We start from the raw sequence: 115,343 nt of genomic DNA, 5'->3' as shown, positions 1-115,343 counted from the left end.
TTTGAATATGGTTCAAAAAACAATGATTTTCTGCAAATCAAAGGCAAAGAAAAAGAAGGGAAATGGTTTGCAAGTGCAAATAACCAAAACAGATTTCTCGACGATAAAGAAAAAGGCACTTGGCTAAATTACCTTAAAATAGGAATTCTAATTTCTCGCGCAGTACGCCGTATGCATGCTGCGGGTTTGGCCCATTCAGATTTATCTTATAAAAATATTTTGGTCGATCCTGTTTCTGGGAGTGCCAGCGTTATCGATGTTGATGGTTTGGTGGTACCTGGTAAATACCCACCTGATGTTGTCGGTACTCCTGATTTTATTGCGCCAGAAGTGGTACGCACCAGTCATTTATCCAAGGATAATCCCGATCGTTATTTACCCAGTATTGCAACAGATAAACATGCTTTGGCGATATTGATTTATATGTATTTGCTCTATCGACATCCGTTACGTGGTGGAAAAATTCATGATATGAATGATCCGCAAAAGGATGAAACGCTGGGAATGGGTGAAAAAGCGCTGTTTATTGAACACCCAACAGATCATAGTAATCAGGTGAAACCAACTCAACTTAAAGTCAGTCAGCAACCGTGGGGGGATCCTGCAAAAGTACCTTTTACAGTGACTGGACCGTATTTGTCTGAGCTCTTTATCAAAAGCTTTGTCGACGGTTTACATGATCCTGCCAAGCGCCCCTCAGCCAACGACTGGGAAACAGCTTTGGTTAAAACAGTGGATTTGATTCAGCCGTGTCATAATCACCGTTGTGGTCAAAAGTGGTATGTCTTTGATAACTCTACTAAACCTGAGTGCCCATTTTGCCATACGCCGTTTAAAGGAAAATTACCCATTCTCAATTTATACTCAGCACGGCAGCAAGGTAATTTTAGACCTGATAATCATCGTTTAATGGTGTGGACAGGCCAATCTATTTACGCATGGCATACCAATAATATGATTGCACCGAATGAACGCTTGACCGCGGAACAGACCAAGCGAAAAGGCTATTTCGTCTTACATAATGATGTATGGTGGTTGGTTAATGAAGATATGCCTGATCTTACCGATGTTGCCAATAAAACGCAGATTCCGATTGGCGGTAAAATTGAATTAAAAGATGGTGTTCAAATTTTATTTTCTAAACAAGATGGTGGTCGTTTAGCTGTAGTACAAATGGTTGAAGCATAATTTGCTGCTTCAACCTCTAATCAAGGCTTATACCACCAATATTTTGTCATGTGTTGAACACGATGATTTGACCAAACCAAAAGTTTTATATCTGAGTAAAATCATTTCAGCCCAGTTTTTATGGGTTGCAGGTTCGATCATTGAACCATGACATTTAAATACACTTTTAGCATCGTGGGCTAAGATTAACTGAGCCTCATGAAACTCTTCTGGTTGAACTTGCAAGGCATGATGGATATGACCAATTTGAGCAGGGTGAATTGCCGTTTTGGTATAAATTCCATTATTCATGTCTTGTTCAAGCTCTTGCATCAATAGCTGTGTATTTTCAAAATGTTCACAAACGGGCGAACTCAGCTGAAAACCATTGGGAATAAATAATCCCGCCAATTGTGAAATCAAAATGCCCACAGGCGTTTGATAAATCGTGGTGTTTTTGGGTCTACGCAGATTTAAACAGGACAAGAGGTCATTGCCACCAATCCTTAAACATAATGTTTTATGAAAGTCATATTTAAGGGCTTGGTAAAGTTCAATATTGTGTGCCACATCAAAGATTTCTTTGGTTTCAAGCGTAGGCATATATTGTAAATTGGCTGGTAATACATTCATCCAGTTTTTTAGATTAAATACATTAAACTTAGGCAAAATCATGCCATTAAATGTTTGATTTAGGTCCCAGTCGACAATGTGCTTTGCCATTTCCATATTTCTAGGGCGGATAAAAATGGCAGGGGCTTTTAAACTGGGTTCATCTAGTCGTCTTTGCAATAAATGTTTTAAATTCACCATCGCCGTTTGAACATCTGATTCGAGTACAGCATCTTCAAGGCATACCGCAATTGATTTAATCTGCGGAAATTTAATTCCTTGGGTAACTTCCCACAATTGTTCATGTGTTGCTGGAATATACATGGTCGCGCCAAGTTCAATGGCGTGTAAAAGTGGCTTCATTTGTTCTTCTCTACTTTTTTTATCAATGTTGCTGCGTGATAAGGACCTAATTTTGTTCCCAGAATATCGACTGGAATATTTCGCTCACGTGCAAAGTGCAATAATAATTGTACATGAGGATTAGATTCGTCTTTTAATAAGATTCGCTCAGGTACGCGTCTTAAAACTGCACGGGTTGCTTCAGCAATACTGGGTTTTATATGGTTAATATTTTGAATCGCATATTGTGCTGCAATCCAGTCAATCGTTTCTGCACATTGCTGCTGTTGTACTAAACGAATTTGATTGTTCCAGTTCACCTGTTTATCCGTTGGGTTTTGTTCAATCAACAGTCGTATTTTCTCAATAAAATTAACAGAAAGGTCATAAGGTTTTAACTGATCATAGATCAAACAACTATGCCATTTTTGTGTCTGGTAGCAATTGTTTCGGGCATCTTGCTGTTCTATGCTTTCTTTTAAAATCGTCCGAGAAGTCAGTCCAGAGATCACTGAACCCAATATCCCAAATGGAATCAACCAATCATCTGTACTGGCACTTAACCAAGAATAACCACCCAAATCAGACAGGGTAACTAAACGCGGGATCTGCCAATTTTCATCAAAGAGCTCAGGAATGTCTTGTAGATTTTTTGTGAGTTCTTTGCATATTGCGCCTTTACCTGTCCAGCCATCTACAAAAACGATATTTTCAGCACCATGTTGTTCAATAATCGCTTGCAGTGCAGCAAAGTCGACACCACGATCACGAATAATACTAATACCATAGTGATAGCAAGACTGATGCTTTTCAAGGTAATGCTTAAGTAAAACACCTAAAGGAACACCAGCACGAACTAAGCTCACCAAAACAATCTCTTGTTTGGGAAAACGTTGCATCAAACTGTTGCCAAGTTTCTGAACTTCTTCGGCAAGGCGCTGTGCACCTTGTTCAAAGGCATGCTGATAATGTTGCATCTGTTCATCCGTTGGTGGATGTTCAGCACTGATCATTTGTGAATAGTGCATTTTTCCTGACTGAATCAGATATTCTTTTTCTTCAACTGCAGTGGGTTGAATATCATCAATCTGCATCAAAAAAGTGACATCTTCGGGACGATATGAACCGTGAAAGCCAAGTTTACTCAAGATTGGATTGAGTGGTGTGATCAATGCATTAGACATGACCTAAATATCCTTTAGTGTCAAAATCATGGCTTAAATGGGTATTGAGAAACTTATCTAACTGGCTGCTTTTTGGCATTCCAAACCAATCACAACAGCTGAGGAATCCAGCATCTGATAGACTATCGCCCCAACCTAAAATAATACGTTCTCGCTGTGGATCATGTTTTTGAATATAAAACTCAACCGCGCTTTGTTTGCTGACATGATGTGGAATAATCGCCAGATTATTGCCATTGATATGGATATAGCATTGTTCTAGTAGCGTTTTAGGTAATTTTTCAACAAGCTGATCTAAAAATAACGCACCAGCTTGCTGTTGCTTTGCAACAGAATAAATACTCAGTTCATTTTCAACCAAGGTCCAAGTTCTGACTGCACCCAAATCTTTGGCATAGTCATGCAAAGCATCTGGCAAGTCAGTCAGTATGCCATTGAGTTGAATTTCATGTTGTTTTTGAAGATCAAACCAGTCTGTATCCGCGGCTAAATTTTGATCCAAAATCGTGCCACCATGGGAACAAATCGCACCATATTGAAAGGGGATTTGTACACGTTTAAAGCCTTCAACTGAACGAGCAGTCACAGGCACAACTTCAGCAGATTCAAGCAACCAATTCAAAAAAGACTGCTGTTTTGGGCTCATATATGAAAGTGGTTGTCCTGAAACATCCGTAGTCACCATCTGATGTTGTGGTGTCGGTTGTTGTTTTCGATAAGTTTGAAATAAAGTGTCATCCAAGTCGACAAAGACCAAAGGTTTAGGGTTCATAACTGATCACTTCCAAATTTTTAATTTGTTCAAACAAGCTTGGGTCTACACTATCTTGATGTGTTTCAATCACCAAAAGCACCCGATCAAATTCTTGATGTTTTACGTTATAAGCAAAATTTTGGATATTTAACCCATAATTATCATGAAACTGGCAAATACTTTTTATCGCATGTCCTTGCATGATCGGTGAACGGGTTGTTGAACTAAAATAAGTTTCAGCACCTTGTTGTTCCAACTGTTCTGCAATAAGAAAAGGGATCCAACTAAACTCGCCTGAACCGAGTACAAGTATTTTTTCGCCTGGATGATTGAGGTGAATATGTTCCCATGGCGTACATTCTAAATAACCTGGCTCACGCCCCCAATTATTTGGTGCAATAATTTTCTGTGCCTGTTGCTCAGTGGAGCTGACATTGGGCATATTAACCTGAATATTGTGTTGATTCGCTTGCCACTGCCAATTTCCTTGCAATAATGAAACCACTTCCACAGGGATATCAAGCTCATCCGTTGCAAGACTGTGTTCGGCCCAGTTCACCAACGTGACCAAGATCACGCGTTCAACTTGCTGCAAACCGGAATTGGTTAAACTATTGATCAGATTTTTAAAGGTTTTCCCTGTTGAAATTTCATCATCAATTAAAATCAAAGTCTTTGAATCAATCACTTGCTGATGTTTAACTGAATCGTGGCTGCTTAGAATAAACTGATCTTGTGCATGACTATGTTCTTCTAGAAAAAGCCCCAATGTTGGTAAGGTCGATATAGGGTGTCGTGTTGTGGTTAAGAAAATCGCATTTTTGCCATGTTGTTTTTTTAATTCACGATAAACCCCAGCACCTAAACCGACGGCTGTTTCAGCCATACCAATGACACAAATTGGCCCAGCTAAATCTGTAGGCACTAAACTGGCTAAATCGCTATAGCTACGCTGCATGACAGAGGGTGCAACAGGAATATGTTTCCCCAATACTTTGGAAACAAATAAAAATGCTCTTTTAGGATTAATTCTTTCTGCAAAATCTAATAAATCATCTAAAGCCCAGTGGCTATGTTGTTGGTTAACTTGAACAGTGATTCGCCCACGACTTAAATCTATATGCTTCATCTATATTACAAATCCAATTTTATACTATGGGCAATCGGTAAAGCTTTAACAGGCGATTGTTGCGGTGCTCGAACTAAGTTCAAATTTAATTTTTCAGCAATCAGTTCGGCAATCAAATTGACTCCCGTATGTTGTGTATAAGCAAAACCACCAGCAGGGCGTGGATTGATCTCAAGAATATGCCATTGCAAGCTTTCATCTTGTTTAAATTGGATGTTAATTAGTCCATCACATTGAAAATAATCGACTAAATCTATACAAATTTGATGACAAGGATGTTGCAAAAAACACTCTTGAAAATAAACATGTTTGATTCTAGTTACTTGAGCAATGATCTTTCCTTGACTACAAGCAATATCAACTGAACATTCTTGCCCAGCCAAATACGGCATAATCAGATATTCAACAGGCTCTTCCTGTTGATTATATGCCTCTATAAATTGCTGGGTATTACATTTGGTCGGTGAGCTAAAGTTTTTAAAGTACGACACATGATTCTGTAAACGGACAAAACCCGCACCATAAACCCCATAAACAGGCTTAGCGCAGATCTCACTATGTTGTAGCTGCAATGTTTCAATAGATCTTTTCAGCGTTTCTGTGGAATTTGCTAATAACGCTGGAATGACAGATAAATTTTGCGCTTCGCAATGTAAGGTAAACTGGTATTTATTGTTCATCAACTCATGCTGTTCTGAGCTGAGTGTACCAGTAATCAACTGAATAGCATGTTGTTCAAATTGGGCTCTAAACGGCTCAATATGTTGGCTGTGCTTTCCACAGAAGAGCAGTTGAATATTATGTTCAATACATTGTTCTAATAACCATTCAGCGCTCTTTGAAATAGCAGGTTGCTGAAGATAAACATCAGCACTTAAGGCAAGTTCGGGGCGATTACGGCTATGAGAACAAAATATAGTCAGTTGTTTTGATATATTAGAACTTTTCAGTAATTGAATCATATCATTTTGACAGGAATAACACTCGGCGATCCAAATTTTATATTGCTGTAGCACGGCTAATTTAATCTCAAATTTTTATAAAGAATAACGAAGTTTTTAAAGCGATTAATCTGATGCGCTGGAAAATATAACAATTCCCCGTAGTGATACAATATTTAATTTTAATATTTTGTAAAAGTAATCAAACCCCAAGAAAAAAAACACTGAAACACTTGAGATTAGTCATTTTTATGGTAAAACATAACACATCTATTTTTATTTGTTTTTTATAAAGAAAGTTAATTTAAAAAACTTCATTTGAATAACATATGATTTTAAACTCATTTTATCAAAAAGCGATAATATATCTATAAAGTGGAGGGTTTATGCAGCTGGTTGCTGGTGGAAATATTCAAATACCTGCTCAGGATATTGAAATTTGTATTAAAACAGGTTTTTCATCTGACATTGAATTAGATGTTACTGCGTATTTACTGGCCCAAGGCACGCTTAAAGTGCGTGGTGATCAGGACATGATTTTTTATGGGCAACGTCAAACATCCAATCAAAGTGTGGTTTTGCTAGAATCGTCATCGAAGAATCCAAATCTCACCAAATTAAAAATCAATACTGCACTTTTAGATGCACAAATTCAAAAAATCGCCATTTGTGTCACGATCAATGAACCAAACACCATTGGAAATATTGTTCCGATTGATATTGAGCTTTATGCAGCACAACAGCGTATTGCGACTGCACATTTGGACACTCGCAATAGAACTGAAAAAGCCTTAATCCTTGCCGAGATTTATTTACATAACAACCAATGGAAGTTTCGCTTTGTTGGCCAAGGATTTAATGGCGGATTAAAGCCATTGGCAGAAAACTTTGGTGTTGTGATTGCCGATGAAGTGAAAAATACTACACCTACACCTACACCTACACCTACACCTACACCTACACCTACACCTACACCTACACCTACAAATTCAAATTCAAATTCAAATTCAAATATTAATTTGTCTAAAATCAGACTAGATAAAAACAATTCAACCATCAATTTAAGCAAAAAAGGCAATGGTTTTGGAAAAATTTCAGTCAATTTAAACTGGAATAAAAGCCAGCCCAAATCCCAATCATTTTTTCAGAAACTATCGGGTTCAAGTGCAATAGATCTGGATCTTGGCGCGATGGTACAACTTAAAAATGGTGAAATTGATTTAGTACAACCGTTGGGCAATCGTTTTGGTCGTTTTGAGATCAAACCATTTATTCAGCTTGATGGCGATGATCGTACTGGTTCATCTGTACAGGGTGAAAATCTGCACATTAATGGTAATCAGTGGGATCAAATTGAGCGTATTGTGATTTATGCTTATATTTATCAGGGTGCTGCGCAATGGGCAGCAACGGATGGCGTGGTCACCATTAAGATCCCAGACCAACCCGAAATTGAAGTTCATTTGACAGATGGTAATCAATTGACAACATGTTCTATTGTAGAATTAAAGAATAACAATGGCACTATACAAGCCAACCGAGAAGTTCGTTATTTTAAAGATCAAAAATATTTAGATGAACATTATGGTTTCGGTTTCCGATGGACACATGGTTCTAAAAATTAATCGACTGCATATATTTGAACAACCAATGCACACTGCAATAAAGTAGAGGAAATATAAATGGCAATTTCATTAAACAAAGGTGGCAACTTATCTTTAAGCAAAACTGACCCAAGTTTAAACCAAGTTTTGGTCGGCTTAGGTTGGGATGCGCGTGCAACTGACGGAACAGATTTTGACTTAGATGCTTCGGCATTTTTATTAAGTGAAAGCGGTAAAGTCCGTGGTGAACATGATTTCATTTTCTATAACCAAACCCGTTCACCTGAAGGTTCTGTTGAACATACAGGCGATAACCGTACAGGTGCGGGTGATGGTGATGATGAAGCGGTTCGTATTAATCTGGCGAAAGTACCTGCAGATGTTCAAAAGATTGCGATTACAGTTACCATTCATGAAGGCGAGAGTCGCGGTCAAAATTTTGGTCAAGTTCAAAATGCGTTTATTCGCGTGGTAAATGATCAAAGCAATACTGAAATTGTTCGTTTCGATTTGAATGAAGATTATTCAACAGAAACTGCCATGATTTTTGGTGAATTATATCGCCACAATGGTGAGTGGAAGTTTCGAGCTGTAGGACAGGGTTATGCTGGCGGTTTAAGCGCAATGTGCCAACAGTTCGGTATAAGCATCTAATATAAGAGTTCAATGGATGAAACATTTTCGCTTTTCGATTCTTTTTACCATCATTTGTTTAGCAATTTCAGCGTATTGGGGTTTTACACATGGGCCCCAAGCCGGCTTAATGGCCATGTTCAAGGCATTGGCAATTACTGCAATTCTTGCAGTAATGGAAGTTTCTTTATCATTTGATAATGCTGTGGTAAATGCTTCAGTACTTAAGCACTGGAATCATTTCTGGCGAACCTTATTTTTGACAGTCGGTATTGTTATCGCTGTATTTGGTATGCGTTTAATCTTTCCATTACTCATTGTTGGCGTCACTGCAGACATGGGGATGATAGAAGTCGCAAAACTCGCGTTGAACGATCCAAAAACCTACTCTGAAAAACTCATGGCACACCATGCTGAAATTGCAGCATTTGGTGGTATGTTCTTACTTTTGGTGTTCCTTAACTTCTTATTTGATGATGAAAAAGATGAGCATTGGTTCCATTGGTTGGAGTCAAAACTCGCTGATCTAGGCAATATTCAAGCGATTTCAGTGTTTATTTCATTATGTGCATTATTGGTTATGGCTAATTTTGTACCTGAATCTTCTCGCCTTGTTGTAACTATGGCTGGGATCTGGGGAATTGTGGTGTATGTCGGTGTTCAGGTGATCGGACACTTGCTTGAAGGCGGTTCACATGATGATGAGCAAGAACCAGCGACTGAACAAACCAGTTCAAATAATGGTGCACCAGTCACAGGTACAATTATCAAAGGCGGTATCGGTGGCTTCTTGTATCTTGAAGTACTTGATGCGTCTTTTAGTTTCGATGGTGTAATCGGTGCTTTTGCAATTACCAGTGATGTGGTAATTATTATGCTGGGCTTGGCAATCGGTGCAATCTTCGTGCGTTCGATGACGGTTTATCTTGTAGAAAAAGGTACACTTGATGCTTATGTTTATTTAGAACATGGCGCGCATTATGCGATTGGTGCACTTGCATTCATCATGCTTGCAAGTGGTACAGGCTTACATGTACCTGAAGTCGTAACAGGTCTGATTGGTGTTGCGTTTATTGTTTGGGCAGTGATCTCATCAATTTCTTATAGTAAAAAAGAATCTCTTGAAACAACAACTGACAAAGGAAACTAAAAAATGGCTATTAATTTATCAAAAGGCGGTAACATCAATCTGTCTAAAACAGCGCCTACAATGAATAAAGTAGACTTAGGTTTAGGCTGGAATCCTCGTGTTACAGATGGTAAAGCATTTGACTTGGATGCTGTTGCTTTTCTGACTGGTGAAAATGGCAAAGTTCGTTTAGATGGCGACTTCATCTTCTTTAACCAAAAAACTTCTCCTTGTGGTTCTGTCAACCATAACGGTGATAACCGTACAGGTGACGGTGATGGTGATGACGAAACAATTTCAGTTGATTTATCTAAAGTTCCAGCAGATGTGGCTAAAATTGTATTTGCTGTAACCATTCATGAAGGCCAACAAAATGGTCAAAACTTCGGTATGGTCGACAAAGCCTATATCCGTGTAATCAATAAAGATAGCAATGCAGATGAACTTGCACGTTTTGACTTATCTGAAGACGGTAGTACAGAAGTTGCGATGATCTTTGGTGAATTATACCGTCATAGTGGTGAGTGGAAATTCAAAGCAGTGGGTCAAGGTTTTAACGGCGGCTTAGGCGCTTTGGCTGCAAGTTATGGTGTTGCAGTTTAATTTTTAAAATCAGTACTAAAAGATTTATCTTTTAGTACTTGAAAGTGATTCGGTTTAAATCGGTTCATTTATGGACACAGTAAAAATTATTTTCAAGTACTAAATAGAGAACAACAATGCAATTCATCACTGGCCAAAAACTGGCACTTCACCAATTGTTGCAGACAGAGACACAGTTTAAAGTAAGTGTACAAGTTCAAGCACCTTTTGAAATCGATATTTCTAGTTTTGGTATTGCGCCAAACGATAAACTTTTCCATGATGATTATATGACTTTCTATAATCAGCCACAGACTCCGAAAGGTGAAGTTCAATATCAGCTTCAAGGGAATATACATAATTTTACCTTTGATTTAAACAAGATAGACGCAACACGAACGTCACGTTTTGTTATTTGTGCAACCTTAGCCAATGAACAGTCTCAAATTCAAAATATACAATCGATTCAGGTTGAGTTAGCTAATCAACAGGGTCAGGTTGTTGCCAGTTATGTTTTAAATGGTTCTAATTTTAGCCAAGAAAAAGCTGTGATGCTGACTGAGATTTACTTTAAAAGTGATGCTTGGCGTATCGCTGCAATTGGTCAAGGTTTTAATGGTGGCTTAAAGGCTTTGGTTGAGCACTTTGGGGGAGAAGTTGAAGAAAGTGCAGCAGCTACTCCATCAACAGCAAACCCATCCATAAGCAATAGCGCATCTACGATTGATCTGAAAAAGAAAGTGGTATTGGATAAAATCCAAAATGCAGCACCGCATTTGGTAGACATTACTAAAAAATCTTTGATCAGTTTAGAAAAAAACAATTTACTCGATGTAAAAGCTCGTGTGGCTTTAGTGCTAGATTATTCAGGTTCAATGCACCAACAGTATATTAAAGGTGATGTGCAAAAAGTACTTGACCGAATTATGCCCTTGGCAGTCAATTTTGATGATGATGGCAGTTTTGAGTGCTGGGCATTTGCAGAAAAATCATTGCGATTAAGCGATGTTACCTTGAACAACTTAGAAAATTTTGTCAATACAGATCAAGGCGGTCATCCAAAGTGGAAAGCGGGTGCACGTTACAATAATGAACCCGCTGTACTTGAAGCCGTGATCCAGTATTTCACCCAAGAAAACCCATCTCACTTACCCGTTTATGTGGTCTTTGTTTCAGATGGCGGGGTCAGTGAAAGTAAAAAGATTAAAAATATTCTTAAAAATGCGTCCAGTTTTCCTATTTTTTGGCAGTTCGTGGGTATCGGCGGCCGTAACTATGGTGTGTTGGAACAACTCGATACCATGGATGGGCGAGTAGTAGATAATTGCAATTTTTTTGAAATGAGCAATATTCAAAGTATGCCTGAAGCACAACTGTATGATGCGCTGCTTCAGGAATTTCCACTGTGGTTAAAAGAAGCGAAAAATAAAAACATTATTCGATAAAGTGAGGACAATCGATGGCTAAATTTGAACTTGTAGGCAGTCCAGAACCATTTCTATTGGTCGATTTGGTACAGGGAGAAAAAATATTTTGTGAATCTGATGCAATGGTCATGATTGAACAAAATTTAGAATTAGCAGGGAATTTACGCGGCGGCTTATTTCAATCATTTATGCGTAGATTTACCACAGGTGAATCGCTGTTTCAGCAAGAAATCAAAGCATCATTTGGTCATGGACAGTGTCTACTTTCTCCAAACATAGATGGAGATATGCAAATTCTTAACATTGGCCCTCAGCAATACACTTTATCTGATGGGGCTTTTGTTGCAGCAACAGAACATGTCAATGTTAAAGCCAAGATTCAAGCAAATTTAGGTGGTGGATTTTTTGGTGATACAGGTGGTTTTGTGGTGATGGAATCATCAGGCCAAGGACAACTGTGTATTTCTGGTTGTGGCACCTTGATGGAAGTCGATGTAAGCACTCAGAACGGAGAAACCACCATTGATAATGGCCATGTTGTGGCATGGGATTCGTCTTTAAGTTACAACATTGGTATGCCAAGTTCACAAAACCGCGGAATTGTTGGAAATCTTTTAAATAGTTTTACCAGTGGTGAAGGTATGGTGCTTAAGTTTAGGGGTAATGGCAAAGTCATTATTTGTTCCCGAAATCGCAAGAGTTACCTCACATGGTTATCTTCAGCTTTAAATTTAAATAGAAACAATTAAATCTATGAGGGAAACACATGAGTATTAGTTTAGTAAAAGGTCAAAAAATCTCTTTAGAAAAAGGTGATGGTTCATCTTTGACCAAAATTTATCTTGGTGCAGGCTGGGATGTGGCTAAGAGTGGTGGATTTTTAGGTGGTCTTTTTGGTGGCGGTGGTGGTGATTCAATCGACCTTGATGCGTCTGTCATTATTTTTGACGAAAACAACCAACCACTTGATGCAGTATGGTTTGGACAATTAAAAAGTAAGGATGGCAGTATTTGGCATTCAGGGGATAACCGTACAGGTGCTGGTGATGGCGATGATGAAGTGATTCATGTTGATCTAACCAAAATTCCACCACAAGTCAAAGCACTGGTTTTTACAATTAGTAGTTTCCGTGGTCAAACTTTTGAAAAAGTTGAAAATGCATTTTGTCGTTTAGTCGACTCAAATACCAATACTGAAATCGCAAAATATAACCTTTCAGCCAAAGGTAATTATACTGCTTTGATTATCGCTAAAGTTTATCGCCACAATGGCGCATGGAAAATGTCTGCAATTGGCGATACCTGTAATGGTAAGACCATTCATGACATGCTTCCTTCGATCATTCCAGTGCTTTAAGCGCGGCTGTAAAAATTTTTAATCAACAAAGCCATTTCTAGAAATGGCTTTTGTTTAAAGTATTTTCAATCTTTCCATTCTAAAGTTATCAATTGTGTAAAATAATTCTATAATAGCGTCCATTATTACTGACCTCAGTTGAGGTTGGTTCGTTTTAAGTCAATTTCTTCTCCGTGATTCGGCTTATTTTTCAATATTTAAATTTTATGTGTCCATGCCAACACATAAGAATATTTAGGTGCCCACATGGAAATCAAAGTCAATTACCTCGACAATCTTCGACAAGAAGCCAAGTTCGATGACTTTACAGTAATTGCTGATCAACCCATTCGCTATAAAGGTGATGGCTCTGCGCCGGGTCCTTTCGATTATTTTCTTGCATCATCTGCTTTGTGTGCTGCTTACTTTGTCAAAGTATATTGTGCAGCTCGTGATATCCCGACAGATAATATTCGTTTATCTCAAAACAATATTGTCGATCCTGAAAACCGCTATAAACAAATTTTTAAAATTCAGGTTGAACTACCTGCGGATATTTCGGATAAAGATCGTCAAGGTATTTTGCGTTCGATCGACCGTTGTACCGTTAAAAAAGTCATCCAAACAGGTCCTGAATTTGTTATTGAAGAAGTTGAAAGTATTGATGCAGATGCACAAGCATTGCTCATGCCAAACTTAGCACAAGAAAGCTCAACTTATATTGAAGGTAAAGATCTACCTTTAGAGCAAACTATTGCCAATATGTCAGAGATTCTGGCAGGTTTGGGAATGAAAATTGAAATTGCCTCATGGCGAAATATTGTTCCAAATGTATGGTCATTACATATTCGTGATGCGCAATCTCCAATGTGTTTCACCAATGGTAAAGGTTCAACCAAAGAAAGTGCTTTGGCTTCGGCATTAGGCGAGTTCATTGAGCGTTTAAATTGTAATTTCTTCTATAACGACCAATTTTGGGGTCAAGACATTGCCAATGCTGAGTTTGTACATTATCCAGATGAAAAATGGTTTAAACCAGGACCAAATGGAGCGCTACCTAAAGAAATATTGGATGAATACACATTAGAGATATATAACCCAGACAATGAATTGTTAGGTACACATTTGTATGACACCAACTCAGGTAATACTGAGCGTGGGATTTGTTCATTACCGTTTGTACGCCAATCAGATCAAGAAGTTGTATATTTCCCATCAAATTTGATTGAAAACTTATATCTAAGCAATGGTATGAGTGCAGGAAACACCTTAGCCGAAGCTCAAGTACAGTGTTTATCTGAAATTTTTGAACGTGCGGTTAAACGTGAAATTTTAGAGGGAGAAATTACACTTCCAGATGTGCCAAAAGACGTTTTAGCAAAATACCCGCGTATTGTTGAGGGCATTAAAGGCCTAGAAGAACAAGGCTTTCCAGTCTTGGTTAAAGATGCATCGTTGGGTGGTGAATTTCCAGTGATGTGTGTCACGTTGATGAACCCACGTACAGGCGGCGTTTTTGCATCGTTTGGTGCACATCCTAAGCTTGAAGTTGCTTTAGAGCGTAGCTTAACCGAGTTATTACAAGGTCGTAGTTTTGAAGGTTTAAATGATTTACCTAAACCAACCTTTAGCAGTAATGCGGTGACTGAACCGAATAATTTTGTTGAACATTTTATCGATTCAAGTGGTGTGGTGTCTTGGCGTTTCTTTAGTGCAAAATCAGACCATGACTTTGTTGAGTGGGATTTTAGCAGTGCAGGTGAAAATGCCAATGCTGAAGAAGTAAAGACCATGCTAAACATTCTTGAAGAAATGGGCAAAGAAGTCTATATGGCAGTCTATGAACACTTAGGCGCGACAGCTTGCCGTATCATTGTGCCTGATTATTCTGAAATTTATTTGGTTGAAGATTTAATTTGGGACAATACTAACAAAGCATTGTTATTCCGTGAAGATATCTTAAATCTTCATCGTTTAGATGATGAACAACTTGAAGCTTTAGTTGAACGTCTTGAAGAAGTTGAAGTAGATGATTACACCGATATCGTAACTTTAATTGGGATTGAATTTGATGATAATACTGTGTGGGGACAACTGACCATCCTTGAGTTAAAACTGTTGATTTATCTTGCTTTACAACAGTTTGAAGAAGCCAAAGATTTAGTTGAACAATTCCTGCAATACAATACCAATACTGTAGAACGCGGCTTGTTCTACCAGTGTATGAATGTAATGCTTGAAGTTGAACTAGATGACGACATGGATTTAGATGACTATGAAGCGAATTTCCGTCGTATGTTTGGTGATGAACGAATGGATGCAGTTATTGGTTCTCTAGACGGCAGTATGCGTTTTTATGGTTTGACTGAAACCAGTATGCAGCTTGAAGGGCTTGATCGTCATTTAAGACTTATTGACAGCTATAAGAAGTTACATAAGGCACGTGCTAAAGCTGTTGGCTTAGCAAGTTAAACGCATTTTACTTTAGAACATAAGTGAAATACCCAAGATTCGTCTTGGGTTTTTTATTTTTAAAAATAATACAATATTTAAAAAATCACTCAATCAAAGGATTAAGTTTATACTGATGATGAAATGGGCTATCCCTAATATCTCTTATGAATAAGTGAATGACTAATCCATCAATAAATTTTGATATTTATCAGCTTGTGTTCTTAAAAAATCCCAGACCAATTTTATACGTGGTTCATGCTGTAAATCGACTAAAGTTAGCATCCAAAAAGTATGAATAAAACGAACTTCATCTTGTAATACCTGTTTAAGTTCTGGTTTATTTTCTGCCAGAAACTTCGGCAAAATTGCCAATCCTGCACCTGCACTCACAGCAACTTGTTGGGCCAAAATACTGCTACTTCTAAAATTTGCATTGAGCTGTAAGGGCAGACGTTCTAAACAATACAGTTCAGGACTGTAAATTAAATCGTCAATATAGTTTACAAACTGATGGTTTTTTAAATCTTCAAGTTTTTTAATCGCTTGAGTACTTTCTAAATAGCTTTTACTGCCATAAATTTTAAGACAATAATCGGTTAAACGGGTAATGATATAAGGTCCTGACTTAGGACGATCTATGGAAATAACAATATCAGCTTCACGATGCGACAGCTTAATCATTTTTGGAACGGGGATAAGATCAATCGTGAGTAAAGGGTATTGTTTAGACAGTTCTGCCAATAGCTGGGCTAAAAATGCTGTTCCAAAACCCTCAGGTGTGCCAATTCGCACATGTCCTTGTAAAGGTAAGTTGGGCTTTTCAATTTGCAAGAATGCTTGTTCCATTTGCTCGACACGGGGCACCAACGCCAAGCCTTCCATAGTCAGTTCATAGCCTGTGGCTTCGCGTCTAAACAACGGCGTTCCTAAAGCTAATTCTAGCGCCTGTATCCGTCTAGACACGGTACTGTGTTCGACCCCAATAATACGAGCTGCATTGGTTAACGTCTTGGCACGCGCTAAAACTAAAAAAAACTGTAGGTGATCCCAATCGACTTTCATTATGTATGACATCCTTGTGCATATTTGCACATTCATTGTGCGTTAATTTCTATTGGTCATCTATATTTTCTTTGTTAGTTTGATTTGAAACAGCACTGATGAAAATACTGCTTTTGGCTATTTTCTAAGAATGTAACAACAAAAAATATTGCCTATGGAGAGGTTATGAACACAATGTCAAATATTCATTCGACGACGGCTAAATTATTAATTAATGGAAAATTTACCGAATCAAATACTACTGAATGGCAAGACATTCTAAATCCAGCGACCCAAGAGGTGCTTGGTCGTGTCCCAATGGCAACTCTAGACGAAGTTGATGCTGCAATTGCTGCTGCACAAGAAGCATTTAAAACTTGGCGTTTTACACCAATTCAAGCCCGTATGCGTATCATGCTGAAACTGCAAGATTTGATTCGTGACAATATGAAAGATATTGCCCGTGTTTTGACCGCAGAACAAGGTAAAACCTTGGCTGATGCAGTAGGTGATATTCAACGTGGCTTAGAGGTAGTTGAACATGCTTGCTCAATTGGTACCTTGCAAATGGGTGAATATACTGAAGGTGTAGCCCGTGGTGTAGATACTTATACCTTGCAGCAACCATTGGGTGTATGTGCTGGAATTACCCCGTTTAATTTTCCTGCCATGATTCCACTGTGGATGTTTCCAATGGCGATTGTTTGCGGCAATACCTTTGTACTTAAACCGTCTGAGCAAGATCCATTATCGACCATGATGCTGGTTGAATTGGCATTACAAGCGGGCGTACCTGCTGGTGTACTCAATGTGGTACATGGTGGCAAACAAGTGGTAGATCGTCTATGTACGCATCCAGACATTAAAGCCATTTCATTTGTAGGTTCAACAGCGGTAGGGACGCATGTCTATAACTTAGCGGGTCAGCATGGTAAACGTGTGCAATCGATGATGGGTGCAAAAAACCATGTCGTGGTCATGCCAGATGCCAACAAAGAACAAACCTTAAATGCTTTAGTTGGTGCTGCATTTGGTGCGGCCGGACAACGTTGTATGGCATTGTCTGTTGCTGTCATGGTCGGTGAAACTAAAAACTGGGTGGATGAATTGGTTGAAAAAGCCAAAACACTGAAAGTCAATGCTGGGCATGAACCGCAAACAGATATTGGTCCCGTGATCTCACCCCGTGCCAAAGCTCGCGTTATAGATTTGATTAATAGCGGTATTGAACAAGGTGCACAACTCTTACTTGATGGTCGAGGCGTACAAGTCCAAGGCTACGAAAATGGCAATTTTGTTGGTGCAACCATATTCAATCAAGTCAGCACCGATATGCGTATCTATACTGAAGAAATTTTTGGCCCTGTATTAGCCATTATTCATGTTGATACGCTTGAACAAGCCATTGAATTGGTCAATGCCAATCCGTTCGGAAATGGTGTGGGCTTATTTACTCAAAGTGGTGCAACAGCGCGTACTTTCCAAAGCACTATTGATATCGGCCAAGTTGGGATTAATATTCCAATTCCTGTGCCGGTTCCATTCTTTAGCTTTACCGGGTCAAGAGGTTCAAAATTAGGGGACTTAGGGCCTTATGGTAAACAAGCAGTGCAGTTCTATACTCAAACCAAAACCATTACCAGTCGTTGGTTCGAAGACACACAAGAAAAAGGTGAAGTGAATACCACCATCAGCTTGCGTTAATATAGGAGTTCAAGGATGAATATTGCATTTATTGGTTTAGGCAATATGGGCGGTAAAATGGCCCATAATTTACTCAAAGCAGGCTTGACGGTTTATGGCTTTGATTTAAGTGATGTTGCAATCGCACATTTCACCGAAGCAGGCGGAATTGCCTGTAATAGTCCACAGAAAGCAGCAGAAAATGCAGATGTCGTAATCACCATGCTGCCAGCCGCAAAGCATGTTAAAGAGGTGTATTTGGGTGAAAATGGGGTACTTGCTGTGCTTAAACAAGGCAGCTTATGTATCGACAGCAGTACCATTGATCCACAAACCATTAAAGACATTGCTGCAATTGGTGCAGAGCAAGGAATTCAAATTTGTGATGCACCTGTTTCAGGTGGCACGATCGGGGCTCAAGCAGGTACGCTAACCTTTATGGTAGGAACTGATGATAAAGCCTTTGAACAAGTCAAATCTGTGCTTGCACCAATGGGTAAGAACATCGTGCACTGTGGTGAAGTGGGTGCAGGACAAATTGCTAAAATTTGCAATAATCTCATTTTAGGCATTTCAATGGCCGCAGTGGCTGAAGGCATGGCGCTAGGGGCAAAACTCGGTATCGATGCACAAGCGTTGGCAGGCGTAATCAATAGTTCAAGTGGTCGTTGCTGGAGCTCGGAAGTGTGTAACCCATGGCCGGGTATTTCTGCAAATGCACCTGCTGGACGTGGTTATAGTGATGGCTTTGCCTCTCAACTGATGCTTAAAGATTTGGGTTTGGCTGTTGAAGCCGCAGGCCAAGTCAAACAACCTTTGCTTTTAGGTGGTTTGGTACAGCAGCTTTATCAGCAACTGTGTATGCAAGGTAATGCTCAACTCGATTTTTCCAGCATCATTCAGCAATATTTGCCTAAAGAAACTTAATCATCAATCGAAACATCGTCAATTTCACCACCGATGGGTGGTGAAAAACCAATAGATTCACTCGTGTCATGAATAACAATAAATCCAGGCCGGAGTATATAATATGTTGAATTATCAGGATGTTGCTAAAACATTTAATTTAGATGATGCGGTTAAGGAAATGCTCTCAGGTTCAGTCGATCAACTGAATGCCTGTTATGAATGCTGTGACCGACATGCAGAAGCAGATCGCGAAAAAGTTGCCCTATATTGGCAAGCTAAAGATGGACGTAAAGAACAATACACCTTTGCTCAACTGAAAAAATGGTCGAGTCAGTTTGCCAATTTTTTAAAGTCACAGGGTATTCAAGCTGGTGATCGTATCTCTGGTTTATTACCAAGAACTCCCGAATTATTGGTGGTGATTCTCGCTGCTTGGCGAATTGGTGCAGTTTATCAACCGCTATTTACTGCATTTGGCCCAAAGGCGATTGAACATCGAGTTCAGCTGGCAAAAAGCAAATTGGTTGTGACCGATATCGGCAATCGTAGCAAACTGGATGAAGTTGCACAGTGTCCACAAATTATGACTGTCGCTGATCAACAGGGTCATGCTGTACAACAAGGTGATTTAGACTTTTGGAAAGAACTCAATCAACAGGCTGAGCAATGCGATCTGGTCATGCAAAGCATTCAAGATCCATTTTTACTGATGTTTACCTCGGGTACCACGGGGCCTGCAAAACCTTTGGAAGTTCCACTCAAAGCCTTAATTGCTTTTGGCAACTATATGAAAGATGCGATCGGTTTACGTGCAGATGATGCATTTTGGAATATTGCTGATCCAGGTTGGGCGTACGGTTTATATTACGGTATCACAGGACCCTTGTTGTTAGGTCATGCCACTTTGTTTTATGAAGGTGGTTTTAGCATAGACAGTTTATGTCAAATTATTGATGATTATAAAATTACCAATTTGGCAGGGGCACCTACAGCATATCGGATGATGATGGCCGCAGATCCCACTCAAATGGCACAATTAAAGGGTAAATTCCGGGTTGTGAGCAGTGCTGGTGAACCTTTAAATCCAGAAGTTTTTCGTTGGTTTAAACAAGTGCTTGATGCGCCTATTTTTGATCATTATGGACAGACAGAGGTGGGTATGGTGGTGTGCAATCATCATGGTTTAAACCATGAGGTCCGTGCAGGCGCTGCTGGTTTTGCCAGCCCAGGTTATCGTGTTGCTGTGGTGGATGATCAAGGGAATGAGTTGCCTGCCGATACCGCTGGAATTTTAGCGGTAGATATCAGTCGATCACCGATGATGTGGTTTGGTGGCTATAAAGAAAGTCGTAAATCACCATTTATCAAAAATTATTATTTAACTGGTGATACTGCTGAATTACATGCAGATGGGAGTATGAGTTTTGTTGGACGTAGTGATGATGTGATTACCACCTCTGGATATCGTATTGGACCTTTTGATGTAGAAAGTGCATTACTTGAACATGAGGCAGTGATTGAAGCTGCTGTTGTTGGAGTACCTGATCCAGAGCGAACCGAAATCGTTAAAGCTTTTGTGATTTTGGCAGAAAATAAAACACCGTCTGAGGAATTGGCTGAACAACTTGGGCAATTTGTTAAAAAACGTCTGTCTGCCCATGCTTATCCTAGACAAGTTGAATTTGTCACTGAACTACCCAAGACCCCAAGTGGTAAGATTCAACGCTTTTTACTACGAAATCAAGAAATTGCTAAACAACAATTAAGTGTATAAAGCCAGTAAGGACCATCCTAGACAAGCTAAACTTGCCGAATGTAGGATGTTAAATGATGCTAAGGAATATGAAATGCAATTTACTGAAGAACAATTATTGATTCAGGACATGGCGAAAAATTTCGCCCAAGAACAAATTAAACCAAATGCTGCGGAATGGGATAAACACAGCATTTTCCCCAAAGAAACCTTGTCACAAATGGGGCAATTGGGATTTATGGGGATGCTAATTTCAGAGCAATGGGGTGGTTCAGATACTGGTAACTTAGCCTATGTCCTTGCACTTGAAGAAATTGCGGCAGCAGATGGTGCAACCTCCACTATCATGAGTGTACATAATTCAGTTGGTTGTGTTCCGATTGCTAAATTTGGTAGTGAAGAGCAAAAACAAAAATATTTAATGCCTTTGGCACAAGGTGAAATGATAGGTGCTTTCGCATTGACCGAACCGCATACAGGCTCTGATGCAGCAGCACTGAAAACTCGAGCTGTCAAAGATGGTGAGGATTGGATCATTAACGGCGCAAAACAATTTATTACTTCAGGAAATAATGCTGGTGTAATTATTGTATTTGCAGTGACCGATCCAAGTGCTGGTAAAAAAGGTATCAGTGCCTTTATTGTGCCACGGGAAACTGCGGGCTATGAAGTGATTCGGACTGAAGAAAAACTGGGATTGCATGCTTCAGATACCTGCCAAATTGCATTGACTGATGTGCGTATACACAAAAGCTTAATGTTAGGTCAAGAAGGTGAAGGGCTCAAAATAGCACTGTCTAATCTGGAAGGCGGTCGTATTGGTATTGCTGCGCAAGCCGTGGGTTTGGCACGTGCGGCCTTAGAAGAAGCCAGCAAATATGCCAAAGAACGGATTACTTTTGGAAAACCGATTTTTGAACATCAGGCAATCGCTTTTCGCTTGGCCAGTATGGCAACAGAAATCGAAGCAGCTCGTCAATTGGTCCATCATGCTGCACGTCTAAAAGAAGCAGGCAAGCCCTGCCTCAATGAAGCCTCTATGGCAAAATTATTTTCCTCTGAAATGGCAGAGCGTGTCTGTTCTGCTGCACTACAAATCTTCGGCGGCTATGGTTATTTAAAAGATTTTCCAATTGAACGAATTTATCGTGATGCACGTATTTGCCAAATCTATGAAGGCACCAGTGACATCCAGCGTTTAGTGATTGCGCGAAGTTTATAAGTAGAGTTAATCGCTGTGTATCAGATGATGAGATAAAACGGATAAGGAAATGAATATGCAATTTGAAACGATTTTATTGGAAAAACACAAAGGCGTAGGTTTAATTACACTCAACCGCCCAAAGGCTTTAAACGCATTAAATTCAAAATTAATCCAAGAAGTAAATTTAGCTTTAGATGACTTAGAAAAAGATCAGGATATTGGCTGTATGGTGCTGACTGGTTCAGAAAAAGCCTTTGCCGCTGGTGCTGATATTAAAGAAATGGCGGAATTAAACTTTCCCAATATTTATTTTGATGATTTTTTTAATCTTGCCGATCGAATTGCGCAGCGCCGAAAACCTTTAATCGCAGCTGTCAGTGGCTATGCCTTGGGTGGTGGTTGTGAGTTGGCACTGATGTGTGATTTTATTTACTGTGCGGATAATGCCAAATTTGGCTTACCTGAAGTCACTTTAGGCGTGATTCCAGGCATTGGGGGTACGCAGCGTTTAACCCTTGCCATAGGTAAAGCTAAAGCGATGGAAATGTGTTTAACCGCTCGACAAATGGGGGCAATTGAGGCAGAACTGAGTGGTTTAGTTGCCCGTGTGTTTAGCCCCGAAGAGCTTTTAACCCAGACTTTAAGTGCTGCAGAAAAAATTGCTGAAAAATCATTGGTGGCGACAATGATGATCAAAGAATCAATTAATCGTGCCTTTGAAGTGAGTTTGGCGGAAGGTTTACGTTTTGAACGACGAACCTTTCATTCAATTTTTGCTACTTTGGATCAAAAAGAAGGCATGCAAGCCTTTGTTGATAAACGCCAAGCCAACTTTAAAAATCAATAACAGGATGAAGATCGGATGAATACTGAAAATCATTTAATTATCGAACAGAATGCAGCGCTGGGTGTGATTAGCTTAGATCGAGTGTCCAGCCTGAATGCACTGACTTTGGATATGATCAATGGTATCCGTACACAAGTAGAAACTTGGCAAAATGATGCTGGCATTCAAGCGATACTGATCAAATCCAATAGCCCAAAAGCATTTTGTGCAGGTGGTGATATTCGTTACCTTTATGATTGTTATCAAAATGGTACAGATGGACATAAAGGCTATTTTATTGCTGAATATGACATGTTGAATAGCATTCGCGCGTCTAAAAAACCTATTGTGGTATTGTTAGATGGCTATGTCTTAGGTGGCGGTTTTGGTCTGGCACAGGCCTGTCATATTATTGTTAGCAGTGAAAAATCACGTTTTGCCATGCCTGAAACGGCGATTGGTTTCTTTCCTGATGTTGCAGCAACGCATTTCTTGTCACGTTTAGATGATATTGGGGTCTATTTGGCAACCACAGGCGACCAAATCAGTAGCAGTGATGCCTTATATTTAGATTTGATTGATTATCATGTTCCTAGCCAACAGTTTAATGCCTTACTTGATGCATTGAGCCAATCAAGCAATTTAAGCAAAGACCATATTGAACAGATAATTTCTAAATTCATTACCCGCCCTGTAGAAAGTGAACTCAGTGCATCGGTTGAGAACATTCGTAAGCATTTTGGCTTTGAAAATTTACAAGATATTGAAAAAAGTCTTGAAAATGAAAAAGACCAACAGCATCAAGCCTGGGCAAGCAAAGTCTTAAACACCTTGCAACAACGTTCTTGGGTGGCGAAAAAGACCAGTTTAAGACTGCAATACTTGGGACGGGGATTGTCATTACAACAATGTATGCAGCTGGAACGAAATTTACAGGATATCTGGTTTGAACATGGTGATATTCTTGAAGGTGTTCGCGCTTTAATTGTCGACAAAGATAAACAGCCCAAATGGCAGCAACAGAATGCAACGCTAGATAAAATATTGGCTGAATTAGGTTAATATCTTTAATGTGTATATCAGTTCTGTTTTTATAAACATTCAGATACTTTTGAAATAGCAAAAAAGGAAATCATGCGATTTCCTTTTTTCACGATGATCAAAATCACCTATAAATCAATCTTATCGTATATAGCATTGGCTTTCTCTGTGATTGCAGTCATATGGATTGCACCATGAATCATTCCTGCTAGAAAATGAAATTCCACTGAGACACCAGCATCTCTCAATCTTTCTGCATATTGTTCACCATCATGGCGCAGTGGATCATATTCACAGACAAAAATTGTTGCCTCAGGTAAGCCTTGTAATGACTGTGCCAGTAGGGGGCTCACCAACTGATTGGTTTTGTCAGAATCACTATTTAAATATTGATCCCAACAATACGCCATTGTTGCAGTGGTTAAGCCATAACCATCCGCATACGTTTCATAGGATTTACCCTGCATCGTGGCATCTAAGGCTGGATAAAACAGCAGTTGTTGACTAATCTGGATTTCTGGATGCGCTTTTGCGAGTAAGCATGCAGCTGCTGCAAGGTTAGCGCCCGCACTATCACCACCCACAGCAATACGATTTTGATCAAGCCCTAAACTTAAAGCATGTTCTTGAATATAACGAAGTGCTGTAAAAAAATCTGTCAGCGGTACTGGAAATTTAAATTCAGGCGCTAGGCGATAATCCACTGAAAAGATAACATGCTGTGTTGATTCTGCCAGTAAGCGGCATGAACGATCCCATGCATCTAAACTCCCCAAACACCATCCGCCACCGTGGGCAAATACTAAAGCTGGGTTGCTTTGTAGCTGCACCAAAGCATAGGGCGTATATACCCGAACTTGGATTTGAGCTTGATCAGAAGTTGTGACCCAAAAACTGGTTTGATAGCTGGGATCTTGCTCAATACCTTGCTGTTGTATGATGTCCTGATTTACCTGCGCTCTTAATTCACAAAGTGTATTGGCAGCGGTTGCAACAGGTCTAGCGTTAAGCCAGTCTGCAATTTGATGATCTAAAGACATCTTATTGCTCCTGTTGTAGAAATTCTAAAATCAGGGAACAAAACGCTTCGGGTTGTTCCTCCATAATAAAATGACCACAATCTTTGACAATTGCACTGGTTAAATGTGGTGCAACTTTTTTCATGGTTTCATAAGGTGCATCATTGGTTGCCTGTTCTGCACCAATTGCCAATACAGGCATTTCTAGATTTTTAGTTGCGCGGATTTTATTTTGACGAATGGTTTCGGGGATTGAACGATAGTAATTAAAACCAGCCGTTAAACGTCCCGATACCTTATAAGCCTCAATATAAGTTGCAGCGGCGACTTTATCTCTATGCCATGACCACTTATCAAAAATATAATTAAGATAAGTTTCTTCACGTCCACTAACCAAAGCTTCAGGTAAGTCCATCACTTGATTAAACATGAAATGCCATAGAAAAATATTTTCATCAGCTGAAACAAAAATAGGCGGTGGCGTTGCCAATCCAGGAATAACAGCTTCAGTCACAGCCAGAGAAGTGACAGATTGGGGAAAATCAGCTGCAAGTGCATAAGCAACCCACATCCCGATATCGTGACCAATCACTGAATAAGTATCATGTCCAAGTTTTGACATTAAGCTGGATAAAATTGTCGCAATTCGCCCCGTATCATAACTTCCATTCAGCGGCACAGAATATCCTGTCCCCGGTGGATCTACAGCAATTGCCTGATAACCGTTGGCCGCCAAGACGCTCATTACATTTCGCCATGCGTACCATGTTTGCGGCCAACCGGGGATAAGTAATACAACAGGACCACGGCCTGTAGAGACATAATGAAGTTTTTTACTGTCTATATGGATGTAATGATGCTGAAATTGATCGACTAAATTTTCATGTGTTGTAATGGTTGTCATAGTGAATTCCAATCGCTGCCTTAGATACCCAAAAGTTGATTTATTTGCAATTGATTGACAGGCGCTGCGGCAAAATCATCAAAGGTTTTATCAGTAACATGAATAATATGTTGTTGAATAAACTCAGCACCTTCACTTGCGCCATCTTCTTTATTTTTTAAACAACATTCCCATTCCAAAGTTGCCCAGCCCTGATAGTCGTTATGTGCCAATTTTGAGAAAATTGCTTTGAAATCAACCTGACCATCTCCAGTAGAACGGAATCGACCTGCACGATCTCCCCAATTTTGATAGCCCCCATACATCCCTTGGCGACCTGTCGGGTTAAACTCCGCATCTTTAACATGGAACATCCGAATAAGATCTTTATAGATATCGATGTATTCCAAATAGTTCAGTTGTTGCAGGATAAAATGACTCGGGTCAAAAAGAATCTGACAACGTGGATGGTGTTGTGTCCGTTCTAAGAACATTTCAAAGGAAATGCCATCATGTAAGTCTTCGCCAGGATGAATTTCGTAGCACAGATTGACATTATGTTCATCACAAGCATTGAGGATCGGCATCCAACGACGTGCAAGTTCATCAAAAGCGGTTTCAATAAGTCCAGCGGGGCGTTGAGGAAAAGGAAAGATATAAGGCCATGCCAGTGAACCTGAAAAAGTTCCCATATCTTGTAAACCTAAACGGGCAGATGCTTGCACAGAAGCCAACATTTGTTGTTCAGCCCATTGAGTTCTAGCTACTGAATTTCCATGTAAATGTGAAGGTGCAAAAGCATCACATAAAGCATCATAAGCTGGATGCACAGCCATAAGTTGGCCAAAAATATGCGTTGTCAACTCACTAATTTCTAAACCATTATTTTGTAAAATCCCTTGTATTTCATCGCAATAATCTTGGCTTGTGGCTGCTAAATTAACATCAAATAAACGCTTATCCCATGCTGGCAGTTGTATGGCCTTAAAGCCTTTATCGGAAACCCATGCGGCAATGCCCTCTAAATTATTAAATGGGAAAATATCATCACTGAATTGTGCGAGATGAATACTTGGACCTTTGATGGTTTGCATAGCTAAACTCAATTTGTTGTCGATCGACAAACAATAGGCTTTCTTTTGAATAAAAACAACAAGTTTTTAAAAAAGAATCTAAAAAAGGGCAGCCTCTCCAACAAATCCTATTGATTTATTTGCGAAATTTATTTTTTCGAATGATAATAAAAAACACTAAATCGGATTGAAGCGTCGTTATGGCTGGTAGACCAAGAGAATTTGATAGGGAAAAAGCACTGATTCAAGCGCGTGATTTTTTCTGGCAACATGGCTATGAAGGGACTTCGATGTCAGATTTAGTCGAGGTCTTAGGTATTGCTTCAGCGCGTATTTATAAAGCGTTTGGCTCTAAAGAAGCGTTGTTTCGAGAAGCTGTTATACACTACGAAGAAAATGAAGGCGGCTTTGCGATCCACGCTTTACAACAAGCAAATATTAAGGATGCGATCAGTCAATTATTTCAAGATGCAATCAAACTCTATACCCAGAATAACCATTCATATGGCTGTATGGTTGTGTCATCTGCAAGCGTATTAAGTCAGGAAAATCAAAGCCTTTTAGACTGGATGAAGCAACAACGTATTGAACGTGGTCAAAGTCTGGTTAAGCGCTTTAAACAGGCGAAAGCAGATGGACAATTATTAGAACATGCTGACCCTGAAATATTAGGGCAATATTACGGACTAGTGCTACATGGATTATCCGTTCAAGCTAGAGATGGTTATTCAGAGCAAATGCTTGTGCAAATCATCGATTTTTCCCTTAAGAATTTAGATCAATATCTGGTTTCATCTTCAAAAGCTTAGACCTAGATCAGCAGTAACAATGTATAAGTGATGAATATTGACTTGGAATATACATCGTATGATTGCGACATATTTTGTTGAGTTTTAAGCCTTGCTTTACGGCGAATAAATGGGCGTTTCATCACTTAAAACGGGCAATATTGAATAGTTTTTAATTGATGAACAAATTAAACTTTAATATTATATTTCAATAAATTATAAAACTCCATGAGCTAGGTTTCATCCTATTCAAAATAGCACTAAGAAATATTTTATCGATTTAACACGAGATAAATTAAACATAAAAATTAATCTGAAAAAATCTGTTTTAGTCCATTTAAAATCGATCAATTTAAGCACTATTTTTTCTGGTAAACAATTCTATCTTGACACAGCTAAAATATTCAATATATAGTTAGCCACCATACTATATGGTTAAATACTAAATGAATCTAGAACAGAAATACACTGCGCTTTTGCATGAAGCGCAACGCCGTAAAATGGTAGATATTGAAAATTTACGCCTTTGTTTTCAAACGCTTTCACTCGCTTCAAGTATTGATCGAGACTGTGCCGCACAGCTTGCGCCTTATGGCTTATCTGAAGGGAGATTTGTGCTTTTATTTCTCCTTGATGCAGCTAATGATGCTGTAGCGCCTAAAACTTTAGCTGAACAAGCGGGAATTACCCGTGCCACAGTCACTGGACTACTTGATGGCTTAGAACGTGAACAATTGGTAGAACGTCATGCAGATCCAGAAGATCGTCGCGCGTTATGTATTCGACTGACGGCAAAGGGCAAGCAAGTCGCAAAAACTGTGTTTGATCAGCATAGTCGCTGGATTGCCAGTCTGTTTGTTGGTTTAACCCAAGCTGAACGTGAACAATTAACAGGTTTACTTGAGAAAGTGACGAAAAATCTTGTTGATAAGCGCTTATAAAATATTTATATAAAAATCTTTTTAAATTATCGGTATAAAACGTTGAATTAAATCAAGGAATAATCATGAATCACTATCTCATTGAACTCTATACACCAAATGCAGTTTGGCAAGCTTTACCTACACAAGAGCGCCAACAATATTTGGCTGATGTTGGCGTGGCTATGGGAGGCTTGTCTAATCTGGGTGTTGAGCTTTTAACACTCACCGAGATTGATACTGCCGTTGATCAAAGTAGTCTTCATCGCTTTATGGGGATTTGGCGCTTTCCAAATCAACAGGCACGGGATGCATTGTTAACAGGTATTCAAGCAAGTGGTTGGTATGACTACTTCAATCATGTAAATGCTGCAGGGGCGGAAGGTGATTTCCAGCAACATCTTGATGCTTTAGCGAAGTTTTAAATTTTCTTCTAAGATGCTTATTTATTTTCAAGTTCATATCAAAGTGTTCTTTAAAGCTTAAATATCTTATAGAAATGCTTGTTCAATGAGAAAAAATTGTGAATACTCAGCAACATGTACAGCTTATGCTATATTCATGTTGCTGTTTTTTACCAATAATTTAAAATGCCCGCTATTGGCTCATTACGATGTCTATAAACAGTGAATTTTTTCTTTAACCTTATGTTTTATCTGAAAGCACAGTGGTTTTTAACTATTTCACATGAAATTTTACCTAAATATTAAGATCGAGATGCAAGATTTTTTTAAGTCCAAAGGGTTAAAGATGAATACATTTTAGATAAAGAAAAATTATTAGCAAATTGAATCTAAAGCATGATTTTCATAAAATGCCCCCAAACGTTATAACAAGGCAATTGCAAGTAAAGGCACAGAATCTGGAGATATTTTAAAAGTATGTAAATGAAGACTAATATAATAAAACATTTTAATAGTAAGCCACACTGAACTCTATTTAATCTAAAGTTCAATATTATTTTTATTAAAAATTCAGATTCAAAGAAAATTATTTAACGTTACTAATTTAGTGATTTATTATTAATATAAGTTTAAAAAATTATTATTTATGAAAATATTATGTATTTTATTATTATTGATTATAAACCATCAATAAGCAGATGTTTTTTATAAGTTTATTAAATAGAAAAAATGTAATTTTATGAACTTAATTCAAATTCTAATTGAATTCTATAGCTCACCTCATAGTATATAAATACTAGTTTGTGCTAGTACTTTAATATTTAAACATTTAAAAAGGGTAATAGCTTATGAAAGAGCTTAATGCAATTGAAATTAACGAAGTAAGTGGTGGTGCTGGTGGTGACTTAACTGGTGCTGTACGTGGTTTTTATGAAGGAGCAGCAGTTGGTGCGATCATTGGTGGAAAATTTGGTGGAGCTGGCGGCTTCGTCATTGGTGGAATAGCTCAACTCGTTGGATTAGTTGGAGGTGGAGCTTTTGGTGCCGTATGGGGGGCTGGTTACGGCTTAATCTTTGGTGAAAAAGCACTTATGGAAGCAACACGTTATGTTCTTGATAAAGCTGGTGGTGGAGCAAGACTTTATAAAACCTTAACTTAATTTTATATGCACTAGCATAAAGCTTAAGTTCATAGCTTTTGTTAGTGCTTCATGATTAGTAAATCGAAAATTTCATTTCTGTTTTTGTTCTGTTCACTAATTTTCAATAATTTTATTTTAGATTAATTTGAGTAAAATTCCAGCATGAAAAACAGGCTATTTCGTAAAGAAGCAATTGAAGCTAAACAAGTCAAATGGGTTGGAGATATTATTTTAACCCGACCTATTTCTTTTACTTTTCTAACAATTGTGGGTTTTGGAATTTCGATATGTATTATTATTTTTTTAATTTTTGGGAGCTTTACAAAACGTAGTACTGTTCAAGGCCAACTTACACCTATAAATGGATTGGTAAAGGTTTATGCTTTGGAATCTGGTATTATTTCAGAAAAAAAAGTATCTGAAGGGCAAAAAGTAGAGCAAGGTGATATCTTATATGTTATATCAAATGTACGTTATGCCCCTCAAGGAGATGTTCAGAAGGCCATTAAGGAACAGATAATAATACGAGAAAAATCATTACAAGATGAAAAAAATAAATATAACGCTATTCATATAAATGAAAGAGATGAACTGAAAAGCAAAATTTTATCATTAAGAAATGATATTTCAAAAATAGTGGATTTGATTAAAAGTCAAGAGCAAAGAATCATTTTGTCCCAAAATACACTGCAACGTTATCAAGATTTATTAACTCAAGATTATATTTCTAAGGATCAATTTCAACAGAAAAAAGAAGAGTTTCTAGATCAAAAATCGAAATTACAAAATTTGGAAAGAGAAAAAATTTCAATTTCAAGTCAATTAGAAAGTTTTGAAATTAAATTTAAAGTATTAAAAAATAAACAGACAAATGATTTATCTCAATTAGATAGACAAATTGCCACGACTCAACAAGAGTTAACAGAGATTCAGGCTAAGCAAAAAATAGTTATTCGTGCCAGTGAAGCTGGCATTGCAACAGCTGTTTCTGCAGAGGTTGGTCAACAAGTTGATACCTCAAAACCCATGCTAAGTATAATTCCAGAGCATACTTTGCTTATCGCGCAATTATATGTACCTAGTAATGCAATTGGCTTTATCAAACAAGGCGATAACGTTTTACTACGTTACCAAGGATATCCGTATCAAAAGTTTGGGCATGCGACTGGTACAGTCAGTTCTATTTCAAAAACCTCCCTGTCAAGTCGCGAATTAAATAGTATTGGAGATCTAGGATCGGCGAATATTCGCACTCAAAATGATCCCATTTATGTAGTGAAAGTATTATTAAAACAACAGGCAATTGAGGCTTATGGCAAACAACAACATTTGCAGGTTGGAATGCTATTAGAAGCAGATATTCTACAGGAAAAACGTCGACTTTACGAATGGGCACTAGATCCTTTGTATAGTATTACTGGAAAACTTTAATATGTCTATAATTGATAATTTAGCTTTTGGCTTTGGTGCTCGCCTTCCAATAATTTTACAAACGGAAGCAACAGAATGTGGTTTGTCATGTCTAGCAATGATTGCGAATTTTCATGGTTATAAAACAGACTTATCAACTTTACGTCAACGCTATTCTATTTCATTAAAAGGCAGTACATTAGCAAGTTTAATTCAAATTGCTAATGACCTTAATTTAGTGACTAGGCCTTTGAAGTTGGATTTAGATGATTTAAATCAATTAACACTACCATGTATTTTGCATTGGGACTTTAATCATTTTGTAGTGCTAAAAGAGGTTTCACGAAAAAATATTATAATTATGGATCCAGCCTATGGAGTAAAATCTATATCTATGAGTGAGGTTTCAAAAAGTTTCACTGGTGTAGCTCTAGAACTTTGGCCAAATACTAATTTTGAAAAAAAGGAAGAAAAACAAAATATTAAGCTTTGGGGGCTAATCGGTAAGGTTCATGGCTTATGGCGTTCCTTAGGTCAAGTTTTACTATTAGCCTTTGCTTTAGAAATTTTTGCTCTTATTAGTCCATTATTTATGCAATGGGTTGTCGACTATGTGATTTTATCAGCAGACCGTAATCTATTACTGACATTGGCATTGGGTTTTGGCTTGCTGATGTTTTTACAACAACTTATTACTTTATTACGTTCATGGGTCCTAATGTTTATAGGAACAAACCTGAGTATTCAAGGAAGGGCCAATGTTTTTAGTCATTTAATTCAACTACCTGTGCAATATTTTGAAAAACGCCACCTTGGAGATGTAATTTCCCGATTTTCATCTGTTGATACTATTCAAAGTACCTTAACAACTGCATTTTTAGAAGCTATTTTAGATGGTTTAATGACGGTTTTCACCTTAGCGCTAATGTTTATCTATAGCCCTAAACTAGGTTTTATTGCATTAATAACTATGGCTTTATACGCATTAGTTCGCTGGATATGGTATCGACCGTTAAGAACAGCATCTGAAGAACAGATTATTCGTGCAGCTAAACAAAGCACACATTTTATGGAAACCATGCGTGGTATTAAAACTATTAAATTATTTCAGCGACAAGATAACCGCCGTTCGACATGGCTAACATTACTTGTTGATCAGATTAATGCTGATTTAACCACACAAAAATTAAATATAATGTTTAATTTCACTAATGGCTTATTATTCGGCATAGAAAATATTTTAATCATTTGGTTTGGCACAATACTAGTATTGGATGGAAACTTCAGTGTAGGTGCTTTAATGGCATTTCTGGCGTACAAAAATCAGTTTGGTAGTCGAGTTAGTTCATTAATTGATAAATATATTCAAGTAAAAATGCTTCAATTACAAGGTGAGCGATTAGCTGATATTGTTTTAAGTGAACCAGAAAATTTAAACGGAAATGGTCGTGAACTAAATGATCTACAGCTTGAACCTAGTATTCAGGTAGAAGGCTTGCAATATAAATATTCCGAGCATGAGCCTTTTGTTTTACAGGATATTAATTTCAAAATTACAGCTGGGGAATCAGTAGTATTTGTAGGCCCCACCGGCTGTGGTAAAACTACATTATTAAATATTCTATTGGGAGTATTACCCTCTACTGTGGGAGAGGTGAAGATAGGAGGTAAGTCTATAAATGATTTTGGTGTAAATACACTACGTCAAATGGTTGGCACTGTTTTACAAGATGATGTTCTGTTTTCAGGATCTATTGAAGATAATATCAGTTTCTTTGATACAGATATAGATACTGATTGGGTTATAGCATGTGCCAAAATTGCAGCAGTTGATAAAGAAATAGAAGCTATGCCAATGGGATATAAAACACTTGTTGGGGACATGGGTACTATACTATCAGGAGGTCAAAAGCAACGTGTGCTTTTAGCAAGGGCTCTTTATAAAAAACCAAAAATTTTGTTTTTAGACGAATCGACTAGTAATTTAGATGTGGTTAAGGAAAATGAAGTTAATAATAATATTAAAGAATTAAATATTACTCGCGTTATGATTGCTCATCGCCCTGAAACAATTGCTTCAGCTGATCGTATAATTACATTATTTGCAGGTAGAATTGCTCAGGAAATTAATAAAATTACGATTGAAAAAAATATTGGTGATAAATAATGAAAAAAAATATTTCATTTACTTTAATATTTATTCTCTTTTTCTCTAATTTTTTATTTTATACAAATGTTATGGCTAAACAGCATACATCAAATATTGATATTTATCGAACACAGGAAAAACTTTCTGAAAACCCTGTTACCTCATCGTACGCAATGAATTGTATTTTCAGACAGAATAAAATGGAGAAAACTATAACGCTAGCAGAAGTAATCGAGCTAACATTATGTAATAATCCTCAGACGAAACAGGCTTGGGCCTTCGCAAAAATGCATGCTGCCCAGCTTGGTATAGCCAAATCCAGTTATTTACCAACTTTACAGACATCTTATAGTTACACAAGAGATTCTGGCGATAATTACTTTAAAAATAATGGGCAAACTCGAAAGTTTCTTTTAGACGCTAGTTGGTTACTTTTTGATTTTGGTAAGCGCAAAGATAAAGTGAATCAAGCACAATTTCTTCTTGCATACGCATATGCAAATCAGAATGATGTATTGCAAGAAACATTTTTAAAAGCTGTCCAAGCTTACTATAATTTAGCTTCTATACAAGGCATATTGACTGTAAATATAGAAGCGCAAGAGGAAGCTAGGCAAAACTATTTAGCAGCGAAAGCTAGATATAAAGCAGGAGTAAGTACTCTTGCAGATCAATTACAAGCAGAAACTAACTATGCGAAAGCCATTTCCGCACGAATCAAATCACAAGGAGAGGTACAAATAGCTAAAGGAGAACTTGCAATCTTAATGGGACTCGCTGTCAACACATCTTATGATATACAAACTGAATTTCCTCAATCTCCTGATGAACTATTGGCTTCTGTAGATGATTTGTTGAAAAAAGCCCAACAAACACACCCAAAATTATTAGCAGTTAAAGCACAGGTTAGTGCAGCAAAAGCAGCTTTAAACGTAGTGAAAAAAGAAGGTTTACCAAGCATATATTTTATTAGTACTGGCGAGAGTACACGTAATAATGGAACATCTTTATCTAGTTTTAACGAGAATAATAATATTAATTGGGGGGTAAGACTAACTGTTCCTTTATTCGAAGGTTTTAGTCGACAATATCGTATTAAGCATGCTCAAGCAGAATTAGAGTCAAAAAGCGCAGAACTAGAACAAGTTGAACAGCAAATTAATTTAAACGTCTGGAAAAATTATTATAATTTGATTACAGAAAGTGACAATATAAAAGTAGTAAATATGCTGGAAGATAGTGCTACACAGTCATATCAAGTGACGCAGGGCCGTTATAAAGCTGGTGTTTCTAGTATGTTAGAACTGATGAATGCGCAAAATGAACTTGCAAATGCGAAACAACAGAAAAATGCTATTTACTCACAATGGCAAGTAGCTCGTATGCAATTGCTAGCTAGCTTGGGAGAACTTGATCTATGGGGTTTAAAACCTAAGTAGAGTATGGAATAAGAGCAAGAGAGATTAAATACTTGTATTTATAACTATTCAAACCCCATAACTCCGTGAATTATAATTTTAAAATTCACATTGATGATCTGTGACAACAATACTGTTACCAATTAAAACTCAATCAAATTTATTACAAAAATTATTGAGTGGATAAAACTGCATATCAAAATCATTTATATATTTAAAATATCGTATAGAAATGCTTGTTCAATCGAAGAAAATTGTGAATACTCATGCGCACAAATTTAGGCTGTAAGATTATCTTTTGGGGTTAGACAATTACTGTGAAAACGTATCCATTTTCTCGTTTACAAAAAGCACTACTGGCAGTTGGTTCATTTTCATGTCTAGGGCTAAGTTCAGCATTGGCGCATGCTGATACTGAAAAAGATACACAGCAACTTAAAACGATTAAAGTAAGCGTTCAAACAGAAGAAACAACACCAACTGCTTATTATCAACCCAAGGTAAATTTATCAGGATTTACTCAGCAAAATCTTGCTGAGATCCCTGCATCTATCAGTACAGTCACCGCGGAACGTATCGCTGACCAACATGCAAAAACCCTGACGGATGTTGTTAAAAATGATGCAGCAATCGGTGATGGTTATGCGCCCATTGGTTATTATCCAAACTTTATTATGCGTGGTTTTGGGTTAAATCTTGGATCAAGTTATTTACTCAATGGTCATTTGTTGCGTGGCGAGCAAAATGTAGCGCTTGAGAACAAAGCACAAGTTGAAATTCTAAAGGGTATGAGTGCGATTCAAAGTGGGATGTCAACACCGGGTGGTGTCATCAATTATGTCACTAAACGTCCAGAAGACATTCGTGCTATTACCGTTGAAGTAGATAGTCATGGCGGCAATCGTGTTGCAACTGACTTGGGTGGCTGGTTGGGAGAAGAGCAGCAGTTTGGTTATCGACTGAATCTGGCCAAAGAAGAAATTCATCCTTATGTTGAGCATGCAGATGGGCAGCGTTTGTTTGGCGCTTTGGCGTTAGACTGGAAGATTTCAGATCGCTCTAAATTAGAATTTGACATTGAATCACAGCGTCAACGTCAGCGCTCAGTCGCAGGTTATCAGTTACTGGATGGTACGACCGTACCCACTGGGGTTAAATGGGATCGTTTACTTGGCTATCAAAGCTGGAGTAAACCAGTAACCAATGAAAGTCTAAATGCCAGCTTAAAATATGTTTACCAAGTCAATGACAACTGGACCACAAATCTATCTGCTTCACAAAGCCGTGTCGTGATTGATGATTATTCAGCATTTCCGTGGGGTTGTTATAGCAGTACTTGCCAAACGACAGGTTTAGGTAATACTTTTGATCAAAATGGTAATTATGATATTTATGATTTCCGTAATCCAGACGACAGCTTCTTAACCAATCAATTTAAAGCAGGATTAAACGGCAAGTTTAGCACAGGGGCTTGGCAGCATAAGCTAAGTTTAGAACTCTCGCATACAGGGAAACGGCATACACAATATAATGCAATCAACGAGCCTATAGTTAAGGGTTCTGAATCCACAGGAAATATTTATAATGATTCTATAACGTATGCGCCTACTGATAAAACTTTAGCTACACATTATAAATCATTAGACAGTCAACAAACTGCACTGAACTTACTGGACCAGATTGACTTCAACACTGAATGGTCAGTTTTGTTGGGCGGTAAACTGATGCATTTAAATGAAAATGCCTATGATGTGGATGCAAACAACATCCGAGAGACCAATTTCAATCGTTTCTTGCCGCAGTTTGCGTTGATGTATCAACCTTGGGAACATACCCACCTCTATGCTTCTTATGCCAAAGGCTTAAGTGATGGCGGACAAGCCCCTTGGTTTGCTACTGGTATTCCAGATCAAGGTATTGAAGGTAATGCTTTTAAAACTTTAGCACCGATAAATTCAACTCAGTATGAATTGGGTATTAAGCAGCAGTGGCAAACTTTACTGTTTACAGCGGCATTGTTTGATTTAATCCAAGACAATCAATACACCAACGCAGACAAATACTTTGTCACGGATGGTAAGCAACATAACCTTGGCTTAGAATTGGGTTTACAGGGACGCTTAGGGCAAAATCTAGATATGACTTCTTCTTTAGCTTTAACTCGTTCACGTTTAAAAGAAATACAAGTGGCTAATTATCAAGGTCATCAAACTCAAAATGTACCGAGTGTCCGTTTTGCCAGTCATCTGTCTTATCGAGTACCACAAGTAGATGGCTTACGTTTACTGGCTGGCATGCAGTACAGTAGCAGTAAATATGCCAATAAAACGGGTACAGTAAAAGTATCAGGCTATAGCGTGTTTGATGTAGGTACAGCTTATAACTTCCGTGCTTATGGTTATGACAATACACTTCGATTCAACCTTGATAATGTATTTAATAAAAAATACTGGCGAGATGCGGGGAGTTTCTTAGGCGATGACTATTTATTTCTTGGCGCACCACGTACTGCACAACTCTCGTGGACTGTGAGTTTTTAAAGAAACTTGCTGAGCCTATTGGTAATTTAAATTGAGATGTAAACTAAGTTAATATTTGACGGTTAGATAATTTAATTAACGAACCGTCAATAGCATCTCATTTTTTATTAGCGTAGAAGTTACCCATGTTATAATAGAGAGGCAGTTTTATTAAGGAACTTTGTGATGCTGAATGTGAATGAAATTCCACATAAAGGGTTGAAAAGATATATAGCGAAACTTGCACGTCAAAACCATATAAGCTATATAAACACTGGAAGTAGTCTATTGGCTCAAACGATTACTCGTTTAGCTGATGATGATGTTAAACCAGACGAAACTGAAAAATTAGTGATTGCTTTACGTCGAGCAAATGTGATCGATGGTTCACAAATGTTGATTTTGCTTGGCCGTTATTTTGATGAAACTCAACATGTTTGATCCTTTTAATGATTTTGAGACAAATGGTTATTTACGCAATTTCAGAAAAGATAAAAATTGTATTTTAAAAACCAAAATCTAAAAAGTGATCTCAATAAGAAAAATAGTGTTGTATAGACAAGGTTCTTAAATATTTTATTTAAGTCTCAAATAAATTTATGAAACTAAGCGTGATATTTAAAACACTCTTCAAGAGATAGAACAATAATTTAGTTATATCAATACTTTAGAATTTTTCAAAAAGTCCTTTTTTAAAACTATAAATTAACATAAAATTCCCCTCATCCTAGCCTTTTCCCGTGGGGAGAAGGAACTTTCAATGCCAATATGATTCACGCTACATGATCACTTTTTCATTTATGAAAAAGATTTATTTAAATAAATATCAAAAAATTAGATAGTATAAACCTAAAAATATAAATTGGATTTATTCTAAAAAATAACCAATCATAGAATTCTAAGCAATTTAGTAAGGAATGCTAAAAATGGACAAAAAAATTAGAGTTGCTGTGATTGGTGGCGGTATTGCTGGATTAGCACTCATGACTCAATTGGTCAAAAATAAACATTTAGATGTACATCTCTTTGAATCCGCATCACAGTTTTCCGAGATTGGTGCAGGGATTTCGTTTGGTGCCAATGCAGTTAAAGCCATTCAATTATTAGGTCTAATTCAAGAATATGAATCTATTGCAGATCAGGTAAAGGCTCCATACACCGATATTTGGTTTCAATGGCGTAATGGTTATACCGATGAGTATCTATCCGCATCGATTGCGCCACAAGTCGGACAATCTTCGGTACATCGTGCAGATTTTCTTGATCGCTTAATTCCCTTAGTGCCTTTAACAAATGTACATTTTAATAAACGTGTACAAGAAATTGAGGCAGATGAAGAACAAGCGACAATTCACTTTATCGATGGTCAACATATTACATTTGATTATGTGATTGGTTGTGACGGGATCCGTTCAGTCGTCCGAAACCATGTGCTTGACTCTAATCAATTAGCACGTGTTGAACCTCAGTTTTCGGGGACTTGGGCATATCGTGGAATTATTAAATTTCAAGATTTTAAGCAAGCCATTGCAAAACTGGGAAATGATGCAGAAATTGCCGATGTACCACAAATGCTTTTAGGGAAAGATAAACATATCTTAACTTTCCCAATCCGTCAGGGTGAAGAAATTAACATTGTTGCGTTTAAGTCAGATCGCACGCAAACCGTATTAGCAGAGAATACACCATGGACATCGCCTGTTTCAAAACAAACGATGCTGGCTGATTTTGCAGACTGGAGCGAGAGTTGTAAGGCATTATTGGACCTGATCGACTCACCAACCATTTGGGCATTACATGAAATTCAACCTTTAGAAACCTATAAAAACAAAAGCAATAATGTGATTTTGATTGGCGATGCTGCTCATGCCATGTTACCGCATCAAGGTGCTGGTGCCGGACAAGGTTTAGAGGATGCTTTGATTTTAGCTAAATTATTAGAAAACCCTGAGCTGACATCTGAATCTATCAAAGCTGTATCTGAAATCTATGAGCAAGTTCGATTAGCGCGCGCCGTGAAAGTTCAAAATACCTCGCGTGAATCAGGTGAAATCTATGAGCTATATTCATCGAAATATCCTGATTTTGAATCAATAGGCCAACATCTGGCGAAGCGTTTTGACTGGTTGTGGCAGCATTCGCTTGAAGATGATATTCAGACAGCCAAAGCAGCATTAGCAAAACAACTACAGCACACTGAAATGACGACTTAAACAACAAAGATTACAAACAGGACAATATGACCAGGGAGGTCTATTATGCAAATCATAAATGCAAATGAAATTATTGATCATGCCAAATTAAAAGCCATTCATTGGCGGGTGATTTTACTCAGCGCATTGATCATTATCTTTGATGGTTATGATCTAGTGATTTACGGTGTTGCTTTACCCAAACTGATGGCAGAATGGAAAATTGACAGTATTACGGCTGGATTTCTGGGCAGTATCGCCTTATTTGGGATGATGTTTGGTGCAATTATTTTCGGTAGCCTGAGTGATAAATTAGAAAGCTATGGATTTAGCCGCAAAAAATTAATTATTTTATGTATCTGTTTATTCAGTGGTTTTACTTTACTTTGTGGTTATGCCAATAATCCACAAAGTTTTGGAGTCTTTCGGTTTTTGGCTGGTTTGGGTTTAGGCGGGGTCATGCCAAATGTAATCGCCTTGATGACTGAATATGCACCTAAAAAACTACGTTCAACCTTGGTTTCCTTAATGTTTAGTGGTTATGCAGTCGGTGGGATGTGTTCAGCTTTATTAGGAATGTGGTTAGTCCCGCAATTTGGTTGGAAAATCATGTTTATTCTAGGAGGCACACCACTTTTACTTATTCCCATAATCTGGAAGCTGTTACCCGAATCGATTGATTATTTGGTGCGCCGTGATAAAACTGACCAAGCCATTGAGATCCTTAAACAAATTGACGTCAATATTACCTATACGTCTCAGACTCAAATTGGTCTTCATCAAGACAATCAAGCTACCTCTAAAACTCCGATCAAGGATTTATTTGCAGAAAATCGTGGAATGGTGACACTCTTATTCTGGGGCAGCGTATTTATGGCGCTTGTACTGGTCTATGCTTTAGGTAATTGGTTGCCTAAATTAATGGTAGAAGCAGGCTATGATTTATCGACCAGTCTGGTTTTTCTATTGGCTTTAAATATTGGGGGAATGCTTGGTGCAATTTGTGGTGGTTATTTAGCGGATCGTTTTAATCTGGCAAAGGTATTATGCTCACTGTTTTTAAGTGGCGCGATCGCATTAATTTTACTGAGTTATAATTTACCAATGGTCATTCTTTATTTTTGTATTGCGGTTGCAGGTGCGGCATCAATTGGTGGGCAAATCTTATTATTGGCGTATATGTCTCAATTTTATTCATCCAATATTCGTGCAACAGGCTTAGGAATGGCTTTAGGTGTGGGGCGCTTAGGTGCAATTTTAGGGCCAATCTTATGTGGTTGGTTGCTAAGCTTAAGTCTGCCAATTAATTATAATTTTATCGCATTATCAATCCCTTGTATTATTGCGGTAATGAGTGTTTCAATGATTCACTTACAGTTGAAAAAAACAAAATTGGCGGTGAAAGCGCTACAAATCTAAAAGTAGAGTAGGGAGGTCTACCTCCCTCATTCAATAGAGATATTACAATTGATTGATCTAAGTCTTATTAAAGTTTTTATTATCGTTTTTGAAACTAAAAATATTAGTCATGCAGCTGAGCGCCTCAATTTAAGCCAACCTTCTGTCACCTACAATCTAAATCGCCTACGTAAATTTTTAAATGATCCTTTATTTGAACGAGACAAATTTGGGGTCAAACCGACCAAGTTGGCACAAAGTTTATACCCAAGCTTTAGACAAGCAATTACCGATATTGAAATGGCAATTACAGCATCTAAATACTTTGACCCAAAAACCTCAACTCGGATATTTCGTTTAGGCTTATCTGATTTGGGTGAAATATGTTTACTACCTTCTTTAATTCAATACCTTTCTAAAGAAGCACCATTTATTAAGGTGGAAATCGAGGAAATTCAATCGCATAAAGTAGAAGACTGGTTGACTGAAAGTTTTTTAGATGTTGCTGTATTCAATAGTAGTTATACCGTTATGCCTAAAATTGAATCACGTAATTTATTTGAAGAACGCTATATGTGCATTGCGCATAAGTACCATCCACGTATCAGGGATACACTGAGTTTAGAACAGTATTTTCAAGAAAATCATGCTGCGATTAAATCTTCAACGGGTCATATTGAAATTGATCAAAGGCTGAAAGAACTGGGCTTAAAAAGAAAAATCATGCTTGAGCTTCCTCATTTTAGTGTTTTACAAGATGTTGTGACCAGTTCTGAATTATTAGTGACTTTGCCTTCTCGGGCTGCAAAAGTATATGCGCGTAATGGTGATGTCAATATTTTTGAATTACCGTTTTCAGTTAAACCGTTTAATGTGAGTGCCAATTGGTATAACCATCGAGATGACATAGAAGCCAGAACATGGTTTATCCAAACCCTACAAGAACTTTTCCAATCGCTATAACGCCGTATTCTTATTTGTAATGCGTTAAAAAACAGCGAATAGAGCCATAACTTATCTGAACTACTTTTTATTTGAATGAGAGTTTTGAGTAATCAGCACTAAGAATTAAAAATCTATTTATCTTGTAAAAAATAGAATATCATTCCAATCATAGATAAATCAGTGACTCATTTTTTTAATTTCTTATATAAAGTGGACTGCATGAAATTACAGCTAGATAAATACGATCGTGGGATTTTGGAACTATTACAAAAAGATTGTACCTGGGCGATTGGCGATATCGCAGATCGTATTGGATTAAGTAATACAGCATGTTGGCGACGCATTCATAAAATGGAAGAAGAAGGCATCATTCGCGCTAAAGTTGCTTTATTAGATCGTAAAAAACTAAATATCAATGTCATTGTTATGGTTTTTATTAAAACAGCACAACATAATGCAGAATGGATTGAAAAATTTCACAATCATATCCATACAATCGATGAAGTTATAGAAGTGTACCGAATGGCTGGAGAGACTGATTATTTGTTAAAAGTCGCTGTACCCGATGTGCTTGAGTATGACAAAGTCTATAAAAAAATAATTCAAATTTCTGGCCTTACTGACGTGAGCTCCAGTTTTGCGATGGAGCAAATTAAGTATACGACTGAATTACCTTTAAATTTTCTTTGATCATTGATATTTTTCCATAAAAATTAAAACAAACCTCTTGATTCAGGCGATTAGAAAATATATGGGGCATTCTAAGCTTCTATCCAAGCTGTAACTTAAATGTAAGGAACAGCAAGAAAATTAAACTTTCAAATATTCAACAGCAAAAATCATACGCCGTTAATGGTTTAACAAGAGAAAAATACCAATTGATCACTATAACCAGCCATTTTTCCTCGCTATGGCAACAGCTTCTGTACGAGAGTGTGCATCCAGTTTAGAGTGTATACGTCTAAGATGGGCCTTAACCGTTGTTACTGCTAAAAAAATTTTATCTGCAATTTCTTGATTACGTAGTCCTTCAGCGGCATGACTTAAAATTTCTAATTCTCGTTTGCTTAAAGCTTCATAAAATACATTTTTCCTATTTGGAGGTGTTTCTTTGATTGTAGAATAATCGACTAGCGAAATTAAAATTTCCAAAATTTTACGAGTATTTGAATCTAGATGAAATGATTCACTATATTTTTCATAAAAAGCATAAATTAATTTATGCATAATAGGGCCTTCATCTAAAAAACTTCTAAGGTACTTTTCATTACCAATATCTAACAATATGCTTCTTAAACAATCAAATGCTTGTTTCTGATTATTTTCGCTAAAATAAAGAGTAGAAAGTATCATTTTTAATTTAATTGCACGTCTTTCATAAAGTAAATTTTTTGTATGTTTAATGAAGTCTTGAATTTTTCCCTCATGCTTTTTCCCGTCACTGTGACTTATATCAATTCGCCATATAAGCATTTGAGGGGTATCAAGATACTGAGCTGGCATATAAAAATTATCTAGCGTATGCCAAATATCCCAAGCAATGATTTCATTCAAAATGTTCCGCGCAAGATAATAATCTTTATTCAGCCAATGTATTCGCGCTTGTTCAAGGAGAGCACTGGCCTTAACACGCATAAAGTTAAAATCTGCTCCAATATATTCTAGTTCTTTAAGACAACATAGTGCTGCTGTTTTGTCATGATGTAATGAATATTCAATTTTAGCGGATAGTGTATAGGCAGATATTAATGCATCTATATGACCATTTTGACGTGCGTAGGCAAGACAATTTTTGACTAAACTTAATGATTCTTCTAATTGATTTCTTTCATATAAAATTTCAGCTAAAGGAACTCCAATCATTGCTTGACCACCAGCTACATCATTTTGATGATCTCGCCAGCTACAATTATAATTTGTATACAATCGAATATAAGCCTGATTTAAATGCCCCTGTTGTAACTCTATACATGCTTCATTGTATTCATAAATAGTTTGTATAAAAGTATTTCTATTATATCGAGAATTATTGATAACTTTATGAATTATTTTTCGAGCATAATCAATTTTGTTATTTGCGATTAAATAATGGGAATAAATTAAAATAAAAAAATGATTCAACAAGCTATCATATGTATTTAGATCATTATAAATTATTTTACAGATAGCAAAACTTTCCTCGATATGATCAGTCATTGTGAGCCATAAGCAATCTAATATTTTAGTTTCAATATAAGATAGCAATTTTTGCCTTTTCATTTTATCAATGACATATTTAGCTTCAGCATAACGACGATTTAAAATTAGAGCTAATGTATATGCTGTTTGTAAGTGTTGCAAATTCTCAAAAATATGGGCTGGTATTTGATCCAAACAGCGTAATAAAAACCGTATTCTACCTTTTTCTAGCAATTTTTGGCTATGTAGAGTCAAAATCTCGATGCACTTGCCAAACGCTTTTGCTAGTAAATAGTGTTCAATCGCTTCAATCGGTTGGTTTAAATAAAGTAGACGCTCTGCAGCACGTAAATGCAGTGATTTAAATTTTATAGGGTATAAACTTTGAAACTGATTCCGTAAATAACTTAAAAATAAACCATGGAAGCGATATTTTTCATGTTGCTGATCCATAGGAATAAGAAAAAGGTTTTTTTGCTCTAATTGTTTAAGTAAATAAGCGCTATTATTTATTTTGAGCAACCAATCACAATCGGCCACAGAAAATTGCGAGTAGACACTACAATTCAATAAAAAATCCTGAAGATTATTGGGTAATTGATTTAAAATTTCTTCGCTTAAAAAATGATTCAGTTCACTATGATGAATTGAAAACTTCTGAATCTGTGTATGTAGAGAATGTCTCGAAGTTAACGTTAAACCGAATTGCTGAATAGCAATAATCCAACCTTCTGTTTTTTTGAGTAATAAATTAATTTCATTTGGATGAAGCTGAAATCCATAATTGTTTAGGACCAGCTTATTTATCTCATCTGCACTAAAACTGAGTGCTTCTTGAGTAATTTCTAGTATTTGACAATGAATACGTAATGAGGCAATTTTTAAAGGCAATAACTGGCGGGAGCTGATGATAATTTGGCTATGTAAGGGTAAATAATCTATGATCTGCTGTAAAAAATTGAGCGTTGATACATCATAAATATGTTCTGCTTCATCCAAAAAAATTGAAAAAGGTTCTGAATACTGAGTAATATTTTCAAGAAAATTACTATTAAAAGCTTGATTAGTCGTTTTAAACCAAATATACGATAAATGTTGAATAAAATGATTGAAGTCATTGTCTGCATTATCAAGCGTCATCCAAATGACTTTACGATATTTCTTTTGATGAATATAAATTTGGCTTAAAAATGCAGTTTTACCAAATCCAGCAGGTGCCATCACAGAAATCAATTTAACCTTGGTATTTTTGTTTAAATGATTAAATAAGTGAGTTCGTTTAATCTGTGGTTTTATTGATATTGGTGGAATGAGCTTTGTCATCAAAATATTGTTATTTAAGCTTGTATTTGAAAAAAGATTGTCCATTTTCTCACTCCTTGAAAAAATAAATCTTTAGAACACTTACAATGAGGCAAAGATCAGTCATTACAGATTGATTGCCTCGAAATGAGTTTTAAAATATTTCCTCAAAATCTTCTTTAGTTGCACCACAATCTGGACACATCCAATCATCTGAAAATTGATCCAGAGATGTTCCTGGTGCTATCCCGTCTTCAGGAATTCCAACTTTTTCGTCATAAATAAATGAACAAAATCGACATTGCCATTTCCTTGGTTTTCACCCTGATGCAATTTGGTATCTTCATCAAGATGACAAAAAAATGGCGAAAATAAACCTGAGAAAAAGGTTGGTTTTTGTCATTACGTTTTTTTGATTCGTTATTTCTACTTGGCTAATGGCTAAAACTTAAGGCAGGTAAAACTATAAATTAGTTCTTTGTGATGAATAAATCAGAGCCACCTTTTGTTAGCTTGCCTTTTGTTTGTTTTTAATCCAGTTATTAAAAAACAATAAATTTTCTGAAACTCATATGAGTTTAGCTTCTGGCTTGGAAATAAGGCCATAAATAAAAGGATACGTTTATGAATAAAATTTTAATTTTAGCAGCAAGTGCTTTTCTCGCTTCTGCTTCTTGGGCAAATGATTCAATTCAAGGCACAAAGTGGAAGACCATTGATGATAAAACTGGCAAACCCAAATTTCTTATAGAAATTAAAAAAGTAAAAGACAATATCTATAATGGCAGTATTGTAGATGTCTTTGATCTAGAGAACAAATTGACTTGTAAAAGTTGTAACGGTAGATTAATGGGAAAACGCCTACAGGGTACAACCGTAATTAATAGTTTAAAATTAGTAGAAAGTGGAAAATTTAAAGATGGAAAAATTTTAGATCCTGATTCTGGTCGTATATATAGCTTGGAAGGAGAATTAGTTGAAAATGGGCAAAAACTAAAGCTTCGAGGCTATTTAGGAATTTCAGCATTGGGTAGAAGTCAAACTTGGCTAAGGGTTAATTAAATAAAAACTCTCCCATACCGATTCTGGGTGTTGCAAATTTAGTTCAATACCTAGAATTAAACTTTCTCAATAATCGTAATTTGAATGCAATCTTTTTTGTCATATTGAATTTGCATGCCATATCTCGCCTGAGTGGTTATTAATGCATGGCATAGCGTCGTCATCATACGTGTACTTATAGATCCACAGGATTCACCAAGGGCTAATGTTCCACCATGAATATTTAATCTGTCTGGGTCAGCCCCTAGAACACTCAACCAAGCGAGAGGTAGGGGTGTAAAAACCTCATTCATTTCATAGAGATCAATTTGATTAATGGTCAATCCGGTTTTTTCAAGTGCATTTTGTGTGGCAAAAAATATATTTGCATCGATGTCCTTGTGGTTGGACTGCAAGCTATTCATATACAAAATTCGTGCGATTGGTGGCGTTTTCAATAATTTCAAACCTCGATCATTAGCAATGATTAATCCAGATGCACCATATGTATTGGAACTGATATGTTTAGATGTCATCGGGATATCAGGTAAAATAGTCGGAGATTTAGTAAAAAAAGACCAAGACATATATTCAATTATAGATTCATCTTGAATACGCATATGGGGTGCATAGGAATTATTAAAGTTGTGTAGCATTGGAATGATTTCAGCTTCGAATTTATTTTCTTGCCAAGCATTGAGTGCCTTAAAGTGACTATTAAAGCTATAATAATCAAGCAAATCTCGATTTAATCGATATTTTTTTAATAATTCCATGGCATAGCTTAGTTGCTTTACTGAAAGCATATGCACGTTTTGATCTAAAGCAGTATCATTTAAAAAAAATGTAGATTTATTTGCATGGTTGGGTACCCATGTCTGCTGATCACAACTGAGATGATTTTCGACTCCTGATGCAATAACAATATCGTGTGTTTCAGACATTACAATCTGTGCTGCATAGTGTAACGTTTGCTGTGCAGTATTATGTTGATATTCAAGCCTATTTACCAGTTGCTGCGGGGAGAGTATCGAGTGTGCTAAGGCGTCATTTATAATTTTTTTGATATTTGAATTTGGATGATTTACGAAACCGATTAAAACACGCTCAATAAATTTAGGATCACATTTAGTTTTTATAATTAATGAATTAAAAACAAAAGATAATAATTCACTTGATATAAATGACGAAATTATTCCATGACTTAAGCCGTTAACTGTACGCGTTGCAGCAATAATATAGGCTTGTCCCATCTTAACTCCTTAATTGCCAAAGTGGCCAAATATAAAATTATATAAACATTTTTTTTAAATACATCGATCATATGGACTAATTATAATAATTAAGATGGCTTCAATTTTAATTAAAATTTTAAAAACAGATGCTTACAATCTATTCAAAGCTCTTCATTTTAGATTAGTCCTTTTTGACGATGTGCATTTTTTTTTATCATTCATAGTAAAAAATAAGGAAAATTAGCACTGTCAATCACTGCAATATCCATAACTTTACTGTATTGAATCAAGACATTTTCAGTCTCTTGAGGGTAGATGTTAACTCCAGCAGCAATAATTTTGACCAATACTTCTTCATCACCTGGATTTATCGGTATAGAAATTGCAGCAGTACTCGTAGAACAAGGCATTGAAGTAACTGTTCTTGAAGCAAATTCAAGGATATGTCGAACTATTTTATCCAACGCCATACTGAGCATGGTGTTGAAATAAAAACGAATATTGGGATGAGTGAAATCCAAGGGCAGCACCATGTAGAAAGTGTGTTATGCGATGATGGATCTAAATTCGATGTAGATGCTGTAATCACCGGCATCGGTGAGATACCGAATGTAGAATTAGCATTAACTGCAGAACTAGAAATTGAAAATGGAATTGTCGTAGATAAATTTGCCTGTACTTCCAACATAGATATCGTTGCAGCTGGTGATTGTAATTTCTTTCCTAGCGACTATTTACAACGATCAGTTCGATTGGAATGCTTAGCAAATGCAGTTGATCAAGCCAAGACGGCAGCAGCTACACTCAGTGGAAACTCAATCCCGCATAGTGCATTACCATGGTTTTGTTTTGAACAATATAATAAACGTTTACAAATAGCTGGTGTAATAGATCACTATGATCAAGTCATTATTCGGCAGAGTTTAGCAAATGGTGGATTTTCAAGATTATACTTTGAAGGTAATCTGCTAAAAATGGCAGTCTGCGTAAATTCAGCAAAAGATTTTATTGCAGCAAAACAACTGATTGTACAAAAAACTGTGCTTGATTTAAACGTAGTTCAAACAGAGTCTGATTTAAAAAAATGTATGCTTAAAAAATAACCATAATTTCATTGTCATTCAAAAAAAATATACCCTACAATAAAGATATCGGAAGAAATTATCATTATTAGAATAGCTATAGAGAATTTTTAAATAATGATAAATTATTTATGGAAGAAATATAATGCTTTCAGCAAGCCAAGGAAGGCACAATAAGAATGAAAATATTTATATTCATTCCTGTTTTTATAAAGTTCGGCAATCTATAGAGAATATCCAGCTTAATTTCTTATTTGCACCAGGTGGTTATGGTAAAACATCAGTTTTGACATACTGTTTCGAATATTTCGAGAAAATAAGTAATGGTATTTGCTGTATTTGGCTAGATGAGATAAATTTTGACCCAAAGCAAAGAGGTTCCTTGTTGGCCGCCTTAAGTCTTTTTTTTAATCATCAATTGGAACAAGATTCAACGATTGAAAAAATTTTACACAGGTATACTTCAGGTGAATGTTATATCTTTATTGATGATTACGAAAAAATAGAGTGTGCTCACTTTAATAATTAAATTGATAATTTATTAGATAACAAAAAATTTAATTGCCATGTGATCATTGCATCACGTATATTTCCAAAATTTAGAATATCTTATTTAGAGCTGAATCAGAAAATTAAAATATTTAATTCATCAAGTTTAAGCTTTAATAGCACCGAAGTTTTCGAGTATTTAGATACCAACATTTCAGCTAGTCAACTTGAATTTGTGTTTAATAAAACACAAGGATGGCCATATGCCATATCCATTTGTAAGGATTTATTAAATAACAAAGACAATGCACGAAAGTTATTTGAGCTTTCGGGTGAGGATTATGTATTTTCACAATTCTTTAAAGAACAGATTTTAGATAATTTGGATTCTGATATGCAAGAATTCCTGATTGGTTTGTCTACTCTTGAAACGGCGAATGCTGAACTTTGCAACTATGCATTACAATTTACTGATAGTAAATCTAGATTAAAACAGTTATATCATAGCGGAGCATTTATCGAAAATACAGATCGAAATAATCGAGAATTTAGAGTTCATCGACTCTTGCGTGAATTCATACTCAGTCAACAAGTTAATAATAAGTCAAAAAAAATACTTGTTCGAGCATCAATATGGTCAATTAGAAATCAATATTATAAAAAGTCTGCTTATTATGCAAAATTAAGCCAAGACCATCATATTCAAAATATAGTTATGGACAAAACCAGTGAAATTTTAGCTAAGAACTTAGGTGAATTACCTACAGTGATTAATTGGTTCAAGGAGTTAAAAGATGAGAAATATTTTAATTGGAATAAAATAATTTACTGGCTGGCATGGTCGCTCGCACTTTCATATCAATGGGAGGAGTCAAAACAAAGAGTAAATGATCTCAGACTAGCTTTACAAAATGATCAGTATCTAAATGAAATAGATTTTCAGTTTTATTCTGCTAAATTAGATTCGATTGAAATTGTCTTATTAACATTTCAGGATAAACGCCAAATAAGTTTAGAAAAATCAAAAATTTGGTTTAAAAAAAATAAAAACACCGATAATTTTGATAAGGCAGTTGTATCTTGTGCAAGTTACTTAAGTTACAGATTGAATGTTGAATATGATTTAGCTCAAAAATCAATCAACTATGCACTACAAGTGATTAGAGATACAGGCAGTATATATGGTGAAATTTGGGTTAATCTACTTTACGGCTTATTTCTTCTTGATTGTGGTCTATATAATCGTGCACAAAAAATTTTAGAAAGGCAATTTTATAAAACAATTGAAGAAATAGGTGAAGATGCTTCTATTTTACCTACAATTTCACAATTATTATCAGCAATTTACTATGAGGTCAATCAAATTTCAAAAGCCCAAGAATATGTTGAAATTGGATATAGAAATATTAAAAATCATGGTTTAGTTGAAACAGCATTCGCTGGGATATCGACTTCTTATAAACTTCAAAAACGCTGGGCTGACATACAAAATTTAAGAGAGAACCTTCAAGGTATTATCTCAATTTATCCGAAACGGCTGTATATATTACTCCAGTACCAGCAAGCTGAATTGTATTTGCTTTCAAATAAAACTGAAAAAGACTTTAGTTGTTTAAATAACATAGATATTAGAGTGGAGGATAGTACTGATCAGTGCGCAGAAGTTAAAATTTATCATAAATATATCAATATATTAATGCAACTGAATGAAAATAACTTCAACTTAGTGTCTAAACTTCTCCATGAGTTTCTTTATGATAATCAATTGCAAAAAAACCAATTTTTGTTCAGTAAAATTTTAATTTTAAAATCATTTATTGCCTTAAAATATGAAAACAATAACAAAGAAGCATTGGAACGGATTAAACATGCTTTATTTTTGGCTGCTGAAAATGGGTATTTTAGAGTATTTATTGATTTTGAAAAATTTTCTATAGCTTCACTTCAATTAATTAAGAGCTCAGCATCTACTTTAGATGAAAATTATAAAAATTTGCTCAATGAATTAAGCAACCATCTTTGCTTAGATGATGAAAGTGATCAGATTAAATTTAATAGAGCAGCTTTCTCAAAAAGAGAATTAGAATTACTGCGCATGTTAGAGTCAGGTTTAAAATATCAACAAATAGCAGATGAGCTTTTCATTTCACTTTCAACTGTAAAATGGCATATTAATAATATTTACATAAAATTAGGTGTAAAAAATAGAACCGGGGCATTAGTTATTGCTAGGAAATATGCATTAATTTAAAGAAGAGTCTCTCTTTTTTTGAGCAAAAAACAAAAATATTGGATTTATCTCATCATTAAAAATTTTTAATAAATTAGTTCTTTTTGACGATACAAATTAATTCAATTTTGTCGTCAAATATTCATTCAAAATATTAAAATCTATTGGATGGATCCATGAAATTAAAAAATTATATATATAGTTTAGCTATATGTGCTGTATCTGCACAAACTGTTTATGCCAGTTCCTATTTTAAACCAAGTGATAAAACAGATTTTAAACGCTATTCGATTTCTATCGGCTGGTTGTATGCAAAACCCTTAGGTGATGCAAACAATATAAATAATACGACCGCAATCGCAGCAGGCAGTACTTATAGAGTAGGTGATGTCTCAACCCAGAATATTCTGGGCGCAATTGATCGGCAGAGTAAAACTTGAAGTGCGACATAAACCACCTAATTAATTTAAAGGGTTTATGGAGTATATAAAATTGTCATACCATCATCTTAACTTTGAAGATCGTACTGCATTAATGCTTGAATCAAGAAAAGAAGGCTTTTCACCCAGAAAATTTGCTGAACTTATTAAAAGACATCCTAGTACGATCTATCGTGAACTTAAAAGAAATAGCATCAATGACGTTTATCAAGCCCGATATGCTTCTGATCACACCTTCGCTAGACGTAGACGTGGTCATAGAAAACTCAAAATCGATTCAATCCTTTGGAAATTTATTGTTGAAGCGATCCGTTGTTTATGGTCTCCTCAGCAAATAGCAAAGCGTTTAAAGACATTTCCTGATTTGGATCAAACAATGAATGTAAGCCATACAACGATTTACTCAACTATACGAGCATTACCAAAGGGTGAGTTGAAAAAAGACTTATTATCCTGTCTGCGTCATGAAAATAAAAAGCGAAAAGCTAACGGTGAACCTAAAAAAGATTCTATATTACAGGATATTAAAACTATTCATGAGCGCCCAGCCGAAGTTCAAGAAAGAAAAATACCGGGTCATTGGGAAGCCGATTTAATTAAAGGTAAAGACAATAAAAGTTCGATAGCAACACTTATTGAACGAAATACACGGCTCTGTATCTTGGCAACATTACCTGATGCAAAGGCAGAATCCGTGCGCAAGGCTTTAACTGAAGCTCTGAAATATTTACCTGCAGAACTGCGTAAAACGTTGACCTATGACCGTGGACGTGAGATGTCAGAACATAAAAAACTCGAAGAAGATTTAGGCATAGATGTATATTTCTGTGACCCACATTCACCCTGGCAAAAAGGCACATGCGAAAATATGAATGGTTTAATTAGGCAATATTTACCTAAAGGGATTGATTTAAATCAGGCAGATCAGCATTATTTAAATCAAGTTGCCATGTCACTGAATACTCGTCCTAGAAAAGCGTTAGATTGGCTTACACCATTAGAGAAGTTTGCTCAGCTTGTTGATTATCATAAGGCTTTTGAAACTGTCGCACCTCATGTTTGAATTCGCCATCAGTCAACGACTCAAGGGCAACAAGCACATACGGTAATTAGCACTATACAAGGCCTAGGCATATCAAGCCTTTCAGCCGATTTAAGTGGTACTGCTACTCTAAATCAACCTTCTAATTGGACTAGCCCTAATACAGGCTTGGAAGTTGAAAACATTAATACCATGGGTATCATGTTTAATTATTATTTAAATGATAATATTTCGTTTGAGCTTAAAGCAGGTATACCACCTAAGGTTAAGGCAAAAGGAATTGGTCAGGTATATGCTCCAGTTATTGGTCAGGTTAATTTGCCACCCACATCAACAGCACTTATTGGTACAAATAGTATTCCCATTTCACAACAACTCTATATAACGGATCTTACCCAGTCCAAATATGCAATCGATACTAGAGTTTGGATGCCCGCAATTGAAGCCCATTATCAGTTTGGTGTAAGCGGTATTAACAAATTCCGTCCATATGTTGGTGTTGGCATACTATATGCCTATTTAGAAAATGTAAAAATCAATTCAGGTATTGAAAATGACCTTATTCTTGCTGGTCATCGGGTTCAGAATATTCTCACCGGTAATGCGGGAAATAGCCTTGCTGGTATAAGTTCAGATGCCAAACCTATTATTAAACTCAGCACTAGAAATGCTTTTGCGCCAATATTTAGTGTCGGATTTAATTATGACTTTAACTCGAATTGGTTTGCCGTAGCTTCATTATCTTATTCGAAAATGGATATTGACGCGAAAATTGATGTAAATAACCAAAATAACAATCAAAATCTGATTTCAGGAAAAGTTAAAATTGATGTTGATCCATTGATTAGTTACATGGGTATTGGCTATCGCTTTTAAAAACAGAACATTTATAGGTATTAAAGGGAAACTATTCAACTATTATCATTTTAAAAAATGAGTGCAAGTACGGCATTTGAATATGGATTATTAACAATGGTTTCTTCAGATGCAGACTTTGAGCAACGAGTAAAAGAAAATGCAACTTTGTTGGCAAATCAGCCTTTGCCTGCACTCAATAATATTCGCCAATTACTACTTTCTAGCCATCAAAATAGTTTGGAAACTCATTTAGAGCTAGAAGCACGAGCGATTGCAGCAGTTAGTTTCGATGTCACCGTTAAGGAGGCTATGGCTGCATTTTTAGAAAAAAGACCTCCAGATTTTAAAAAAGTTTAAAACGCTACAGATCTCTATATAAATGAATTTAGACCTTAATAGGTAAAGTTGCGATTTTAAGTACTGCCCACCCGCAATGGGCGGTCTGACGAATAGCGAGCAATAAATAATAGAAAAAGTGAATTGAAAATAAATATCAGATATACAAACCCTCTTTTTTAAGCAAATGCCACTTAAAAAATTATTCGAGATAAAGCAATAAAGATATCAACCAGCCATATCATAAATATTTACCTTATTATCTCAATATGGAAATAAAATTCCTTTTATATACTAAAATTTGGATTGAAATTCTAAATTTTTAGAAAAATAGTGATTTATTTAAAATAAAAATTCTATGCATTTTATCTATCATTGGTTGTAGAAATATTTGTTAGAAATCATGTTGGTGCTGCTATGAATCACTTTTGTACACAAGTCATAAATTTGGGAAGAACCCCTCAACGTTTTGATGGTTTGGTGAATACACCTGTTTACCGAGGCTCAACTATCGTCGTCGATAGTTTTAAAGAATGGGAAGATCATAAGCAAAATGGCGGTGTTTATAAACATTATGGCCGTTTTGGTGCTGCTACAGCAAAGTCTTTTGAAAGTGCAATTAATACATTAGAAGGTGGGGCAGGATGCATGGTTTTTCCATCCGGACTATCGGCTTGTACGCATGCATTAATGGCATTCGTTGCAGCAGGTGATCACGTTCTGATTGCTGATAATATTTACGGGCCAACACGAAGTTTTGCAGACAGTATGTTGCCCAAACTGGGAATCCATGTTGAATACTTTAACTCATGTGACTTAAACGAGTTAAAGAACAAAATTAATCAAAAAACCAGTGTGGTCTTTGTAGAGTCACCAGGCTCAATTACTTTTGAAATTAGCGATATTGCTGCAATCTCAGAAATAAGCCATGCTATGAATGCCAAGGTTTTAGTGGATAACTCTTGGGCAACGCCATTGTTTTTTCAACCTTTAAAACATGGTGCAGATGTCTCAATTCAGGCTGTCACAAAATATATTGGTGGGCATTCTGACATTCTCATGGGGACTGCAACAGCAAATGCAGCATCCATAGAGCAATTAAATAAAGTTGTACATTTTTTTGGTGAAACGACAAGTCCAGATGATATTTATCTAGCATCACGTGGATTACGCAGCCTAGCCGTCCGCTTAAAACAACATGAAGAGAATGGCGTGATACTGGCTCATTATCTAAATGAACATCCAGCAATTGATGTTGTAAATCATCCAGCTTTAGCAATGAATCCATATCACAAGTTATGGCAACAGAGCTTCTCTGGTTCTACAGGCTTATTTTCTTTTTATTTAAAACAAAACAATCCGTGTTTTGTTGAGGCTTTCTTTGATTCTTTAAAGCTTTTCCACATCGGCTTGTCATGGGGTGGATTTGAAAGTCTGATTTTGCCAGTTGGAACGCCTTATCGTACTCAAAGTCATTTGCCTAGTCGTGGATATTTGGTGCGCCTACATGCGGGGCTTGAACATGTAGACGATTTAAAAGCAGATTTGGATGAGGCTTTGGCTATTGCGCAGCGTGCGATAGCTTAATTTCATTATACATTATAGTAAAATGAGACCTTAAATATCCAATATAGCAAGACTATAGAAGAAACCCTCTAATAAAATAGAGGGTTTAATTTAAAAATGGATTAAAAATTATAACGAACACTTAATGTAGCATTTCTTGGTGTACCCCAATTCATAGAGTTTGCACCAATACCTTCGTAGTATTTTTTGTCAAAAATATTGTCAACGTTCAGCTGAAGCTTAATATTTTTATCAACTTGATAGCCTAACATCGCACTAGCAAGTACAAAAGCATCTTGATCTATACGTGTATTTCCAGTACCCGTATAGTATTTACTCTTGTAATTTAAACCTAGTCCAGCACTCCATAGATCTACTTTATATTTCACAAATAGATTAGATGCTGTGCGTGAATTGGTTGTATTAACCTTTACACCTTTTGCATCTTTTGCTTCAAAATTAGCAATACCAAAATTAACGCCCCAGTGATCATTAATTTCCCCATCTGCTTCAAATTCAAAGCCTTTACTCTCTACTCCATCTACACCACGATAAGCTTGCTCAGTGGTTAGTACACCATTACGAACAATAAATCCTCCTGGTATTGCTTCAGCAAAATTAGATTGTTCAATGCGGAATAGTGATAAAGCTGTATTTAAACGTCCACCAAACCATTCACTTTTTAAACCTGCTTCATAGTTTTTACCATTCGCAGGATCTAGATATTGATCATTTACATCTTTACGGCTTTGCGGTTTAAATATGTCTGTATAGCTGACATAGACTGAGTGATCTTTTGCAAAATCATAAATAGCACCAATATAAGGTGTTACTTCATTGTTAAATTCACGATTGCCTACACCATTTTCAGACTCATATTTCCAATTAGATAAACGTGTACCTGCAATCACTTTTAATGGATCGAGAATTTGAAATTTACCAGAAATATAAGCCGAAGTTTGAGTCGTTTGATTCAGAGCATTTACACCATTCAAAATGACAGATTGAAGTAGTGGTTGTGCCATATTGTTATAGTCGAGCGGACCGCCTAAATACTTCTCAACTTCATTTTTAGTATTGGAACCCCCAAAAATATCCTTGGTCTTCTCATTTCTATTCCATGAACCACCAATAATTATTTCTTGTGGGCGGTTAAATAGTGTAAAAGGCGCGTTGATGAAAAGATCAATGTTATTTTCTTCATTCCTTGCTTCAGAGCCATATACTGAAACATTATCTGTGATTTTACCTGTCTTAGGATCAGGTTTATTTTTCAGTGGGCTGGTATTGGTTGCTTTGTTTACTTGCCCTCCAGTGTAAAGCAGAAGGGTATTTACATCTTCTTTACGAAACGTATATGCAACATTTAAATTAACATCATTGAATAAATTCTGTTTTAAATTGGCGAATACTGCTGTGGTATTTACATCCCAAAAAGTCCAAGGTGTAGTTACCGTTAAGCTTCGATCAAAGTTAGTACGACTTCCATCATCATAAAATGCTGGAGTGCCTCCCCAACGAATACCATCACGTTGTAACTCTTGATAAGTTGCACCAAGTGACATACTGGTTTTATCACTCAAATCGTAATCAATCGCACCATAAAATACATTGCGTTCCTTTTCATAAAAATCCATAAAGGATTTTTCATCAGCATGTTTGACGAACATACGTCCACGAAGTGAACCATCTTCGTTCAGTGGAGTAGAAATATCCGCAGAGCTACTCCATGCATTCCAAGAACCGAATGAAGTGCTCAGATTACCCGTCAATTCTTTTGCATTGGCATGTTTACGGACCATATTCAGCCCCATTGCAGGGTTACCAGCACCTGTGGTAAGTCCATTTGCACCTTTAACAACTTCTACACGATCATAAATATCTAAATCAAGGTCACCTGCACCTAAGTTTGTGGTACTCGGCATTCCATCTATTAAATAGTAATCGACCTGAAAGCCTCGAGCGTAAACAGACTGACGTTCATCGGTACGCGAGGTTGAAACACCTGTAATGGTATTCATTAAATCTTGAAAAGAATCAATGTTTCGGTCATCTAAATATTCACGTGTTAAAACTTTGACAGATTGAGGTGTTTCACGAAGGGATAAGTTTAATTTTGTTGAAGTATTTGTACTTTTGGCTGTATAGCTTTGAGTTCCTTCTGTAATCGCTGAATTTTCACTTTCTGCTTGTATTTTGATTGTTGGTAAAGCCACTGTTTCTGTTTTTTCTTCCGCATAAACAACAGATGGAATAGTTAAAGCCATAGAAAGTACTAGAGGATGCATTTTAAATGCATGTCTCAAAGGGAAGAAGTTGTACATAAGATTAATTCCATAATAAAAAATGCGCGCTATCGGGTTTTCTGCCTTTCTATTGCTTTGAACCTGTTACGGACGAAAAGCGTTACAAAAAGTAACATATGGATAATTAATTATCAATAATGATTCTCATTAAATTATATAAATCATTATTCTTATTATTTACATATGAAATATATAATTAATTTTGTTAACAAGTCATGTTTTTATAAAAGATTTTGAATTTTGTTATGCTGTATAGAATAGGGTGAAAATTGCGAATTTATTTTTTATAAAGAAAAACAGAATATCTTTTTAAATTAACTATGAACTTAAAAAATATTTTAATATCAACATACTAAGCCTCATCTTCAACACGAGTTTAATCAGATGCTTTTGGCTGATCAAATTGAGTAAATAGCCAATGATGAACTTTCGATAAGGCTTCAGCACCAACGGTATGACGTGGATAAACGACATAAAATCCTGTTTCCATGGCTAACTCCTGTGGAAAAACTTTAACCAGTATTCCAGACGCTAACTCTGAGTGTACAAATATTGGATGGGTTAAAGTAATTCCTTGAGCAGCAATAGCAGCATCAATCGCAAGTGCAGTCTGATTAAAGCGGATATTTTTAAATAGATTTTGCGTATTCTTGAATTTTAATTTCTCAATAAAATGCGGCCAAAGATTATGTGCATCATGTAATAAGGTGAACTGGTCTAAGGTGCTGATCTCTAAAGATTCCTGATTTGATAGCTTAAGTGACTTGATTAACTCAGGACTTGCCACCGCAATAAAGGTGTCTTGCAACAGTAATTCAGTATTTAAACCTGTACCAAATGGTGGTTTACCATAACGAATTGCCAAATCAACAGCATCATTTTGAAAGTGGGAAACTCGTTCTGTAGCCAAAATCTGCAAGTCAATATCAGGATGAGATTGTCTAAATTGATTTAATCGAGGAATTAACCATTTCGCTGCAAAAGTTGGTGTAACACTCAATGTAATCTGCTGATTTGAATGGTGAAACGATTGAGTTGCCTCAAAAAATAAACTAAAAGCCTGAGTAATGCTCGCGGCATATTTTCGACCATTAGCTGTTAAGTTTACACCTTTCGAATGTCTCTCAAATAACTTTATTCCCAATTCTTCTTCTAAATGACGGACATGCTGCGCAATTGCACTTTGAGTGACATGTAACTCTTCAGCAGCGAATTTAAAATTTAAATGCCGACTAGCGGCCTCAAAGGCCTTTAATGCGTTCAAAGGTGGTAAGCGATTGAGTAGCGTCATACTATAGTTTTTCTACATTCAATTAAGAGAAAAAGTCAAACCAGATCAACGGAGCTTAATGCTATTCTAGTTACAGTATTCATATATATTCGATCATGAAACATTTAGAGGATAGCACAAATGACTGTAGAAAAAGTAGCATTAATCATGGCTGGTGGAAGTGGTATGGGGGCAGCCGCCGCACGAAAATTACATCAAGATGGCTACCATGTGGGTATTCTTTCTTCTTCAGGTAGAGGAGAAGAGCTTGCTAAACAACTCGATGGCATTGGCGTGACAGGTACCAATCAATCTACAGCTGATATCAACAAGCTGATTGAGCAAACATATCAAAAATGGGGAAGGATTGATGTTTTAGTCAATAGTTCAGGACACGGTCCACGTGCACCTATTTTGGAAATCACTGATGAACAATGGCATTTAGGTTTAGATACTTATTTAATGAATATTATTCGTGCCACTCGCTTAGTCATTCCGATCATGGAAAAGCAGAATGCAGGGGTGATTATCAATATTTCGAGTGCGTGGACATTTGAACCCAGTGACTTGTTTCCGACCTCAGCTATTTTTCGTGCAGGACTGGCTTCGTTTACTAAGATTTTAGCGGATCAATATGCGGCAAAAAATATTCGTATGAATAATATCTTACCAGGATGGATTGATAGTTTGCCTGAAACCGAACAACGTCGCCAATCTGTGCCGCTACAACGCTATGGTACCAGTGAAGAAATTGCTGCAACTATCAGTTTTCTTGCTTCACAAGGCGCTGGTTATATCACAGGGCAAAATATTCGTGTAGATGGCGGTATCACTCGTTCAGTTTAATTCATGATGATGACCTTAGTTCAGCCTTATCAATCAATTTATAAGGCTGAATACATTAATTACAGGACAAAACACATTTTCTGCTAAAAAACGGCTTTAGTGATAATAGAAGATTTAGAAAAGTCATAACTTAATGACTCAAAAAAACCTAAAAGCAAAACCAGTGATGGCTTTACTTTTAGGAGAGTTAAATAAAATGATCTGCATTAGCAAAACTAATTTTAAGGAACAATTACAAAATCAGGATTTGCTATTGCAAAAACAGCTTCACGGTCTGCAACTGGCGGATAAATCCATACCGTATTAATTTCTTGCTTAATTTTTTTCGCCTCGTGACGCACAAATTGAACTTTTCGATCCCATCCTTCAGTGTAAAGTGCTCCCCATGGGCCTAAGTCGACACAAGTCACATACTTTGGTTGGCTATACACATGTAATGGCAAATCAACCAATTCTGCCGCGGCATTGTAACCCGCTACGCGGCCTAGGCTCATAGCATGCTGACATGACATCACGTTAAAATTACCTAAATTGTCGGTTGGAACTTTTACAGTATCACCCGTCACAAAAATATTTTTTGTCTCTGGTGCATGTAAATAAGCATCACCTAAAATACGACCTAAATTATCTTTTTCACCTACAATTTGTGAGGTCAACGAGTTCGCTCGCATGCCCGCAGTCCAAATGACAGTTTCTGTTTCAATTCTTTCGCCGTTAGAAAGTGTTACTCCAGAAGCATCAAGTGCAGTAACGCGTAGCCCAGCTTTACCTTCAACGCCGAGTTCGCTAAGAGCTTCTCGAATTACCACTGCAGCTTCGTCACCCAATGCTGCGCCAATTTCTGCTGATGAATCGACTAAAACCACACGAATATCAGTTTCAGCTAAAATGCTACGCAGGCGTTCAGGCATTTCAGCAACTGTTTCAAGCCCTGTAAGTCCACCACCAGCAACGAATACGGTATTACGTGCCGCACTTACAGGCTTATTGGCTAAACTTTTAAGATGCTGATCTAGTTTTTCAGCATCTGCTAATGTGCTGACACTAAATCCATAGTCTTTAAGCCCCGGTATAGGCGGCATATAGCCAGTACTTCCCGTTGCCAAAATAAAACGGTCATAACTTAAGCTTTGTTGATCGCCGTGGATCGTTGTAATCACAAGATTTTGGGCAGTAGTATCAATTTCATTTACCCAGCCAGCCACATATTTAACGTCAACGACATTTAATATGTCTAAAATATCAGGATACATATTTTCAAGTACGGCTTCATAAAGACGAGGACGAATATCAACATTCGGACTCGGGGAAACCATCAGCACTTCAATATTTTGTTCTTGCGCAGCCAAATGAATTGCTCGTTGTGCGGCAAGTGCAGCCCATAAGCCAGCAAAGCCAGAACCTGCAATAATAATACGCTTACTCATTTGATTATCCTTTTGATAGGTTTTTCGGACATGTAAATTCCAGCTCATCCCAAAATTTTGGGTGAGCGAATCCTTTCTCTGACTGTCCGAAAAATCTGAGAAGGCGTTTAAAACGTTTAGAGAAGTTTTACCTTAGGGATGAAAGCCCTATAAGCTCATTAGTCGGGCGTATCCCGTGATATTTTACTTTTCCGCATTTTTGCTGTTCTTCCTTCAATGCGTTCATTGATCCAGCCATTTACATCACTAAAAAAAACGTCGGGTGCATAACGGCCAAAACGGTCTGCAATATCACCAAGTGTATGAGCACCTAAAGCATCTCGCATGGCTTTTTCAGCCTGTAGCATAACTGCATGCACTGCACACACACCACTGGTTGCCCAATCGGGTGGGGCATTGTTAAAGACCGCACATTTTCCACGTACTTCTTGGCATTCAAAAAGCGGTTTTTCACCTTCAATTGCATTCACAATATCGAGAAAACTGATTTCGTGAGCAGATCGGGCCAGTAAATACCCGCCACGAACACCTTCTTGTGCCAAAACAAGTTTTGCCTTTTCAAGTTTAGGAAATATCTTGGCCATAAAGCTAGGAGAGACGCCTTGCAATTCAGCTAAATCCTTACTACTCAATGGTTTATCTTCATTATTTACAAGAAAAAGAAGACAGTGAATCGCATACTCGACACTACTAGTGATATAAGCCATTTCATTTCATAATTGATCAATTACAAACACAGACTAATGCAGTCAGTGTTTTAAGTCAATAATAAAACTAAGACAAAGTTAGTCCTAGTTTTATTAAAAGAAAATATAGAGGAAAACAATAGAGCTATATCACTGAATTTAAATACCTTTAAATGAGAATTGAGGGACATAAATAATTTAAAATGATTGAAAAAATTACGAACGCCACCAATAATTTTCGACATTTGGCTGGTTTAAGTTCAATACTTCACCCATTTGAGGCGTACTAATCGCTAAGTCGTTTTGATGAGCCAAAGCCACAATTCGTTCAAATGGATCGTCCCAAGCATGAAGCGCCAAGTCAAAAGTCCCATTATGGACAGGTAACAAATGACGTCCTTTTAAATCGATATGCGCTTGTAAAGTTTGCTCAGGTTGCATGTGAACATCTGGCCATTCTGGATCATATGCCCCAGTTTCTAGCATGGTAAGATCGAAAGGACCATAACGATGTCCAATCTCTTTAAACCCATCGAAATAACCAGTATCGCCACTAAAAAACACCCGTAGATCATTATCAATAATCACCCACGATGCCCAAAGCGTTGCGTTGCTATCACCCATACCACGGCCTGAAAAATGATGGGCAGGGGTAGCAATCAGCTCAAGACCATCCACATGGGTTGTTTCCCACCAGTCAAGTTGCTGAACCTTTTCTGCTGGCACGCCCCATTTAATCAATGTGTCACCAACACCAAGTGGTGTTAAGAAGTGTTCAACTTTGTCTTTGAGTTGGATTACTGCATGGTAATCGAGATGGTCATAGTGGTTATGCGACAAAATCACGCCTTTAATGGGAGGTAAGTCCGCAATGCTAATCGGTGGTTGGTGAAAACGCTTTGGGCCAATCCACTGAAAAGGCGAGGCACGCTCAGAAAAAACAGGATCGGTTAACCAGAATTCATTACGTAATTTTAATAAAATGGTCGAATGCCCAAGACGAAATAGAGAACGGTCTGGGGCACTCATGAGTTGTTCTTTTGATAAACTTAACACAGGAATTTCTCGGTTTGGCACCGTATTTTTGGATTTGTTAAATAGAAATTTCCACATTAAGCCTAGCGTTTTTCCGAAAGAATGTGTGTGCAGATTCGGCCGTGTATTGCTATATTTCCCATTGTATTGCTGTGATGACATGAAGGGAGAAGGCAAGTCTGTTGCGTTTGAAATTGTCATTTTATTTTCCTTGAGTGGAACAAGCTATATCTGTAAATAAGAACTTGAGATAAGTGCTTATTTTGATTTATTTAAATGAGCATTTAATCACTCATTAATTAATTTAAAAAAATAAGAATGCTGCACATCCTTACTTTAGTCTTTATCTACATTGAAACTGCATGCCAAAACGCTTCAAAACCTGACTTCCGATAAAGATCAGCTTGAGAAGTGTCTTGGGCAATAAAGTTGAGTGTGACTTCGGCAAGTGCACCCAGAATCGAACCGATAAACAAGGGTGGATAATCTCTTAATTTGCCGTCATCAATATGTTCTTGAATAGTCTTAGTAAAATCACAAAAAGTTTGCATGCCAATGTGTTTACTCTGCTCTGTAATTTGTTCTGAAGTCGACAACTGTGCCATCACTTTACGTTTGAGTGGGGCATCTAAACTCCAGTCCAAATAGCTTTGCCAGATATAAAACATTTGGGTTTGTAGGTCTGAGTTGTTCGGATAATTCAACATTATGACCTGACGCAGTTCGGCCTTTAGCGAAAGGTATAATTGGTTAAGTAATTCCTCTTTATTACTGAAATAAGTAAATAAAGTACCTTCTGCTACACCAGCGACTTTAGCTATTTTTGAAGTAGATGCACGCTCTCCAAGTTCTGCCAATGTTTCAATAGCAGCATTTAAAATTGCATTACGTTTATCTTCACTACGAGGACGGGCCATAGATAAATATATTAATTGAGTGATTACTCAATCATACATAAAAATAGACAAAGCGCAAGATATATATTTAAAAAGGGATGGGCTTTTCAAGATCACAAGCTATAGATGCATCACATAGACAGGGCCACACAGCAAATTTAGCGCTTTAATTAATAGTCATAATTATAATTTCGGCAACCGATAAGACGCGAGAAATTATTGATCACTGTATGGAATCACGTGAGTCAGGTAATGCTTCTATAGAATAGAACTATTTTTAAGTCTTTGATCTATATTTTAAAATCTAAATCACGGACAACTTTTCAGAGATATGTGTAATCCTGAATATCTGCTGTTACAGCATGTGTAAATTGCTAGATTATCTCATCAGATTGTTTCAGTATAGATCCAGACACTCGAATTTACAGGACAATCATCATGATATTGAGATATCGTATATTTTTAAAATATCTTTCTATTTTAGGTTTTGTGGCAAGTTCTGCTGTGACTAGCGTAGCTTTCGGAAGTTCCGAGCAGGCATGGAACAAGCATGATCAGGAAATAAAAGCGGCTTGTATAAAAGCAAGTCAACTTAAAAATGCCAAGACAGTAAGCAATGTCATGCTGTTTGATGATCGTGTTGGATATTCGGCACTCTTGATTCAAGGAAAATATCCGCAAGCACATATGAAAAACAAAACAGGGCAAGAACTGTGTTTATGGAATAAGACATCGAAGAAAGCTTATTTAACTGAAGCAAATACGAAAGTACATTGAAGTCATAACCATACAAAATCGAGTAGCGATCTGATTTCAGCATAACTTATATTATGTTACTTGGGATACTCAGCAACTTGAAGATAATTTTACTGATTCAAGTTGCTGAACTGTAGCAACAACAGCATTGTGTAGCCACAGTCTCTGATATTCTATTTAACTTATGTTCACATAGAATTTATTTCATAATTAAATTTATTTTTAATAAACAATAAATTTAATTACTTAGAGCACTAAAATAACAATTTATAAAATATTTGGTTCATGAACCTAGCTATGAATACATAGTTTCCTACTAAAAAGGTCTTAAGAATAGACTAAATTTGTCTATGCTGAGTCAGGGTTTTGATAGCTACGATTTCTGTTTGGCTTTTTGGTGTAAGACATACAAATATAAGCTTTCTACTTTTTCACGTGCCCATGGGGTGGTACGTAAGAATCGCAATGATGACTTAACACTTGGATCTATGCAAAAACATCTAATTTCAATTTTACGACTTAAGCCTTCAAAGCCATCGTAGTAATCTAATAATTCATCCAAAATGTCAGCAAGTTTTTTGCCGTGTAGAGGGTCATTGGAGGCGTTCATAATAAATCAACCATATTTTGGGAGACCACCATTATAACCTGAGCTAGTTGAAAAATGAGAGGGTTGGAATTTAAGTGTAATTAACATAGAAAATTACGGCTTATTTTCTAGTTAACTTTTTTCTAAATATAAATTAGTCAAATTCTAATAATTAGGTAGCCATTGCAGGACATTGCAAACAACATGTGAGTAGACAACCTACATAATATTCTATTTAACATAATATACATTATGCGAAGTTGGTATAATTAAGGTATTGATAAGTAATGTCTTGTTTGCATTTCTGAACATTTAGCGTCAAACAATGCAAACACACAAAGACCTAAAACCGTAATAAATACGAACTCTTTCATCACTTAGCAACTTGCTGGTGGTTTGGTTTAACAACTGGCTTAACACTAAAAATCTGCATCTGTGCGCCAAACTTGGTTTGTTGTTCTGTGAACTCAATTTCGACTTCTTGGGCGTTGTCTGCACACTCTTCTAAAATCGCTTGAATCTGTTCAATTGGCATCATCCCTGGCATTGGCGTTAAATTGTATTTAACTGGTGACAATACGGTCGTAGATAAAAATGCTCGTTCTTTACCATCTTTCTCAGAACGGTAAATTGAGGGTAAAATTTGGCGTTTGTTAAATTGAACTTGCATGGTTAAAGCCTCCTCAGGCAACTAAATGTAAACGCTCATTAGGCGTGTATGGTGAAACTGGAATTTGATAATCTGGTGGCAATTGGTCGCACATCTTGAGTTCTAAAAGACGTACAAATGGAATGACCTTGCCATTAGGATTTTTATGTAGGTTTTGGAGGTGTGAACGACTGATACCACAGCTAATAAGTTCTCTTTCACGTTTATAAAATCGTGATTCAAGGTGACGAGATTTAACTTTGATATAACCATCGATACGTAAAGAACGATAAAAATCGAGTGCGTTATAAGCCTTTGTATAACTTGGATTTCCTTTCTTTGTATAAGAAACCAATTTAGATTTAAGGAGATGTTCTAATTCATCATCACTAGCGAAGTTCATGTACTCACCCTCCATTGTCTTAAGGATTGGGTCAAAAGCTACGTGCCAGAGGCGTAGCAATAAATCTGGCTGTTGTTTCTGCAACTCTATAAGTTGCCAAATGTTTGTTGGATAACCATTTTTGGTTAGATAAGTCTTAGAAATCCGAGCTTCTTTACGGATAATTGCATTAGCAAAAGGCAAAGCATCATGCATAGCACATACAAGTACTTTAGATCGTGGACAGCCTTTATCGGCTAGTTTTTGAATTTTATTTAACTGACTTTTTACTTCTTCGAATTTGCCGTAAGCCTTTGGACGTACACTGGCACCATCATTACCCCAAGAAATATAGTTGTTATATTTAACTTCTCTAGCTTTACGGTGACCCGATGCAAGACTAGCCATATAGTCCAATACTGGTTGAACCATATTCTGATGCGGAAGCCTAAATAAGTAAGTCGTATCGAGACATGAAAGCTCAGTGTTAGGAACATCAAGAATGGGTGCTAGTTTAGGGAAAGCTGTAAGCAACATACCAATCATGTGATATGTACCAAGTTCAAGTGAATCAAAGCCATAAACATTATGACCTTGCAACAATTTCAAAGGTGATCCTTTAATCTCAACGTATGGCGGTGTGTTAGTTGTACTTGTATAAAACTTAATGGCCATATCAGTAAAATCACTTGGAAGTGATTCATATGGGTGATAAAGCTCCCCTGTTGTTGTATTGCCATCATCATCTTTACTGACATGTCGAGTCGCAGCAGGCACACCATAATCACGAATATCACCGTTAAACCAATAACGATTATCGAGATTACATACGTGTGTCGGAATGATCGGAATCATTAAACGCTCGAAATCTAGCATGATAAATCACAAATTCATAAATCACTTTTAACACATAAAAACATAAATCACATATGAATTCAATCACAAATCACAAATTCATTTAGAATTAAGTGATTTTTAAAAGGATTATCAAATGGCTAAGACATTTCGCTTTACAGATGAAGAAGAACAGGCTTTGAATGATGTGGCTTTGCGGTTAAATAGAGATCTAGTTAAAGCAGGAAAAAAGCCATTGAGAGATACAGAAATCTTCCATGAGATTATTAAACAGACACTACTTGAAGGGATAGTTGAAGTAAGTAGAGATGGAATGGTTAAAGTCGAAACAAAAAAATAAATATATTGATCAAAATATAATCAATATCTGGATTAAATGATAAAGTTTCTCATCTTCCCTGTAAGCTCCGTTATATATAGCTCATAGAGGAAATGACAAAAAACTTTGGACAGTCAGGCACACTATTAGATAGCAGTGTGCCCTTTCTCAAATCTTGTTCTGCTCTGCTCAATCGAGCGGTCGAACGTCCCTCCTCCCTTTCTCAATCACAGGCAGAACAAGCAATGGAAAAAATTATTATTTTAATAATTGCCTTATCTATAATTTTTTTAATTTATAAACTCAAAAATAAAAATTTAACGCTAAAAGAAATAGCAAAAAAAACCTTTCCAAAACATATAATTATAGAAAAGTTCGACACGGTAATGATATGTGAAATAAATCATAGAAATGAACCAGACGAACTGGCATTTCTTAGATTAAATACAAATAGACCAAAGACAGTAAAAAAAGAAGGAAGACGATTAAAAGTTGAATATCAAAAAATACCGACAAGCACAGAGCTTAAAAGAGATTTAAAACAAGTAATTAAATGACTGCTTTCGCATAATGCGGATTGATGTTAAATGCACTGCATTTTCGCAACTCGAAAATATCATTTTCTGGCCGGGAAAATGTCATTTTAAAAAGTTGCAGTGTAAGTAACATAATCACGCAGTTACATTATGCGAAGTTGGTATAATTAAGGTATTGATAAGTAATGTCTTGTTTGCATTTCTGAACATTTAGCGTCAAACAATGCAAACACACAAAGACCTAAAACCGTAATAAATACGAACTCTTTCATCACTTAGCAACTTGCTGGTGGTTTGGTTTAACAACTGGCTTAACACTAAAAATCTGCATCTGTGCGCCAAACTTGGTTTGTTGTTCTGTGAACTCAATTTCGACTTCTTGGGCGTTGTCTGCACACTCTTCTAAAATCGCTTGAATCTGTTCAATTGGCATCATCCCTGGCATTGGCGTTAAATTGTATTTAACTGGTGACAATACGGTCGTAGATAAAAATGCTCGTTCTTTACCATCTTTCTCAGAACGGTAAATTGAGGGTAAAATTTGGCGTTTGTTAAATTGAACTTGCATGGTTAAAGCCTCCTCAGGCAACTAAATGTAAACGCTCATTAGGCGTGTATGGTGAAACTGGAATTTGATAATCTGGTGGCAATTGGTCGCACATCTTGAGTTCTAAAAGACGTACAAATGGAATGACCTTGCCATTAGGATTTTTATGTAGGTTTTGGAGGTGTGAACGACTGATACCACAGCTAATAAGTTCTCTTTCACGTTTATAAAATCGTGATTCAAGGTGACGAGATTTAACTTTGATATAACCATCGATACGTAAAGAACGATAAAAATCGAGTGCGTTATAAGCCTTTGTATAACTTGGATTTCCTTTCTTTGTATAAGAAACCAATTTAGATTTAAGGAGATGTTCTAATTCATCATCACTAGCGAAGTTCATGTACTCACCCTCCATTGTCTTAAGGATTGGGTCAAAAGCTACGTGCCAGAGGCGTAGCAATAAATCTGGCTGTTGTTTCTGCAACTCTATAAGTTGCCAAATGTTTGTTGGATAACCATTTTTGGTTAGATAAGTCTTAGAAATCCGAGCTTCTTTACGGATAATTGCATTAGCAAAAGGCAAAGCATCATGCATAGCACATACAAGTACTTTAGATCGTGGACAGCCTTTATCGGCTAGTTTTTGAATTTTATTTAACTGACTTTTTACTTCTTCGAATTTGCCGTAAGCCTTTGGACGTACACTGGCACCATCATTACCCCAAGAAATATAGTTGTTATATTTAACTTCTCTAGCTTTACGGTGACCCGATGCAAGACTAGCCATATAGTCCAATACTGGTTGAACCATATTCTGATGCGGAAGCCTAAATAAGTAAGTCGTATCGAGACATGAAAGCTCAGTGTTAGGAACATCAAGAATGGGTGCTAGTTTAGGGAAAGCTGTAAGCAACATACCAATCATGTGATATGTACCAAGTTCAAGTGAATCAAAGCCATAAACATTATGACCTTGCAACAATTTCAAAGGTGATCCTTTAATCTCAACGTATGGCGGTGTGTTAGTTGTACTTGTATAAAACTTAATGGCCATATCAGTAAAATCACTTGGAAGTGATTCATATGGGTGATAAAGCTCCCCTGTTGTTGTATTGCCATCATCATCTTTACTGACATGTCGAGTCGCAGCAGGCACACCATAATCACGAATATCACCGTTAAACCAATAACGATTATCGAGATTACATACGTGTGTCGGAATGATCGGAATCATTAAACGCTCGAAATCTAGCATGATAAATCACAAATTCATAAATCACTTTTAACACATAAAAACATAAATCACATATGAATTCAATCACAAATCACAAATTCATTTAGAATTAAGTGATTTTTAAAAGGATTATCAAATGGCTAAGACATTTCGCTTTACAGATGAAGAAGAACAGGCTTTGAATGATGTGGCTTTGCGGTTAAATAGAGATCTAGTTAAAGCAGGAAAAAAGCCATTGAGAGATACAGAAATCTTCCATGAGATTATTAAACAGACACTACTTGAAGGGATAGTTGAAGTAAGTAGAGATGGAATGGTTAAAGTCGAAACAAAAAAATAAATATATTGATCAAAATATAATCAATATCTGGATTAAATGATAAAGTTTCTCATCTTCCCTGTAAGCTCCGTTATATATAGCTCATAGAGGAAATGACAAAAAACTTTGGACAGTCAGGCACACTATTAGATAGCAGTGTGCCCTTTCTCAAATCTTGTTCTGCTCTGCTCAATCGAGCGGTCGAACGTCCCTCCTCCCTTTCTCAATCACAGGCAGAACAAGCAATGGAAAAAATTATTATTTTAATAATTGCCTTATCTATAATTTTTTTAATTTATAAACTCAAAAATAAAAATTTAACGCTAAAAGAAATAGCAAAAAAAACCTTTCCAAAACATATAATTATAGAAAAGTTCGACACGGTAATGATATGTGAAATAAATCATAGAAATGAACCAGACGAACTGGCATTTCTTAGATTAAATACAAATAGACCAAAGACAGTAAAAAAAGAAGGAAGACGATTAAAAGTTGAATATCAAAAAATACCGACAAGCACAGAGCTTAAAAGAGATTTAAAACAAGTAATTAAATGACTGCTTTCGCATAATGCGGATTGATGTTAAATGCACTGCATTTTCGCAACTCGAAAATATCATTTTCTGGCCGGGAAAATGTCATTTTAAAAAGTTGCAGTGTAAGTAACATAATCACGCAGTTACATTATACGAAATGATATATTTTAAGCATTTGATATGTATAGATATTTTTAGATTTCAACCTTAGTGGCTTTGTTGATTTCATTTCTAAATGCTTTATCTACAGCACGTTCATCCAGTGGTTTAGACGCTGTAAAATCCAAAGCAACCAATTGAGCCACTGGAACTTTACGACTCACATCAAGTCTAAAAATCAATTGTGCTTCGGCTGGCAATTTCTGACCTTGATAATCATAGAAAAATTGAGCACCTTTGATTTTGTACTCTGTTGATTTCATGCCAATCGCTCCAGAAGCAATTTCTTCCTCTGTAAATGGCTGTAAAACTGTTACCACAGTATTTGACCAATCTACAGATCGACCATCTGCAATCATGTTGCCTTCAGATTTACGAATACCTGCGATTGTTAAAATTGGTTGATCAATAGCGCTCATGCTTAATACTCCTAAGCTATTTTGTAATTAAACTGACTCTGTGGTTCTTCGTACCAGTCAGGCAGTTGTTGATTGAAGTCGATCTCAACGAGCTTCATGAACGGAATGATGTTTGATGCCTTCTCATCATGAAGGTTTTGCAAGTAAGCTTTTGAAAAGCCACATTCACAAAGTTGTGAAAGCAAATTGTGGAATTGAGATTTGCCATAATTGTTTTTTACTTCTTCAATGCCTTTTTCTCGAATTAGGCAATACATGGCAAATAGATTTCTAACTTTGGTCGGTGAAGCTTTACCTGACTTTGTAATAACAATTTCAGAACTTTCAATCGCTTTCAGGACACTTGTATCATCTGTTAATTTCATAGATTGACCCCTCAAGGCATCAAAAATACTACTTGTGGCTTTAGTCCAAAGTGTTTGTAAAAGGTTTGGGTTTTGACGTTGAAACTTAATTAATTCAAATAGATTAGTCGGTATACCGTTACGTTCTAGCCAACGTTTCTTTAAACGTGATTCAAAACGAGCTAGACCGACAGTCCAGTTAATAAGACGAATATCAGACATGACTTCAACGACTCGCATCGCAGATTTATTATTAAATTTAGCGAGTTGCTTTTGTTCTTCGAATTGCGCAAGAAACTCATCATATTTTAAATAACACTTATGATTAACGAGTCGTGAAGTCTGACCACCCCAATAAACTGTTGAGTCATAACGTTTATTACTTAAACGTGTTTGACCGTTAGAAACATTTGATAAAAATTGAAGAACTTTATTCGCTGTAAATTGATCTTTTAATCTCGCTGAATAAGTTACATCAATATGCGAAACCCAAGCTTTAGGCACATCAAGCATTCTTGATAAAAGCGGATAAGCAACATCTAAGAAGCCAAGCATCTCAAAAGCACCCTGCTCTATATTGTCACTTCCAAATACATTGTGACCTTGCATTAATTTCGCAGGACTTGCCTTAATCTGAACGTAAGGTTCATAGGCTGAATCAAAAAATACTTTTAAAGCCATACCAGTGTAATGCGTTGGTACAGATTCAAACGGATGAAATAAAGCTGATGCAGAAATGGTCCCATCATCATTCTTATTCACCGATCTTGAAGCTAGTGGGATTTCTAAACTATGTGGATCAACATCTATAAAAAAATAACGTCCTTCGGCATCTACTGAATAGAAGCTCGATTCAAACGGTATATTTATACAAATATGATCTAGCATCGCCAAAAATCCACATGCATGCAGTTATGCAACAAGCGAAAGTTAACACAAATATGCAAGTATGCGCAATACATGCATGCAAAAATACATGTATGATTTTCCACATGTTGATTTTGGTATGAAAAAAATGGTTCAAAGCGTTCGAATTAACGACCAAGAGCAAGAAATGCTCAGGAAAAAAGCAGTTGAATTAAACAAAATATTAATTCAAAAAGGACAACAGCCAGTTAGAGACAGCGAGTTAATACATATTCTAGTAGAAGAAGGTTTAGAACTATTAGAAGTTAGTAACAGCGGTACTGTGAAAATTATAAAGTAAGGTGAAAATTCCGAAATTTCGGACTAGAGTCCACCATTAGAAAGCGTGGACTCTCCTACTCGTCCAAAAAATCCATGATTATGCCCTTTTCATAGTCATGAAATTTACGTAAATGACTGTAGAGCTGTGAAAAAACTAAGGTTCTTCCGCAGTATTGGCATGTGACATATTTATTAGTTAAATCATTGATAAATATATTATCTAAATTATTGATATTATTATATTTTCTTTTATGTGACGTATTTCGCATAATGTAGATTGATGTTAAATGCACTGGTGTTACTTGCAGATTGTAACATCATTGACAATGTGCAAAAGTTGTTCAACTTGAACACATTGTCAATGACGAAGCAAGTAACATAATCTGAGATATTATGCGAAATCAGTCTTGTAAAGATTTAATAAAAAATACAGCAGAAATAGAGGCAAATAAAATAAATGTAGCAGTAATCGCAACAGACAGAAATAAATAATAAAGTGTCATATTTTGAAAATAGTTTAGAAATCAATCATAGAACCAATTTTATAAAATAAATATAGACCAATACTTACGACTATAAAATAAGCTAAATATAGCATTATTATTTCTCCAGAATGACCGAACTTTTAGCTTAACAGACTTCGCTAGTTAAACTAAAACTCCGATCTCATAAAAAGCATTAAGATTTCACTTATTGATCAATAAAAAGAAAGAATAACAAGAAAAGTAAGCCCATGAATTTCCAATAATAATGCCTAAAGTAAAAGCTAAAGAGATCAAAACTAGAAATAATTGCATGGGAAAAAAATGCTTAAATGCAGTTCTAACATGATCATCATGTTTTTGGGTTTTATGCTCAGAATGCATTGTTAAACCCCGCTAGGTCATTAGCACCATTCGTTACTTTAGCTTGTAGATGAGGTTCTACTTGATTATTAGCCTTTAGTTGTTCATTTTCTTCGGTTTTTGGGGGATTTTCATTATTTTTAACCTCAATATTTTTAATTTGGCTTGCATTACTTTCGGGCTTTTTAAAATAGTTATAAGGACGATCATTGTTGTCTATAAGTCTTTTACAATCTTCGCTAGAAACTTTTAGCTTCGTGCCTTGTTCTGTATAAGCCTGATATTTGTTGCCAAACTTGGTACAACCTGAAAAGACAGGTTTTGAGGTAATTTCATAACTTACATTTTCTGCAACAGTGTTGTAAGGCTTTGAAGCATCATAAATGAATACGGTGTTTACAGTACGTTTTGCTTGTCCGTCCGCTAAAAATTGAGGATCGTATGCTTCTCGACATTGGCCAGGAGTCCAACCGAATTGTTCAGTGCATGACTTAATTTTTTGCGCTAATTCAGGCGATATTTCATCCTTATTTGCTGTTTTATCGTTCGCATAAGGATTTGAATCTTTTGCAGTATTTACTTTATCCATAATACCTGCTTGATTATCTTTTCCTTTATTAAAAATGGTTCCGCCTGAAATACCGTCATAGATAAGATAGAAACCAAATAATAATCCACCTGCGTAAAGCAATAATTTTTTAGGTAGCGTGACTTTATGAGTGTGCATTGTAGAAGATGTATAGAGCTTATAAATTTTCTTATCGTATGAAAATCTAAAAGTACGTTCAGCAGCTCTTTTTTTGCTGAATGAGTTAGGGTCTACAACAGCATAAGACCATACATGCACATAAGCTTGAGGAAGCCCCCACGGTCTAAATAAGTGATAATGCTGACCGACTACAGCCCTAACTTCTGTATGAATCAGCACAGGGAATTGTGTAATGAAATAGATATCAAATCCACGATGACGATGAACTGTTAATTCAGAAACAATATCGTTTTTATCACGAACATTCTTATAGATCGGACGGTTCTGTACTTCATCATAGAAAATAATTGAGCCATCAGGACAAGTACGCCAATCGTCAGGACTTTCTAATACATCTTCAATTCTAAGTCCGTTTATATCTGAATAGATTTGGCGTACTGGAGGAATCATCTTGAACTTTGTATCACATACCTTATTCGCAAAATTTGAAATTAAGTTATATGAAGTAGATAGATAGTAATGATCAGGTGTAACTTTATCTGAATAGAAATCTGAAAAATCGTAATGATTAAAACAACTGAAATACTCTAATAATGTAATTTGCTGTCCATCATATTTATCTAAAGCTAGTCGTATCTCTTTAAATAGATTCTGATTGCCTTTAAATTCAGCTAAATCAATTGTAATTAGCTTATCAGCATGATTTGAAAGTAGTTCCAAATTATGAATGTAATAAGATTTTGCCAAAGGTAAATTCTTTTTATTTGCTTCATCATGTTTAATTAATTGCATTGTAGCGAATAAAGTTTTGCCAACGCCCGGAGGTGCAGTTATTAAATTAATCATTTGCCACCTTTCTTTAAAAAGAGTTGTTGTGAATTTTGAGCCATAGCTATTACAAGAGCTGTTAAAACTGATTGAATGTAAATATCTATGCCCGACATATGTATAAGTGATGCTCCAAATCCTGAAATACCGCCAAGACTTGATATAAAATCTGATATGTATTGTTCTAAATAAAATTTATGTATTGAATAAGATGCGAGTGTAATACCCGCACCAGTGAGCACACGTGAGAGCCACCCATCTTGTGATGATTTAGTGACAGAAGCCAAAGCTGACCAAAATGACATTAGTTTCTTCTCCCAACGATTAATGAAGCTGTATATAGACCAAATGCAATCCAGAAAGCTTTCATACCTCTAGCGATCTCACATATATAAATAGGGCTAATATCTGTTTGTATGGTTTCAAACGGTATATGCAAAGAAATAGGCAATGACGGACAAGTGTCATCACCGATTGATACTTGAGGCTTATTAACATTTTCGGGTTCATCATCAATATCAACCTCTGTATCTTCTTTTTCGGGTTCTTCTTCTTTGAAGTAATCTTTTATTTCGTCATAAGTTTTTTTTATTTTTTCTTTAGCATCCGCATATTCTTGCTTTATGTACTCCCAAAAACTTAATTCTTTTTCTCTATGTTCGTCCGTCTTTTTGGAATCATCTTGGTATTTTTCATACCATGCACACATCACAGAAGCCCACTCACAAAATGCGGGTAATTTAAAAGTACCTTTGCCAGTTTCAGGATTCACTTCAGTTGAACCTTCTGGTTCTGTTTCAGGAACTGGGACAGCACGATCTAAAGCATCAGAAGTAGCTTGCGGAGCTTTTCCGCCTGCAGTTGAGTTCGGATTATATACAGTGGGTAAAATTTGAGGTGCTTGTGGAGAATTGTTAATTTTATCTCCAAGTTCTGTTTCAGGAACAGGAACATATTTAGGCTCAAGATCAGGATTATAGTTTGGATTTTTTTCTCTAAATATTTGACCGCTTAAACTCGGAGTTGTGTCATTCTTCCAAAGGCCCTTACAATCTATCTGTGTAATTGAAGTCATTGAACAAGTTATATTTTTCATTTCTTGTAATTCAGCACAGCTTTTTGAATGAGCAATGGCAAGCGTAGTCGTTGAATAGTATTGTCTAGAACGACACTTTGGGTCTGATGAAGATTGATCTACATTTATGGGTACCCAAACATATTCAACGCTAGGATCAACAACTTGAGATTCGACACGTTTTTTTACAATGCCGTTATCGATAATCCATCCTGCACCCTCAACAACTCCATATATTAAAGCGCCAGCTACTCCAAAACGAATCATGCTTGCGACTGTTGAACCTGTTGCAGATGCAGTAACAGGAACTCGTGCAGTTCGACGCATTGTTTTTTCAGCAATTCTGTCAAGGGTGGTTGCTTCAATTACTTTTGCTAAAGGGTCATAAACAATTGTTTTAACGTTATAATTTTTCCCAACAGCATAAGCTGTAGAAAATGAATTAAAATAAATGACAAATGAAATTAATACTTTAATGAATATTAAAGCTATATCTTTAACACGATAAGAAGTGTAATTAAAAAATAACATAGCGGTTTTATCCAAAAAAATATTGATGCTACTTGTTCAGGTTCACTCATTACTTCACGCTCCGCTCGGTTTCGCGCGTCTACGCACGTACCAGCGGAGCGCGAAGTAGTAAAGAAAACCGACACTAGGTCGGTTCAATTTGTTAATTAATTAACCGCTATTAACTGTACGTTTACCATATCGCCAAATCAGTAAGCCGATTAAGACAAGGATTAAAGCACCGTACATTGCTTTTTGAGAGTTAAGAATTGATGTAACCTCACCAGTTACACCCTCCAAAAACAGTTGAGCGATTCCAGTACCTTCCGCAGCGTTTGCAGATGTAGTACCAACTAACGCAGTACCCAAAACGGCTGTACCTATGCCGTATTGTTTTAAGTTGTTGCGGAAACGTTCAAACCAAGTTTTTTCATGAACAGATTGAGTTACAATCTTTTCAACATTTTCTAATTGCCCCATGGGATTCTCCTTTAGGCTTTTTTTAGAATTAGGGAAATTAAGCCGTAACTAATTGAACCAATCATGATTTTCATTAAAGCCACTGAAAGCATGTCTGATTGCGATTGTGTTATTGCAAAGTATTCCCACCAGTGTTGGTTAGCCGAAGCCAACGCAGTTAGGCACTGATTTAATTGTTCAGTTGTTTGATCAGTGCCCATTCTTTAGCCCCCACACTTCGACATGTGAAATGGCAAATATTGTCGGTGAAATAATGAATAACAATTTGGGCATTCGACTTGATTATCGCCCTGTATTGCTGTTATATTTCTAATCATAATTTCACCTAAGTTATTGATTTATTTACATATTATACATTATACGAAATGATATATTTTAAGCATTTGATATGTATAGATATTTTTAGATTTCAACCTTAGTGGCTTTGTTGATTTCATTTCTAAATGCTTTATCTACAGCACGTTCATCCAGTGGTTTAGACGCTGTAAAATCCAAAGCAACCAATTGAGCCACTGGAACTTTACGACTCACATCAAGTCTAAAAATCAATTGTGCTTCGGCTGGCAATTTCTGACCTTGATAATCATAGAAAAATTGAGCACCTTTGATTTTGTACTCTGTTGATTTCATGCCAATCGCTCCAGAAGCAATTTCTTCCTCTGTAAATGGCTGTAAAACTGTTACCACAGTATTTGACCAATCTACAGATCGACCATCTGCAACCATGTTGCCTTCAGATTTACGAATACCTGCGATTGTTAAAATTGGTTGATCAATAGCGCTCATGCTTAATACTCCTAAGCTATTTTGTAATTAAACTGACTCTGTGGTTCTTCGTACCAGTCAGGCAGTTGTTGATTGAAGTCGATCTCAACGAGCTTCATGAACGGAATGATGTTTGATGCCTTCTCATCATGAAGGTTTTGCAAGTAAGCTTTTGAAAAGCCACATTCACAAAGTTGTGAAAGCAAATTGTGGAATTGAGATTTGCCATAATTGTTTTTTACTTCTTCAATGCCTTTTTCTCGAATTAGGCAATACATGGCAAATAGATTTCTAACTTTGGTCGGTGAAGCTTTACCTGACTTTGTAATAACAATTTCAGAACTTTCAATCGCTTTCAGGACACTTGTATCATCTGTTAATTTCATAGATTGACCCCTCAAGGCATCAAAAATACTACTTGTGGCTTTAGTCCAAAGTGTTTGTAAAAGGTTTGGGTTTTGACGTTGAAACTTAATTAATTCAAATAGATTAGTCGGTATACCGTTACGTTCTAGCCAACGTTTCTTTAAACGTGATTCAAAACGAGCTAGACCGACAGTCCAGTTAATAAGACGAATATCAGACATGACTTCAACGACTCGCATCGCAGATTTATTATTAAATTTAGCGAGTTGCTTTTGTTCTTCGAATTGCGCAAGAAACTCATCATATTTTAAATAACACTTATGATTAACGAGTCGTGAAGTCTGACCACCCCAATAAACTGTTGAGTCATAACGTTTATTACTTAAACGTGTTTGACCGTTAGAAACATTTGATAAAAATTGAAGAACTTTATTCGCTGTAAATTGATCTTTTAATCTCGCTGAATAAGTTACATCAATATGCGAAACCCAAGCTTTAGGCACATCAAGCATTCTTGATAAAAGCGGATAAGCAACATCTAAGAAGCCAAGCATCTCAAAAGCACCCTGCTCTATATTGTCACTTCCAAATACATTGTGACCTTGCATTAATTTCGCAGGACTTGCCTTAATCTGAACGTAAGGTTCATAGGCTGAATCAAAAAATACTTTTAAAGCCATACCAGTGTAATGCGTTGGTACAGATTCAAACGGATGAAATAAAGCTGATGCAGAAATGGTCCCATCATCATTCTTATTCACCGATCTTGAAGCTAGTGGGATTTCTAAACTATGTGGATCAACATCTATAAAAAAATAACGTCCTTCGGCATCTACTGAATAGAAGCTCGATTCAAACGGTATATTTATACAAATATGATCTAGCATCGCCAAAAATCCACATGCATGCAGTTATGCAACAAGCGAAAGTTAACACAAATATGCAAGTATGCGCAATACATGCATGCAAAAATACATGTATGATTTTCCACATGTTGATTTTGGTATGAAAAAAATGGTTCAAAGCGTTCGAATTAACGACCAAGAGCAAGAAATGCTCAGGAAAAAAGCAGTTGAATTAAACAAAATATTAATTCAAAAAGGACAACAGCCAGTTAGAGACAGCGAGTTAATACATATTCTAGTAGAAGAAGGTTTAGAACTATTAGAAGTTAGTAACAGCGGTACTGTGAAAATTATAAAGTAAGGTGAAAATTCCGAAATTTCGGACTAGAGTCCACCATTAGAAAGCGTGGACTCTCCTACTCGTCCAAAAAATCCATGATTATGCCCTTTTCATAGTCATGAAATTTACGTAAATGACTGTAGAGCTGTGAAAAAACTAAGGTTCTTCCGCAGTATTGGCATGTGACATATTTATTAGTTAAATCATTGATAAATATATTATCTAAATTATTGATATTATTATATTTTCTTTTATGTGACGTATTTCGCATAATGTAGATTGATGTTAAATGCACTGGTGTTACTTGCAGATTGTAACATCATTGACAATGTGCAAAAGTTGTTCAACTTGAACACATTGTCAATGACGAAGCAAGTAACATAATCTGAGATATTATGCGAAATAACATGAATTAAGAAATTGATATACATACTTTTAATACTTATAAAATTTAAACCTGAGCCACGCCAATCTCAATTTATTAAGACTTAAAAGCTATCAATCCATCTAGAAATGAATTTTATCTCGATGCATCTCTACAATCGTTAACCAAGCTTTGGTTGCTGGACTCATTGCTACAGTCGTATTCCAAGCCATACTCAATGTCCAATGTAATTTAGGCTCATTAAGGATTGCTGAGCAAAACTTCCCTTGATCTAACTGATCACAATAAATTTTGGGCAATATGGCGATCCCCATATTAAACTCCACCATTTTGGTGATAAAGTCCCACTGGCTACTTTTACACACCACTTTTGGTTCAAAACCTACAGAATTTGCAGCCTGTATAATCATCTTATTTAATGTAAAAGAATCAGCGTAAAGTAAAAAAGTTTCTTCTTTAAGTTCATGCAAATTTACTGAATCTCGTTGATTCCAATGTGAATTTTTCTTAGCCAATAAACACATTGGTGAATCTATCACAGGAATTGCCGCAAAACTTGGTCTTAAATTACCGAGTAAAATCCCAACATCAATACTTTTATCAGCAATTGCTTCCTCAATACCATTGGCACCAACTTCTAAGAATTTCAATTGAATATCAGGATGATTCTGATGAAATAAAGCAATTAAAGGACTGAGTAATACCGAACCTAATGGTGGTAAGCCTATGGTTAATTTACCTTTTTTTAACTGCTGTACTTGATCTATATTTTCAAATATTTGCTTTTGTTCATTTAAGATATTTAAAGCGTGTTGATAAATTAATTCACCAATATAGGTAAGTACAACTTCCCTTTTTCTTCCAGCTTCACCTTTTTTAAACAAAGCTGTGCCAAGTTCTTCTTCTAAATGTTTAATTGATTTACTGAGTGTAGGCTGTGTCATAAACAAACGATCCGCAGCCAAAGTAAAACTTTCGCAATTGACGATTTCTACAAAAATTTTAAGATTTTTAATGTCCATCAATTATTCCAAAAACGCATAATTATGATTTAATTATTCATAATATACTGTGATGTTTGCAACTAAAATAACTCATCTTTTTAAAATATCTGCAATAAAATGTCTACGCGTACTCAAAGCCATCGAATTTCATCAATTTATAAAGTCATTTTGCAAATTGGGCTTTTAATTTTGATTTGGTGGATTGGTTCAATCATTCAAAAACAATTTAATTTACCTATTTCGGCAGCTGTGATTGGCTTATTTATGGTTTTGATTGGGCTCATGACAGGTATTTTTAAGTTAAATTGGATTAAATCAGGCTCAGATTTCATTCTAGGTGAATTGGTGCTATTTTTTATTCCTTGTTTTATCGGGTTAATGAAATATAAAAACCTATTTATCACTGAAGGTTGGCAACTGATTGTTGTGGTTGTACTGGGTACAATTTGTGTGATGGTATTTACTGCTTATAGTGTGCATATAGGTTTTAAACTAGAGCGGAAGTTGAAACAACGTCATGTTCATAAAACCGTACATGTATTAGAGGGAGATAAATAATGTCTGCCATTTCAATATTTTGCCTAGTGATCACATTAGTCGCGTATGTGTTGGTCAAAAAACTTTATCGTAAATTTCCATATTTAATTTTATCTCCAGCAATTTTGGTTCCGATTGTTTTAATCACCATTTTACTGTCAGCACATGTTTCTTATGATGCTTATATGCTTGATAGTCAGTGGATTATATGGATGTTAGGGCCTGCAACTGTTGCCTTTGCAATCCCAATTTTTGAATATCGCCAAATCATTAAAGAACATCTCATTTCAATTTCTATGGGCGTGGTCATTGGTATGCTTGCTGGGATGATCAGTGCATTCTACCTTGCTAAATTATTTCATTTTGACCAAACAACAACCTATAGTCTAATGGCACGTTCAATCTCTACACCATTTGCAATGGAGTTAACAACCCATATCGGCGGTTCTGTTGAACTGGTGATTTTATTCACCATGATTACTGGGGTGACTGGTATGTTAATTGGTGATTTGGTATTGGGTGGATTAAGACTGAAATCAAGCTTTGCACAAGGTGCGTCTTTGGGTAATGCAGCACATGGTTTTGGTACAAGTAAAGCTTATATGCGTGATAAAGATGAAGGTGTTATTGCCAGTTTAACCATGGTTTTAGCTGGAATTTTTATGGTATTGGTTGGACCTTTTATTGTACACCTTATTGTTTATTTACTAAATTAACCCGTACAGTATCGATTTGGATGTTCTGAATCTCTTTTCTGCAAAGAGATTCATTTATCTTTGAATCGTTTGTAGTGTTTTAGGTAAAAAATTAATCAATAGCAAACCAAGCAAGGCTGAAAGTCCAGCAATGATAAAAATATATTCTCCTGATAATTTTTCCCAATATTGCCCAGCTAAGATGCTGCCGGATGCAACGCCAAGTCCCCACATGGTACTGTATAGTGCTTGCCCTCTGCCCTGTTGTTTAGCTGCAAAGTTCTGCAAAATGACCCGCATTGCAATAATATGAAATAAACCAAAACTAAATGCATGAAAAGTTTGAGAAATAAATTGAATAATGAAACTTTCTGAAAATAAACCTGCCAAAATAAATCGAATACTGGTCATGATTAAACAAAGTGCGACTAAGCTTCGCCATGAAAAACGATTTAGGAAGAAATTTGCATAGTTAAACATGATAATTTCAGCAATCACCCCAACTGACCATAAAAAGCCAATCTGAGTTGTACTGTAACCAGCAAGCTTTAAATAATTACTATAAAAACTATAAAATGGTGCTTGTGCAAAAAGCATAATAAATTCAATGATAAAAAATGAAAAAACCACTGGTCTTTTTAGAATGGGAAGCAATGGGTCTAATATTTTTTGTGCACTCGGTGCTGTGCTGGGTTCCTTAATCGAAAAGGACCAAATAAAAGCTGTAAATGCAATACATAACAACATCATTGGTAAATATTGAATTGCAATAACTTCTAAAATCGCTCCGATACTAAATACGCCAATAATAAATCCAATAGAACCCCATTTTCTAATTTTCCCATACAATGCTGTATGTTGATTACCCAGCCAAAACAGCGTTACACCTTCAAATTGCGCAAGTATGGCATTTTGAAAGAAGCTAAAAATCAGCATCAGAAATGCAATCGATTGCACATTGTTGGGAATGATAAAAATTAAAAACCAGATCGTAGCTTCCATCCAAGTTGCCACACGAACCCACAACATTCGTTTGCCTGTTTTATCTGCGATAAATCCCCAAATAAAAGGTGCAAATATACGGGTTAAAATGGCTATAGAGGACAGTAATCCGATTTCTTGATAATTAAATCCTTGATCTTGAAGATATAAGCTCCAATACGGTAAAAAAGTTCCAACTATTGAATAATACCAAAAGTAAAATCCACTCAGTCTGTATTGGATTGGCATAGCTTGCATATCGTTGCATTCACTTGTATTTTCAATATGTTACCACAATAAATGGTTGTAGTGGATTGCTGCCATTTGTTTACTAGTGACAAAAAATAGCCCTTACATTGAAGGGCTATTTTTTTGAGTATCTGTTAACGAGTTACTCGATCCCAAGCATCTTTTACTGCATGCTTTGCTTCTTCCCATTTTAAACGAGACTCTCTTTTGGTTTTTTCCCATTGAAGCTTAAGATCAGCTTCAACTTCTTCAAACTTTGTTTCATAAGGGTAATTGCTTCTAGAAGTGTACCCTAGCTGATATGCATCACGATAATCACGATCGTAATCTACATTATCATATAAGTTAATCGTGTCTTTATAATAAGGGCGAGTGTTGTAAGTTTCACGCCAATAAACATCTTCATCAGTTGGATTTACAGCTTCAGAAATGCTTTTTCCAGCTAATCCGCCAACAACTGCACCTACTACTCCACCGACTGCAGCACCTACAGGTCCGCCAACAGCTCCAATAGCTGCACCACTTACTGCACCGCCTGCGGCTCCAACACCTGTCCCGATTGGGTGTGCTCCTGGCTCACCGGAAATTGGATCGGCATTCAATTGGTCACGTTGTTCTTTACTGAGATTCTTAACTACTTCGTTATCTATATTAGAATTTGACATATTTAATCCTCTATTTTGATAAAAGTTATTAATTCAATTAATCAATCAACGATAATCCATCCTAGATTAAATATTTTTATTTAATATTGCTATTTGTTATAGTTTCAAGAAAGGTTTGTACAAAATAAAATTAACTAAATTAAAATAAACTCAGCTCAAAACCCCAGCTCTATTGAGTATTGTCGTTTTAGAAATTCTTAAATAAATAACATTAAATTACAATACAACACATTAAAATCTTACCGTTAATTATTTAAAAATAAAGCATTACAAAACAAAATCTTACAGAAACAATTTCAAACACCCCATTAAGACCAAAAAAAATAAAATAATCAAAAAAACCTCAATAAAACTTATAAATTATAATTACATCACAAAAAAACAAATGAATAAAGCATAACAAAATTAATTAATTGAGGACAGAATCACATTATTTTTTAATTTTATATATTTATTCAAAAATGACATTTATAAATTAAATAAATCTATAAATCCTACATTATTAACTCAACAAAACTTAAAACTTAAAAATACTTACATCACTAATTTTTAAATGTCTTAGACTGATATTTCAACTTGAACAATAGATGGGCAAACATTATGAGTAACGTTAATGCAAACGATATTAAAGAACATGCTTCAGTAATTGCTTCATGTGGTACACAGATCGGTAAGGTTGACCATCTTGAGGGACAAGATTCAATTAAATTGACTCGAAGTGATGATGAACATAATGAACATCATCTGATTCCATTAAGTTGGGTGAGTGAAATTAAAGATGGAAACGTAATTTTGAATAAAAATTCAGAAGAAGCAAGAAATGCGTGGCAAACATTATAGCTTTTACCTAAAGTAATTTGATATTTCAAGAATGCCAATCAATTTGATTGGCATTTTTATCTTCAGTGTTTAGCAGATTTTAAAAGTACAAAATTATCAAATTTAATATAATGGGTCCTAGATGAATTAGCCCTCACTCAGATGACTATACTTCACTCAATCTTTCTACATCAATTACATATTCATCAGTTGCTTTCACATTCCTGTAAATTATGAGATATTATTAAAGTAATTCAAGAATTTCGTAAAATTTGTATTAAATTAATTTTAGATAGTGTTTAAAGAACATAAATTATGAATGCAAAAAAAATTATACAGCGCAATTTTCCTCACAATGACTTATATGAAAACTTATCATTTATAGGAAAGTTGCACGAAGAAAAAATATGGGATATGGAGGAATATTGGCTTTTAGAATGGGGAATTTATAATATTGAAAGAAATTCATCTGCTATATTAGATTGGGAGCTATTTAGGATTTTTAGCTTAATTATGCTTTCCATAAGCTCACATTTAGATATGAATGACTCCTTTAAAATAGGGAATTTGGAACTACCATTGATATATGAATTTAGGGAACGAACTCAACTAGTATTTGAGGGTTATTTCTCCAAAATAATGCCTAAGCAAATTTTTTTTGAAAAAAAGAATCCTTTACTATCTTCTTAGTTCATCATAATTAGTGTTATATGAAACTGCCCTCAGAGTGAGCGCTATGCTTCACTCAATCTTTAAAGATCAGCTTACTATAAAGATTGAGTGAACCGAAACAGCTGAAAAAGTGACAAAACAATTAATATGATTTGATCATTTTCAAGTCTGCCTTATCGTACTAAATTTAAAAAAGTTTAAATCATTGATGAACTAAACTTGTTTTGTCTTTATCAATATATTTATCATATTCATGTTGATACTTTTTAGCTAAGTTTAGTTTTTCATCATCTTTTAAAATTTTACCAGATTGCTGGAAAAATTTATGCTCTTCTTCATCTAAATGATGATGTACAAGCTTTCGTAGCTGATTTGCTATACGTAACCAACTCGGATTATTGAGTTCTTTTTCAGTAAGTTGCTCAAGTAGCTCATCAATTTCGTGATGCTCAGACAGAGCATGTCTTGTAATATTCAAACCTGCATCTGTCATCATAAGAGGTATGTAAAAATACCTGTCTTCAGCCACTGCATGTGCAAATAATTCATTTTTCAATAATGAGAAATAATGCTTTCTTTCTTCTGAGTTGCCACTGGTTTCAATTAATTTATCAGATAATTCTCTTTGCTTTTCATGACTAAATTTTAAGACATCAAATATGGTGAGTTGCTTACTATGGCTCATACTTTTATCCTATCGAAAAATTTATTTAATATTCAATCTTAGAGGATAAACTCATATTTATTATTGAACTCTTGTTTCAATAGTTTTTTAATTGTAATAACTGTTTATATTGTACGATCTATGAAATTCAAAAAATCATTAAGAAACCTAAATTGAGGGTATTTTTCTTCGCTGCATTCAAAGCACTACTCTCATTGTATTTAGCAATATAAAAACCATTCTTAACTCCTTCACCTTTACTAGAGTTAAGTAGAAAGGCAGAAAGTAAATTCACATGACCAAACTGGTACCTTAAAAAATATTAAAAGTGTATCTTATGGCAATACCACATTAAAAATACACTCTACTACTTCTTTTTAAAATCTTAGGGGTAGAGTTTATGTCTTTTCAACATCATTCTAATGATTTTCTTCCCCCCATTATGGCTGGTTTAATTTCGGTCATCGTCAATTATGGTGGTACCTTTATTTTAATTTTCCAAGCTGCGCAGATGGCTGGTCTTAGCCCTGAACTCACTGCCTCATGGGTGTGGTCTATTTCTATTGGGGTTGGTATCACAGGAATATTATTAAGTTGGTATACCCGCGAACCCATTATCACTGCATGGTCTACGCCTGCCGCTGCATTTTTAATTACGACGCTTGTAACCGTGCCATATTCCGAAGCAATTGGCGCATATTTACTTTCTGCACTGGCATTTGTGATCTTGGGAATTACGGGCTATTTTGAAAAATTGATTGGTCTAATTCCAACGGGTATTGCATCTGGTCTCTTGGCAGGTATTTTACTGCAATTTGGGATTGCAGCCTTTACCAATATGACAATTGATCCTTTTTTGGCGATTTCATTATTTTTTATTTACCTGATCACCAAGCGTTTTTCTGCAAGATTTGCCATTATTAGTGTCTTGATTTTTGGCTTTATTTTCTTACTTTTACAATCACGGATTGATTTCTCTGGATTTGAACTAAAATTAGCCTCGCCTATTTTTACCACACCAACTTTTTCTATAAACTCGATACTGAGTGTTGCTTTACCTTTATTTTTAATTACCTTAACAGGACAATATATGCCAGGTTTACTGGTTCTTAAAAATGATGGTTTTCACACCAATGCTAAACCGATTCTTATCGTGACAGGCTTAGGCTCGTTCCTCATGGCTCCGTTTGGTTCACATGCATTTAATCTTGCTGCGATCACTGCTGCAATTTGCACTGGAAAGGAATCCCACGAAGATCCATCAAAACGCTGGATTTCAGGGATTGCTGCAGGTGTGTTTTATATTCTTGTTGGAATTTTTGGTGTAACGTTAGCAGCTGTTTTTGCAGCGTTTCCAGTCGCTTTTATAAGCACTTTAGCAGGACTTGCATTATTAGGTACAATTGCTGGAAGTCTTGCAAATGCGATGAGTGATATTGATGGCCGAGAAGCCTCACTCATTACCTTTCTCGCAACGACGGCCAATATCAGTTTATTTGGTGTTGGGGGTGCATTTTGGGGTTTGGTTTTAGGTCTAATTTCATATCTAGTACTCAATGGAAAATTCAAAACCAACACACTTTCTTGACCATAGTGGACTAAAGAACTGGTAGTGTTTATAAAACAATTATTTATAAACAGCATATTACCTTTAAATATGCTGTTTTAATTTATTCAGAGTCTAAAACCTCATTCTATAAACCCAGAGATCATTTGATTGACTACAGCCGGTTTTTCAGCATGTAACCAATGCCCGACTTGTTCAATGACTTTAACTTGACTATGACTAAACTGGGTTTCGATTGCAGAAAAATGTTCAGCTTTTGAAATATAGGGAGAGTTTCCACCTTTAATAAACAATGCTGGAATAGGATTCACCTGCTGATTTTCCCAGCTTAAAATATCAGCATAATGATTAAATAAAGCTTGGACATTAAACAGCCATTTTCCCTTACTGAATGATTTTAATAAAAATTGAATCACCATTTCTTCTTTTAAATATTGACGCATAATCTCTGTTGCTTCTTTACGAGATTCAATTTGTGCATTTTCAACCGCAAATAAGGCTTTAAAAATTTGATCATGGTGATTTTCTTGATATGCAAAAGGTGTCATATCCAAGACAATCATTTTTTGCATACGATCTTGCGCTAAATCTGCAAGTTTCATTGCAATTTTTCCACCCATAGAATGTCCAATCGCAATAAACTTTTCAATATTTAAATGATCAAGTGTTTGCAAAACATCCTGAGCCATCAATTGATAATTCATTTCATCTGAATGTGCAGAATGGCCATGATTTCGAACATCAATTTGTAATAAGTTGAATTTGCCTTGAAATTCACGTGCAATAATGCCCAAATTACTTAAACTTCCAAATAACCCGTGAATCAATACCAGTGTGACTTTTTGAGTTTCATGGCTATCTTGAGCTTGATCGTATTGATAATTCAGTAACATTAAAAACCATCCAGAATTTAAATATTGCGCTTGCACTATGATGACAAGAAGAGAAATGCAGAACAATAGTTTTATCATTCATTAACAATACTGCGACCTAAAAACAATCAATATCTTAGCTATCTCTCTTTCAATACCGCACTTGATACACTGTTTAAGTTTTATCTTATTTATCCTCTATTTTGTAGAGAATACACATTTGGCTATAAATATAGACAAATGTGCGATGACCTTAATCTAAAGTTGAATAAATAATAAAAAATAAACCTCAATCTACTGTTGAGTCGGGGTTTGAATTACCTATATTATTAGACTTGATTTTTTCGATTGATTTAGGACTTTAGACCATGTTTCAACATGTAGATCCTTATGCAGGTGATCCAATTCTTTCTCTAATGGAAGCCTTTGGTAAGGATGAACGGACACACAAAGTAAATTTAAGTATTGGTCTTTATTATAATGAGGACACAATTGTTCCTCAGTTAGACGCTGTAAAAGCGGCTTTGAAAAATATTGAACCAAGCAATGATAAGGTAAAGCTTTATTTACCGATGGATGGTTCAAAGTCTTATAACGAAGCAACCCAGAAACTGGTTTTAGGTGCAGATAGCCAAGCACGTAAAGATGGTCGTGCAGTGACCATTCAAACCCTAGGTGGTTCTGGTGCACTTAAAGTAGGCGCAGATTTTCTAAAAAAATACTTCCCTGAATCTGATGTTTGGGTGAGCCAACCGACGTGGGAAAACCATATTGCAATTTTTAATGGTGCAGGAATCAATTCACATTTCTACCGTTATTTTGATGCAGCAACCAATGGTGTCAATATTGAAGGCATGTTAGAGGATTTACAGCAAATCCCTGCAAAAGGCATTGTTCTTCTTCACCCTTGTTGCCATAACCCAACAGGCGCAGATTTAACACCTGCTGAATGGGATCGTGTAATTGAAGTATTGAAAGCACGTGATTTAATTCCATTCCTAGATATTGCTTACCAAGGTTTTGGTCAAGGCTTAGAAGAAGATGCTTATGCAATTCGTGCTTTAGACAAGTCTGGATTGAATTTCATTGTTAGCAATTCATTCTCTAAAATTTTCTCACTATATGGTGAACGTGTTGGTGGTTTAAGCTTTATTTGTGATGACCAAGCAACTGCACAAAAAGTTTTAGGTCAGCTTAAAGCAACTGTACGACGTATCTACTCAAGCCCTCCAACGACAGGTGCCTTAGTGGTTGATAATGTATTGAATGATGCAACATTAACTGAAAAATGGCATGCAGAACTTAAAGAAATGCGTGAGCGTATCATCCAAATGCGCGAATTATTAAAAGCAAAATTAACCGCTGCTTTACCTGGTCGTAATTTTGATTACCTTACAGAACAACAAGGAATGTTTAGTTATACAGGTTTAACGGCTGAACAAGTGGATATATTGAAAGATCAATATGCCATTTATTTGCTACGTAGTGGCCGTATGTGTGCAGCGGGCTTAAATTTAAAAAATATTGATTATGTAGCAACATCTGTTGCAGACGTCATTAAAGCAACTGTTTAAATAAATTAATAAGCGTTGATTGATTCAATCAACTGCCACTTAACTCCCTTTTCATAAGGGAGTTAAGTTTTTGAGATGATTCTTTTTTAATGAGCATTTTAAAAACTTAACATTGACATACAGATTTATTTTTATACAATAAGCATTCTTATCCCCCCTTCTTAAAAGAGTAACGCCAATGAAGTAAGTCATTTTCTCATCATTATTTATTTAATTTTTGATGTGCAAAATAGATTCTACTCAAGGCTACACTTATCTTTTGGTTCTGATACCGTCTTTACGATAAATTAAATAATCTACTGTTATTTAAAGCTTTTATTACATACTATTTTGTGCATCCTCTATATGAGGATCATTGAATGCAACAAGCATGTATTATTTCAAATTTGAGTTTGGCATTCCCCACTCAAACAATGTTTACACAACTAAATTTTGTGCTTTTTTCAGGGCAAACTTCTGCTGTGATTGGCCGTAATGGTTTGGGAAAATCATTACTTTTTAAACTATTACACCTACAACAGCATTCAGATTTAGCCTATTCAGGGCAAATTGCATGGCATATCCAACATGATTATTTAGCACAATTACAACGATTAAATGCCAAAACCATAGCTGAAGCTTTAGACATTTCTTATCTACACAATGCTTTTGAGCGTATTGAAAACAGTAGTGCCAGTTTTGAAGATTATGATTTGGTGGAAAACTGTTGGGATTTACCTCAAAAATGGCAACAAATTTTAAGCAATGCACAACTGCCGCTTGATTTAAATTTTCCCATACAATACCTAAGTGAAGGTCAAAAAACCAAGCTGGCTTTGTGTCGCTTATTTCTAAAACAAGATCATTATCTACTTTTAGATGAGCCAAGTAATCATTTAGATGCCATGGCAAGAAAATGGTTAATTGAATCGATTCAGGCACATAAGGCGGGAGTTTGTATTATTAGTCATGATCTTCAATTACTGAATCAAATGCAGCATATTTATGCTTTAACCGCGCAAGGTTTACAACATGTTTCGGGAAATTATGCTGATTATGTTCAACAGCACCAACAACAAATCCATGCCTTAACTCAGTCTATTCAACAAGAAAAACGTGAATTTAAACAGTTAAAGCAACAACAGCATGATAGTTTAATGAAAGCACAAAAACGTCAACGTAAAGGTGCTCAATTGCGTGACTCGAACTCTCAAGCCAAGATTCTACTGGATTTTAAAAAAGAGCAAGCTGGGCAAAGTTTTGGGAAATTACGTGCACAGCAAATTCGCCAAGCTGATGAAACACAAAGCAGTTTACAGGAGAAACAAACAGCTTTAGAAAAAATTAAACCACAACGATTTGACTTCCAATTTCAATCATCTAAACAAGGTGAAATATTAAGAATTCACGATTTACAATTGCCTTATGCCACCACACAGAACATAAAGTTGTCACTCCAAGCCGGTGAAAAAATCCAGCTTAAAGGTGCAAATGGCGTGGGTAAATCCAGCCTATTAAAAATGATTGATCAATCACAAAGTACTGAAATTTTCTTTACCGGACAAAGTTTATATTTGGATCAAAATTTTAGTTTACTCAATGATGATTTTTCTGTGATCGAGAATTTAGCGAAATTTAATCCAGATATACTGGAGGTTGAATGGCGAAATTTATTAGGTCAACTGCGCATTCGTCGCGAAAAAGCACTCTTAAAATTGGGGCAACTCAGTGGTGGTGAAAAACTTAAAGTTGCATTACTTGGAATAAGTCAGCATCATCAAAATATTGATTTATTGTTATTGGATGAACCTGAAAATCACTTAGACATCGAGTCACGAGAATTACTTGCACAAGCCATTGAGCAATTTAAAGGTGCTGTCATTCTGGTCTCTCATGATGATTGTTTTGTTAAGCAATCTGGAGTAAATGAAGCATATTTACTGAGTTAAAAAGTAATACTTCATTCTGATCATTTTGGAAAACTTTCCGCCAATGGTTTATTGCCCATATGGCGGATTGCACTGTTCAAACTAAAAGTAAACCTCCAATCTACTCAAAATATTTGCAGTGTTAAGTTTCCCCATATGTAAAATCCAAATATTATTTTTGCTTCTCATCTATGAGCTGAAAACATAATTTATCAATGTTTTTCGTTTTTGGATGAAAAGCTGAGAGGTTAGATAACACGATAACAGCCGTCTTATCCTCAACATTTATTGCCATTGAAGATGAATAGCCGCCAGTTCCGCCATTGTGCCAAACCAAATCTTTTCCATTTTGTGATTTCAACAAATGCCAAGCTAAACCGATTTTCATATCTTTGTTCATTTCAAAGGTCGGTGTACGCGTTAAAGTCAATTCGGTATTTTTAGGATCGAATTGTGCGATTGCAAATTTTGCTAAATCCTCTGTGGTTGATAATAGCCCGCCAGCACCAAACAAAACGTCAAAATCCCAATTTGATACGATTTGTCCATCAGGATTTTGCCCTTTTACTAACTTAGTATCTAGATTTTGCGAGTTTACAAATGAATTTTTCATTGTGTATTTATCAAAAACTCTCTTTTGTAATAATGTTTGAAAGCTTTTTCCTTGTGATACGCCAAGCGTATAGCCTAATAACCCCGCCCCTAAATTGGAATAAACATATTTTTTCTCAGGCTCATTTTCAATTTTCAAACCATCTTTAAGATATTGTTCAATCTGACTTTTACCATAATCTTTGTAGGGATTACTTTGATTCGATAAATCTAGATTCTCAGGTAAGCGTGGTAAACCGGAAGTATGATTAGCCAAGTCTTTAAAATTCAGTTGAGTGTTATTTTTAAATTTTAAAGATGGATAAAATGGATTGATTTCATCTGTTAATTTAATTTTTCCTTCATCAACAAGCGAAGCTAAAACGGTCGATGTAAAAACTTTGGTAATAGAACCAATTTCAAAAACCTTATTCTGGTTTTCAATCGGTTTGATCTTGCCATCAGTTTTGATAACCCCATAATATTTCACCTTTTGATTCTGAACGACTGCAATAGAAAGTTGCGTATTATTTGGAAAATTTTGGCTATTCGAAAAAATGATGTCTGAGATTTCTTTTGGATAAGCATTAAGCGCATTCACAGTATTACTACTATTTATCTCTTTTTGGACTTCGTTAGGCTTCATAATAAGTCCCTTGATATGATTTTCTTGATCAAGCGAAATATTGACCGTTAACACCATTTTCTCAAATTTGGTTTTATAACTGACATAACTTCCTTGTTGATCGCTGAGAAATTCTTTGCTTTCAATTTTTCCTGCCTGAGATTTCAATCCTGAGAAAAATTGCTTTGTCTTTTCAAGCGACAATGTCTTTTTCATTTCAGCAGAAAATTCATCATAAATTTTTTCATACTGATCAGCATTATAGTTGTTTATAAAATTATCCATGGCAATTTTATAGTTTTCATTCTGAGCAAATATTGAATTTGATATCAAAATCGCAAATAGGATTAAAAATAGTCTTTTCATAGGGTTTTAATAATAGCTAATGAATTGAAGTCTTGTGCTCTAACGCTACACATCCAAAAGTACAGCTTAAAACATAACAAAAAAACTGCTTTAAGCAAGTATTATCTGTCATTCAGTAGCAAAACATTGTTATTTTAGTCTTTTATAATGATTGTTCTGTGTCGAATAGATGAAGCGAGTTTGTTAAATTAAACTTTAAAATCATGATTGAATAAATCAATATTTATTCAATCATATAAGACTTAAATTTGTGTCATTACCCACAAGTCGCTTGGGTAATTTTTTTGGTCGCAGGATCTACAGTTACCGTCACACGTTCAATACGATAATCCATAGTTACTCCTTGATTTGGCGCAACTTTACGTACGATTGATGCCTGTGTAAGCTGCTTAATTTTGGCTTCAGACATATCATTTTGACCAATCAATTGAGTCGCGCGTTCAGCAACACATGTGGTTTGAGTGTTTTGTGCTGTTTGATCTGACGTTGCATTGGTTTGAAGCGAAGAACATGCTGATACGGTTAAAGCCATGATACCAAGACCTAAAATTGCAACATTTTTCATAAGACGACCTATTTTGATTTTTTGCTTTAAAGCTATAACATAACAAAAAAAGATAAGCTTAGAAAATTAATATATAAAACTCATACATTTATCATGCAAATAAAAACCAGTGATACATGATGTATCACTGGTTCTTGGTCGTGCTCAGTATTTTTTAAGCTTAAAAGTTAATCACTGTACGGATCGATTTACCTTCATGCATTAAATCAAATGCTTCATTAATTTTATCTAAGCCCATTGTATGGGTAACAAAAGGTGCAAGTTGAATATCACCTTTCATTGCATCTTCAACCATACCCGGCAATTGTGTACGGCCTTTTACCCCACCAAATGCGGTTCCTTTCCATGTACGACCAGTCACAAGCTGGAACGGACGGGTAGAAATTTCTTGACCTGCACCTGCTACACCAATGATGACTGATTGTCCCCACCCACGATGAGCACATTCAAGCGCTGAACGCATCACATTGACATTGCCGATACATTCAAATGAATGGTCTACACCCCAACCTGTCATTTCAACAATCACTTCTTGAACAGGTTTGTCATAGTCTTTTGGATTAACGAAATCAGTCGCACCAAACTCTTCTGCCAACTTAAATTTTTCAGGATTGGTATCAACAACAATGATCCGACCTGCTTTCGCTTGACGCGCACCTTGTACAACAGCCAGACCAATACCACCTAAACCAAATACAGCAACTGAATCGCCTTCTTGTACTTTTGCTGTGTTATGGACTGCACCAATCCCTGTCGTTACACCACAACCCAGTAAACAGACATGTTCAGGATTTGCTTCTGGGTTAATTTTAGCCAATGATACTTCAGCAACGACAGTATATTCACTAAAAGTTGAACAACCCATATAGTGGTAAATAGGTTCACCATTATAAGAAAAACGTGTCGTTCCATCAGGCATAACCCCTTTACCTTGTGTCGCACGAACGGCTGTACACAGGTTGGTTTTGCCTGATTTACAGAATAAGCATTCGCCACATTCTGCCGTATATAAAGGAATTACATGATCCCCAGGTTTTACTGAAGTTACACCTTCACCTACTTCAACAACAATACCAGCCCCTTCATGGCCTAAAACTGCTGGAAATACGCCTTCTGGATCATCACCAGATAAAGTAAATGCATCTGTATGACAAACCCCTGTATGGGTAATTTTAACAAGGACTTCGCCTTTTTGTGGAGGAGCAACATCAATTTCCACAATTTCTAAAGGTTTTCCTGGACCAAATGCAACAGCAGCACGTGATTTCATAGCTAAATATCCTAATAGGTTTGTGTTTTAACAGTTGGACTACAGTAACCTTTTTCTCTTTACAGATTCAACCATTAACTTGATGATATGATTTAGTAAAATTTAAAGTACTCATTGAAAGAATGAATCATTCAAAGACTTCACTTGCCTTCGTTATTTTGGCTTTTTCAATCACTGGATGTAGTTTACCTATGAATCAACCAGAACAAGAACAACAAGTTAAAGTATATGCAGAGCATTGGATCAATGAACCTCAAGCAAAACAGATGCTTACTCAAGGGCTCACTGCATATTTAGCCATGAATGATGCTTTCCAAAGTATCGCGTCACGTATCCACCTGATTCGGAAAGCCAAATATACACTTGATTTACAATACTATATTTGGGCAGATGATTTTATTGGCAATTTAATGCTACACGAATTGCTTAAAGCTGCTGACCGCGGTGTAAAAGTACGCTTATTAATCGATGATCAAAACGGAACAAAAATAGATCAGCAATTAAGTGCATTGCTGACACATCCAAACATTTCGATCAAATTATACAATCCTTATAAATTCCGACACTTTCGTGTAATGGATTATATTTTTAGAATGAACAGAATCAACCATCGAATGCACAATAAATTAATTATTGCTGATGGTGCAATTGCTGTGACAGGTGGACGAAATATCAGCAGTGAATATTTTGATGCCAGTGAATCTTTTCAATTTACCGATATGGATATTTTATTTTTTGGTAAAGCAGTCAATCGTGCAAATGAGGTTTTTACCGATTTTTGGAATTTTCAATTAAGCTATCCGATTGATCAATTTATTGATAAAGGTTCTGAACAAGATTTATTAACTTTGCGAAAAAGCTTTGAACGACTTGAACAAGCTGAACATACGACAGATGAAAAGGTAAATCTTGAGCAGAAAGAACTCGCCAATGAGCTTAATCAAAATAAAATCAATTGGGCTTATGCCGATTTTCTGGCAGATTCTCCAAAGAAAAGTTTAGGACAAGCACACGGCAATGAATTAATTTCACACCAAATTCACCAACATTTGGGTGATCCCAAACAAGAAATGGATTTGATTGCCGCTTATTTTGTTCCTACAAAAAATGGGACGGATTTCATCAACCAATTCCCTAAACAAAATGTCAAAGTCAGAATTTTAACCAACTCCTTTATGGCAAATGATGTTGCGCTTGTCCATGCGTTTTATCAAAAGTATCGAGTTGACCTGCTTAAAGGAGGCGCAAAACTTTATGAATTTAAACCTTATATAGAACGCAATCGCCGTACTTGGTATGAGGTCCTTACAGGAAATATCATTCCGAAAAAAGGCAAAAATAAATCCAGTTTGCATGCAAAATTTATCAATATTGATGACAAAGTCTTTATTGGTTCATTTAACCTTGATCCAAGATCATTCAATATCAATACCGAAGTTGGACTGGTTGTTCAATCAGATCCTTTACAAGAGCAAATTTCAAATCTATTGGATCAAACCCTATTTAGGGTTGCTTATGAGTTAAAACTTAATCCACAAGGTGAGCTGATCTGGCTAGATCATCGTGCGGATGGCAAAGTGATTGAATATAAAGTTGACCCTGAAACAACACGATTCCAACGATTTGTCATGTATAGCGTCTCATATTTACCACTTGAATGGATGATGTAAGTTTAGTGTAATGACAACGCATATACCAAACGTATTAAATATTTACTGCTATAAATAACACTCAAACAGACAGAGCCCTTTGATCTCTTTAACCAGTTCTATGTCAGTAAAGCCTGCATATTTTAAGCTTTGAAAATGTTCATGTTTCGACATAAACAAGTCATTATTGCTCATCGCATCTGATGCAAAAATATGGTCACAGACCAAATACAGAGCATCACGTTTTAATAATGTCTTTACTTGTTGATGAAATTGATTTGCATAGTTTTTATGGCGTAACTCATGTAAAGCTTGATGAATAATAATGGCATCATACTGTCCAAGCTGATCGCGCCAATCTTCATTTTTAAAATCAGCAATCAGATATTGCACTCTGTCTAACTCAGAAGAAATTAGCTTACTTTTAGAAAGCTCATGCATTGCATCAGAGAAATCTAGCGCTGTATATTCAATATCAGCACACTGGGTAAGTAAATGTTTGGCAAGAAAACCAGGACCTGAACCTATTTCTAAAATATTGAACTGCGAGTTTTGATCAGTTTGATAGTGTTTCTCTTTGGCTGCTTTTTGAATTAAATTCACATAATAGTCAAAAAACTCATACCGCCAAGGACGTTTTTCATTGGCTTCATTTGCCCATTGCAAAGCATCTTGCGGATTTTTTAAATCAATTGGACTCGGTACATCCTGAACACTCATTATAATTATTCCACTGAAATCAATATAAATTTGCTTACTATTTAGCCATATTCTAAAGCAATAAGGAAAAGGATTTTCGCTAACTTTGTAAATTATTTATTTTTAACTGCTGAATTGACATTGCCAAAATATCAAAGACCTTTTTATCCACACATTGTGCAACATTAAAGCGCATGAACTGTCCTGCATTTTCAGCTTGACTAAAAGAATTACCCGGCGCAAGAATTACGCCCTGTTTAAGACATAACTTTGATAATTCCGCTGCCTGTATACCATCTGGCAATTTGCACCATAAAAAAATCCCTGCTGTTGGCACAATCCACGGCTTTATACCGAGTTGCCCCAACTTTTGCATCATTTCATTGCTGACTTTAAGCAAATGTTTCTTTAACCAATCTAAATGTTTAGGATAACTGCTGTCCATTAAAGCTTGATAAATAATTTCTGCATTTAAATGACTATTGCTAAAGTTGGTCGCAATTCTTAAATCTATCAATTGATCAATCAGTTCTGACTCTGCAATGATATAACCGCAACGAATTGCTGCTGAAAGAGTTTTGGTAAAACTGCCAATCTGAATGACATGCTTAAAACCTGCTAATGAAGCATAACGTGGTGCTGGTGTATATTCAAAATCAGCAAAAATTTCATCTTCAATAATCAATAAATCAGTTTTCTCAACCAGCTTGGAAATTTGATAAACCGTTTGTAGCGAAATCGTGGCTCCTGTTGGGTTATGAATCCCTGAATTGGTTAAATAGATTTTTGGCTTTAAATTCAGTGCTTGTTCAAATTTCTCTACATCTGGTCCCGTTTCTGTAAACGGAATTGGAACGGCTTTTAAATGATGTGCCTTAATCAAGGCCCGGAAATTAAAATAGCAAGGATCATCAATCAAGATCACATCACCTGCACTAAGCAAATGTCTAAAAATTAAATCAATGGACTGAGTTGCTGAATCAGTAATAAGAATCTGATTCAATTTAAATTTTAAATCATACAGTTCTTTTTTTCTGGCAATAAATTTACGTAACTCCAAATGTCCATGCGGTGTTGCATAATCAGTAAGCATGATGATTTCAGATTTGGCAGCTTGTTTTAACGCTTTACGGATCGATTGCTCAGGCATCCAAGTGGTCGGTAACCAGCCACAACCCGGTTTTAGCACATCCGTCTTCGCCTCTAATGACTGCCTTGAAATCCATAAGGGATCTATTTCACGTTGATACTGTATTTCAGTATCAATCATTTGCATCGGTTCGGCTTTACCTAACACATAGTAACCAGAACCAAGACGAGATTCTAAAACACCTTCCGCAACTAATCTGGCATAGGCTTCAACGATCGTTGAAACAGAACAATTTGTTTGTGTAGCAAACTGACGGACTGAAGGTAAGCGTGAACCTGCAATCAAACTTTTATTCAAAATTTGATTTTTAATCATCAGCACTGTTTGTTCAATTTTAGTTTTTGCCATTTAAAACCACATATTTTAAAGATAAGAAATCTGAGAAAACTCGTTAGATTGAGTAGAATTGTACTGGTAAAAATAGCATAACAGTTATTTAAAATTGTACTGTAGTGTACATATATATTTCCAGTAAATAGCGATTAAATCATCATAAATTGACTGAGTAATTGATGATGGATAAAACAAATATTGGCTGGCTAAATGGTTTTATTGGTGTAGCGATTTTTGCTGGCTCTTTGCCTGCAACCCGTATTGCTGTCATGGGGTTTAGTCCAGAATTTTTAACCACAGCTCGGGCAGCCATTGCAGGAAGTATTGCTTTAATCTGCCTGTTTATTTTACAGCAATCAAAGCCTTCTTTTGCCCAATTTAAATCATTGGTTATTGTGGCTTTAGGTGTGGTGATTGGTTTTCCATTATTTACCGCATTGGCTTTACAAACAGTATCCTCGGCACATGCTATTGTTTTTGTTGGTCTCTTGCCTTTATCGACTGCAATTTTTGCAGTTTTACGCGGGGGTGAAAAACCTGCTACACAATTTTGGTTATTTGCATTAATTGGCAGCGCCATTGTGGTTGGATTTATGTTTTATGAAAACCGTAATTTAAGTTTTAGTGTGGGTGATCTCTATATGCTTGCATCAATTGTTGTCTGTGGACTGGGTTATGCTGAAGGTGGAAAGCTTTCAAGAGAACTGGGTGGATGGCAAGTGATTTGTTGGGCTTTGGTGGTTGCATTACCCTTGATGCTTATCTCAAGTCTATATTACCTACCATCAAGCTTTGCAAATATTCATTGGCCTGAAACAATTGGTTTAATCTATGTGTCGCTGTTTAGTATGTTGATTGGCTTTATTTTTTGGTACAAAGGCTTAGCGTTGGGCGGAATTGCCAAAGTTGGACAAATTCAATTGGTACAACCGTTTATTGGTTTAATGCTTTCAGCGGTTCTATTGGGTGAGCATGTAAGTTTTGCAATGATTGTTGTTTGTTTTGCAGTTGTGATCTGTGTTGCTCTGGCAAAACGATTTGCATAGAAAATGCAAAAGCTTAAGCATTTATTGACTATATATGTATATCGATTTAATCAAGTACAATGGGATAAATGCCTAAGCTAGAACAAAAACTGTCAATTACAGATATTGGGACAACCCAATATAACGCTTATAGGAACCGTATTCTCAAAAATGATCAAACTGACTTTTCCATTGATACTTATAGTGAATCATTTAAAGAAAACATTCCTAACAATAGCAAAGCATGTTTACAAGCAGTGAATAGCAAACGTTTTTTCTGGTTGAAATCGATGATTCTTGGTAAATTTTCAGATTTTCCCGGTGTTCGTTTAAATATCGAAATTGGTGAACTACGTATCGCCACTGCTGAAGAATTAGCAATGATTGAACAGCGTATCAAACCACTCTCATGGACTAAAGGGAGCCAATTGATTTGGTCTAGTTTTACCCATGTTCGAGATTTTAATGTGACTGGTTTTAAATGGATTCAATACCCAACTATGATGCCAAATCATCAGCTTTAAACTTACTTAAAGTAAGCCTATTTCTTTAAATAAGTTCTTATATGCCTCTGCCTTCTTATCCAGTGCTAATGGATACGCTCTTGATGAAGAAGGCATCCGATATAAACATATCTCTCGTTCAGCAAATATAGCTTGTGAGGATTGGCCTATCTGTGGCTTTTCAGTTTCTTCAGGCATAGATAACATCAGGGTATCTGTTGCCTTATCTCCAGTGGTCATGATGCTGTTACATTCAGGAATTTGCGCTAAAAGCTGTGATAGGTCTGTGGGGGTTTTAATCTGTAGGAATTTATCTGAGGCATTTCCTTTTAAGCGAATAACTTGATACGCCGTATCAAAAATTGCGATACCTTTTTCGATTAAGAACTCACGAATACGTTGTTCCTTAAAATTTTTATTAGGCAAATCTAAAAAGTGATTTTTATTTTCAAAGAAAATAAGCCCAAAAATCCGCCACATATCATTTTGATAATTCGGATAATAAAAATCCATCTTCCATCTGCTTTGAGGCGGTGGAAAGCTACCAAGCATCAATAGCTTGGCATTTGCAGGAAGAAATGGTTTGAGTGGGTGGGTTTCTATTTCGATATCAGTCATTTATTAAAAGAACCAAAGTTTATAATTTAGTGAAAAATTTTAATGATTTTATCTGGATTTTAATTTTTTACCTATGCCTTTTGGTATCTCTAATTTGTACTTTCAAATTTTTACAGAAAATTCGGGATATTCCTTTTTATACAGCACATTCAATTTGTTTATCTAATAAATGCTATTCCATTTTAAAGCTTGCTTCTTATCAGAAATAATCTATTGAAACAGGATGATTTGTGAATTGTTTTAACCCTCTATAAATAGAGGGTTTTTCCATAAATATGGAATAGAAAATTTCAATTCATTTTCTGGGGCTGAACATATAAATTTTATTTTGATCCAAAGGTATTAAGCAATGAAACCACCATCGACACTTAATTCAGCACCACTAATATAACTCGCCTGTTCACTCGCTAAAAATAAAACAGAATTCGCAATATCAATGCCCTCGCCATATCGACCTACTGGGATATTAGGCAGTAATAGGCTTGCTATTGGTCCATCTATAGGGTTCATATCAGTATTGGTTGGACCAGGATGAATGGTATTAATTGTAATACCTTTAACGCCAAGCTCTCTGACTAATCCTCGTGAAAATCCTGTGATTGCACCTTTTGTAAGAATATAAATTGATGCTCCACTAAAACCAGAATAATTGACCATCGTACTGCCTATATTTATTATTCTTCCGCCTTTCCCCATGTGTTTTAAACTTTCACGAGTGGCCAAAAATACCCCCGTAATATTGACAGCTACCAATCGCTCGAAAGCACTGATTGATACTGACTCTAGACTGCCTAAATGACTTATTCCAGCATTGTTGATTAATATATCGATTTTATGGAATTTTTTAGCGACATCTTCTATCGCTTTGATTAGCATTTCAGGATTTCCTGAATCTGCCTTTATCGCTATGGCTTGCCCACCATGAAACTCGATTTCTTTAATCAATTCTTCAGCTTTGATTTGCGAAGAATGATACGTAAAAGCAACTATAGCGCCATGGGCGGCTAACGTCTTGACAATTTCAGCACCAATACTTCGCGACCCACCGGTAACTAACGCAACTTTTCCAACCAGCGATAATTTATTTAACATTTCACATTACTCTTTCATTAAAGTCTCCCGACTATAAAATCAGTACTCATTGTGAAGTAGAGTGCTTTTGCTATAATCTTTTTCAAGTAAAAATTGAAAATAGAATATGGAAACGCTGTCTAATCTCGAATCATTTATAAAAAGTGCAGAATATGGAAGTTTTTCTGCCGCAGCACGACATTTAGGCCTAACACCTGCCGCAGTGTCTCGAAATGTAGCGCAGTTAGAGCAAAATTTAGGTGTTCGGCTTTTTCATCGAAGTACCAGAAATCTTAAATTGACGGAAGATGGTGAACACTTTTTTATCAGTATTCGAGACAGTTTAAATAGTATTCAGACAACTATTTCAGAATTTAATGTTGATTCGAGCAAGCCAAAAGGCATTTTAAAAGTCAGTTTAAGTGCTGGATTTGGGATGGAATATATCCTGCCATTGATGCCTGAATTTATTAGCAACTATCCAGATATCAAACTTGAGTGGCACTTATCTAATAGACAGGTCAACTTAATAACAGATAATTTTGATGTGGCAATTGGAAGTGGGATTAAATTAGGTCAAGGCATTATTATCAGACCACTATCCCCACTGCACATGATTATTGTTGCCTCACCTGATTATTTAAAACATAAAACACGGCCCAATCATCCAGCGCAAATTTCCGATTGGGATGGGATTGTCATGAAATCTCCTCAAACCGGTAAGTTACATGAATATCAATTTACAGGTCCAAATGAACAAGAGTTTTACCTTAATTTAAATGAAAAACTTATCGCAGATGATCCAAGTGCATTACATCAAGGCGCTGCTTTAGGATTAGGTGTTGCTGCGATATCCACTGCTCATGCAAGAAAATATATAGAAGATGGAACTTTGATTAGAATCCTACCTGACTGGTATGCAGATTTAGGAAATACCAATCTTTATTTTTCTAGCAAAAAACACATGCCAGCAAAAACTAGATGTTTTATTGATTTTATCGCGCTTAAATTTGAACAGCTAAAATTGAATCAACAACTATCTGCTTTGAATATGGGAAAAAACATCACACTTTCAATTAAAAATTAGTTTTATTGGTGGATTTTCAACAAATCGGAATAACTGTTTCAACTGTTCTGTAGCTACAAGGGACGCTTCAATACAACAATAATGTATTGATCAGTCGTTAGATACGACCCCTATCTATAGCAATGTTGGAGATCTATTTATGAATACTACGAATATACAAAATACTGAAAATCGTGAAATAACAGAAACTTTAGCTGTTTTAGAAAGGCATTTAAATGCTTTCCGCTTAGGTGATGTAGACTTAACAGTGCAAGACTATGCATCTGATGCCATCATTATCAATGGAACCGATACGGTAATACGTGGTACCGATCAGATTCGAGAAACATTTATAAGTGTATATCGGGATTTTTTCCCTGAAGGTACACGCGAAATTAGTATAGAAGAAAAAACAGTCTATGGTGAAGTCGCCTATATTCGCTGGTCAGCGCCTAATGCAAAAATGGCCACGGATACGCTGATTGTGAAAAACAATAAAATCGTGGTGCAAACCTTTGCTTGTCATTTCGGTTAACGAATCTCAGAAATAAATACATGTCAGCTGAATTTAAATTAGCCAATACATTCTATCTAGACATTCCCAAAATGGATGAAATACTTCTTATTTTAAGCAATGAGCACAAGGCAAAAATCTGAGTGACACTGTTTTTTTTCATCCATTCTGCGGAAGATCATCATTTAGGTAAGATTATGCCTCGATCACCCCATATACAGAAATCAACTGATAACCCCTCTGAAACAAAACCTTATACCCTGGCATGGATCAGTATTTTAAGCTTTTTAACCTTGCTCGGCCCTATGTCAATAGATATGTATTTACCTGCATTTCCTGAAATTGCAGTAGAGTTTGGTGTGACAACCAGTGTTGTGTCTTCATCATTGCCCGCATATTTTTTAGGTTTAGTCATTGGTCAACTTGTTTATGGCCCGATTAGTGATCGATTTGGACGTAAACCACCGCTATATTTTGGATTAACTTTATTTGTGATCGCATCTGTTTTGTGTATTTTTACCACACAAATAGATCAATTGTTAATGACAAGAGTATTGCAAGCTTTAGGTGGTTGCGTTGGGATGGCAATGGTCCGTGCAGCGATTCGTGATCGATTAACACCTAAACAGTCTGCAAGAGCTTTATCCAGCATGATGCTCATGATGGGACTCGCACCAATTCTTGCACCGATATTGGGTGGATGGCTTTTAGTCAATTGGGGATGGCAAAGTATTTTCATTTTCCTTGCCTGTTTCGGTGTCATCAATATTGTTCTTGTGCATTTTTATTTTGAAGAAACACTGAATGACGATAAAAGAAAATCTCTTCATGTTGGCGATATTTTTATCAATTATTTCCATGTTTGTCGGGACAAAAGTTTTTTAACCCCTACACTTATAGGTAGTTTGTCTTATGCAGCATTCTTTTCTTATATTGCCGCTGCACCAGCGATTTTCATTGATCAATTCCAGATAAAACCTGAAAATTTTGGTTATTATTTCAGTATAAATGCCGCTGGCTTGATTATTTTCTCGCAAATCAATCTTCGTCTGATTAGTCGATTTAGCCTTATAAGAATCTTATTACTTGGTATTCTAATTCAAGTGATGAGTGCGATTTGGCTATTTATCTCGCCTCGATATGATTTGGTCAATCTATCCTCAACCATGCTCGGATTGTTTAGTCTTGTCGCAGGTCTTGGATTGGTAAGTGCAAACAGTAATGCATTGGCATTATCTCAACAAGGTCAACGTGCTGGTACTGCAAGTGCACTTCAAGGTGCTATTCAATTCTTAATTTGCTTAATTGTGGTACCGATCAGTCATACTTTTAATTTTAATCCACTTATGAATCTATCAATGATTATTATGCTTTGTACAATGTTGGCATTAATTCTCACAATGATATATCAGAAAAAGTTCCATACCATTTAAGACATCGCTAATGATATTGTGTAAATTGGAATAAACAGGAAATACAAACCTCAAACGCTCAAAATCAATACAGAAAATGAGCGTTTGTAACTTTGTATTATCTTTTAAAAATAATTACTTGAGCCTGTAAATTACTTTTCTATTTTAGGGAAACTGATAGATCTTTTAAAATGTTCATTATCTGAGTGCAATTGATAAACAAGCCTGCTGGATCAGCTCTATTACTGAAATAACGATTAAGTATAAAAACATTTGCAACTTGTAAAATTTCCTTTTTGATCAACATAAACATGGCAAGTTCTTTCATGAATACCATTGTTATATAGACGAACCGTTAAATGTAAATGCTCGTCAGTATTAGATGTGTGCGGGCCTGCCACAGCCATTGCTCCGGAACGATCTCCCTTTTTCATTGCATAATTTTGCACAGTAGGGCAAGAATTAACCACACTAGAGGCTGTTCTTTTTGACATAGGAATTGTACTTACAGCATTCCAATTTGATGAAAAATCCAAATATGCTGAGAATACTGCAGAGCTCGAAAATATTGTGATAAGTACTATAGCTTTTTTAATATATGATTTTAACATTCTATATTCCTCATATTATTAATATTAAACTTCTTGCATTAGTTAAAAATTAAAATAGTAATTATCTATAAGTTTTTATTAAGCTTAAGGACTACTAAAATCAAATTTAAGCAAGAAGTCTATTAGTGTTATTAAAAAATTATGACAATGGAATTATTTCACCTTCGGCTGGTGCTGTATCTGAGCCTTTTCCTGCTGTTCCTTTATCCGCAAGAAATCTAAATTCGGCTGTCCCTTTTTCGGTCTGTATAGTTCCCCCAATAGTAGACTTCCGTCATAAATCAAAAAACGTACAATTTATTTGATCTTAAATTAATCAGCAAAATTATTTAATTCAAGGGATAATCCTTGGATGAAATTCAAAGATATTCAAAAATTATCAGACGTTAAGTTTCGTAGGCTTACCGGTGTTAGTTGGGCTACATTTAACCTCATGTTGGCCGAGCTAAATAAGCATTTACCTCGTCATATTGGTAAAGGACGACCGCATAAATTACCGTTGGAAGATCGCTTGCTCTTATGTATAGAATATTGGAGAGAATATCGAACATTTTTCCATCTTGGTATGAGTTACGGTGTATCTGAAACGAGTGCAATTCGTATCACACGTGTTATTGAAGATACCTTAATCCGTTCTGGAAAATTTAACTTGCCAAAACAACTTCCTAATCGAGATGAAGTGGATTGGGAAGTTGTTGTGATTGATGCAACTGAAATATTAGTTCAACGTCCAAAAAAAACAGAAGAAATGGTATAGCGGTAAAAAAAAGCGACATACCTTTAAATTTCAGCTATCTATGCACTATACAACAGGTGAAATACTGAGTGTATGTGGAAGTCATGGAAGCATGCATGATTTTAAAATATTTAAAAAAAGTATGAGGAAATTAAAATTTAAGCCCTTTTTTATCGTTGATAAGGGGTATTTAGGGATAAAAAAATTGGGTTTTGGATGCCTCATGCCATCTAAAGCAAAGAAAACTGAAAAATTAGATTCTGAATTAAAAAAGTTAAATAGAGAGATTGGTCGTAGACGAATTCAAGTAGAGCATGTATTTGGAAGGATGAAATGTTTTAAGATTTTATCTTGTGTATATAGAAATCGTCGTAAAAGATTAAACCTGCGGTTTAATTTACTTGCTGGCATATACAATTTAGATTGGGTGAAAGATAAACAATTAAATTGATTGAAAAATGATTTATGAAGGAAGTCTAGTATATAGCTGTAGATCACCACTAACGGAATAATCATTTTGACTATTATCAATCTCAAACTTTAATTTTACACTCGATTGACTCTTAGCTATTTCAAACATTTTATTAATAATGGTTGTAATCTGTTCTTCATTTAATCCACTTTTCTGCATATTTTCAGTTGTTTTATCATAAGAGGCTGATGCACCAGCACTCCAAAATGACCAAATACTGAGATTGGCACTTGCATGTGTTTTTTCATACTCTTTAAATTCTTTTTGAGTTGATGCATTTACCATACTTAGAACCAAATCATTTAATTTTTTTACATCTTCAGATGTAATAGCCATAACTTTTATTTTTGCCTCTAATGTGCCTTTTGTATGTGCAGAAACTGTATAGCTTAAACCTGTAAAAGATCCTGTACCTTGAGCCTTAACACTAAAGCCAGTAGATGTCGATGGAGTATCTGTTGCAGTTGCTGTTAATACAGACCCTTCAGGAAACGTAATGGTAATTTGTGATTCATTTGACATTTTAACCTTCCATTTTTCGAAAATAAAAAATTAATATATCTAGAATAATAATAGATAAATATACCTAGAATTGGGTATATAGTATAAGAGTCAACATTAAAATAATCCATCACTTGAAGATTTTAATATTTCAGATGAGTTAAATTATCTATCTTGATATAGATATTAAATCAAAGCACCCTTTGAATGAAGCTAAAAGGATCCAACTTGTTAAGGGTGCAATTCATTTAAGTATTTTAAATACAACTTACACAATAAAAATCAGTAGCCATTCGCGCTTAACTTAACTCTCATAGGTTCTGATTCAGCTTGAACCATTTCTTTTACTTCATCAGTTATTTCAATACCCATTTCTTGTAACATTAAGAACGTAAGTTCTGAAGTGCTCTCTGCAAAATCTTTGCTATCTATTAACATTTTAGGTAATCTTGTGTTTTTAGGAAAATCTGGAAAGAATTCATAAAAATCCTTTTTATTTTCAACGCCTAAATAAATAAATCTTCGCCATTCATTTGTTTGAATGTCGCGTACAAAAATAACGTCCGCCTCAGTCAGCATAGGCTTTTTGAAAAATTCATCTTGTAATCGCATAGGAACAACACAAATTTCACCTACACTGGAGATATAATTTAACTTTGGTTTTAAAAAGGAAGAATCTATACTTTTATAAGAACCATCTTTAGCTAAATCCTGTATTGTTTTAATGTCTTCTCTATACTCAGCATCACTGATCCAGTCAGCTGAAGAAAAGGTTTTTCCTTGATGCTTGGATTTAAGTTTACGGTCATATTCAATCTGATCATAAAATTTTAGAACATCATCAAGTGAACCATTTTTTAGTATTTCGACTTCCTTGTCAGCTTGCTTATTAAAAATCTCATAGCTTTTTTCACACTGTAAGTTCTCTGCAAAGGAGAAACTTGATGCTAAGGTTGTTAAAGCAATAATGAATATTTTTTTCATGAAATACCCTCTTAATATTTTGAGGATAAGATACTCAGGTTGAGATCAGAAATAAACCTTACAAAAAATTTATTTAACACAACACATTAGCTGATTTTTTCAACTTGACCACTAAGCTATTATTTTTAAATAAATTTTAACAACATCCTGACAAGACTATTTTGCATCAAATCTCTTTATGACGGGTCAACTCTTTATTGCTGCTGTGATTACTGGCTTTAAAAAATTACTAGAAATTTCATATAGAACAAAGCTTTAATCAATATTCTTAGTTCTAATAAAAGTCGTTACATCAATTCCACCCGTATAAAAAATACAAAACTTGGCGATGTGCTGTTTTTAATCGGAAAGTTCAAATAAAATCATTAAACATCTTGAATTTGTAACAATTTCAAGATATGGTAATAAAAATCATTGCATATCTCGGTAATATATTTGATAGTTAAGGTTCTTTAAGATTTATCTAAATATTAACTGACTTTATACAACCGAAAACTTTTTCTTAACATTAAAAATCAATTCGTTATGAACATTAAACTTTTTACAGCATTATTCTTGATCATTGCCCTGTCTGCTTGCAATAAAGAGCCTGAGCAGCATGCAACTGCGCAAACAGATCGACCAACCCTCACTGCACAATTTGAACAATCAGATGAAATGATTAGTAAATATCTTGATCAGCTTGATGATCCAAATACAACATTGGATGATAAGACCAGAATCGTATGTCAAGATTATCCTAAAGAATACAAATCGAATTACATGCCAAATTTACTTAAATTAAATCCTGAGAACTATACTGAAGCTAAATTACTTTCAGACTTAGATATTGCTTTAAACTATTACAAAGAAAAAGAAAATATTCAGTGTAAAGATACAAAATAGTGATTTTAGTTAATTAATTTTTTTCTAGCGAAATCAATAAAGCAATATTTTATGAATGGCGTTGATACTTTTTTGAATCGTGCTTTTAGGCTTTTATTATAGTCAAAGATAGAGATTTGAACGTTGTATTAGCTAAATTTGCTAAAAATACACTGTGAAATTTGTTTTGCCCAAATTTGATAAATTTCCTGACTTGGGTGAAAACCATCACGTGCCATTTGTAAATTTAAAGTTTTAAAATGGGCTAAATCAAAACGAATCAATTGATAATTGATTTTATTTTCGATGAAGTGGGCTAACTTTTGATTCATTGCACTCGAATATTGTCCAAACAGCCATCCCAGTGGATTTGGTAATGCTGGAAACAGATTCATTGGAGGAACACCCGTGACTAAAATCATCTTTGGTAAAAACTTAGCTTCAATTTCTGTATAAAGCCCCCTTTGTTGCTGAATCCATTTTTGTGGTGAAATGAGTTTTGTGACATCGTTTACTCCCACCGATGTAATCACAACATCAAACTGTTGATTGTCTAATTGCTTGGTTCTTTGCAAAATTTCTAAAGTGCTATCTCCTGTTTTCGCTTCTAATTGATAAGTGACTTCAAAATTAGAGGCTAATTCATCGAGTACACATCCCAATAAGGCTTCACGTTGATCTTCAACCCCCACACCTGCGGCAGCAGAGTCACCCAAAATTAAAATAGATAGTGCTTTTCCTTGTCCTATAACACCTTTTCGCAATCCTTGAGGTTCAGCTAATCGGGGTGTATTTTTCTTGACGCGATAACCTTGAAGGATTAATGCGGGAACGAGAACAATGGTAGAGATTTTTAAAAGCATATTTGAGTACCAATCCAACAAAGCTATCTCAAAATCAGTCAGAGTCAGATATAGCTTGTCGCAATATTAAAATCATAAAGTTCAATGTCGATTTTACTTAATTGTATGGCCAAGTTGCTATTGGACTAAATCAACAAAATTTAAGGCAAAAGCAAATATGAATGTACCAATAAACTCAAAAACTAAAACCGCATACTTTCTACTTTTGCTCATCAAATAGGCATTATAGGTCCCGATTAAAATAATACCAAGATACATTAACTTTTGAATATCATCCATTTGCATCAGGCATTGTTGAATTTCACAGTGCTTTTCAAAAAAGAAGAGATACAAGATACGCGCAAGAAAAACTAAAAAGCTGGTCAGGAAAAAACCCAATACGATAAACATGTTAAAATTCTCATTATTTTTTATCCAGTTAGATTTTAAAGCTTTATCTATGCAATGCAATAAAAAAGACCCTTGATGGGTCTTTTAAAGCTAAATAAAGCTCAACCGAGTTTATTCACAATTTTTAATGGCAATATTTTCATGGCTAGTCCTATCGGCAACCAAGGCCATTGTGGTACATAAGCTTTAACAGGTTGTTTTTCAATTGCTTTAACCAATAAATGAGAACCTGTTTCAACATCGACCTCAAACGGTAGTTTTTTTGCCCCTTCATTAATTTCAGTACGAATATAACCAGGGAAAATCGTAGAAACTTTAATTTTCGTGTCAATTAACTCAGCACGTATTCCTTCCGCTAAAGCAGCCACACCAGCTTTACTTGCGCCATATGCGGTCAAGTGTTTAGGCATACCACGAAGTGCACTCATAGACGAAATCACAACCAGATGACCAAACTTTTGCTCACGGAATATTTCAACAGCAGCTTCACACTGTGCCAATGCAGAAATAAAATTGGTTTCTACAGTTGCACGGTTAATCTCAAATTTACCATTGCCAATTCGACGACCATCACCAACACCTGCATTGACGATAATACGATCGAGCTTACCAAAGTCTTGCTTAAATGCTCGAAAGACTTGAAAAACTTGCTCATAGTTGGTCACATCTAAAGTTTTGGCAATCACTTTGATACCATATTTAGACTCCAACTCTTGTTTTAAGCTTTCCAAACGCTCTAAACGACGCGCACAGACCGCTAAGTTATAACCTTTTTGTGCAAATTCTCGTGCCATTCCTGCACCGATTCCAGAACTTGCGCCTGTGATTAAAATGGTTTTTGCCATGACAAATTCCTTAAACTGTTTTTATATTTCTAAAAGTGCGACTTTAAATCCACGTCAATAGTTGCGGATCTTCAGCCTTAATAAAATGATGTTCATTCAAGCTCAATAATTGCGGTTCATTTCCCACCAGTCGTAATGTGGTTAAACTGGTATTGGCAATTGCCCAATTCAATGCAAAGGTTTTATTGGCGCTTAACTCCAAGAGTTTTCCTGCAACAACTGAAATAACACCGCCAGAAGTAAATACGATTGCATAGCGAGGTTTGGTTTTCACCAGCTCATCACATAAATTCTGTAAAGCCGTTTCTACACGGTTTTTAAAATCTGGCCAAGATTCGTCATACTCATGGTGATATTCACCACCAGTCCAACGCTCAATTGCCCCTTCAAAAATTTTTGCCAAATAGGCACGTGGACTTTTTTCTTTGGCAACATCCTGTTTAAGTAGATGCGGTTGATTAAAACGCGGATCATATTGAGCAAAAACTTGTTGGTGGTTAAATTCATTCCAATGATGGTCAGTCACAATTTGAGCATCGGAAAAACTTTCAGCCAAAGCAAAACTTGCTGTTTGCTGATGGCGTAACATTGAACCTGCAACCACATAAGGCTCTTCTTTCAAAATTTTATCGAGATATTGCCCCAATAGTTTGGCTTGTAACTCCCCATTGGGTGAAAGTTTGTCATAACTCTCTGCACCAAATGACGCTTGTCCATGACGAACGAGGTAGATTGTGGTCATTTTCCTAAAATTTCCTTAAATTTTTCAAGATATTTCTGTGCAACTTCATTGGCTTCAATTTTTTGTAAACCGATAAGTTTTAATGCACGAATATGTAAGGCATGAATCACAATCCAAAAATCTTTAAAAGCAGGATTATCTGTTTGTTTATGATAGTAACGATAATAAATTTGCTGTGCGATTACAGCTAAACGGAAAATACCAAATACTTCGTAGAATGCCCAATTATCGGGTTTTAATCCGGTTTTTTCTAAATAATATTCAACCACTTCTTTACGGGTAAGCATCCCTTTTAAATGTGTAGGCTGGCGACGGGTTGATTTAAAAATTTGGTTTTCTGTATCTTCCACCCAATAGGCCAAAGCAGAACCTAAATCCATGAGAGGATCACCAATGGTTGCCATTTCCCAATCCAATACACCAATCACTTGGGTTGGGTTTTTAGGGTCAAGAATAACATTATCAAAACGCCAATCATTGTGAATCAAACACGTGTTTGAGTCAGCAGGAATATTTTCATTAAGCCATTTACGTACAAATTTAAAACTCGGCACATTGATGGTGTGCGCCTTTTCATAACGTGCATCCCAACCTTCAACCTGACGACGACAATACCCATCACCTTTTCCAAGTTTTTCGAGTTCGGTGCCTTGATATGGAACTTGATGTAATTCAATCAGCTTGTCTAAGACATTAATACACAATTCATGCACTTGCTGTTGAGTAAAATTCAGTTCAGGGGGCAGTTTGGCACGCGGGATAATACCTTCAATGCGTTTCATCACATAGAAGTCACAACCGATTACAGATTCATCCTGACACAGCGCAACCATTTCAGGAAGAACTGGGTAGTATGGTGCAAGCCATTTTTGTACATGATATTCACGCGCCATATCATGTGCAGATTTCGCCTTTGTCCCTTTGGGTGGACGACGTAAAATTAAATCAGCATTGTCATATTTTAAACGATAGGTCCAGTTTGAAGCTCCGCCAGAATATTGAGTCACTTCTACATTGCCTGAAATTTCAGATCCATTTTCAATGAGCCAATTTCCGACAGCACGAATGTCCAGCTCCTCTCCTTCACGTATACTTCCACCAATATCAATGACTGACATATTATTTCCCTGAATCTTATGTTTTAAACCATACATCTATAAAGAATGATACTTTTAACTAAAAACTTCATTTGCTCACTACTTTATATATAACACCTCTAACATAAAGCAGTTATTTTTTATCAGCAAATTGTTATTTTTTACGCGAGCCATAACCTCGTTTTTTTAATTCTAATTTTGCAATCATCCCTTTATGCACTTCATCTGGGCCATCCGCTAAACGTAAACTGCGGGCTTGAGCAAAGAATCCTGTTAAAGGTGTATCTCGTGATACGCCCATGCCACCATGAATTTGAATAGCCATATCAACTACTTTTTCAAGAACTGAAGGTGCAACAACTTTAATGGCTGAAATCTCGGTAAGCGCAGCCATAGTCCCTTGAGTATCCATTTTATACGCCGCATACAGGGTTAACAGTCGTGCTTGATCAATCGCAACACGAGCATCTGCCACACGTTCTAAATTTCCACCTAATTTAAGCACTTCTTTACCAAAAGCAGTTCGACTCATTCCTCGATCAATCATTAATTCTAATGCTTTTTCAGCAGCACCAATGCATCGCATACAATGATGAATACGACCCGGACCTAGACGCCCTTGTGCAATTTCAAACCCTTGTCCAGCACCACCAATAAAATTACTAACAGGTACACGAACTTGATTAAAACTAATTTCGCCGTGTCCATGTGGCGCATCATAATCACCAAACACGGGTAACATACGTTCAATGGTCACGCCTTGAGTATCCACAGGCACTAAAACCATGGAATGCTGATGATGACGATCTTTGCTTTCATCAGGTGTATGCGCCATAAAGATAATAATTTTCGCATTTGGATCTCCCAAACCTGAAGACCACCATTTACGACCATTCAATACAATTTCATCACCATCTACCACTGCAGTCGCCTGCATATTGGTTGCGTCCGATGAAGCAACTGCTGGTTCAGTCATACAGAATACTGAACGGATTTTTCCTTCTAATAGCGGCTTAAGCCATTGTTGTTTTTGTTGATCTGAACCATAACGCCATAGCACTTCCATATTGCCACTATCTGGAGCATTACAATTAAATACTGTGGGTGCGATTAAACTACGGCCTGACAGTTCTGCGATATGGGCATATTCCTGTACAGATAAACCTGCACCCAAGACTGGGTCTGGTAGAAACATGTTCCAAAGTCCAGCAGCTTTTGCTTTATTTTTCAGGACTTCAAGTTGTGCTGGCCATTGCCATTTTGTCCAATCACCGCCTTGATTCAGATGATGGACTTCATTCCAAAAATCAGCTTCT

At 35.9% G+C, this 115,343-nt stretch carries 112 protein-coding genes and 3 pseudogenes (2 of these 115 running past the window's edge); 62 read left to right on the top strand and 53 right to left on the bottom strand.

What is annotated here, in order from left to right; translation table 11 throughout:
- A protein-coding gene (locus MTO68_RS11990; protein ID WP_244012585.1) for a lipopolysaccharide kinase InaA family protein crosses the window boundary here: on the top strand, window positions 1–1,188 show its 3' portion. It extends 342 nt beyond the left edge of the window; 1,188 of the gene's 1,530 nt are visible here — the last part of the coding sequence; its start codon lies off the left edge, out of view; it ends in the stop codon at window positions 1,186–1,188.
- 27 nt (window positions 1,189–1,215) lie between these two features.
- Here the strand turns inward: MTO68_RS11990 and MTO68_RS11985 are convergent, their stop codons facing one another.
- From MTO68_RS11985 to MTO68_RS11965, 5 genes are read right to left on the bottom strand one after another with little or no spacing between them, the layout of a single operon-like run.
- Complete coding sequence (locus MTO68_RS11985; protein ID WP_004821613.1) at window positions 1,216–2,142, bottom strand: HpcH/HpaI aldolase/citrate lyase family protein; 927 nt, start codon at window positions 2,140–2,142, stop codon at window positions 1,216–1,218.
- Entirely contained in the window at window positions 2,139–3,305 is a 1,167-nt protein-coding gene (locus MTO68_RS11980) for a cysteine protease StiP family protein (RefSeq protein ID WP_244012584.1), read from the bottom strand. Before MTO68_RS11980 ends, MTO68_RS11985 begins: the two co-directional genes overlap by 4 nt.
- The gene (locus MTO68_RS11975) at window positions 3,298–4,077 is read right to left on the bottom strand and encodes an HAD family hydrolase (protein WP_244012582.1); all 780 of its coding nucleotides are present in this window, start codon (window positions 4,075–4,077) and stop codon (window positions 3,298–3,300) included. Before MTO68_RS11975 ends, MTO68_RS11980 begins: the two co-directional genes overlap by 8 nt.
- Complete coding sequence (locus MTO68_RS11970; protein ID WP_244012580.1) at window positions 4,067–5,188, bottom strand: phosphoribosyltransferase domain-containing protein; 1,122 nt, start codon at window positions 5,186–5,188, stop codon at window positions 4,067–4,069. The genes MTO68_RS11975 and MTO68_RS11970 overlap by 11 nt, the downstream gene beginning before the upstream one ends.
- Window positions 5,189–5,193: 5 nt before the next feature.
- Window positions 5,194–6,150: an ATP-grasp domain-containing protein gene (locus tag MTO68_RS11965; protein WP_228128950.1), complete on the bottom strand. Its 957-nt coding sequence runs from the start codon at window positions 6,148–6,150 to the stop codon at window positions 5,194–5,196.
- A 365-nt stretch (window positions 6,151–6,515) separates the two neighbouring features.
- On the opposite strand from MTO68_RS11965, the gene MTO68_RS11960 reads away from it, so the two are divergent.
- The 8 genes from MTO68_RS11960 (at window position 6,516) to MTO68_RS11925 (ending at window position 15,312) form a co-directional block, all read left to right on the top strand.
- Window positions 6,516–7,754 (top strand): TerD family protein, encoded by a 1,239-nt coding sequence (locus MTO68_RS11960; protein ID WP_244012578.1) that lies wholly within the window; start codon window positions 6,516–6,518, stop codon window positions 7,752–7,754.
- Window positions 7,755–7,811: 57 nt separating this feature from the next.
- Window positions 7,812–8,387 carry a TerD family protein gene (locus MTO68_RS11955; protein ID WP_004821599.1) on the top strand — a complete coding sequence of 192 codons (576 nt, stop codon included), beginning with the start codon at window positions 7,812–7,814 and terminating at the stop codon, window positions 8,385–8,387.
- 16 nt (window positions 8,388–8,403) lie between these two features.
- Window positions 8,404–9,516 (top strand): DUF475 domain-containing protein, encoded by a 1,113-nt coding sequence (locus MTO68_RS11950; RefSeq protein ID WP_244012576.1) that lies wholly within the window; start codon window positions 8,404–8,406, stop codon window positions 9,514–9,516.
- Window positions 9,517–9,519: 3 nt separating this feature from the next.
- Window positions 9,520–10,098 carry a TerD family protein gene (locus MTO68_RS11945; RefSeq protein WP_244012574.1) on the top strand — a complete coding sequence of 193 codons (579 nt, stop codon included), beginning with the start codon at window positions 9,520–9,522 and terminating at the stop codon, window positions 10,096–10,098.
- Between the two features lie 116 nt (window positions 10,099–10,214).
- Complete coding sequence (locus MTO68_RS11940; RefSeq protein WP_244012572.1) at window positions 10,215–11,522, top strand: VWA domain-containing protein; 1,308 nt, start codon at window positions 10,215–10,217, stop codon at window positions 11,520–11,522.
- A 14-nt stretch (window positions 11,523–11,536) separates the two neighbouring features.
- A complete protein-coding gene (locus MTO68_RS11935; protein WP_004720370.1) occupies window positions 11,537–12,253 on the top strand; it encodes a TIGR00266 family protein in 717 nt (238 codons plus the stop codon).
- Window positions 12,254–12,270: 17 nt separating this feature from the next.
- Window positions 12,271–12,861: a TerD family protein gene (locus MTO68_RS11930; RefSeq protein ID WP_004720371.1), complete on the top strand. Its 591-nt coding sequence runs from the start codon at window positions 12,271–12,273 to the stop codon at window positions 12,859–12,861.
- 246 nt (window positions 12,862–13,107) lie between these two features.
- Window positions 13,108–15,312, top strand: coding sequence for an OsmC domain/YcaO domain-containing protein (locus tag MTO68_RS11925; RefSeq protein WP_004720372.1), 2,205 nt, complete (start codon window positions 13,108–13,110; stop codon window positions 15,310–15,312).
- Between the two features lie 162 nt (window positions 15,313–15,474).
- Here the strand turns inward: MTO68_RS11925 and MTO68_RS11920 are convergent, their stop codons facing one another.
- The gene (locus MTO68_RS11920) at window positions 15,475–16,356 is read right to left on the bottom strand and encodes a LysR family transcriptional regulator (RefSeq protein ID WP_004720374.1); all 882 of its coding nucleotides are present in this window, start codon (window positions 16,354–16,356) and stop codon (window positions 15,475–15,477) included.
- A 165-nt stretch (window positions 16,357–16,521) separates the two neighbouring features.
- Between MTO68_RS11920 and MTO68_RS11915 the strand changes: the two genes are divergently transcribed.
- The 6 genes from MTO68_RS11915 (at window position 16,522) to MTO68_RS11890 (ending at window position 23,772) form a co-directional block, all read left to right on the top strand.
- The gene (locus tag MTO68_RS11915) at window positions 16,522–18,039 is read left to right on the top strand and encodes a CoA-acylating methylmalonate-semialdehyde dehydrogenase (RefSeq protein WP_244012570.1); all 1,518 of its coding nucleotides are present in this window, start codon (window positions 16,522–16,524) and stop codon (window positions 18,037–18,039) included.
- 15 nt (window positions 18,040–18,054) lie between these two features.
- Window positions 18,055–18,945, top strand: a complete 891-nt coding sequence (gene mmsB / locus MTO68_RS11910; RefSeq protein WP_004720378.1) for a 3-hydroxyisobutyrate dehydrogenase — start codon at window positions 18,055–18,057, stop codon at window positions 18,943–18,945.
- A gap of 103 nt (window positions 18,946–19,048) precedes the next feature.
- Window positions 19,049–20,701, top strand: a complete 1,653-nt coding sequence (locus MTO68_RS11905) for an AMP-binding protein (RefSeq protein WP_244012568.1) — start codon at window positions 19,049–19,051, stop codon at window positions 20,699–20,701.
- Window positions 20,702–20,774: 73 nt separating this feature from the next.
- On the top strand, window positions 20,775–21,902 hold the full coding sequence (locus tag MTO68_RS11900) for an acyl-CoA dehydrogenase family protein (protein WP_244012567.1): 1,128 nt from the start codon (window positions 20,775–20,777) through the stop codon (window positions 21,900–21,902).
- Window positions 21,903–21,957: 55 nt separating this feature from the next.
- A complete protein-coding gene (locus MTO68_RS11895; RefSeq protein ID WP_244012566.1) occupies window positions 21,958–22,731 on the top strand; it encodes an enoyl-CoA hydratase in 774 nt (257 codons plus the stop codon).
- A 15-nt stretch (window positions 22,732–22,746) separates the two neighbouring features.
- Window positions 22,747–23,772, top strand: coding sequence for an enoyl-CoA hydratase/isomerase family protein (locus tag MTO68_RS11890; protein WP_244012564.1), 1,026 nt, complete (start codon window positions 22,747–22,749; stop codon window positions 23,770–23,772).
- Window positions 23,773–23,879: 107 nt separating this feature from the next.
- On the opposite strand, the gene MTO68_RS11885 is transcribed toward MTO68_RS11890, so the two are convergent.
- Genes MTO68_RS11885 through MTO68_RS11875 form a run of 3 tightly spaced genes read right to left on the bottom strand, consistent with a single transcriptional unit; the run spans window position 23,880 to window position 26,747 of the window.
- Window positions 23,880–24,791, bottom strand: coding sequence for an alpha/beta hydrolase (locus tag MTO68_RS11885; protein WP_244012562.1), 912 nt, complete (start codon window positions 24,789–24,791; stop codon window positions 23,880–23,882).
- 1 nt (window position 24,792) lies between these two features.
- Window positions 24,793–25,674 carry an alpha/beta hydrolase gene (locus tag MTO68_RS11880; RefSeq protein ID WP_166782474.1) on the bottom strand — a complete coding sequence of 294 codons (882 nt, stop codon included), beginning with the start codon at window positions 25,672–25,674 and terminating at the stop codon, window positions 24,793–24,795.
- Window positions 25,675–25,694: 20 nt separating this feature from the next.
- Window positions 25,695–26,747 (bottom strand): sugar phosphate isomerase/epimerase, encoded by a 1,053-nt coding sequence (locus tag MTO68_RS11875; protein WP_244012560.1) that lies wholly within the window; start codon window positions 26,745–26,747, stop codon window positions 25,695–25,697.
- Window positions 26,748–26,926: 179 nt separating this feature from the next.
- On the opposite strand from MTO68_RS11875, the gene MTO68_RS11870 reads away from it, so the two are divergent.
- From MTO68_RS11870 to MTO68_RS11810, 13 genes are all read left to right on the top strand, one after another.
- Window positions 26,927–27,535: a TetR/AcrR family transcriptional regulator gene (locus MTO68_RS11870; RefSeq protein ID WP_209826153.1), complete on the top strand. Its 609-nt coding sequence runs from the start codon at window positions 26,927–26,929 to the stop codon at window positions 27,533–27,535.
- A 425-nt stretch (window positions 27,536–27,960) separates the two neighbouring features.
- Window positions 27,961–28,455: a MarR family transcriptional regulator gene (locus MTO68_RS11865; protein ID WP_244012558.1), complete on the top strand. Its 495-nt coding sequence runs from the start codon at window positions 27,961–27,963 to the stop codon at window positions 28,453–28,455.
- Window positions 28,456–28,520: 65 nt separating this feature from the next.
- Complete coding sequence (locus MTO68_RS11860; RefSeq protein WP_244012556.1) at window positions 28,521–28,859, top strand: DUF6616 family protein; 339 nt, start codon at window positions 28,521–28,523, stop codon at window positions 28,857–28,859.
- Between the two features lie 827 nt (window positions 28,860–29,686).
- A complete protein-coding gene (locus MTO68_RS11855) occupies window positions 29,687–29,998 on the top strand; it encodes a hypothetical protein (RefSeq protein ID WP_244012554.1) in 312 nt (103 codons plus the stop codon).
- Window positions 29,999–30,142: 144 nt separating this feature from the next.
- Complete coding sequence (locus tag MTO68_RS11850; RefSeq protein WP_244012552.1) at window positions 30,143–31,411, top strand: HlyD family secretion protein; 1,269 nt, start codon at window positions 30,143–30,145, stop codon at window positions 31,409–31,411.
- Between the two features lies 1 nt (window position 31,412).
- Window positions 31,413–33,557, top strand: coding sequence for a peptidase domain-containing ABC transporter (locus tag MTO68_RS11845; protein ID WP_244012550.1), 2,145 nt, complete (start codon window positions 31,413–31,415; stop codon window positions 33,555–33,557).
- Complete coding sequence (locus MTO68_RS11840) at window positions 33,557–34,978, top strand: TolC family protein (RefSeq protein ID WP_244012548.1); 1,422 nt, start codon at window positions 33,557–33,559, stop codon at window positions 34,976–34,978. Before MTO68_RS11845 ends, MTO68_RS11840 begins: the two co-directional genes overlap by 1 nt.
- Window positions 34,979–35,274: 296 nt before the next feature.
- Window positions 35,275–37,497, top strand: coding sequence for a TonB-dependent siderophore receptor (locus MTO68_RS11835; RefSeq protein ID WP_244012546.1), 2,223 nt, complete (start codon window positions 35,275–35,277; stop codon window positions 37,495–37,497).
- A gap of 165 nt (window positions 37,498–37,662) precedes the next feature.
- Window positions 37,663–37,917, top strand: a complete 255-nt coding sequence (locus MTO68_RS11830; protein ID WP_004720401.1) for a hypothetical protein — start codon at window positions 37,663–37,665, stop codon at window positions 37,915–37,917.
- Between the two features lie 485 nt (window positions 37,918–38,402).
- A complete protein-coding gene (salA, locus tag MTO68_RS11825) occupies window positions 38,403–39,689 on the top strand; it encodes a salicylate 1-monooxygenase (RefSeq protein WP_244012544.1) in 1,287 nt (428 codons plus the stop codon).
- A 45-nt stretch (window positions 39,690–39,734) separates the two neighbouring features.
- Window positions 39,735–41,087, top strand: coding sequence for an MFS transporter (locus MTO68_RS11820; protein ID WP_244012543.1), 1,353 nt, complete (start codon window positions 39,735–39,737; stop codon window positions 41,085–41,087).
- Window positions 41,088–41,135: 48 nt separating this feature from the next.
- Window positions 41,136–42,029, top strand: a complete 894-nt coding sequence (locus MTO68_RS11815; protein ID WP_244012541.1) for a LysR family transcriptional regulator — start codon at window positions 41,136–41,138, stop codon at window positions 42,027–42,029.
- Between the two features lie 201 nt (window positions 42,030–42,230).
- Entirely contained in the window at window positions 42,231–42,701 is a 471-nt protein-coding gene (locus tag MTO68_RS11810; protein WP_004720411.1) for an Lrp/AsnC family transcriptional regulator, read from the top strand.
- Window positions 42,702–42,896: 195 nt separating this feature from the next.
- On the opposite strand, the gene MTO68_RS11805 is transcribed toward MTO68_RS11810, so the two are convergent.
- Window positions 42,897–45,557: a LuxR C-terminal-related transcriptional regulator gene (locus MTO68_RS11805; RefSeq protein ID WP_244012539.1), complete on the bottom strand. Its 2,661-nt coding sequence runs from the start codon at window positions 45,555–45,557 to the stop codon at window positions 42,897–42,899.
- An 88-nt stretch (window positions 45,558–45,645) separates the two neighbouring features.
- Window positions 45,646–45,804 (bottom strand): annotated as a pseudogene (locus MTO68_RS11800) (rubredoxin); the annotation flags it as partial.
- A 311-nt stretch (window positions 45,805–46,115) separates the two neighbouring features.
- Between MTO68_RS11800 and MTO68_RS11795 the strand changes: the two are divergent.
- On the top strand, window positions 46,116–46,553 hold the full coding sequence (locus tag MTO68_RS11795; protein WP_244012537.1) for a DUF2147 domain-containing protein: 438 nt from the start codon (window positions 46,116–46,118) through the stop codon (window positions 46,551–46,553).
- A gap of 56 nt (window positions 46,554–46,609) precedes the next feature.
- On the opposite strand, the gene MTO68_RS11790 is transcribed toward MTO68_RS11795, so the two are convergent.
- Entirely contained in the window at window positions 46,610–47,785 is a 1,176-nt protein-coding gene (locus MTO68_RS11790; RefSeq protein WP_244012535.1) for a hypothetical protein, read from the bottom strand.
- A 297-nt stretch (window positions 47,786–48,082) separates the two neighbouring features.
- On the opposite strand from MTO68_RS11790, the gene MTO68_RS23150 reads away from it, so the two are divergent.
- The 9 genes from MTO68_RS23150 (at window position 48,083) to metC (ending at window position 55,831) form a co-directional block, all read left to right on the top strand.
- Entirely contained in the window at window positions 48,083–48,259 is a 177-nt protein-coding gene (locus MTO68_RS23150; protein ID WP_347814804.1) for an FAD/NAD(P)-binding oxidoreductase, read from the top strand.
- Window positions 48,211–48,870 (top strand): FAD-dependent oxidoreductase, encoded by a 660-nt coding sequence (locus tag MTO68_RS11780; RefSeq protein ID WP_244012533.1) that lies wholly within the window; start codon window positions 48,211–48,213, stop codon window positions 48,868–48,870. The genes MTO68_RS23150 and MTO68_RS11780 overlap by 49 nt, the downstream gene beginning before the upstream one ends.
- Window positions 48,871–48,994: 124 nt before the next feature.
- Window positions 48,995–49,378, top strand: coding sequence for a hypothetical protein (locus MTO68_RS11775; RefSeq protein WP_244012532.1), 384 nt, complete (start codon window positions 48,995–48,997; stop codon window positions 49,376–49,378).
- Window positions 49,379–49,417: 39 nt separating this feature from the next.
- A complete protein-coding gene (locus MTO68_RS11770) occupies window positions 49,418–51,589 on the top strand; it encodes a LuxR C-terminal-related transcriptional regulator (protein ID WP_244012530.1) in 2,172 nt (723 codons plus the stop codon).
- A 155-nt stretch (window positions 51,590–51,744) separates the two neighbouring features.
- Window positions 51,745–52,008: a hypothetical protein gene (locus tag MTO68_RS11765; RefSeq protein ID WP_244012528.1), complete on the top strand. Its 264-nt coding sequence runs from the start codon at window positions 51,745–51,747 to the stop codon at window positions 52,006–52,008.
- A gap of 94 nt (window positions 52,009–52,102) precedes the next feature.
- Window positions 52,103–53,071, top strand: a complete 969-nt coding sequence (locus MTO68_RS11760; protein ID WP_235663160.1) for an IS30 family transposase — start codon at window positions 52,103–52,105, stop codon at window positions 53,069–53,071.
- Between the two features lie 147 nt (window positions 53,072–53,218).
- The gene (locus MTO68_RS11755) at window positions 53,219–53,926 is read left to right on the top strand and encodes an OmpW family outer membrane protein (RefSeq protein ID WP_279578593.1); all 708 of its coding nucleotides are present in this window, start codon (window positions 53,219–53,221) and stop codon (window positions 53,924–53,926) included.
- Between the two features lie 57 nt (window positions 53,927–53,983).
- Complete coding sequence (locus MTO68_RS11750; RefSeq protein ID WP_244012524.1) at window positions 53,984–54,265, top strand: enoyl-CoA hydratase-related protein; 282 nt, start codon at window positions 53,984–53,986, stop codon at window positions 54,263–54,265.
- Between the two features lie 396 nt (window positions 54,266–54,661).
- Complete coding sequence (gene metC / locus MTO68_RS11745; RefSeq protein ID WP_244012522.1) at window positions 54,662–55,831, top strand: cystathionine beta-lyase; 1,170 nt, start codon at window positions 54,662–54,664, stop codon at window positions 55,829–55,831.
- A gap of 101 nt (window positions 55,832–55,932) precedes the next feature.
- Here metC and MTO68_RS11740 read toward each other — a convergent pair whose 3' ends face one another.
- Both MTO68_RS11740 and MTO68_RS11735 read right to left on the bottom strand, forming a co-directional pair.
- The gene (locus tag MTO68_RS11740; RefSeq protein WP_347814803.1) at window positions 55,933–58,134 is read right to left on the bottom strand and encodes a TonB-dependent siderophore receptor; all 2,202 of its coding nucleotides are present in this window, start codon (window positions 58,132–58,134) and stop codon (window positions 55,933–55,935) included.
- 358 nt (window positions 58,135–58,492) lie between these two features.
- Window positions 58,493–59,407, bottom strand: coding sequence for a LysR substrate-binding domain-containing protein (locus MTO68_RS11735; protein ID WP_244012520.1), 915 nt, complete (start codon window positions 59,405–59,407; stop codon window positions 58,493–58,495).
- Window positions 59,408–59,527: 120 nt separating this feature from the next.
- On the opposite strand from MTO68_RS11735, the gene MTO68_RS11730 reads away from it, so the two are divergent.
- Window positions 59,528–60,232 (top strand): SDR family oxidoreductase, encoded by a 705-nt coding sequence (locus MTO68_RS11730; protein ID WP_154130902.1) that lies wholly within the window; start codon window positions 59,528–59,530, stop codon window positions 60,230–60,232.
- A gap of 221 nt (window positions 60,233–60,453) precedes the next feature.
- On the opposite strand, the gene MTO68_RS11725 is transcribed toward MTO68_RS11730, so the two are convergent.
- The 4 genes from MTO68_RS11725 to MTO68_RS11710 form a co-directional block, all read right to left on the bottom strand.
- Window positions 60,454–61,659 carry an FAD-dependent oxidoreductase gene (locus MTO68_RS11725; RefSeq protein WP_244012518.1) on the bottom strand — a complete coding sequence of 402 codons (1,206 nt, stop codon included), beginning with the start codon at window positions 61,657–61,659 and terminating at the stop codon, window positions 60,454–60,456.
- A 158-nt stretch (window positions 61,660–61,817) separates the two neighbouring features.
- Complete coding sequence (locus tag MTO68_RS11720) at window positions 61,818–62,366, bottom strand: Rrf2 family transcriptional regulator (RefSeq protein ID WP_056511150.1); 549 nt, start codon at window positions 62,364–62,366, stop codon at window positions 61,818–61,820.
- Between the two features lie 195 nt (window positions 62,367–62,561).
- Window positions 62,562–63,581, bottom strand: coding sequence for an MBL fold metallo-hydrolase (locus tag MTO68_RS11715; RefSeq protein WP_244012516.1), 1,020 nt, complete (start codon window positions 63,579–63,581; stop codon window positions 62,562–62,564).
- A 146-nt stretch (window positions 63,582–63,727) separates the two neighbouring features.
- A complete protein-coding gene (locus MTO68_RS11710; protein ID WP_224963470.1) occupies window positions 63,728–64,297 on the bottom strand; it encodes a TetR/AcrR family transcriptional regulator in 570 nt (189 codons plus the stop codon).
- A 417-nt stretch (window positions 64,298–64,714) separates the two neighbouring features.
- On the opposite strand from MTO68_RS11710, the gene MTO68_RS11705 reads away from it, so the two are divergent.
- A complete protein-coding gene (locus MTO68_RS11705) occupies window positions 64,715–65,053 on the top strand; it encodes a hypothetical protein (protein ID WP_056511142.1) in 339 nt (112 codons plus the stop codon).
- A 352-nt stretch (window positions 65,054–65,405) separates the two neighbouring features.
- Here the strand turns inward: MTO68_RS11705 and MTO68_RS11700 are convergent, their stop codons facing one another.
- The 3 genes from MTO68_RS11700 to MTO68_RS11690 form a co-directional block, all read right to left on the bottom strand.
- Complete coding sequence (locus tag MTO68_RS11700) at window positions 65,406–65,642, bottom strand: VF530 family protein (protein ID WP_244012514.1); 237 nt, start codon at window positions 65,640–65,642, stop codon at window positions 65,406–65,408.
- 352 nt (window positions 65,643–65,994) lie between these two features.
- Complete coding sequence (locus MTO68_RS11695; RefSeq protein WP_244012512.1) at window positions 65,995–66,291, bottom strand: hypothetical protein; 297 nt, start codon at window positions 66,289–66,291, stop codon at window positions 65,995–65,997.
- Between the two features lie 13 nt (window positions 66,292–66,304).
- Window positions 66,305–67,528, bottom strand: coding sequence for a phage/plasmid replication protein, II/X family (locus tag MTO68_RS11690; RefSeq protein ID WP_244012510.1), 1,224 nt, complete (start codon window positions 67,526–67,528; stop codon window positions 66,305–66,307).
- A gap of 115 nt (window positions 67,529–67,643) precedes the next feature.
- Between MTO68_RS11690 and MTO68_RS11685 the strand changes: the two genes are divergently transcribed.
- The gene (locus MTO68_RS11685; RefSeq protein WP_244012508.1) at window positions 67,644–67,847 is read left to right on the top strand and encodes a hypothetical protein; all 204 of its coding nucleotides are present in this window, start codon (window positions 67,644–67,646) and stop codon (window positions 67,845–67,847) included.
- A 92-nt stretch (window positions 67,848–67,939) separates the two neighbouring features.
- A complete protein-coding gene (locus tag MTO68_RS11680; protein WP_244012506.1) occupies window positions 67,940–68,383 on the top strand; it encodes a hypothetical protein in 444 nt (147 codons plus the stop codon).
- Between the two features lie 250 nt (window positions 68,384–68,633).
- On the opposite strand, the gene MTO68_RS11675 is transcribed toward MTO68_RS11680, so the two are convergent.
- Window positions 68,634–68,930, bottom strand: coding sequence for a hypothetical protein (locus MTO68_RS11675; protein ID WP_244012512.1), 297 nt, complete (start codon window positions 68,928–68,930; stop codon window positions 68,634–68,636).
- 13 nt (window positions 68,931–68,943) lie between these two features.
- Entirely contained in the window at window positions 68,944–70,167 is a 1,224-nt protein-coding gene (locus MTO68_RS11670) for a phage/plasmid replication protein, II/X family (protein WP_244012510.1), read from the bottom strand.
- A gap of 115 nt (window positions 70,168–70,282) precedes the next feature.
- Here MTO68_RS11670 and MTO68_RS11665 point away from each other — a divergent pair, with 115 nt between their 5' ends.
- Together MTO68_RS11665 and MTO68_RS11660 are read left to right on the top strand one after the other, a co-directional pair.
- Window positions 70,283–70,486, top strand: a complete 204-nt coding sequence (locus MTO68_RS11665; protein WP_244012508.1) for a hypothetical protein — start codon at window positions 70,283–70,285, stop codon at window positions 70,484–70,486.
- A 92-nt stretch (window positions 70,487–70,578) separates the two neighbouring features.
- The gene (locus tag MTO68_RS11660; RefSeq protein WP_244012506.1) at window positions 70,579–71,022 is read left to right on the top strand and encodes a hypothetical protein; all 444 of its coding nucleotides are present in this window, start codon (window positions 70,579–70,581) and stop codon (window positions 71,020–71,022) included.
- Between the two features lie 173 nt (window positions 71,023–71,195).
- On the opposite strand, the gene MTO68_RS11655 is transcribed toward MTO68_RS11660, so the two are convergent.
- Both MTO68_RS11655 and MTO68_RS11650 read right to left on the bottom strand, forming a co-directional pair.
- Window positions 71,196–71,579, bottom strand: coding sequence for a hypothetical protein (locus MTO68_RS11655; protein WP_244012504.1), 384 nt, complete (start codon window positions 71,577–71,579; stop codon window positions 71,196–71,198).
- Between the two features lie 11 nt (window positions 71,580–71,590).
- On the bottom strand, window positions 71,591–72,811 hold the full coding sequence (locus tag MTO68_RS11650) for a phage/plasmid replication protein, II/X family (protein WP_121775299.1): 1,221 nt from the start codon (window positions 72,809–72,811) through the stop codon (window positions 71,591–71,593).
- An 88-nt stretch (window positions 72,812–72,899) separates the two neighbouring features.
- On the opposite strand from MTO68_RS11650, the gene MTO68_RS11645 reads away from it, so the two are divergent.
- Complete coding sequence (locus MTO68_RS11645; protein ID WP_227544108.1) at window positions 72,900–73,130, top strand: hypothetical protein; 231 nt, start codon at window positions 72,900–72,902, stop codon at window positions 73,128–73,130.
- 836 nt (window positions 73,131–73,966) lie between these two features.
- On the opposite strand, the gene MTO68_RS11640 is transcribed toward MTO68_RS11645, so the two are convergent.
- The 7 genes from MTO68_RS11640 to MTO68_RS11610 all read right to left on the bottom strand — a co-directional run bounded on the left by MTO68_RS11640 (window position 73,967) and on the right by MTO68_RS11610 (window position 79,576).
- The gene (locus MTO68_RS11640) at window positions 73,967–75,511 is read right to left on the bottom strand and encodes a zonular occludens toxin domain-containing protein (protein WP_244012502.1); all 1,545 of its coding nucleotides are present in this window, start codon (window positions 75,509–75,511) and stop codon (window positions 73,967–73,969) included.
- Entirely contained in the window at window positions 75,508–75,798 is a 291-nt protein-coding gene (locus MTO68_RS11635; protein WP_199935143.1) for a DUF2523 domain-containing protein, read from the bottom strand. Before MTO68_RS11635 ends, MTO68_RS11640 begins: the two co-directional genes overlap by 4 nt.
- On the bottom strand, window positions 75,798–77,099 hold the full coding sequence (locus MTO68_RS11630; protein ID WP_244012500.1) for a hypothetical protein: 1,302 nt from the start codon (window positions 77,097–77,099) through the stop codon (window positions 75,798–75,800). Before MTO68_RS11630 ends, MTO68_RS11635 begins: the two co-directional genes overlap by 1 nt.
- Before the next feature lie 150 nt (window positions 77,100–77,249).
- Window positions 77,250–77,558 (bottom strand): hypothetical protein, encoded by a 309-nt coding sequence (locus tag MTO68_RS11625; RefSeq protein WP_244012498.1) that lies wholly within the window; start codon window positions 77,556–77,558, stop codon window positions 77,250–77,252.
- A gap of 11 nt (window positions 77,559–77,569) precedes the next feature.
- Window positions 77,570–77,758 (bottom strand): hypothetical protein, encoded by a 189-nt coding sequence (locus tag MTO68_RS11620; protein WP_244012496.1) that lies wholly within the window; start codon window positions 77,756–77,758, stop codon window positions 77,570–77,572.
- A gap of 202 nt (window positions 77,759–77,960) precedes the next feature.
- Complete coding sequence (locus tag MTO68_RS11615; RefSeq protein ID WP_244012494.1) at window positions 77,961–78,344, bottom strand: hypothetical protein; 384 nt, start codon at window positions 78,342–78,344, stop codon at window positions 77,961–77,963.
- Between the two features lie 11 nt (window positions 78,345–78,355).
- The gene (locus MTO68_RS11610) at window positions 78,356–79,576 is read right to left on the bottom strand and encodes a phage/plasmid replication protein, II/X family (protein ID WP_121775299.1); all 1,221 of its coding nucleotides are present in this window, start codon (window positions 79,574–79,576) and stop codon (window positions 78,356–78,358) included.
- 88 nt (window positions 79,577–79,664) lie between these two features.
- Between MTO68_RS11610 and MTO68_RS11605 the strand changes: the two genes are divergently transcribed.
- Entirely contained in the window at window positions 79,665–79,895 is a 231-nt protein-coding gene (locus tag MTO68_RS11605) for a hypothetical protein (RefSeq protein WP_227544108.1), read from the top strand.
- A 486-nt stretch (window positions 79,896–80,381) separates the two neighbouring features.
- Here MTO68_RS11605 and MTO68_RS11600 read toward each other — a convergent pair whose 3' ends face one another.
- Complete coding sequence (locus MTO68_RS11600; protein WP_034613044.1) at window positions 80,382–81,281, bottom strand: LysR family transcriptional regulator; 900 nt, start codon at window positions 81,279–81,281, stop codon at window positions 80,382–80,384.
- 99 nt (window positions 81,282–81,380) lie between these two features.
- Here MTO68_RS11600 and MTO68_RS11595 point away from each other — a divergent pair, with 99 nt between their 5' ends.
- Both MTO68_RS11595 and MTO68_RS11590 read left to right on the top strand, forming a co-directional pair.
- Window positions 81,381–81,821, top strand: coding sequence for a CidA/LrgA family protein (locus MTO68_RS11595; protein ID WP_244012492.1), 441 nt, complete (start codon window positions 81,381–81,383; stop codon window positions 81,819–81,821).
- On the top strand, window positions 81,821–82,516 hold the full coding sequence (locus MTO68_RS11590) for an LrgB family protein (RefSeq protein WP_004821497.1): 696 nt from the start codon (window positions 81,821–81,823) through the stop codon (window positions 82,514–82,516). Before MTO68_RS11595 ends, MTO68_RS11590 begins: the two co-directional genes overlap by 1 nt.
- A 54-nt stretch (window positions 82,517–82,570) precedes the next feature.
- On the opposite strand, the gene MTO68_RS11585 is transcribed toward MTO68_RS11590, so the two are convergent.
- Together MTO68_RS11585 and MTO68_RS11580 are read right to left on the bottom strand one after the other, a co-directional pair.
- On the bottom strand, window positions 82,571–83,734 hold the full coding sequence (locus MTO68_RS11585) for an MFS transporter (protein ID WP_244012490.1): 1,164 nt from the start codon (window positions 83,732–83,734) through the stop codon (window positions 82,571–82,573).
- A gap of 125 nt (window positions 83,735–83,859) precedes the next feature.
- On the bottom strand, window positions 83,860–84,390 hold the full coding sequence (locus MTO68_RS11580; protein WP_004720129.1) for a hypothetical protein: 531 nt from the start codon (window positions 84,388–84,390) through the stop codon (window positions 83,860–83,862).
- 600 nt (window positions 84,391–84,990) lie between these two features.
- On the opposite strand from MTO68_RS11580, the gene MTO68_RS11575 reads away from it, so the two are divergent.
- Both MTO68_RS11575 and MTO68_RS11570 read left to right on the top strand, forming a co-directional pair.
- Window positions 84,991–85,230, top strand: a complete 240-nt coding sequence (locus tag MTO68_RS11575; protein ID WP_244012488.1) for a DUF2171 domain-containing protein — start codon at window positions 84,991–84,993, stop codon at window positions 85,228–85,230.
- Window positions 85,231–85,524: 294 nt separating this feature from the next.
- Window positions 85,525–85,899, top strand: a complete 375-nt coding sequence (locus tag MTO68_RS11570) for an Imm41 family immunity protein (protein WP_244012486.1) — start codon at window positions 85,525–85,527, stop codon at window positions 85,897–85,899.
- Window positions 85,900–86,083: 184 nt separating this feature from the next.
- Here the strand turns inward: MTO68_RS11570 and MTO68_RS11565 are convergent, their stop codons facing one another.
- A complete protein-coding gene (locus MTO68_RS11565) occupies window positions 86,084–86,566 on the bottom strand; it encodes a hemerythrin domain-containing protein (RefSeq protein WP_244012484.1) in 483 nt (160 codons plus the stop codon).
- 379 nt (window positions 86,567–86,945) lie between these two features.
- Here MTO68_RS11565 and MTO68_RS11560 point away from each other — a divergent pair, with 379 nt between their 5' ends.
- Window positions 86,946–88,133 carry a benzoate/H(+) symporter BenE family transporter gene (locus tag MTO68_RS11560; protein ID WP_244012482.1) on the top strand — a complete coding sequence of 396 codons (1,188 nt, stop codon included), beginning with the start codon at window positions 86,946–86,948 and terminating at the stop codon, window positions 88,131–88,133.
- A 101-nt stretch (window positions 88,134–88,234) separates the two neighbouring features.
- On the opposite strand, the gene MTO68_RS11555 is transcribed toward MTO68_RS11560, so the two are convergent.
- Window positions 88,235–89,005 carry an alpha/beta fold hydrolase gene (locus tag MTO68_RS11555; RefSeq protein ID WP_239045644.1) on the bottom strand — a complete coding sequence of 257 codons (771 nt, stop codon included), beginning with the start codon at window positions 89,003–89,005 and terminating at the stop codon, window positions 88,235–88,237.
- A gap of 347 nt (window positions 89,006–89,352) precedes the next feature.
- Between MTO68_RS11555 and MTO68_RS11550 the strand changes: the two genes are divergently transcribed.
- Both MTO68_RS11550 and MTO68_RS11545 read left to right on the top strand, forming a co-directional pair.
- Complete coding sequence (locus tag MTO68_RS11550) at window positions 89,353–90,558, top strand: amino acid aminotransferase (protein WP_244012480.1); 1,206 nt, start codon at window positions 89,353–89,355, stop codon at window positions 90,556–90,558.
- A gap of 359 nt (window positions 90,559–90,917) precedes the next feature.
- Window positions 90,918–92,486 carry an ATP-binding cassette domain-containing protein gene (locus tag MTO68_RS11545; protein WP_244012478.1) on the top strand — a complete coding sequence of 523 codons (1,569 nt, stop codon included), beginning with the start codon at window positions 90,918–90,920 and terminating at the stop codon, window positions 92,484–92,486.
- 151 nt (window positions 92,487–92,637) lie between these two features.
- On the opposite strand, the gene MTO68_RS11540 is transcribed toward MTO68_RS11545, so the two are convergent.
- The 3 genes from MTO68_RS11540 to MTO68_RS11530 all read right to left on the bottom strand — a co-directional run bounded on the left by MTO68_RS11540 (window position 92,638) and on the right by MTO68_RS11530 (window position 95,882).
- Complete coding sequence (locus MTO68_RS11540) at window positions 92,638–94,047, bottom strand: beta-lactamase family protein (protein WP_244012476.1); 1,410 nt, start codon at window positions 94,045–94,047, stop codon at window positions 92,638–92,640.
- Window positions 94,048–94,303: 256 nt separating this feature from the next.
- Window positions 94,304–94,612 carry an I78 family peptidase inhibitor gene (locus MTO68_RS11535; protein ID WP_244012474.1) on the bottom strand — a complete coding sequence of 103 codons (309 nt, stop codon included), beginning with the start codon at window positions 94,610–94,612 and terminating at the stop codon, window positions 94,304–94,306.
- A gap of 160 nt (window positions 94,613–94,772) precedes the next feature.
- Entirely contained in the window at window positions 94,773–95,882 is a 1,110-nt protein-coding gene (locus MTO68_RS11530) for an S-(hydroxymethyl)glutathione dehydrogenase/class III alcohol dehydrogenase (RefSeq protein ID WP_004720535.1), read from the bottom strand.
- 191 nt (window positions 95,883–96,073) lie between these two features.
- Here MTO68_RS11530 and MTO68_RS11525 point away from each other — a divergent pair, with 191 nt between their 5' ends.
- Window positions 96,074–97,552: a phospholipase D family protein gene (locus MTO68_RS11525; protein WP_244012472.1), complete on the top strand. Its 1,479-nt coding sequence runs from the start codon at window positions 96,074–96,076 to the stop codon at window positions 97,550–97,552.
- A gap of 48 nt (window positions 97,553–97,600) precedes the next feature.
- Here the strand turns inward: MTO68_RS11525 and MTO68_RS11520 are convergent, their stop codons facing one another.
- Both MTO68_RS11520 and MTO68_RS11515 read right to left on the bottom strand, forming a co-directional pair.
- On the bottom strand, window positions 97,601–98,251 hold the full coding sequence (locus tag MTO68_RS11520; RefSeq protein WP_244015939.1) for a class I SAM-dependent methyltransferase: 651 nt from the start codon (window positions 98,249–98,251) through the stop codon (window positions 97,601–97,603).
- A 79-nt stretch (window positions 98,252–98,330) separates the two neighbouring features.
- A complete protein-coding gene (locus MTO68_RS11515) occupies window positions 98,331–99,728 on the bottom strand; it encodes a PLP-dependent aminotransferase family protein (protein WP_244015938.1) in 1,398 nt (465 codons plus the stop codon).
- A 167-nt stretch (window positions 99,729–99,895) separates the two neighbouring features.
- Between MTO68_RS11515 and MTO68_RS11510 the strand changes: the two genes are divergently transcribed.
- Entirely contained in the window at window positions 99,896–100,759 is an 864-nt protein-coding gene (locus MTO68_RS11510) for a DMT family transporter (protein ID WP_034610565.1), read from the top strand.
- A gap of 105 nt (window positions 100,760–100,864) precedes the next feature.
- A pseudogene (locus MTO68_RS11505) lies at window positions 100,865–101,262 on the top strand (pyridoxamine 5'-phosphate oxidase family protein); the annotation flags it as partial.
- A 6-nt stretch (window positions 101,263–101,268) separates the two neighbouring features.
- Here the strand turns inward: MTO68_RS11505 and MTO68_RS11500 are convergent.
- A complete protein-coding gene (locus MTO68_RS11500) occupies window positions 101,269–101,859 on the bottom strand; it encodes a uracil-DNA glycosylase family protein (protein ID WP_244015937.1) in 591 nt (196 codons plus the stop codon).
- Between the two features lie 342 nt (window positions 101,860–102,201).
- Complete coding sequence (locus tag MTO68_RS11495; protein ID WP_034610512.1) at window positions 102,202–102,951, bottom strand: 3-oxoacyl-ACP reductase family protein; 750 nt, start codon at window positions 102,949–102,951, stop codon at window positions 102,202–102,204.
- A gap of 106 nt (window positions 102,952–103,057) precedes the next feature.
- Here MTO68_RS11495 and MTO68_RS11490 point away from each other — a divergent pair, with 106 nt between their 5' ends.
- From MTO68_RS11490 to MTO68_RS11480, 3 genes are all read left to right on the top strand, one after another.
- Window positions 103,058–104,017, top strand: a complete 960-nt coding sequence (locus MTO68_RS11490) for a LysR family transcriptional regulator (RefSeq protein ID WP_244015936.1) — start codon at window positions 103,058–103,060, stop codon at window positions 104,015–104,017.
- A gap of 139 nt (window positions 104,018–104,156) precedes the next feature.
- Window positions 104,157–104,531 carry a nuclear transport factor 2 family protein gene (locus tag MTO68_RS11485; protein ID WP_096734091.1) on the top strand — a complete coding sequence of 125 codons (375 nt, stop codon included), beginning with the start codon at window positions 104,157–104,159 and terminating at the stop codon, window positions 104,529–104,531.
- A 176-nt stretch (window positions 104,532–104,707) separates the two neighbouring features.
- Window positions 104,708–105,943, top strand: a complete 1,236-nt coding sequence (locus tag MTO68_RS11480) for a Bcr/CflA family multidrug efflux MFS transporter (protein WP_244015935.1) — start codon at window positions 104,708–104,710, stop codon at window positions 105,941–105,943.
- 236 nt (window positions 105,944–106,179) lie between these two features.
- Here the strand turns inward: MTO68_RS11480 and MTO68_RS11475 are convergent, their stop codons facing one another.
- Window positions 106,180–106,533, bottom strand: a complete 354-nt coding sequence (locus MTO68_RS11475) for a hypothetical protein (RefSeq protein WP_244015934.1) — start codon at window positions 106,531–106,533, stop codon at window positions 106,180–106,182.
- A gap of 352 nt (window positions 106,534–106,885) precedes the next feature.
- Here MTO68_RS11475 and MTO68_RS11470 point away from each other — a divergent pair, with 352 nt between their 5' ends.
- Window positions 106,886–107,290, top strand: a complete 405-nt coding sequence (locus tag MTO68_RS11470; RefSeq protein ID WP_008942454.1) for a transposase family protein — start codon at window positions 106,886–106,888, stop codon at window positions 107,288–107,290.
- 37 nt (window positions 107,291–107,327) lie between these two features.
- A pseudogene (locus MTO68_RS11465) lies at window positions 107,328–107,720 on the top strand (transposase family protein); the annotation flags it as partial.
- A gap of 12 nt (window positions 107,721–107,732) precedes the next feature.
- Here MTO68_RS11465 and MTO68_RS11460 read toward each other — a convergent pair.
- Both MTO68_RS11460 and MTO68_RS11455 read right to left on the bottom strand, forming a co-directional pair.
- On the bottom strand, window positions 107,733–108,263 hold the full coding sequence (locus MTO68_RS11460; RefSeq protein WP_244015933.1) for a hypothetical protein: 531 nt from the start codon (window positions 108,261–108,263) through the stop codon (window positions 107,733–107,735).
- 261 nt (window positions 108,264–108,524) lie between these two features.
- Window positions 108,525–109,226, bottom strand: coding sequence for a hypothetical protein (locus MTO68_RS11455; protein ID WP_244015932.1), 702 nt, complete (start codon window positions 109,224–109,226; stop codon window positions 108,525–108,527).
- 525 nt (window positions 109,227–109,751) lie between these two features.
- Between MTO68_RS11455 and MTO68_RS11450 the strand changes: the two genes are divergently transcribed.
- On the top strand, window positions 109,752–110,111 hold the full coding sequence (locus MTO68_RS11450) for a hypothetical protein (RefSeq protein ID WP_244015931.1): 360 nt from the start codon (window positions 109,752–109,754) through the stop codon (window positions 110,109–110,111).
- Window positions 110,112–110,239: 128 nt separating this feature from the next.
- On the opposite strand, the gene MTO68_RS11445 is transcribed toward MTO68_RS11450, so the two are convergent.
- The 6 genes from MTO68_RS11445 to MTO68_RS11420 form a co-directional block, all read right to left on the bottom strand.
- Window positions 110,240–110,953: an SGNH/GDSL hydrolase family protein gene (locus MTO68_RS11445; RefSeq protein ID WP_244015930.1), complete on the bottom strand. Its 714-nt coding sequence runs from the start codon at window positions 110,951–110,953 to the stop codon at window positions 110,240–110,242.
- A 117-nt stretch (window positions 110,954–111,070) separates the two neighbouring features.
- The gene (locus MTO68_RS11440) at window positions 111,071–111,343 is read right to left on the bottom strand and encodes a hypothetical protein (protein ID WP_004821469.1); all 273 of its coding nucleotides are present in this window, start codon (window positions 111,341–111,343) and stop codon (window positions 111,071–111,073) included.
- Window positions 111,344–111,444: 101 nt separating this feature from the next.
- Entirely contained in the window at window positions 111,445–112,188 is a 744-nt protein-coding gene (locus MTO68_RS11435) for an SDR family oxidoreductase (protein ID WP_004720558.1), read from the bottom strand.
- Window positions 112,189–112,231: 43 nt separating this feature from the next.
- The gene (locus MTO68_RS11430) at window positions 112,232–112,930 is read right to left on the bottom strand and encodes a histidine phosphatase family protein (protein WP_004821465.1); all 699 of its coding nucleotides are present in this window, start codon (window positions 112,928–112,930) and stop codon (window positions 112,232–112,234) included.
- On the bottom strand, window positions 112,927–114,048 hold the full coding sequence (locus tag MTO68_RS11425) for a phosphotransferase family protein (RefSeq protein ID WP_244015929.1): 1,122 nt from the start codon (window positions 114,046–114,048) through the stop codon (window positions 112,927–112,929). The genes MTO68_RS11430 and MTO68_RS11425 overlap by 4 nt, the downstream gene beginning before the upstream one ends.
- A gap of 133 nt (window positions 114,049–114,181) precedes the next feature.
- A protein-coding gene (locus tag MTO68_RS11420; RefSeq protein WP_004821461.1) for an acyl-CoA dehydrogenase family protein crosses the window boundary here: on the bottom strand, window positions 114,182–115,343 show its 3' portion. 77 nt of this gene lie beyond the right edge of the window; only the last 1,162 of its 1,239 coding nucleotides appear in the window; its start codon lies beyond the right edge, outside the window; its stop codon occupies window positions 114,182–114,184.

Source organism: Acinetobacter sp. NyZ410, assembly GCF_022828975.1.
GTDB classification, from domain to species: domain Bacteria; phylum Pseudomonadota; class Gammaproteobacteria; order Pseudomonadales; family Moraxellaceae; genus Acinetobacter; species Acinetobacter guillouiae.
Note: the sequence above shows the minus strand (reverse complement) of the source record. Positions and strands in the feature narration are given on the sequence as shown.

Coding starts and splice junctions, on each gene's coding strand:
- MTO68_RS11985 (WP_004821613.1), bottom strand. CDS start 2,142: ATGAAGCCACTTTTACACGCCATTGAACTTGGCGCGACCATGTATATT.
- MTO68_RS11980 (WP_244012584.1), bottom strand. CDS start 3,305: ATGTCTAATGCATTGATCACACCACTCAATCCAATCTTGAGTAAACTT.
- MTO68_RS11975 (WP_244012582.1), bottom strand. CDS start 4,077: ATGAACCCTAAACCTTTGGTCTTTGTCGACTTGGATGACACTTTATTT.
- MTO68_RS11970 (WP_244012580.1), bottom strand. CDS start 5,188: ATGAAGCATATAGATTTAAGTCGTGGGCGAATCACTGTTCAAGTTAAC.
- MTO68_RS11965 (WP_228128950.1), bottom strand. CDS start 6,150: ATGATTCAATTACTGAAAAGTTCTAATATATCAAAACAACTGACTATA.
- MTO68_RS11960 (WP_244012578.1), top strand. CDS start 6,516: ATGCAGCTGGTTGCTGGTGGAAATATTCAAATACCTGCTCAGGATATT.
- MTO68_RS11955 (WP_004821599.1), top strand. CDS start 7,812: ATGGCAATTTCATTAAACAAAGGTGGCAACTTATCTTTAAGCAAAACT.
- MTO68_RS11950 (WP_244012576.1), top strand. CDS start 8,404: ATGAAACATTTTCGCTTTTCGATTCTTTTTACCATCATTTGTTTAGCA.
- MTO68_RS11945 (WP_244012574.1), top strand. CDS start 9,520: ATGGCTATTAATTTATCAAAAGGCGGTAACATCAATCTGTCTAAAACA.
- MTO68_RS11940 (WP_244012572.1), top strand. CDS start 10,215: ATGCAATTCATCACTGGCCAAAAACTGGCACTTCACCAATTGTTGCAG.
- MTO68_RS11935 (WP_004720370.1), top strand. CDS start 11,537: ATGGCTAAATTTGAACTTGTAGGCAGTCCAGAACCATTTCTATTGGTC.
- MTO68_RS11930 (WP_004720371.1), top strand. CDS start 12,271: ATGAGTATTAGTTTAGTAAAAGGTCAAAAAATCTCTTTAGAAAAAGGT.
- MTO68_RS11925 (WP_004720372.1), top strand. CDS start 13,108: ATGGAAATCAAAGTCAATTACCTCGACAATCTTCGACAAGAAGCCAAG.
- MTO68_RS11920 (WP_004720374.1), bottom strand. CDS start 16,356: ATGAAAGTCGATTGGGATCACCTACAGTTTTTTTTAGTTTTAGCGCGT.
- MTO68_RS11915 (WP_244012570.1), top strand. CDS start 16,522: ATGAACACAATGTCAAATATTCATTCGACGACGGCTAAATTATTAATT.
- mmsB (WP_004720378.1), top strand. CDS start 18,055: ATGAATATTGCATTTATTGGTTTAGGCAATATGGGCGGTAAAATGGCC.
- MTO68_RS11905 (WP_244012568.1), top strand. CDS start 19,049: ATGTTGAATTATCAGGATGTTGCTAAAACATTTAATTTAGATGATGCG.
- MTO68_RS11900 (WP_244012567.1), top strand. CDS start 20,775: ATGCAATTTACTGAAGAACAATTATTGATTCAGGACATGGCGAAAAAT.
- MTO68_RS11895 (WP_244012566.1), top strand. CDS start 21,958: ATGCAATTTGAAACGATTTTATTGGAAAAACACAAAGGCGTAGGTTTA.
- MTO68_RS11890 (WP_244012564.1), top strand. CDS start 22,747: ATGAATACTGAAAATCATTTAATTATCGAACAGAATGCAGCGCTGGGT.
- MTO68_RS11885 (WP_244012562.1), bottom strand. CDS start 24,791: ATGTCTTTAGATCATCAAATTGCAGACTGGCTTAACGCTAGACCTGTT.
- MTO68_RS11880 (WP_166782474.1), bottom strand. CDS start 25,674: ATGACAACCATTACAACACATGAAAATTTAGTCGATCAATTTCAGCAT.
- MTO68_RS11875 (WP_244012560.1), bottom strand. CDS start 26,747: ATGCAAACCATCAAAGGTCCAAGTATTCATCTCGCACAATTCAGTGAT.
- MTO68_RS11870 (WP_209826153.1), top strand. CDS start 26,927: ATGGCTGGTAGACCAAGAGAATTTGATAGGGAAAAAGCACTGATTCAA.
- MTO68_RS11865 (WP_244012558.1), top strand. CDS start 27,961: ATGAATCTAGAACAGAAATACACTGCGCTTTTGCATGAAGCGCAACGC.
- MTO68_RS11860 (WP_244012556.1), top strand. CDS start 28,521: ATGAATCACTATCTCATTGAACTCTATACACCAAATGCAGTTTGGCAA.
- MTO68_RS11855 (WP_244012554.1), top strand. CDS start 29,687: ATGAAAGAGCTTAATGCAATTGAAATTAACGAAGTAAGTGGTGGTGCT.
- MTO68_RS11850 (WP_244012552.1), top strand. CDS start 30,143: ATGAAAAACAGGCTATTTCGTAAAGAAGCAATTGAAGCTAAACAAGTC.
- MTO68_RS11845 (WP_244012550.1), top strand. CDS start 31,413: ATGTCTATAATTGATAATTTAGCTTTTGGCTTTGGTGCTCGCCTTCCA.
- MTO68_RS11840 (WP_244012548.1), top strand. CDS start 33,557: ATGAAAAAAAATATTTCATTTACTTTAATATTTATTCTCTTTTTCTCT.
- MTO68_RS11830 (WP_004720401.1), top strand. CDS start 37,663: ATGCTGAATGTGAATGAAATTCCACATAAAGGGTTGAAAAGATATATA.
- salA (WP_244012544.1), top strand. CDS start 38,403: ATGGACAAAAAAATTAGAGTTGCTGTGATTGGTGGCGGTATTGCTGGA.
- MTO68_RS11820 (WP_244012543.1), top strand. CDS start 39,735: ATGCAAATCATAAATGCAAATGAAATTATTGATCATGCCAAATTAAAA.
- MTO68_RS11810 (WP_004720411.1), top strand. CDS start 42,231: ATGAAATTACAGCTAGATAAATACGATCGTGGGATTTTGGAACTATTA.
- MTO68_RS11805 (WP_244012539.1), bottom strand. CDS start 45,557: ATGGACAATCTTTTTTCAAATACAAGCTTAAATAACAATATTTTGATG.
- MTO68_RS11795 (WP_244012537.1), top strand. CDS start 46,116: ATGAATAAAATTTTAATTTTAGCAGCAAGTGCTTTTCTCGCTTCTGCT.
- MTO68_RS11790 (WP_244012535.1), bottom strand. CDS start 47,785: ATGGGACAAGCCTATATTATTGCTGCAACGCGTACAGTTAACGGCTTA.
- MTO68_RS23150 (WP_347814804.1), top strand. CDS start 48,083: ATGTTAACTCCAGCAGCAATAATTTTGACCAATACTTCTTCATCACCT.
- MTO68_RS11780 (WP_244012533.1), top strand. CDS start 48,211: ATGTCGAACTATTTTATCCAACGCCATACTGAGCATGGTGTTGAAATA.
- MTO68_RS11775 (WP_244012532.1), top strand. CDS start 48,995: ATGCTTTCAGCAAGCCAAGGAAGGCACAATAAGAATGAAAATATTTAT.
- MTO68_RS11765 (WP_244012528.1), top strand. CDS start 51,745: ATGAAATTAAAAAATTATATATATAGTTTAGCTATATGTGCTGTATCT.
- MTO68_RS11760 (WP_235663160.1), top strand. CDS start 52,103: ATGCTTGAATCAAGAAAAGAAGGCTTTTCACCCAGAAAATTTGCTGAA.
- MTO68_RS11750 (WP_244012524.1), top strand. CDS start 53,984: ATGAGTGCAAGTACGGCATTTGAATATGGATTATTAACAATGGTTTCT.
- metC (WP_244012522.1), top strand. CDS start 54,662: ATGAATCACTTTTGTACACAAGTCATAAATTTGGGAAGAACCCCTCAA.
- MTO68_RS11740 (WP_347814803.1), bottom strand. CDS start 58,134: ATGTACAACTTCTTCCCTTTGAGACATGCATTTAAAATGCATCCTCTA.
- MTO68_RS11735 (WP_244012520.1), bottom strand. CDS start 59,407: ATGACGCTACTCAATCGCTTACCACCTTTGAACGCATTAAAGGCCTTT.
- MTO68_RS11730 (WP_154130902.1), top strand. CDS start 59,528: ATGACTGTAGAAAAAGTAGCATTAATCATGGCTGGTGGAAGTGGTATG.
- MTO68_RS11725 (WP_244012518.1), bottom strand. CDS start 61,659: ATGAGTAAGCGTATTATTATTGCAGGTTCTGGCTTTGCTGGCTTATGG.
- MTO68_RS11720 (WP_056511150.1), bottom strand. CDS start 62,366: ATGGCTTATATCACTAGTAGTGTCGAGTATGCGATTCACTGTCTTCTT.
- MTO68_RS11715 (WP_244012516.1), bottom strand. CDS start 63,581: ATGACAATTTCAAACGCAACAGACTTGCCTTCTCCCTTCATGTCATCA.
- MTO68_RS11710 (WP_224963470.1), bottom strand. CDS start 64,297: ATGGCCCGTCCTCGTAGTGAAGATAAACGTAATGCAATTTTAAATGCT.
- MTO68_RS11705 (WP_056511142.1), top strand. CDS start 64,715: ATGATATTGAGATATCGTATATTTTTAAAATATCTTTCTATTTTAGGT.
- MTO68_RS11700 (WP_244012514.1), bottom strand. CDS start 65,642: ATGAACGCCTCCAATGACCCTCTACACGGCAAAAAACTTGCTGACATT.
- MTO68_RS11695 (WP_244012512.1), bottom strand. CDS start 66,291: ATGCAAGTTCAATTTAACAAACGCCAAATTTTACCCTCAATTTACCGT.
- MTO68_RS11690 (WP_244012510.1), bottom strand. CDS start 67,528: ATGCTAGATTTCGAGCGTTTAATGATTCCGATCATTCCGACACACGTA.
- MTO68_RS11685 (WP_244012508.1), top strand. CDS start 67,644: ATGGCTAAGACATTTCGCTTTACAGATGAAGAAGAACAGGCTTTGAAT.
- MTO68_RS11680 (WP_244012506.1), top strand. CDS start 67,940: ATGACAAAAAACTTTGGACAGTCAGGCACACTATTAGATAGCAGTGTG.
- MTO68_RS11675 (WP_244012512.1), bottom strand. CDS start 68,930: ATGCAAGTTCAATTTAACAAACGCCAAATTTTACCCTCAATTTACCGT.
- MTO68_RS11670 (WP_244012510.1), bottom strand. CDS start 70,167: ATGCTAGATTTCGAGCGTTTAATGATTCCGATCATTCCGACACACGTA.
- MTO68_RS11665 (WP_244012508.1), top strand. CDS start 70,283: ATGGCTAAGACATTTCGCTTTACAGATGAAGAAGAACAGGCTTTGAAT.
- MTO68_RS11660 (WP_244012506.1), top strand. CDS start 70,579: ATGACAAAAAACTTTGGACAGTCAGGCACACTATTAGATAGCAGTGTG.
- MTO68_RS11655 (WP_244012504.1), bottom strand. CDS start 71,579: ATGAGCGCTATTGATCAACCAATTTTAACAATCGCAGGTATTCGTAAA.
- MTO68_RS11650 (WP_121775299.1), bottom strand. CDS start 72,811: ATGCTAGATCATATTTGTATAAATATACCGTTTGAATCGAGCTTCTAT.
- MTO68_RS11645 (WP_227544108.1), top strand. CDS start 72,900: ATGTATGATTTTCCACATGTTGATTTTGGTATGAAAAAAATGGTTCAA.
- MTO68_RS11640 (WP_244012502.1), bottom strand. CDS start 75,511: ATGATTAATTTAATAACTGCACCTCCGGGCGTTGGCAAAACTTTATTC.
- MTO68_RS11635 (WP_199935143.1), bottom strand. CDS start 75,798: ATGTCATTTTGGTCAGCTTTGGCTTCTGTCACTAAATCATCACAAGAT.
- MTO68_RS11630 (WP_244012500.1), bottom strand. CDS start 77,099: ATGTTATTTTTTAATTACACTTCTTATCGTGTTAAAGATATAGCTTTA.
- MTO68_RS11625 (WP_244012498.1), bottom strand. CDS start 77,558: ATGGGGCAATTAGAAAATGTTGAAAAGATTGTAACTCAATCTGTTCAT.
- MTO68_RS11620 (WP_244012496.1), bottom strand. CDS start 77,758: ATGGGCACTGATCAAACAACTGAACAATTAAATCAGTGCCTAACTGCG.
- MTO68_RS11615 (WP_244012494.1), bottom strand. CDS start 78,344: ATGAGCGCTATTGATCAACCAATTTTAACAATCGCAGGTATTCGTAAA.
- MTO68_RS11610 (WP_121775299.1), bottom strand. CDS start 79,576: ATGCTAGATCATATTTGTATAAATATACCGTTTGAATCGAGCTTCTAT.
- MTO68_RS11605 (WP_227544108.1), top strand. CDS start 79,665: ATGTATGATTTTCCACATGTTGATTTTGGTATGAAAAAAATGGTTCAA.
- MTO68_RS11600 (WP_034613044.1), bottom strand. CDS start 81,281: ATGGACATTAAAAATCTTAAAATTTTTGTAGAAATCGTCAATTGCGAA.
- MTO68_RS11595 (WP_244012492.1), top strand. CDS start 81,381: ATGTCTACGCGTACTCAAAGCCATCGAATTTCATCAATTTATAAAGTC.
- MTO68_RS11590 (WP_004821497.1), top strand. CDS start 81,821: ATGTCTGCCATTTCAATATTTTGCCTAGTGATCACATTAGTCGCGTAT.
- MTO68_RS11585 (WP_244012490.1), bottom strand. CDS start 83,734: ATGCAAGCTATGCCAATCCAATACAGACTGAGTGGATTTTACTTTTGG.
- MTO68_RS11580 (WP_004720129.1), bottom strand. CDS start 84,390: ATGTCAAATTCTAATATAGATAACGAAGTAGTTAAGAATCTCAGTAAA.
- MTO68_RS11575 (WP_244012488.1), top strand. CDS start 84,991: ATGAGTAACGTTAATGCAAACGATATTAAAGAACATGCTTCAGTAATT.
- MTO68_RS11570 (WP_244012486.1), top strand. CDS start 85,525: ATGAATGCAAAAAAAATTATACAGCGCAATTTTCCTCACAATGACTTA.
- MTO68_RS11565 (WP_244012484.1), bottom strand. CDS start 86,566: ATGAGCCATAGTAAGCAACTCACCATATTTGATGTCTTAAAATTTAGT.
- MTO68_RS11560 (WP_244012482.1), top strand. CDS start 86,946: ATGTCTTTTCAACATCATTCTAATGATTTTCTTCCCCCCATTATGGCT.
- MTO68_RS11555 (WP_239045644.1), bottom strand. CDS start 89,005: ATGTTACTGAATTATCAATACGATCAAGCTCAAGATAGCCATGAAACT.
- MTO68_RS11550 (WP_244012480.1), top strand. CDS start 89,353: ATGTTTCAACATGTAGATCCTTATGCAGGTGATCCAATTCTTTCTCTA.
- MTO68_RS11545 (WP_244012478.1), top strand. CDS start 90,918: ATGCAACAAGCATGTATTATTTCAAATTTGAGTTTGGCATTCCCCACT.
- MTO68_RS11540 (WP_244012476.1), bottom strand. CDS start 94,047: ATGAAAAGACTATTTTTAATCCTATTTGCGATTTTGATATCAAATTCA.
- MTO68_RS11535 (WP_244012474.1), bottom strand. CDS start 94,612: ATGAAAAATGTTGCAATTTTAGGTCTTGGTATCATGGCTTTAACCGTA.
- MTO68_RS11530 (WP_004720535.1), bottom strand. CDS start 95,882: ATGAAATCACGTGCTGCTGTTGCATTTGGTCCAGGAAAACCTTTAGAA.
- MTO68_RS11525 (WP_244012472.1), top strand. CDS start 96,074: ATGAATCAACCAGAACAAGAACAACAAGTTAAAGTATATGCAGAGCAT.
- MTO68_RS11520 (WP_244015939.1), bottom strand. CDS start 98,251: ATGAGTGTTCAGGATGTACCGAGTCCAATTGATTTAAAAAATCCGCAA.
- MTO68_RS11515 (WP_244015938.1), bottom strand. CDS start 99,728: ATGGCAAAAACTAAAATTGAACAAACAGTGCTGATGATTAAAAATCAA.
- MTO68_RS11510 (WP_034610565.1), top strand. CDS start 99,896: ATGGATAAAACAAATATTGGCTGGCTAAATGGTTTTATTGGTGTAGCG.
- MTO68_RS11500 (WP_244015937.1), bottom strand. CDS start 101,859: ATGACTGATATCGAAATAGAAACCCACCCACTCAAACCATTTCTTCCT.
- MTO68_RS11495 (WP_034610512.1), bottom strand. CDS start 102,951: ATGTTAAATAAATTATCGCTGGTTGGAAAAGTTGCGTTAGTTACCGGT.
- MTO68_RS11490 (WP_244015936.1), top strand. CDS start 103,058: ATGGAAACGCTGTCTAATCTCGAATCATTTATAAAAAGTGCAGAATAT.
- MTO68_RS11485 (WP_096734091.1), top strand. CDS start 104,157: ATGAATACTACGAATATACAAAATACTGAAAATCGTGAAATAACAGAA.
- MTO68_RS11480 (WP_244015935.1), top strand. CDS start 104,708: ATGCCTCGATCACCCCATATACAGAAATCAACTGATAACCCCTCTGAA.
- MTO68_RS11475 (WP_244015934.1), bottom strand. CDS start 106,533: ATGTTAAAATCATATATTAAAAAAGCTATAGTACTTATCACAATATTT.
- MTO68_RS11470 (WP_008942454.1), top strand. CDS start 106,886: ATGAAATTCAAAGATATTCAAAAATTATCAGACGTTAAGTTTCGTAGG.
- MTO68_RS11460 (WP_244015933.1), bottom strand. CDS start 108,263: ATGTCAAATGAATCACAAATTACCATTACGTTTCCTGAAGGGTCTGTA.
- MTO68_RS11455 (WP_244015932.1), bottom strand. CDS start 109,226: ATGAAAAAAATATTCATTATTGCTTTAACAACCTTAGCATCAAGTTTC.
- MTO68_RS11450 (WP_244015931.1), top strand. CDS start 109,752: ATGAACATTAAACTTTTTACAGCATTATTCTTGATCATTGCCCTGTCT.
- MTO68_RS11445 (WP_244015930.1), bottom strand. CDS start 110,953: ATGCTTTTAAAAATCTCTACCATTGTTCTCGTTCCCGCATTAATCCTT.
- MTO68_RS11440 (WP_004821469.1), bottom strand. CDS start 111,343: ATGTTTATCGTATTGGGTTTTTTCCTGACCAGCTTTTTAGTTTTTCTT.
- MTO68_RS11435 (WP_004720558.1), bottom strand. CDS start 112,188: ATGGCAAAAACCATTTTAATCACAGGCGCAAGTTCTGGAATCGGTGCA.
- MTO68_RS11430 (WP_004821465.1), bottom strand. CDS start 112,930: ATGACCACAATCTACCTCGTTCGTCATGGACAAGCGTCATTTGGTGCA.
- MTO68_RS11425 (WP_244015929.1), bottom strand. CDS start 114,048: ATGTCAGTCATTGATATTGGTGGAAGTATACGTGAAGGAGAGGAGCTG.